Origin of the sequence: Runella sp. CRIBMP, assembly GCF_009905605.1 — a bacterium.
GTDB lineage: Bacteria > Bacteroidota > Bacteroidia > Cytophagales > Spirosomataceae > Runella.
Genome location: NZ_JAAAKZ010000018.1, coordinates 1 through 81708 on the forward strand (window position 1 = coordinate 1; position 81708 = coordinate 81708).

At 45.0% G+C, this 81708-nt stretch carries 56 protein-coding genes and 1 pseudogene; 29 read left to right on the top strand and 28 right to left on the bottom strand.

Annotated elements, in window-relative coordinates; genetic code table 11:
* Positions 1-119 precede the first annotated feature (119 nt).
* The 11 genes from GVN20_RS25535 to nirB all read right to left on the bottom strand — a co-directional run bounded on the left by GVN20_RS25535 (position 120) and on the right by nirB (position 12762).
* On the bottom strand, positions 120-1214 hold the full coding sequence (locus GVN20_RS25535; protein ID WP_166561056.1) for a hypothetical protein: 1095 nt from the start codon (positions 1212-1214) through the stop codon (positions 120-122).
* Positions 1215-1232: 18 nt separating this feature from the next.
* Positions 1233-2027: a GLPGLI family protein gene (locus tag GVN20_RS25540; RefSeq protein ID WP_166561057.1), complete on the bottom strand. Its 795-nt coding sequence runs from the start codon at positions 2025-2027 to the stop codon at positions 1233-1235.
* A gap of 24 nt (positions 2028-2051) precedes the next feature.
* Positions 2052-4916: a TonB-dependent receptor domain-containing protein gene (locus GVN20_RS25545; RefSeq protein WP_166561058.1), complete on the bottom strand. Its 2865-nt coding sequence runs from the start codon at positions 4914-4916 to the stop codon at positions 2052-2054.
* 259 nt (positions 4917-5175) lie between these two features.
* On the bottom strand, positions 5176-5643 hold the full coding sequence (gene rpsG, locus GVN20_RS25550; protein WP_114068789.1) for a 30S ribosomal protein S7: 468 nt from the start codon (positions 5641-5643) through the stop codon (positions 5176-5178).
* Positions 5644-5773: 130 nt separating this feature from the next.
* Entirely contained in the window at positions 5774-6196 is a 423-nt protein-coding gene (gene rpsL / locus GVN20_RS25555) for a 30S ribosomal protein S12 (protein ID WP_114068790.1), read from the bottom strand.
* Positions 6197-6472: 276 nt separating this feature from the next.
* Entirely contained in the window at positions 6473-6850 is a 378-nt protein-coding gene (locus GVN20_RS25560; RefSeq protein WP_166561059.1) for a rhodanese-like domain-containing protein, read from the bottom strand.
* 34 nt (positions 6851-6884) lie between these two features.
* Positions 6885-7691, bottom strand: coding sequence for a sulfite exporter TauE/SafE family protein (locus tag GVN20_RS25565; RefSeq protein WP_166561060.1), 807 nt, complete (start codon positions 7689-7691; stop codon positions 6885-6887).
* A gap of 74 nt (positions 7692-7765) precedes the next feature.
* Positions 7766-8419, bottom strand: a complete 654-nt coding sequence (locus GVN20_RS25570; RefSeq protein ID WP_114068793.1) for a response regulator transcription factor — start codon at positions 8417-8419, stop codon at positions 7766-7768.
* Positions 8420-8429: 10 nt separating this feature from the next.
* Positions 8430-9854 (bottom strand): histidine kinase, encoded by a 1425-nt coding sequence (locus tag GVN20_RS25575; protein ID WP_166561061.1) that lies wholly within the window; start codon positions 9852-9854, stop codon positions 8430-8432.
* An 11-nt stretch (positions 9855-9865) separates the two neighbouring features.
* Positions 9866-10204 (bottom strand): nitrite reductase small subunit NirD, encoded by a 339-nt coding sequence (gene nirD, locus GVN20_RS25580; RefSeq protein ID WP_166561062.1) that lies wholly within the window; start codon positions 10202-10204, stop codon positions 9866-9868.
* A gap of 38 nt (positions 10205-10242) precedes the next feature.
* The gene (nirB, locus tag GVN20_RS25585) at positions 10243-12762 is read right to left on the bottom strand and encodes a nitrite reductase large subunit NirB (RefSeq protein ID WP_166561063.1); all 2520 of its coding nucleotides are present in this window, start codon (positions 12760-12762) and stop codon (positions 10243-10245) included.
* A 392-nt stretch (positions 12763-13154) separates the two neighbouring features.
* On the opposite strand from nirB, the gene cobA reads away from it, so the two are divergent.
* Both cobA and GVN20_RS25595 read left to right on the top strand, forming a co-directional pair.
* Positions 13155-13916: a uroporphyrinogen-III C-methyltransferase gene (cobA, locus tag GVN20_RS25590; RefSeq protein WP_166561064.1), complete on the top strand. Its 762-nt coding sequence runs from the start codon at positions 13155-13157 to the stop codon at positions 13914-13916.
* 10 nt (positions 13917-13926) lie between these two features.
* Positions 13927-15081 carry a S9 family peptidase gene (locus tag GVN20_RS25595; protein ID WP_166561065.1) on the top strand — a complete coding sequence of 385 codons (1155 nt, stop codon included), beginning with the start codon at positions 13927-13929 and terminating at the stop codon, positions 15079-15081.
* Positions 15082-15161: 80 nt separating this feature from the next.
* Here GVN20_RS25595 and GVN20_RS25600 read toward each other — a convergent pair whose 3' ends face one another.
* The 3 genes from GVN20_RS25600 to GVN20_RS25610 form a co-directional block, all read right to left on the bottom strand.
* Positions 15162-16322, bottom strand: a complete 1161-nt coding sequence (locus GVN20_RS25600) for a PLP-dependent aspartate aminotransferase family protein (protein WP_166561066.1) — start codon at positions 16320-16322, stop codon at positions 15162-15164.
* Between the two features lie 125 nt (positions 16323-16447).
* Positions 16448-17851: a cell wall metabolism sensor histidine kinase WalK gene (locus GVN20_RS25605; RefSeq protein WP_166561067.1), complete on the bottom strand. Its 1404-nt coding sequence runs from the start codon at positions 17849-17851 to the stop codon at positions 16448-16450.
* A complete protein-coding gene (locus tag GVN20_RS25610; RefSeq protein WP_166561068.1) occupies positions 17851-18525 on the bottom strand; it encodes a response regulator transcription factor in 675 nt (224 codons plus the stop codon). Before GVN20_RS25610 ends, GVN20_RS25605 begins: the two co-directional genes overlap by 1 nt.
* Positions 18526-18794: 269 nt before the next feature.
* Here GVN20_RS25610 and GVN20_RS25615 point away from each other — a divergent pair, with 269 nt between their 5' ends.
* The 4 genes from GVN20_RS25615 to GVN20_RS25630 all read left to right on the top strand — a co-directional run bounded on the left by GVN20_RS25615 (position 18795) and on the right by GVN20_RS25630 (position 25022).
* Positions 18795-21677 carry a PQQ-dependent sugar dehydrogenase gene (locus tag GVN20_RS25615; RefSeq protein WP_166561069.1) on the top strand — a complete coding sequence of 961 codons (2883 nt, stop codon included), beginning with the start codon at positions 18795-18797 and terminating at the stop codon, positions 21675-21677.
* Positions 21678-21761: 84 nt separating this feature from the next.
* On the top strand, positions 21762-22715 hold the full coding sequence (locus GVN20_RS25620) for a sugar phosphate isomerase/epimerase (RefSeq protein ID WP_166561070.1): 954 nt from the start codon (positions 21762-21764) through the stop codon (positions 22713-22715).
* A gap of 97 nt (positions 22716-22812) precedes the next feature.
* Positions 22813-23925, top strand: coding sequence for a hypothetical protein (locus tag GVN20_RS25625; RefSeq protein ID WP_166561071.1), 1113 nt, complete (start codon positions 22813-22815; stop codon positions 23923-23925).
* Positions 23922-25022 carry an Ig-like domain-containing protein gene (locus GVN20_RS25630; protein WP_166561072.1) on the top strand — a complete coding sequence of 367 codons (1101 nt, stop codon included), beginning with the start codon at positions 23922-23924 and terminating at the stop codon, positions 25020-25022. The genes GVN20_RS25625 and GVN20_RS25630 overlap by 4 nt, the downstream gene beginning before the upstream one ends.
* 9 nt (positions 25023-25031) lie before the next feature.
* Here GVN20_RS25630 and GVN20_RS25635 read toward each other — a convergent pair whose 3' ends face one another.
* Entirely contained in the window at positions 25032-25763 is a 732-nt protein-coding gene (locus GVN20_RS25635) for an NrtR DNA-binding winged helix domain-containing protein (RefSeq protein WP_166561073.1), read from the bottom strand.
* 872 nt (positions 25764-26635) lie between these two features.
* Here GVN20_RS25635 and GVN20_RS25640 point away from each other — a divergent pair.
* The 3 genes from GVN20_RS25640 (at position 26636) to GVN20_RS25650 (ending at position 35336) form a co-directional block, all read left to right on the top strand.
* Positions 26636-29866, top strand: a complete 3231-nt coding sequence (locus tag GVN20_RS25640; protein ID WP_166561074.1) for a TonB-dependent receptor — start codon at positions 26636-26638, stop codon at positions 29864-29866.
* A gap of 31 nt (positions 29867-29897) precedes the next feature.
* The gene (locus GVN20_RS25645; protein WP_166561075.1) at positions 29898-31634 is read left to right on the top strand and encodes a RagB/SusD family nutrient uptake outer membrane protein; all 1737 of its coding nucleotides are present in this window, start codon (positions 29898-29900) and stop codon (positions 31632-31634) included.
* Between the two features lie 150 nt (positions 31635-31784).
* Positions 31785-35336: an FG-GAP-like repeat-containing protein gene (locus GVN20_RS25650; protein WP_166561076.1), complete on the top strand. Its 3552-nt coding sequence runs from the start codon at positions 31785-31787 to the stop codon at positions 35334-35336.
* Positions 35337-35431: 95 nt separating this feature from the next.
* Here GVN20_RS25650 and GVN20_RS25655 read toward each other — a convergent pair whose 3' ends face one another.
* Entirely contained in the window at positions 35432-37120 is a 1689-nt protein-coding gene (locus GVN20_RS25655; RefSeq protein WP_166561077.1) for a RagB/SusD family nutrient uptake outer membrane protein, read from the bottom strand.
* Positions 37121-37131: 11 nt separating this feature from the next.
* A complete protein-coding gene (locus GVN20_RS25660) occupies positions 37132-40149 on the bottom strand; it encodes a TonB-dependent receptor (protein WP_166561078.1) in 3018 nt (1005 codons plus the stop codon).
* Positions 40150-40725: 576 nt separating this feature from the next.
* Here GVN20_RS25660 and GVN20_RS25665 point away from each other — a divergent pair.
* The 3 genes from GVN20_RS25665 to GVN20_RS25675 all read left to right on the top strand — a co-directional run bounded on the left by GVN20_RS25665 (position 40726) and on the right by GVN20_RS25675 (position 46193).
* Entirely contained in the window at positions 40726-43959 is a 3234-nt protein-coding gene (locus GVN20_RS25665; protein ID WP_166561079.1) for a TonB-dependent receptor, read from the top strand.
* Between the two features lie 34 nt (positions 43960-43993).
* Positions 43994-45757: a RagB/SusD family nutrient uptake outer membrane protein gene (locus GVN20_RS25670; RefSeq protein ID WP_166561080.1), complete on the top strand. Its 1764-nt coding sequence runs from the start codon at positions 43994-43996 to the stop codon at positions 45755-45757.
* A gap of 223 nt (positions 45758-45980) precedes the next feature.
* Positions 45981-46193: a YXWGXW repeat-containing protein gene (locus GVN20_RS25675; protein WP_166561081.1), complete on the top strand. Its 213-nt coding sequence runs from the start codon at positions 45981-45983 to the stop codon at positions 46191-46193.
* Positions 46194-46252: 59 nt separating this feature from the next.
* Here the strand turns inward: GVN20_RS25675 and GVN20_RS25680 are convergent, their stop codons facing one another.
* The 6 genes from GVN20_RS25680 to GVN20_RS25705 form a co-directional block, all read right to left on the bottom strand.
* Positions 46253-47089 (bottom strand): phytoene/squalene synthase family protein, encoded by an 837-nt coding sequence (locus GVN20_RS25680; protein WP_166561107.1) that lies wholly within the window; start codon positions 47087-47089, stop codon positions 46253-46255.
* Between the two features lie 50 nt (positions 47090-47139).
* Positions 47140-48615, bottom strand: a complete 1476-nt coding sequence (locus GVN20_RS25685) for an NAD(P)/FAD-dependent oxidoreductase (RefSeq protein WP_166561082.1) — start codon at positions 48613-48615, stop codon at positions 47140-47142.
* Positions 48616-48701: 86 nt separating this feature from the next.
* Complete coding sequence (locus GVN20_RS25690; RefSeq protein ID WP_166561083.1) at positions 48702-49982, bottom strand: amidohydrolase family protein; 1281 nt, start codon at positions 49980-49982, stop codon at positions 48702-48704.
* A 186-nt stretch (positions 49983-50168) separates the two neighbouring features.
* Positions 50169-51725, bottom strand: coding sequence for a RagB/SusD family nutrient uptake outer membrane protein (locus GVN20_RS25695; protein ID WP_409033850.1), 1557 nt, complete (start codon positions 51723-51725; stop codon positions 50169-50171).
* 34 nt (positions 51726-51759) lie between these two features.
* Positions 51760-54978, bottom strand: a complete 3219-nt coding sequence (locus GVN20_RS25700; protein WP_166561084.1) for a TonB-dependent receptor — start codon at positions 54976-54978, stop codon at positions 51760-51762.
* 414 nt (positions 54979-55392) lie between these two features.
* Complete coding sequence (locus tag GVN20_RS25705) at positions 55393-56040, bottom strand: hypothetical protein (RefSeq protein ID WP_166561085.1); 648 nt, start codon at positions 56038-56040, stop codon at positions 55393-55395.
* Positions 56041-56229: 189 nt separating this feature from the next.
* Between GVN20_RS25705 and GVN20_RS25710 the strand changes: the two genes are divergently transcribed.
* The 7 genes from GVN20_RS25710 (at position 56230) to GVN20_RS25740 (ending at position 63514) form a co-directional block, all read left to right on the top strand.
* The gene (locus tag GVN20_RS25710) at positions 56230-58113 is read left to right on the top strand and encodes a CocE/NonD family hydrolase (RefSeq protein WP_166561086.1); all 1884 of its coding nucleotides are present in this window, start codon (positions 56230-56232) and stop codon (positions 58111-58113) included.
* Between the two features lie 168 nt (positions 58114-58281).
* Complete coding sequence (locus GVN20_RS25715) at positions 58282-59847, top strand: family 10 glycosylhydrolase (protein WP_166561087.1); 1566 nt, start codon at positions 58282-58284, stop codon at positions 59845-59847.
* 63 nt (positions 59848-59910) lie between these two features.
* Positions 59911-60438 (top strand): RNA polymerase sigma factor, encoded by a 528-nt coding sequence (locus GVN20_RS25720; RefSeq protein WP_166561088.1) that lies wholly within the window; start codon positions 59911-59913, stop codon positions 60436-60438.
* A gap of 33 nt (positions 60439-60471) precedes the next feature.
* A complete protein-coding gene (locus GVN20_RS25725) occupies positions 60472-61059 on the top strand; it encodes a hypothetical protein (RefSeq protein ID WP_166561089.1) in 588 nt (195 codons plus the stop codon).
* 11 nt (positions 61060-61070) lie between these two features.
* A complete protein-coding gene (locus tag GVN20_RS25730; RefSeq protein ID WP_166561090.1) occupies positions 61071-62012 on the top strand; it encodes a hypothetical protein in 942 nt (313 codons plus the stop codon).
* A 30-nt stretch (positions 62013-62042) separates the two neighbouring features.
* On the top strand, positions 62043-62795 hold the full coding sequence (locus tag GVN20_RS25735; protein ID WP_166561091.1) for a hypothetical protein: 753 nt from the start codon (positions 62043-62045) through the stop codon (positions 62793-62795).
* A complete protein-coding gene (locus tag GVN20_RS25740) occupies positions 62792-63514 on the top strand; it encodes an outer membrane beta-barrel protein (RefSeq protein ID WP_166561092.1) in 723 nt (240 codons plus the stop codon). The genes GVN20_RS25735 and GVN20_RS25740 overlap by 4 nt, the downstream gene beginning before the upstream one ends.
* A gap of 3 nt (positions 63515-63517) precedes the next feature.
* On the opposite strand, the gene GVN20_RS25745 is transcribed toward GVN20_RS25740, so the two are convergent.
* The gene (locus GVN20_RS25745; protein WP_166561093.1) at positions 63518-64408 is read right to left on the bottom strand and encodes an S-adenosyl-l-methionine hydroxide adenosyltransferase family protein; all 891 of its coding nucleotides are present in this window, start codon (positions 64406-64408) and stop codon (positions 63518-63520) included.
* A 79-nt stretch (positions 64409-64487) separates the two neighbouring features.
* Positions 64488-65708 (bottom strand): DUF1343 domain-containing protein, encoded by a 1221-nt coding sequence (locus tag GVN20_RS25750; RefSeq protein ID WP_166561094.1) that lies wholly within the window; start codon positions 65706-65708, stop codon positions 64488-64490.
* Positions 65709-65876: 168 nt separating this feature from the next.
* Here GVN20_RS25750 and GVN20_RS25755 point away from each other — a divergent pair, with 168 nt between their 5' ends.
* The gene (locus GVN20_RS25755) at positions 65877-67499 is read left to right on the top strand and encodes a SulP family inorganic anion transporter (RefSeq protein WP_166561095.1); all 1623 of its coding nucleotides are present in this window, start codon (positions 65877-65879) and stop codon (positions 67497-67499) included.
* A gap of 89 nt (positions 67500-67588) precedes the next feature.
* On the opposite strand, the gene GVN20_RS25760 is transcribed toward GVN20_RS25755, so the two are convergent.
* Positions 67589-68572: an acyl-ACP desaturase gene (locus GVN20_RS25760; protein ID WP_206023374.1), complete on the bottom strand. Its 984-nt coding sequence runs from the start codon at positions 68570-68572 to the stop codon at positions 67589-67591.
* A 135-nt stretch (positions 68573-68707) separates the two neighbouring features.
* Between GVN20_RS25760 and GVN20_RS25765 the strand changes: the two genes are divergently transcribed.
* The 6 genes from GVN20_RS25765 (at position 68708) to GVN20_RS25790 (ending at position 74772) form a co-directional block, all read left to right on the top strand.
* Positions 68708-69445: a 1-acyl-sn-glycerol-3-phosphate acyltransferase gene (locus GVN20_RS25765; RefSeq protein WP_166561096.1), complete on the top strand. Its 738-nt coding sequence runs from the start codon at positions 68708-68710 to the stop codon at positions 69443-69445.
* A gap of 278 nt (positions 69446-69723) precedes the next feature.
* Positions 69724-69930, top strand: a complete 207-nt coding sequence (locus GVN20_RS25770) for a hypothetical protein (RefSeq protein ID WP_166561097.1) — start codon at positions 69724-69726, stop codon at positions 69928-69930.
* A gap of 245 nt (positions 69931-70175) precedes the next feature.
* Positions 70176-71729, top strand: a complete 1554-nt coding sequence (locus GVN20_RS25775; protein ID WP_166561098.1) for a SulP family inorganic anion transporter — start codon at positions 70176-70178, stop codon at positions 71727-71729.
* Between the two features lie 77 nt (positions 71730-71806).
* Positions 71807-72490 (top strand): carbonic anhydrase family protein, encoded by a 684-nt coding sequence (locus GVN20_RS25780; protein WP_166561099.1) that lies wholly within the window; start codon positions 71807-71809, stop codon positions 72488-72490.
* A 61-nt stretch (positions 72491-72551) separates the two neighbouring features.
* Positions 72552-74126, top strand: a complete 1575-nt coding sequence (locus GVN20_RS25785) for a SulP family inorganic anion transporter (RefSeq protein ID WP_166561100.1) — start codon at positions 72552-72554, stop codon at positions 74124-74126.
* Positions 74092-74772, top strand: a complete 681-nt coding sequence (locus GVN20_RS25790) for a carbonic anhydrase (RefSeq protein ID WP_166561101.1) — start codon at positions 74092-74094, stop codon at positions 74770-74772. The genes GVN20_RS25785 and GVN20_RS25790 overlap by 35 nt, the downstream gene beginning before the upstream one ends.
* Before the next feature lie 42 nt (positions 74773-74814).
* Here the strand turns inward: GVN20_RS25790 and GVN20_RS25795 are convergent, their stop codons facing one another.
* Positions 74815-77085, bottom strand: a complete 2271-nt coding sequence (locus tag GVN20_RS25795) for a carbohydrate binding family 9 domain-containing protein (RefSeq protein ID WP_166561102.1) — start codon at positions 77083-77085, stop codon at positions 74815-74817.
* Positions 77086-77272: 187 nt separating this feature from the next.
* Here GVN20_RS25795 and GVN20_RS25800 point away from each other — a divergent pair, with 187 nt between their 5' ends.
* The 3 genes from GVN20_RS25800 (at position 77273) to GVN20_RS25810 (ending at position 81298) form a co-directional block, all read left to right on the top strand.
* Positions 77273-78496 (top strand): peroxiredoxin, encoded by a 1224-nt coding sequence (locus tag GVN20_RS25800; RefSeq protein ID WP_166561103.1) that lies wholly within the window; start codon positions 77273-77275, stop codon positions 78494-78496.
* A 252-nt stretch (positions 78497-78748) separates the two neighbouring features.
* Complete coding sequence (locus GVN20_RS25805) at positions 78749-80548, top strand: sensor histidine kinase (protein ID WP_166561104.1); 1800 nt, start codon at positions 78749-78751, stop codon at positions 80546-80548.
* Positions 80549-80551: 3 nt separating this feature from the next.
* Complete coding sequence (locus GVN20_RS25810; protein WP_166561105.1) at positions 80552-81298, top strand: LytTR family DNA-binding domain-containing protein; 747 nt, start codon at positions 80552-80554, stop codon at positions 81296-81298.
* 95 nt (positions 81299-81393) lie between these two features.
* Here GVN20_RS25810 and GVN20_RS25815 read toward each other — a convergent pair.
* Positions 81394-81708 (bottom strand): annotated as a pseudogene (locus GVN20_RS25815) (gfo/Idh/MocA family oxidoreductase); the annotation flags it as partial.

Consider the following 81708-nt stretch of genomic DNA (forward strand, 5'->3'; position numbering starts at 1 on the left):
GCTGCTGTTCACCCCTGTCAAACAACTACCCCAAAATTGTACTTTTTCCAACAATTTCAATGAACTTCAAAGATATGAACGGCGGACCGTGCCTGTTCGGTTTATCAATTTTTGGTTCTTTACAACCCTGTTATCTCCTTCAGTTTCTCAAAAAAGCCTCGTTTGCGTGGGGAGCTTATCTGCCAATTGACGGGCACCGATTGATAGCCTTCGTCGAAACCTTCGTCTTTCATTCGATAATCAAAAAATCCCCAAGAAGCATAGGCGCTCGTAGCGGCCACGAAGTTGTTTAGGGGCTTATCAAAGTTGAAGTGGTCATCTTCGTTGAATACAATCGGCATGGGCCGATAACCCGCCACAGCGCGCGTTTTGTTGACCATATCGACAATCTTGGCTGGGTCGCTGACACCATTGCCGTGAAGCAGTAAAAAATCCGCTTCGCGTACTACATTTTCCTTCGGAATAGCCCCGCCGCCGTAGCTCGTACTGACCAATAACCGTCGTCCTTTCACCTTTTTGCGCTTCACTCGTTGTATTAGTTCGTGTACGCGCTCAGGTTGAAGAATGGCGTGGTCGTAGCGAATATTGCACTCGTTGTTAATCTCAATCAATACATTTTGATAGCCTGCTTCCAAGAGCCAATCGGTAGCATTGTCGACTGCCCTGATTACGGCTGCTTCATCTTTCAGGCGTTCATCTTGGCCGAAGTAAAAGAAGCCTACAATGGCAATCATGCCTAGTTCATCGGCACGGTCAAGGATTTTTTTGAGTCGATTCCAATAATAGGGATTCCAACTTCCATCCTCGTTAAACGCTGAATTATGCCAAGGTTGGTCTTTGGAATATCCCTGTGGGCTGCCTCCTTGAAGGTTGAGTGTAACCGCCAACAGCCCATGTTGTTTCCAAACGGGCATGGCGGCCAAAAACTCGTCGGTATTGCGGTCGGGGTCCCACTGTTTGGTGTCAGGGTATGCCCACTGCGCGCGGGTGGTGGGATTGCGGTCGTCAAACGTGGCCTGCACCATACGTGAGTTGGGCAGCAAGCCTTCTATCTTGTAGCCATTCCAGACGCGCCCCTTAAAAGTAGGCTTTCCGTTGATATAAAACTTTTCTCCAACGATGGAGATTTTTGTGTTTCGTTTGGGAGGGTTGGCCGTAGCTGCCAGCCAACATATACTGAACAATACAATCGCAAACCGTTGGAGAAAAGCCATATTTTTGGGTATCAGATGTTAGTATCTGATTGACCAATAAGGGTTTCGTTGTGCTTTTATACTGTCAAAAATGTGTTTTTTGAGCATCTGGTCGTAGTCGTTGTTTTTGATTTTTTTACCCTTCATTTTGGGTAAAGCAAGCTCTTTATCCACGTTTTTCAATTCTACTTTTTGGGCCGCTACAATCACATCACCGTCGTTGATGTCTAGTTCTAAAATGAGTCCTGGTAAACCAAAATAGCGCTCAGGGCCTGCTGGCACGGGAATGTCTTGAGCAAACCACGCCGTAATTTTATGGTTTTTGATGGGGTCAAAGGTTTCGGCTTTCATACAAACGTAGCCAGCAACATCCTTGATTTGATTTTGGATACGCCAATTATAGGTCATCAACGAATCTTCGAGCAGGTAAGTTTTGCCCAACATTTCGTGATTTTCAATGAGTTTTTCCTGCTCAAAATTACGATGAATCAGGTAATCACTCTGTCGCCATGAATACCGCCCATCTTCGGTTTGGCCTTGGTCGCTAAAATACGTGTAAATGCTCTGTTTATCGTTGAACGTCAACTTCATTTTGGTCCCCGGGCCGTCCTCTTCGTTGCCCCACGTCAATTTCATGCGATCTTTTTCTTCTTTACTCAAAAACGTGAGGCGCGAGTTAACTTTCGTCCAATAATACTTATACTCGTACGTCACCATGCCTTCGGTTTGTTGCGCTTTGGCCGAAATGGAAAAACCTAGGCTTATGAGCGCCAGAATAGCAAATCCTGACTGGCGAAGCTGATAGCGAACAGTGGATAGTTTTATATTTTTCATTTTTTGGTTTCTTGTTTTTCGGTTTTAGAAAAATCCGCCTCTGCGTTTGATGTTGGTATTCATGCCGCGCATATTGTACGTAAAGCTCAACATTCCGTAGCGGGCCAAGGTCTGAATACGCTCCTGAGATACGTAGTTTTGGTTGGCAAACTGACTCACCCCCAAGTTGCGATTGAAGACATCATAGATAGAAAGTCTGATTTCGGCCTTCTTGGCTTTGCCCAGAATTTTATAGATAGAGGTGTTCAGAATCGGGACTTGCTGGTTAAAACCAAAACGCTCGTTTTTGTAAATTTGGTAATTGAGGTTGGAGTTAATGAAGAAATCTTTGGGCAAGCGGATGTTCATCGTACCACCGTAGCTATGGTTGACAATCTGCTGATTTTGACCAGTGTTGATAGAGTAGCGCGTATTGCTGACGCTCCAGTTGGCGTTGGCAAAAATCGTAAAATTGTCGCTGGGGGTCAAATCAAGCCGCGTTCCAAACCGATAACTATCGGTGTTGGTTTGGTTCAGTACGCCGTTGATGGGCGTGAGGTTTTTGCTGAAGCCGGGGTTGAAGTTAATGTTCATCGACGCTTTGGTTTTCTTTATCGGAAATCCAAAGCCGATATAAGAACCAATGTTTTGGCCGCCCGTGATATTTACTGGTTTGGTCACCGTAATCAAGGTTGTAGGGTCAACTTGTTGATTATAAACAACTTGGTTTACATTGTATGAATAATACATGTTAACATTGACGTTCATAAAACTGGCTGGATTGAACATGTTGTACCCAAAATTGATGTTATGGTTTACCGTCGGTAACAAATCTGGATTTCCTTGACGGATAATCAGCGGGTTGCTGTTGTCAATGACGGGTTGTAAATCACGGGTCGAAGGTTGACTCACGCTCACATCATAGCCCGACCACAAATACCGGTTATTTTTGAGGTCATAATTCAACGAAGCGTTGGGTATCCACGTCGTAAACCGCCGATTGATGTTGATAAAAGAAGCTGGGTTTTGGCCAAGTGCAAATTTGCCGTCAATTTGGAAGCTCTGTACCGCCAACCCTCCTGAAAAATTCAACCCTTTGTAGGAGTACCGCACACTGCTTCCTATCCGGGCGTAGTTGTAACTGTTTTTATAAAAACTGCTTAAACTATCAACAGGCACCCGGCGACCGCTGTCTTTGGCGAGGTCAAATACGTCGCGATCTACGTTGTCGGAACGGTAGCTCAGGTTGACAAAACTTTCCCAGAAAAAGCGCTTAGCAAATGGCTCCACAAATAGCAAACTAGATTTTATCTGGCTCACTCGACTGCCAGTGTTGTTGGTTAAATCCAACATGCGGCGCATTACATCGGTGGGATCGGTGGCGTTGTAGAATAAGTTAAGCGATTTTTGGTCGGCAATTCCGTCGTTGTTGGTAAAGTTATAGGAAGCACTTGCGGCAAAACTCCGTCCTTTATTTTTCTTAAATTTCAAGCGGTAAATCAATGTGTTGGCCGTTTCAATTTTATCCACGTTGGTGGCGTTGTTGATGGTGGTTTCGTTGGATTTGAAATTGTTGTTTCTGAAAAATTCCTGAAGGCTGTTCAGTCGGGTATCACCCACGTTATAGCGGCTGTTGTTGGTAAAAATAAAGGCATTGAGTGAGTCAACGGTTTGTTCATGGCGGAACGAGAGTCGGTGATTGCCGACGAAATTGATTTGGCTGCTTTCTTCTTCGGTCTTAAAAGAGCCGTTTTGTAGGAAGTTCTCGCGGTTGCGCACTGCATCCACTACCTGCCGGGTAGAGTTGTAATAATAACTGGCGTTGGTCTTGATTTTTTTGGTGTTGTAATTGTAGTTGATACCGCCCGCAATGTTGTTGGAGTAGCCGCGACCGTTGCCGCCGCCGACTGGAATGCTGAGCCCGCCGTCGTCGTCACCGCCAATGATGATGAATCGACCGCCGCCGCCGCCAAAACCAAAATCGCCGTTGTCGTTCCAACTGTTGAAGGAGCTACTGCCTCTAAAATCCTGATAATCATCCCATGACATTCCAGTTTGGTTGGTGTTATTGGTCAATCCTATGACCGAAAACTGGTTTTTATCGTCAAACTTATTGTAATTTCCTTTGATTTCGCCGCGTGGTCCAGCGTTGCCGTTGCCGTCGGCTCCCAATCCAGCGGTCAGTTTTCCAAAGCCTCCTTTCTTAAATCCCTCTTTGAGTTCGAGGTTGACCGTTTTTTCTTGTTTCCCATCGTCTACGCCCGTCACTTTTGATTGCTCAGTCTTGTCGTTGAAAATCTGCACTTTAGTAATGGCGTCGGCGGGAAGGTTTTGGGTGGCCATTTTAGGGTCGCTCCCGAAGAAACGTTTTCCATCTACGGTTACTTTCTGTACTTGCTGGCCTTGGGCAATAATGTTGCCGTTTTGGTCTACCTGAACGCCAGGAAGCTTGCGTAATAAATCTTCGACCGTTGAGCCAGGAGGTACTTTAAACGACGCGGCGTTGTACTCAATCGTATCTCCTTTGATACTCAGGGGCGCGCGAGCCGTCTTGACCACTACCTCAAAGAGCTCTTTGGTAATGGCTTTTAATTTGAGGGTTCCTAAGTCGACGATTTCTTTGTCGCCAAAAATAATGTCTTGTTGAAAAGGAATGTAGCCGACGTACGAGATTTTGAGCAGATAATCTCCGCGCTTTACGTTGCGCATGGCAAAGGCGCCTTTGTCGTTGGTGCGGGTAAAATTAACCAGTGAGGAATCTTTACGCTGGAGTAGCATCACCGTGGCAGAACCCAGCGGAGTAGATGAGGTGTCGGCGGTAATACCTTGAATTTGAAAGCGATTGGGCGTTTGAGCATACAATACACTCATGCATGGCCACAGTAGGGCCAAAAGGAGAAGTTTACGCATGGCTGTTTAGGTAAAGGTTTAAATTAAGGATGGATGGATGGTGTATTTTTCACGGCTACTATAAAGGTGTAAACGTACTAAAGATTTAGTTTATTGTCAAGGAAATTAAATAATTTATATTTAAGAATGTTGTATATTTTTGAATACTGTAATATAAGCATTAACGACTACTTGATTTTGAGAAAAAGGTTACAGTAAGGCCAAAAAAAAGAGCCAACTCTTGCGAGAAGGCTCTTTTTTGTATCTTCTTTCCTAATTACTAGAAACGGAAGTGCGAGAACGCCTTGTTGGCTTCAGCCATACGGTGCGTATCGTCTTTCTTCTTTACTGAAGCACCTTCACCTTTTGAAGCGGCGATGATTTCAGCGGCCAAACGATCACGCATGGTTTTTTCACCGCGTAAACGAGCGTATTTAATCATCCATTTCATTCCTAACGCAATTTTACGGTCGGGACGAACTTCGGTAGGAACCTGGAAGTTGGCACCACCTACACGGCGGCTTTTTACTTCTACAGCAGGCATTACGTTGTTCAACGCTTTGCGCCAGATTTCAAGACCGCTTTCGCTAAGACGTTTTTCGGCAATTTCCAACGCGCCGTAGAAAATATCATAGGCGGTGCTTTTTTTGCCTTGCAACATCAAGTTGTTTACAAACTTGGTTACCATTACGTCCCTGTATTTAGGGTCAGGTAATAGGTATCTTTTTTTCGGTTTTGCCTTTCTCATTGTACTGAGTTGTTAATGTAGGTTTCGTTTTTCAACTGATTCACCCCGAACCTTTGCCCGGGATTACTACCCTTTTATGCTATTGTACTGTATTACGCAAACAAAAAGGACGAGCGACTAAACGCTCAAATTACTTCTTCTTCTTAGCCGGAGCGCCTTTTCCTGCGGGTGCTACCTGACCTGGTTTCGGACGTTTTGCTCCGTAAAGTGAGCGGCTTTGCTTACGACCGTTTACACCGGCAGTATCAAGCGCACCACGCACTACGTGATAACGTACCCCTGGAAGGTCTTTTACACGACCACCACGCACCAATACGATTGAGTGCTCTTGGAGGTTGTGTCCTTCGCCTGGGATGTAAGCGTTGACTTCCTTCATGTTTGATAAACGTACACGCGCTACTTTGCGCAAAGCCGAGTTTGGCTTCTTCGGGGTCGTTGTGTATACACGCGTGCATACACCGCGACGTTGTGGGCACGAATCTAAGGCCGGAGACTTAGATTTCCACGTCATTTGTTCACGTCCTTTGCGTACTAACTGTGAAATAGTTGGCATTTTATGCTGGTTTTTTCAAAAATGGTTATACCACCCCAAAAATGGGAGTGCAAAAATAGCGGGTTTTTGCGGGAATGCAAAAATTAAGAGAGAAGTTTTTTGAAGAATCCGTAGGGGCGGGGCTCGCCTCCGCCCCTTTTAACGAAGCAAATCGCCCTTTTTTGACAGAATAAGCGGATACTGGGCAAAATAAAATCAGGCGTACAAAATATATCTCTTCGCTTTAGGCGGCAAAGCGGAGGAGAACGGTCCATCGATGTGGCCCCGCCCCTACGATTATTTGATGCCTTCTTTGGCCAAATCGGCATAGCCTGCTCCTTGGAGGTTATAAATTTCTTTAAAACCTGCTTCTTTCAGGATTTTGGAAGCTTTGGCGCTGCGGCCGCCGGCGGCGCAATACACAAATACAGGCTTGGATTTGTCCAACTTCTCGACTTGCTGTTTAAAGTCAGCGTCCATGAAATTAACGCATTTGGAGGATTCGATTTTTCCAGCGTTCCATTCGTTGGGGGTGCGTACGTCTAGTAATTGTGCCTTGGGCGTTTCCTTGAACTTTTGAACGAAGGCTTTGGTGTCAAGATTGGTTTGGGCAAAAGCGCCGTTAAGGCAACTTACGGCGACTAGCAAAATGAAAGATAAAAGAAACGATTTCATATCAGAATAAAGTTAAAATGATGGTTTTGAAATATTACCTCAAAAATAGCTCTTTAAAAATAATGAAGACCCCCATCAAGAGAATAAAATAACCAAAAATGGGTTTGAGCCTTTCGCCGCTGATTTTGTGGGCTATGGAGCTGCCCGTTAAAATTCCCGTAATGGCGATGGTTGAAAAGTAGACTAAGAAGCGCCAGTCGATGAGTTGATGCCATTGATAGTCGCGCCAAAAACCCATAAAAGAATTGGCCGTAATAATTACCAACGAAGTGCCTATGGCTTTTTTCATCGGGAGATTTGCCATCAGAACCAATGCTGGAATAATGAGAAATCCACCTCCAGCTCCTAAAAGTCCCGTTACGCATCCTGCCAGCATTCCTTTTATAGATAACGAAAACAGATTGTAGGAGATAGTTCCTACAGTGTTATCTTCTGCGGTCGTTTCTTCTTGGTCTCTAATCATGAAAAAAGAAGCAACGAGCATGAGTATTGCGAAGAGAAGCAGTAAAAATAGGGATTTGGTGAGTACGAAATCGCCCAGTTGATAAATAACGGGAGGGATAAGTGGGAGGACTAAAGACCGAGTCAGATAAACAGCGGTCAGCGAGGGAATACCAAAGACCAGCGTGGTGGGCCAGTGAATATTGCCAGCACCAGCGCGTACAGTTGCGCCGACCAAACTCGTAATGCCTACAATAAAAAGCGAGTAAGTGGTAGCAATCAGGGTATCAATATAAAATAAATAAACGAGAATGGGTACGGTGAGAATGGAGCCACCACTCCCCACAAGGCCCAGCGATAGTCCCATTAAAAATGCCCCGATGAAGCCAGCGATTTCCATTTAATAAACGTTGCCCCGAACGACGCACCACAACTTGCGTGTCTTGGGGCCGAACGTTGACTATGTTTCCAAAATTAGAGTAATTTTTCTTCCAAAGCCAGTTTGACGAGTTCGGCGGCGTTGTGTACCTGAAGTCGGCGCATCATGTTGGCGCGGTGATTGTCGACGGTACGAACGCTTAAATCCAGTTGGTCGGCAATTTGGCGACTGCTCATTCCTTCTACCAACAATCGCAATACTTCCCTTTCTTTTTTTGATAAAAGCGTTTTGCGTGACTCGGTCGCTTTTTCAACCTTCTGTACCTGAGATAAATAGCCGCTTACAATCACGCTCGCCACTGATGCGTTGAAGTATTTCTCTCCATTTTTGACGGCATGAAGGGCGGTCAGAATTTCGTCGCGGGTGGCATCTTTGAGCAAATAACCATACGCGCCTGCTTCAACCGACTTGAGGATATAGGCGTCGTCGTTGTGCATTGAGAGAATAATGGGCCGGATATTGGTCCACTGCTTCGTTACTTTTTTAATCAATTCAATGCCTGAGATACCCGGCATTGAGATGTCAACGAGGATAATTTGCGGTTTGAGAAGGGGGATTTTTTCGAGGGCTTCTTCGCCGTTGGAGGCTTCGCCGATGACCTCTACTTCGTCGGTGTTTTCTAAAATAGACCGTAGGCCATTTCGAACAATGGTGTGGTCGTCTACGAGCAGTACTTGGATTTTTTTCATCGTTTGTTGATTATAATTGGGGTATTTTTGCAATGACTTCGGTGCCGCGCCCGATGGCTGAGTTGATTTTCAATACACCATCAAGCAAATGCGCTCGTTCGTGAAGATTGCGTAGTCCATTGGTGGCAGTTGATTTTTTTCGAGCAGCATTAAAACCCTTGCCATTGTCGGTCACCCGAAGGGTTACTTTTTTGTTGCTCAGCGAAACATCCAGACTGATTTGTGTTGCTTCTGAGTGCTTTACGGCATTATTAATGGCTTCCTGCGCAATTCGGTAGAGTCCTATCTCAACATTCCTGTCCAGACGTTTTTCCTTCAAATTGGAAGTAAAAGTCAGCTGAGCGCTTGTATTTCGCGCCGTTGAATCCATCAATTGTTTCAAGGCCAAGTCGATGCCAAAATCATTGAGGACGGTCGGCATCAGGTTGTGGGAGATGGTTCTGACTTCCTGAATCGTTTGGCTGATAACGGTCCGCAAATCTTGCGCATTGCGGAGGTCTCGCGGGCTCCATTCTTTGGTTTCGCCAAAATTTTCAGCAATTAGTTTTAGGCCCGTAAGCATTTGCCCTACCCCGTCGTGCATTTCTTTTGAGAGGCGTTTGCGCTCTTCTTCCTGTCCTTGCAAAAGCGCCGAAGCCCGAATTTTATGCTCTTTGATTTCTTGCTGGTGGCGGAGTTGGGTGGCTTCCAATAGCTGCGCCTGCGTGTCGCGCAGTTGTTGATACGCGTTTTGAAGTTCCCGGTTAGCAATCATCGTGTTTTCGCGTGCATCCATCAATTGAGCGATTGTTTCGCGTAATTTCCCTACCGCTGGGCGGAAAATAAACAACCCCTCCAACAATAGTATAACCAACGTTAAAGCCATCAGCCATAGTTCAATACGACGAAGGCGAGTTACTTTTTCTTTTGCTTCTTTATCGTATTGAAATACGATTTGATTCATTTTGTGTAAAAAAATCAGTTCGTGCGCAAAAATATTACGAACTGATAAGTCAATGCTGGCCGAGTCTCCAGGCTTTTCCATCCACTTCAGTACCGAATGGGCATTTTGTTGAATGGCCCTGAAATGAGGTTCTATATCCACAAACATTGCTCTTACAGTGTCACTATTGACGTAAGTGGCCGAAATATCCCGTAGGTTGCCCGTTTGGAGTTGATCCTGGTGGTCTTCCCAATCGGCCAATACCCTTTTAAACTCTTTCAATTGAGTGCTTTGGTCGGCCAAATCGGGACGTTGAGTGAGGAGCAGGGCGGTTTTGGCAATCAGCTGACTTTGAAAGCGCTGCCGCCCTGCAAAATTGACCAACCAAGAGTCATTCAGGCCGTCTTTAAGGGTGTTTTGGACCAAGATTTGCCCCAATATCGTTAAAAAAGCAACTAACGATAAAGCCGTGATATACAATCGGGTGAACCGTTTGGGAATACGTAGGGGCATGATTCATGGTTTTAGACGCCAATAAAAACGAATCCGTCTTCTACTTTGACGGGGTATACATTGATGCAATAGTCTTCGCCTTGCAGGTTGAGGCCCGTTTCGAGCGAAAAGGTTTTTTTATGAAATGGGCACGCTACTTTAGGATGTCCCTGTTGGTCGCCGAGCATCCCTCGGCTCAAAATCATCTGGTGCTTGTGAGGACATTCGTTGTCGGTGGCATACCATTTGTCCAATTGTTTGAAATGGAACACCGCAATTTGCCGGTCATGGTATTTTACACAGGCTCCGCCATTTTCGGGAAACGCTGATATCGGGGCCGCTTTAAACCAAGTTGTATGTTGAGTTGTCATGAGAATTGTCGAATAAATGATGATTAGATACGTTGTTTTTACCAGTCTGACGGACGTTTTTGGCCTCTCATTTCTACAAATTCAAGGGTTGGGTCCGCTTCTTCCGAATTGACAAAGTGGGTAAATCGTGCCCGAATTTCGGGTGTTTCGACGGCCACTCGCCATTCGTCATGGTACGTTTCAATCAAGTATTCCATTTCTTTTTCCAGCTCCTCACAAATCCCCAGGCTGTCGTTGATAATCACGTCGCGTAGGTACTCCAGCCCGCCTTCTAGTTTGTTAAACCACGTGGCGGTGCGTTGGAGTGGCTCGGCGGTTTTGATATAAAACATCAAAAACCGGTCGATGTACTTGATGCAGGTGTCATCGTCGAGGTCGCTTGCAAAAAGCACGGCGTGTTGGGGCTTGATGCCCCCGTTGCCGCAGAGATACAGGTTCCAGCCTTTTTCGGTCGCAATAATGCCAAAGTCTTTGCTTTGTGCTTCGGCGCATTCTCGGGTACAACCCGACACCGCACTCTTAAGCTTGTGGGGAGCACGAATTCCTTTGTAACGATTCTCGATTCTGACCGCATACCCTACGGCGTCTTGCACGCCAAAACGGCACCACGTATTGCCGACGCAGCTTTTTACGGTGCGCAAAGCTTTGCCGTAGGCGTGCCCACTTTCGAACCCTACATCAATCAGTTCTTCCCAAATAAAAGGAAGTTGCTCTACGCGTGCGCCAAATAAATCAACCCGCTGACCACCAGTGATTTTGCAGTAAAGGTCGTATTTTTTAGCAACGGTTCCGAGGGCAATCAATTGGTCGGCAGTGATTTCGCCACCAGGTACGCGCGGTACGACCGAATACGTGCCGCCGCGCTGAATGTTGGCTAGGTATCGGTCATTGGTGTCTTGAATAACGGCTTGCTTGGCAATCACGTCATTGTAAATACTCGCCAGCATAGAAGCTACGGCGGGTTTACAAACTTCGCAGCCGCAGCCTTTGCCGTGTTTTTCTAGCACTTCGTCGAAGGTACGCGTGCCCGACATTTTGATGAGGTGATACATTTCCTGGCGCGAGTAGTCAAAATGTTCACACAGTACTTTTTTGACCGTTTTGCCTTGTTTTTTGAGCGTTTCGGTCAATAAATCAGACAACATCGGAACACAGCCACCGCAACCCGTACCTGCCTTGGTGCATTTTTTAATGGCCGCTACGTCACCCAGATTCTGCCCTTCAATGGCTTCGCAAATGGTGCCTTTTGTAATATTTTCGCAGGAACAAATGCTTGCGTCGTCGGGTAAGGAAGCTACACCCATGCCAGCACCAGCGCTTTCGCCTTTGCGGACTGGCATGACCAAATCTTCTGGGTTGGGCGGTAAAATCATTTGATTTTTGACCATTTGAAGCAGCATATTATAATTGTCTGCTTCGCCCACCAGAATTCCCCCTAAGAGGTGTTTTCCGTCGGTGGTTACGTTGAGGCGTTTGTAAATACCTTTGAGTTTATCTTCTACCACGATGGTGTCGTGGGGCGTATGCTCGCAAAAAGGTTCCCCGAAACTGGCTACGTCGACTCCAATCAATTTAAGTTTGGTCGACATATCAAAGGCGTGAAAGGATTTAACATCTCCTTTTTTGGCAATAGACAGCGTGAGATTATTGGCTACTACCTCAGCCATTTCGTAGCCAGGCGCAACTAGTCCGTAAATCATTCCTTTGTGCAAAGCACATTCGCCGATGGCATAAATATCGGAATCGGTGGTTTGTAGTTCGTCGTTGACCATGATTCCGCCCCGGGGGCCAACGCCCAAGCCAGCTTGTTTGGCCAGTTCGTCGCGGGGGCGAATACCCGCTGAAACCACCACCATATCTACCTCCAACGAGGTATTGTCCACAAAGGCAAGCCCTTTTACGTTGGATTCTCCCTCGAAGTGAGCTGTATTTTTATTAAGGTGAATTTGAATCCCCAAGGCTTCCATTTTACGTTTGAGCATTCCCGCCCCAGCGGCGTCCAATTGCCGGGGCATGAGGCGCGGAGCAAACTCAATAACGTGCGTTTCGAGGCCGAGGTCGAGGGTGGCTTTGGCGGCTTCTAGCCCCAAAAGTCCGCCTCCAATTACCGCCGCTCGGCTAGCTCCCTGCGCATAACTTATGATGGCGTCTAAATCTTCGATGGTGCGATAGACAAAGACCCCTTCTTTTTCTACGCCCGGTACAGGGGGGACAAACGCCGAAGAGCCCGTAGCGAGAATGAGTTTGTCGTACTCGATTTTTCGCCCGGTGTGGGTCATGACGTAATGCGCTTCGGGGTGGATGTGCAATACGCACTCGCCCGTAAGGAGTTGGATGCCGTTTTCGGCGTACCAACTTGCGGGTGCCATTGTAAGCTCGTCGACCGACGTGCCTGAGAAATAAGCGGAAAGATGAACCCGATCGTACGCTGGCCGAGGTTCTTCGCCGATTACCGTGATAGAAAACGAGCCGCCACCCGCTTTATTCAGCAACTTTTCGCAGAACTTATAGCCTACCATTCCGTTGCCTACTACCACTACCTTTTGAGGTTGTGCCATGAAAATGTTGTTTTGAGAATCCCTAAGTACTCTTTGTTATTTACTGCTTTTTATCAAAATAGTTAAATTAATACCTGTTTTACCTTAAAACTAAAAATTGTTGTTTTTGCAAAAAAGAATAATAAAAAGGATATTATTGAATGTTGTTTTTGCAAAAATAGTAGTGTTGTTTAAATTATTACTTAAAAATAATACTTAATTTCTCAAAATTCACTATTTTTGATTAAATATTTTTTAAAATAGCTACTTAGCAAAATAATATTTCAATAAAGTATTTATAAAGTACAAAAAGCGTTTGTGTAAGCATTAAAAGTAGGTCCAGAAAATACTGAGTAGATAAAGGGTGGCGGCCCTGTTTCTGGATGCATTCATTTTTAAAAACGGGATTAACGATGAAACCAAAATTAACACTCGTGGGAGCAGGTCCGGGAGACCCTGAGCTCCTCACTCTCAAAGGACTTAAAGCTATTCAGTCGGCAGATGTGGTATTGTACGATGCCCTTGTTTCTACCGAACTTCTCACGTACGCGCCAGCCCACGCCCACATCGTATTTGTTGGCAAGCGTCGCGGGCGTTGTGAATTTGTCCAGCAGGATTTGAATCAGCTCATTGTAGATTATGCCCTCAACTACGGCCACGTGGTCAGACTCAAAGGCGGCGACTCGTTTGTGTTTGGACGCGGCTATGAAGAGATTGTTTTTGCCCAAGATTTCGGTATTGAAACAACCGTTGTGCCGGGCATTTCAAGCAGTATTGCCGTCCCTGCCTTGGCGGGAATTCCGCTGACTTGCCGTGGGGTGAGCGAAAGTTTTTGGGTATTGACTGGAACCACAAAAAATCATACGCTTTCTAAAGATGTAGGCAAGGCGGCGCAAAGCTCCGCTACCTTGGTGATTTTGATGGGAATGCAGCATTTGGCGCAAATCGTGGCTGAACTTGCCGAGGCTGGCAAAGGCGATACGCCCGTAGCCATCATCCAAAACGGCAGTACTCCCGAAGAAAAGATAGGGTTGGGTACGGTTGATACCATCATTGAAGTCGTTGAAAAAGAGGCATTGGCCAATCCCGCAATTATCATTATCGGCGAAGTAGTACGACTGCACCCCTCTTATGAAAAAGGTAGAATGGAGAGGCTTTCGGCTTTGAGTTACTAAAAACCTCTGTATGAAACGCCTTTTATTATTGCTTACTACCTCCGTGGTTTGTCAGCTTTCGTATGCCCAAGCGACACCTGAACTTTGTCAAGGTGCGTATTTTACCGAGCCTCAGGGGAAAAATTTTTTGGGGCAACACGTTCCTGCGTCCAAACAAGAATGGGAAATCAGAGCGCAACAAATCAGGAATCGTATTTTGGAAGGCAGCGAATTGCAAAAAATGCCTCCGCGCCCTTCCTCAAAGCCGATTATTCACAGTAGGAGAGAAATGGATGGGTATACCATTGAAAATGTGGCATTTGAGAGCATAGATGGGTATTATGTAACGGGTAACCTCTATAAACCACTGAACCAAAAAGGCCCTTTTGCGGCGGTCTTGTGTCCGCATGGGCATACCGCTAAGCCAGATGCACGTTTTCTGGAACCGATGCAGTTTAGGTGCGCCAATTTGGCCCGCATGGGCGCGGTGGTGTTTGCTTATGATATGATTGGGTACAGCGATTCGCAGCTGAGCACGCACAAAATCCCCAAAGCCTTTAAACTTCAGACCATCAACAGCATTCGAGCATTAGATTTTTTATTGTCACAACCCAATATTGATAAGAATCGGGTAGGGGTAACTGGAGAATCGGGCGGTGGAACGCAGACTTTTATGCTCACAGCGTTGGACCCTCGTATCAAAGTTTCGGTGCCAGTGGTGATGGTATCTGCGCATTTTTTCGGCGGTTGTGTGTGTGAAAGTGGAATGCCCGTTCATAAAAAAGGGGGCTTTCAAACCAATAACGTAGAAATTGCGGCATTGGCGGCCCCGCGGCCCATGTTGTTGGTGTCGGACGGTGCCGACTGGACTAAAAATAATCCAGAAGTGGAATATCCACATTTACAAAAAATCTACGGATTATATGGCAAAGAAAATTTGGTTGAAAATGTACACCTGCCCAACGAAAAGCACGACTACGGCCCCTCAAAACGTGCGGCAGCGTACCGTTTTTTAGCCAAGCATTTAAAATTGGACATCTCGAAAGTAACCAAAGCCGACGATAGCATTGATGAAAGCCATGCCAAGCTGCTCGACCGCAAAGACCTTGAAGTGTTTAACGAAGCCCATCCGCGTCCTACCAATGCCGTGGCTAGTGAAGAGGCGGTAATGGCGCTGTTGAAATAGTATTGCATCGCGGTGTTAGACGGGCTGGGTGGGTACGCCGATGTAGCCCCTGGTTAGAATCATCTCACACCGCGATTTTTTCATAAGCTATTCAGTGCTTGTTTCAAATCTTCAATCAGATAGTCAACTTCTTCCAGACCTATATAAAGCCGTACCAGATGGTGTTCTGGATTTTGGGCATCAAATTCTTGGGGGTGCAGGCCCGCGCATTTGGGCATGATGAGTGATTCGTGGCCACCCCAACTTACTGCTAATAAGAAGTGTTTTAGGGTTTTAGCAAATTTCTCAATTTGGTCATATCGTTCTACTTTGAGCGCAATGGTTACCAAACCGCAAGCCCCGGTCATTTGTTTTTTTGCCAATTCATACTGCGGAAAATCAGGGTCTAGTGGAAAATAAACGCGCTCAACGGCGGGGTGATTTTTCAAAAAAGCGACCACTTTGTGGGTACTTTCCGAAATATGTTTCAGCCGAATTGGCAACGTTCGTAAGCCTCTTAATAGCAACCAACCGTTAAAAGGAGATATAAAAGCACCCGTATTGAGGGCTTCACGGTCAAAAATCTGCTTAATCATGGCTTTACTGCCCGTCAAAACTCCCGCCACAGTATCCGAATGCCCGCCGATGTACTTGGTGGCCGATTGCAGGGATAAATCGATGCCAAAGCGATGCGGTTTTTGGAACAATGGCGAACAGTAACTATTGTCAATGATGGTGACAATGCCCCGCGATTTTGCCAGTTGAGCCACCGCTGCCAAATCTTGCAGATCAAAAGTCAGGGTATTGGGTGATTCCAAATAAATCACTTTAGTGTTGGGTTGCAGGGCAGCTTCAAAATTTTCAATCAGCGTACCATCTACGTAAGTGGTCGAAACATTGTACCGGGGCAGAATGTTGTCAAACAATTTCCACGCCCAAGTATAGGGTTTGTGAACGCTTACAATGTGGTCGCCAGCCTGAACATTGGACATTACCGCGCAAAAAATGGCCGACGCGCCGCTGTTTAGGACCAAACAATCTTCGGCTTCGTCTAAGGCAGCTAATTTTTGGCGTAAAATATCGACGGTTGGGTTCACGCCACGAGAATACAAGTAGGCCGACATTTCATCTTCAAAAGCCGCGCGCAGAGAAGCAAAATCATTAAAAACGAAATTGCTAGTTTGTACAATCGGCGGGCTAACGGCGTTGAAGTAATGCTCGCGGTCTTCGGCAAGCTCATTGATAATGTGAGAATAGTGCATGTAAAGAGAATTTATCGCAGTAATATCCCGATGAAAATGCGAAAATAGAACACTACGCTAATTATTAGTGCTACTGCTGACAGAAATATCCAACCGTAGGAGAGCAATGGCTTTCGGGTTTGGGATTACAAGGGGAGAGATATGACAAAGCGGGTGCCTTTTCCGAGTTGAGAAAAAGCCCTGATACTGCCGTTGTGAAGTTGAATAATTCGTTGGGTAAGGGCCAGCCCGATACCGTGCCCTTTACGAGATTTACTAGAATCTCCTCGGTAAAAAGGTTCAAAAATATGAGGTAAATCTTCTTCCGAAATACCGATGCCCCGGTCGGTAAAAGAAATACGTATGGTGTCGGAATGGGCTAGTAATGACACATTAACGCGTTGGTCTTCTGAGTATTTACAGGCATTTTCCATGATGTTTTGAAAAGCCATTTGAAGCAGTGATTTATCGCCCTTGATTTTAAATTCTGTTTCTTCTTCTTGCGATTCATCAAACTCGATTTGAATGTTATAGCTAGGAAATTGGATGAGCAACGATTCGCGAACCTGCCACAACAAATCATCAATATTTAACGGACGAAAATGCAACTGAAATATGTCATTGTTGATGCGGGCAAGTTCTAGTAGTCCATTGATTAAATCACGCATTTTCTTTACTTCTTCAATGGCTTCTTTGATGGTTTGTTGGTAGTCTTCGACGGTTCTTTTCTGAAGCAAAGCTACTTCTAATTGCCCCATCATGATAGTGAGTGGGGTGCGTAATTCGTGCGAAGCGTGTGAAACAAAATTGCGTTGTGAGCTAAAAGCTTCCTCCAATCTGCTTAGCAAATCATTGAAAGTAGCCACCAATTGTCCCAATTCATCTTTATGACGTCGGGCTTTGAGGCGTTCGTGGATATTGCGGGCTGAAATGTTTTTTACCTGTTCAATAATATCCGAAACAGGCCGTAAAGCATCGCTCGCAAAAAGCCATCCTGCCAAAATAACCAGCAGCAAACTAACGGCCCAACCCGTAATAAGAATGTTACGTAACCTTTCCAATTTACTGAATCCGTACACGTCAATTGCGTACGCAACCACGACCAGCACCTGTTTTCGTTTGTCTACGTACCTGACGCCAATGATTTCTTTTTCGCCATCCCGAAGACTAAAATCAATTCCTTCTCTTGCTTGAGCCAGCAATTGAGGGGTGATGATGTAGGGCTCTTTCCTACTGTCATAAACTACTTTGTTGTTGGAATCATAGACCGTCACTTCTTCTTTGTACATCGTAGTGAGGTCGTTGCGTTCGATGTCGTGTAGAAGTTCTTCGGTAATTCCCCCCACATCTTCAAAAAGCCGAACCGTGGTCAAGGCTTTGTCGCGCAGGCGTTTGTTAAATTCTTGCTCCCGAAATTGATTGTATAAATAGTAAACTGACAACGAAAAAGCCAGCATGATGGAAGCAACCAACACCGCAAAGAGGAGCGTGAGGCGCAGCCGAATGTTCATATTCTCATTCCAATGCGGAACGTCCAGTATTCTTTTCATTATTCTTTGAGAATATATCCCATGCCAACGACGGTATGAATCAGCTTATGCGAAAACTCTTTGTCGATTTTTTTACGCAGAAAATTAACGTAAACATCGATGGTATTGGTGCCAGTGTCGAAATGTATATCCCAGACTTTTTCGGCAATATCTACCCGTGAAACCACCCTGCCACGGTTGCGCATAAAATACTCCAATAGCCCAAACTCTTTGGCTGTCAGTTCAATACGATGCCCTTCGCGCCGTGCGATTCGCTCATTCAGGTCTAATTCCAAATCGGCGATTTTTAAAATATTGGTTGTGGGTCCGCTTTCTGAATTTCGTTTCTGTAACGCCCGAAGTCGAACAATAAGCTCTTGAAATTCAAAGGGTTTAACCAAATAATCGTCGGCGCCTGATTCAAAGCCCGCCAGTTTATCATTGAGGGTTCCGAGGGCGGTCAGCATCAGAATTGGAGTACGAATGTTTTCCCTGCGCAACAGAGCGGCTAACTCAAAACCGTTCATTTTAGGAAGATTAACGTCCAAAACAATGACGTCGTAAGGATTTGAAAGGGCTAAACTACTGCCCATTTGTCCGTCAAACGCTACATCTACTTCCCATGCTTGCTCTTCAAGTCCTTTTTTTATAAACCCCGCCAGTTTTGGCTCGTCTTCAACAATTAAAACTTTCATATACAAACAATTAAGTAAATGGTGGTTCTTTATTCCGACTCCAATTTTAAAGATAAGATTTTTTCACCGAAAGCCTTACGCTTGATTTTAACCGCCTTTTAATATGAACAATATGAAATCACAAAACCCAAACGGTCGGTTAAAAACCGTTAATCATCGGCAACTTATCGTTTTTTGTCTAATGTATTGTTTTGATACAAACTATCGCCTCTATCTTTGAGTGAAATCCGTCATAATTTTACTAAGAAAACTACAAATTTCTCTCGCGTATGTATTTCTCTACCTCTCTTCGTAAGTTGGGAGCCGTTGGCCTAATCGCATTGGGCACGGCAACCGTTACTTACAGCCAATCGTCACCTCCTGAAGAAAACCGTTTTACCAAAAGCATTTTGACGGAAAAATTGGACGAACCTATGGAAATGACCTTTTTGCCCGATAAACGGGTGTTGTTCGTGGAGCGAAAAGGAAATTTAAAAGCGTATAATCCCAAAACCAAGGAAGTAAGCGTATTGGCCACGATTCCGGTCAACACAAAATATACGAATCGGCAGGGCCAAGTGCGCGAAGCAGAAGAGGGTTTGATGGGTTTGATTGCCGACCCTAATTTTGCCAAAAACAACTGGATTTATATGTACTATGCCGACCCAACGGATAAAAAGCATGTGCTGGCGCGTTGGGAATTGAAAGGCGACGCATTGGTGGAATCTTCCAAAAAAGTAATGTTGGAGGTCACGACCCAGCGCGAAGAATGCTGCCATACGGGCGGTGGAATGGTGTTTGATAAAGTCGGAAATTTGTACTTAACCACTGGAAACAATACCAGCAACAGTAACTCCGACGGCTATGCCCCCATTGATGAGCGCCCCGAGCAAAGCACATGGGACGACCAGCGAGGCGCGGCCAATACCAACGATTTGCGTGGTAAAATACTGAGAATCAAGCCGCAGCCAGATGGAACTTACACAATCCCAGACGGAAATTTATTCCCCAAAGGTACCCCCAAAACCCGCCCCGAAATTTATACTATGGGCCACCGCAACCCGTGGCGCCCAACCATCGACAGCAAGACTGGCTTTTTGTATTGGGGTGAAGTAGGTCCCGACGCCTCGCAGGATTCACCGCGCGGACCACGTGGATATGATGAATTCAACCAAGCCAAAGGTCCCGGCTTTTTTGGGTGGCCTTATTTTATTGGTGATAATAAAGTGTATGCAGACTGGGATTTTGAAACCAATAAACTCAAAGCCGACTCAAAATTTGACCCTGCCAAGCCCATCAACGATTCTCCCAACAATACTGGTTTGCGGGAATTGCCACCTGCTCAAAAAGCATTTGTATGGTATCCTTACGCCAATTCAACGGAGTTCCCGTTGGTAGGAAGTTCGGGGCGGAGCGCTACGGGTGGACCCGTTTTCAGAAAAGCTGATTTCAAAAATGCCCCCCGTCCTTTTCCAGATTATTACGAAGGCAAGTGGCTAATGGTGGAGTTTATGCGCGGCTGGATTATGGCCGTAACGATGGACGAAAACGGCGATTATAAATCTATGGAGCGGTTTATGCCCAGCGAAAATTTCAGCAGTGCTATCGATATAGATTTCAGCCCCGACGGAGATTTGTACGTGTTGGAGTATGGAAGTGCGTGGTTTAGAGGGAATGATAATGCACGCTTAGTAAAAATTGAATACAACGCAGGCAATCGTACCCCGATAGTAGAAGCAACCGCCGACAAAAAGGCGGGTTCAGTGCCTTTCAAAGTGGCGTTTTCGTCGGAAGGAACGCAGGATTTTGACCGTGATGTGTTGAAATATGAATGGAAAATTACCTCTAAAGCGGGTGTTTTTAAAACGCTTACGCAACCCAATCCGGTGGTGACATTTGATAAACCGGGTACCTACAAAGCTACTTTGACGGTGACTGACCCTAAAGGGGCCAAAAACAGCCGTACGCTAGAAATCAAGGCGGGCAACGAAGCCCCCGAAGTGGCATTGGAAGTAACCAAAGGCAATAAATCTTTCTTTTTCCCCAACGAAAGTATTGAGTATAAAGTAAAGGTAAGCGATAAAGAAGATGGTAGTTTGGAGAATGGGAAAATCATTCCCACTCAGGTAGCGGTCAATATCGACTACATGCCTGATTCTTTTGACCCCATCGAAATTGCCTCCAACTATCGCGGTACCGATGCCTCGGCGCGCTTCTCGACGGGCTACAAACTCATGAGTGCGAGCGATTGTAAGTCCTGCCATATTGTTGATAAAAAATCTGTGGGCCCCAGCTACAAAGACATTGCGCAGAAATACAAAGGTGATGCCGCCGCTCCCGAAAAATTAGCCAATAAAATCATTGCTGGCGGTGGGGGAGTATGGGGAGACCACGCCATGAGCGCCCACCCACAAATTTCTAAAAACGATGCCGCAACGATGGTTAAATACATCATGAACCTGGGAGAAAAACCATTGCAGGCCAAGTCTTTGCCAACATCGGGCGCTTATACTACCAAAGTACCTGAAGGAGAAAACGGGCGCGGAAGCTACGTGTTGCGCGCTGCTTACACCGATCGGGGAACAAAATTGTTGTCGCCGTTGATGTCGGAGAATATTTTGCACTTGCGCAATCCTTCACTCGACCCCGCCAAAGCAGAGAAGAGTAAAGGAACGCAGTTGTTGATAACCCCTTCAAAATCATTTAATTTGATTGGTAATGACTCCTACATTGGATACACCCAATTGGACTTGACAGGTATTAAACAAATCGAAGTGTTGGCCCAAGCTACCACGCGGGTGGGTGCTTCTGGTGGTGTGGTAGAAATTCGTTTAGGCTCTCCAACGGGTAAACTAATCGGAAAAACATCGCCCGTAGAAGTCAAAGACCCCTCTTTTGGGCCACCACCAGCAGCGCCTGCCGCAGGAGCGCCTGCCGCAGGAACGCCCGCCGCAGGAACGCCTGCCGCAAATGCACAACGTACGCAGGGGCAGGCGGCCACTGACCCAGCCGCAAGAGCTCGGCGCGGGGCTCAGCAGGCCGTGGCCAAAATTGAAGCCACAGAAGGCGTGCACGATGTGTATTTTGTGTTCAAAAATCCCAATGCACAGCCGAATCAAATCGTTATGTCGGTGGTTTCGATTCAGTTTCAAAATACAATTACTAACCTATAAAAGTGCCGATAGAAAGTCGTCGGGCGTACTGCCCGATGACTGACTTTCTGGTTTTTCAATTCAAGATTTTTATCTCGTATAACTATGCAAAATCGCAGAACTTTCCTTAAAAACACCAGTGCTTTGGCATTGGGTAGCTTGGCCGTACCCGCTTTGGCGAAAAATCTTTTTGCTCCAGAAGCATTGCCGCGCCCGGGTTTGCAGTTGTTTACACTGTTTAGAGCTATGTCTGACGACGCCAAAGGCTCGTTGGAGAAAGTAGCGGGTATTGGTTATAAAGAAATCGAATCTGCTTTCAGCATGAAAGATGGGTATTATGGCTATTCGCCCAAAGAATTTAAAAAGGTAGTGGAAGATTTGGGAATGACGTGGCGCGCCCACCACGTAGGAGGTGCTCCTTTTCGTCCGCGACCGGCTCAGGCGGGTGCCCCCGCAGGAGGTGGCGCGGCTGCGGCAGGTGCGCCACCGCGCCAAATGCCAGCTAATATGCCCAAACGACTGAATTTGTTGGAAAATTACCAACAATTGGTGGATGAAGCCGCCGAAGGAGGGCTGACCTATTTGGTGTGCGCGTCTACGCCTGTGGGGACGTTGGATGAAATCAAAAAATCCATTGAAGTATTCGTCAAAACGGGGGAAGCCTGCAAAAAAGCGGGTATCGGTTTTGCGTATCACAATCACGCCACCGAGTTTGACAAAGTAGAAGGTCAAACGCCCTATGATTTGATTTTGTCGCAAACCAGCCCTGACCTTGTAACGATGGAAATGGACATGGCATGGGTAGTAAAAGCGGGCCTTGATCCTGTAGAATTGTTCAAACAACAGCCGGGTCGTTTTCCACTTTGGCACATCAAAGACATTGATAAAGAACTTAAAAAGCCCGTAGAGGTTGGAACGGGGGTCGTGGACTTCAAAAAGATTTTTTCAGGAGCCCAAAAAGCAGGTCTGAAATATTACTTTGTGGAGCAAGACATGGCGGCAAGCCCCTTTGAAAGTATCGCGACGAGTTTTGCTAACTTGCAAAAATTAACTGCGTAATTGTCTCAATTTGAAACACTTTCATTGGATTTGAGTTTTATTTTTATTGAAATTGTCGTAAGTTACACAACGCGTAAACCATAAAATCAATACTGGTATGAAAAAGATGTTTTTGTCTGTTGCAGCGGCCCTATCGGTAGCAGTACTGGTTGCCTACACCAACCGCACCGCAAGTGTTATGAGTGGATTTGAGACGGGGACACCCGAGGTAAAGTCGATGAATGCGCTTGCTTTTGGACCTGAAGGGGTCTTGTTTATTGGTGATTCTAAAAGTGCTTCGGTGTTTGCGGTTGATACGAAGGATGCCGAAAACGTGGCCAATGCCAAACCCGTTGACATAAAAAACATCGACCAAAAAATTGCCGCTTTGCTGGGCACAGAAGCCAAAAATATCACCATTCAGGATTTGGCGGTCAATCCCCTTTCCAAGAAGGTATATTGCGCCGTGCAAGCTGCCAACGGAACACCCGTATTGTTTAAAATAGACGGCGAAAACATTCAGCCCGTGGGTCTTAAAGACGTCAAGTTTGCCTTGGTGCCGCTCAATAATGCACCTGCCGAAGACGCCAAAGACCAGCGTGGGCGGCCGCTGCGGGTTTGGGCTATTTCAGACCTCAATTATGCCGATGGAAAAGTGATGGTGAGCGGATTGTCAAATCAGGAGTTTGGCTCTACTTTCCGCAGTATTCCTTTTCCATTTACCAACAAACAAGAGCAATCTTCGTTGGAAATCTATCATGCTGCCCATGGGCAATACGAAACCAACTCCCCCATCAAGACCTTTACAACGGCAGAATTGAACGGCAAAAAGTTTCTGGTAGCAAGCTACACCTGTACTCCACTTGTTCTTTTTCCAATTGATGACTTAAAGCCAGGTACGCACGTAAAAGGCCGTACCGTCGGCGAATTTGGCGCGGGAAACAGCCCGTTGGACATCATCACGATGAAAAAAGGCAACGATTTGTTCCTGATTATGGCCAATTCTGACCGACCAGTGATGAAAATTAAGTACAAAGATATTGAAACTTATGAAGGCTCATTGACCGAACCCATCAAGGAAAATTACAGCACGGCTGGCGTGCCCTACGTTTCGTTTCCGATGGTGAATGTGCTCCAACTTGACAAACTGGACGATACTCAATTTGTGTTTTTGCAACGGAGAGCCAACGGAGACCTCGACATCCGAACTTCCAATAACCGATCATTATGAGAAAAAGAGTACGAATCAGTTGGCCCAGCCAACTGATTCTTTTTTCTTTGTTTCTGTTGGTTCGTTGTGCGGGAAGCCAGGATACATCACAAAAAAACATCGTAATTCGGTGGAAAAATAATCAGGCAGTGGGACTATCGATGGCGTTAAGCCAATTCAAAGCTCACTCTAAAGAAACGCTGCCAGAATTGCTAAAAGTACAATTGACCAACTCCAAAACGGCGATTTTAGGCGATTATTCGATACAGAGCGATTCAGTGATTTTTGAGCCTCTTATCCCTTTTACCCCCAGTTTGCGGTATGAAGTGTTACTGGAAAACCGTCTAGTGGGTGAAATTGATATTCCACAAGCGGTGTCTTCTACCACCCTGATTGGAATTTACCCGTCACAAGATACGCTTCCTGAAAATCTCCTTAAATTCTACTTCGTTTTTTCTCATCCCATGAGGGAAGGCCATTCTTTGGTGTATGTCTCTCTGCTTGATGCCAAAGGTGATACTTTGCCCAATACGTTTTTGAATTTACAGCCCGAATTATGGAACGCTGAAAAAACTGTTTTGACACTGTGGCTAGACCCGGGTAGAATCAAGCGCGATTTGCAACCCAATAAATCGCTAGGAGCGCCTCTCACGAAAGGGAATCATTATACGTTAGTTGTTTCAGAGCGTTGGCCAGATGAATCAGGGGCTAGGTTGACACAATCATATACCAAACGTTTTGTGGCGGCAACACGTGATATTACCTCGCCTGACGTCAAGTCTTGGACGATTAAAACTCCCTCGAAAGGCACTACCCAAGCTCTTGAAATCCATGTCAAGGAAGCACTGGATTATGTTTTATTACAAAATACGATTTGGATAATTGACGCCCAGGGCAAGACTATAAACGGAGTCATTCAGGTCAGTAACAAAGAGCACCTTGTAGACTTTATTCCAGCATCGCCTTGGTTAGCAGGTGCTTATAAAGTGCAGATGGAGTCTAGGTTGGAAGATTTGGCGGGGAATAATTTAAACCGCCTGTTTGACCGTGACATAACAGATAGGCGCACAAAACCGTCACAACAAACGGTTTTTGAACTGAATTATCGGATTGACTAAACTCCTTTTTTAGGTTGTTTTTTTGATTCGATAAACGTATGGGGGCTTGTGGGCTTTTCCCGAAAATTTCTTCTCAACCCGCTCCAATATCTCCATGCTGAGCATTTTTCGCTGAAAATTGGCCCGAAGGAGCTTTTTGTCTAAAATTGTTTCGTACAAACTTTGAAGCTCATTCATCGTGAATGTTTCTGACAACAGATTGAAACCGACCAATTTATAATCCAACATCAGACGAAGGGTGGTAAGGGCTTTCTCGACGATTCGGTTGTGGTCAAGAATCAGGGTCGGAATCTGATGAATATCGTGCCAGCCACCTATATCTGAAAAAATATCGGGTGTTGGTATTACTTTCGAGAAGTCTACCAAGGCGTAATAGCCGATGGAAATAAATCGTTGTAAGAGCCAATGGTTCGTTTCCAGTTCAAATCCGTGGGAAGACATGGTGGCTTTGTGTACATCCCAGTTGCCACGATTTTGTTCACCGAAGGTATGAAACTGTTCAAGATAAATGTCTTTTACGCCGGTTCGTTCCCACAGAATTCGGGTAGCGGCCTCGTCGGTACTTTCATCCTTAAATACAAATCCCCCTGGTAAAGCAAAGGCTTTCGTATGCTTAAATTCCAATAATAAGACTTTTAGTTGACGTTCGTGAAACCCAAAAATCACACAATCAACCGAGACACTTGGAAGGTATTCGGGGCCGGTTTCCAAAAAAGTTTTAATGTTTTGGCTTGGGGTCATAAAATAAAAATTTTGCACAAAAAAAAGAAAAAGTTTGGAATATCGTTGTTGTCCCGATAAGTTTGTATCAAAATGATGCAATCGACCATGAAAAACTTATTTATTCTTCACTTTTTTGACATATCGCTTCAGGATTCAGTAAAGAAGGAGTAGTTGAGTAGGTCGGTGTGTAGCATTTTCAAGAAGGGTTCAAGTCAATCACAAAGGACACGCTCACAGTTCGCTTATTTCAATGCTATCGTTGTTTGTTATTTCAGTTGTAAGGTGCGTGTTCATTATTAAATATAAACCTTCGCGTATATACGTTAGCTCAATTTTTGCACATGTTTTTTAGTAGTAATAAAATAAGACTTTTAAATTAAAAAATAGGCTTAATTTGTTTGAAATGAGAAATAACTATACTTTTACAAGTAAAATTGCAATTAATAATCCTTTTTAGGATTGATTGTGATTGCCCTTTTTCCTCAGCATTTTTACTGAACAATTACGAAAGCTGAGCGCGAAAAGTGCTAATATTTTAAACTGAATTCTTTGAATATTAAGGTAGTAGCGCCGGTTATATTAAGCAATACTATCCAAAATACACTGCCGATAAGTCAGTGTCTCCACACCCACCCGATAAAAAAGTGACTCGTGATACTAACCATTTAAAAGGTTATTTCACTAATGAACAAGTCTTCCTATTGGCAAAATTGTTGGCTAGGAAGCAACAAAGCGTAGATCCATTCCTCCGTTCGTTAGAGAATAATAATTGTTTTCAGTCATCTATTTAGCGTCAGCAATAGAGGGCTGTTGAGGAATTTGAAAGTGCTTTTTGGATTTGTATTTTTTTTATTTTTAATTGTTCATTTTTAACCTATCAGTTTTTATTTATGAAACCAAAGTTCTATTATCCGCTGATGTGTGCGGTGGCATGGATGTTTATTCTATTCCTTGCACCCAGTTCGGCACATGCACAAGACCGGAAAGTGACGGGCAAGGTCGTTGCCAACGATGGGCCTGTTCCCGGAGCAACCATTTTATTGAAAGGTAGCAATGTAGGTACCTCCGCTGATGCCAATGGGGCATTTACCATTAATGTGAGCGGGGCAAATCCTGTGTTGGTGATTTCGGCCATCGGTTACAAGCCACAAGAAGTAACGGTAGGCAATCAGAGCGTTGTAAATGTAAAAATTGAAGACGATGTGAATGCCTTAACGGAAGTAATCGTAACGGGTTACTCCATCGACAGCCGCCGTGAAACGACGGGGGCGGTTTCGACAGTAAAAGCAAAAGACCTTACCGTGCGCCCATCGGGTAACGTTGAGCAGCAGTTGCAGGGTCGTGTAGCTGGTTTGACGGTGATTACCAACGGACAGCCAGGGACTGCCAGCCAAGTACGCGTACGCGGGTTTGGTGCTTTTGGTGGTAACGAGCCTTTGTACGTTGTAGACGGAGTACCTGTAGGTTCAACTGACTTTTTGGCTCCAGATGACATCGAGACAACTACGGTATTGAAAGATGCTGCTGCTGCTTCTATTTACGGTGCGCGTGCTGCAAACGGTGTAATTGTTTACACCACGAAAAAAGGATCAAAAGGAGCTAAGAAATTAAACATCAGCTACGATGGTATGTACGGGGTAACCCTGAACGGCGAAGGCCAGAAGATGATGAATCCAACGGACTTTGCCACTTGGACTTGGAATGCCAAGAGAAACTCAAACGAAGCTTTTGGTCACCCACAGTTTGGCTCAGGTTCTACGCCTGTCATTCCTGATTACCTCACGGTAGGTGGTCGTTCAGGGGTTGTAGGTACTGTTGATTTGGCTGCTGAAAAAGCGAAATACAATGTGGACCCTACCGCTGGTTCGATCTATCAGGTAGTAAAAGCTAACAAAGAGGGTACTGATTGGTATAAAGCCATTACGCGTAATGCAGCCCTACAGCGTCATTCACTTGGATTCTCAGGTGGCGGTGAAAACAGCCGCTTCTACATCGGTTTCGGTGCTCAGAATCAACAGGGTATCTTAAAAGGAAACGATTTTACACGTTATACCTTCCGTGCCAATAGCGAGTTTAACGTGTTGAAAAATGTACGTATTGGTCAGAACCTTCAATTTACCTACCGTTCGATTTTAGGACAATCGGGTGGTGCTGGCGGAAACGGGGTTGCTGCTGACGAAAACGATATTTTGAGTGCTTTCCGTATGCCCTCTATCATTCCAGTTTATGACGAGTTTGGTGGTTATGCAGGTACGGCCGCAAAAGGATTTAACAACCCTCGTAACCCCGTTGCCAGCCGTGATGGATTGGCTAACAACCGTAGTTTTAACGCAAATGGTTTCGGAAATATCTATGCTGAGTGGGATCCAATTCCGGGTTTGACTTTGCGTAGCAGCCTTGGTGGACAGTACAATAACTTCTACAACTGGGGCTATAGCCGCCTGCAATACGAAAACTCTGAAAATAACTCGGCGTTCGGTTATAACGAGGGCGGTGGCTGGAGCTTTGGCTGGGTATTGACCAATACTGCCACTTATAAAAAGCAATTTGGCAAGCATAACGTAGAAGTATTGGCTGGTCAAGAAGCGTTGAATACTGGTAAAGGCCGTAACATGAGCGGTAACGGTTTGAATCCATTCTCTACTGACATCAACTACGTGAACCTATCCAACGTAAGTGCTAGCGGAAGAGTCGTAAACAGTAGTCTTTTTTCAGGCGTTAACTTCTATTCTTTATTCGGTCGTGTTAACTACATCTTCAATGATAAATATATCATAACAGGGGTAGTTCGTCGCGACGGTTCTTCACGTTTCGGAGCTAACAATCGTTTCGGTGCATTCCCTGCGTTCTCGGCGGCATGGCGTATTTCATCTGAGCCTTTCATGAAGCAATTGACATGGGTTTCAGATTTGAAAATTCGCGGTGGTTATGGTACAATGGGTAACTCAAACAACGTAGATCCTAACAACCAGTTTAGCTTATACGGTGCCAGCATCGGAAACTCTGCTTACGACATCAACGGTTCTAACTCAAGCACTGCCGAAGGTTACTATCGCACGCGTATCGGTAACCCCGATGCTAAATGGGAAACTTCAATTACTAAAAACATCGGTATCGACGGAACGTTCTTAAATGGTAAATTGGACGTAGTGATTGACTTCTGGCAAAAAGACACCAAAGACTTGTTGTACCAATTGCCAATCACGGCAACAGCTGGACCATTTGCCTCACCTCCATCGGTAAACATCGCTAAAATGGCCAACAAAGGTATTGACATCTTGGTAACCAACCGTGGTCGTATCACTAAAGACCTGTCTTATGACATAACTTTCACTGGTGGTACACTGAGCAACGAAATCGTTTCGGTTGCACCTAACGTAAATTACCTTACCAACGTAAACCCTGGTTTCCGTGGTATCAACCCTATCCGTAACCAAGTAGGGTACTCAATCTCTTCTTTCTACGGTTATAAAGTGATTGGCTTGTTCCAAAACGCCGAAGAAGTGAAAAATGCTCCTACGCAGGATGGTGCTGGCCCAGGTCGTTTCCGTTATGCTGACATAAATGGCGATGGAAGAATCAATGCCGATGACCGTACCTATTTGGGTAGCCCAGTTCCTAAATTTACCGCAGGTATGAGCCTTGGCTTCAAATACAAAGGATGGGAGTTAGAAGCGTATTTGAACGGTTTCTTTGGCAACAAAATCTTCAACGTATCTAGATGGTTTACTGATTTCTATCCTTCATTTGCAGGGGCAGCTATCAGCGAGCGCGTGAAAGAGTCTTGGACTCCAAGCAACACTGGCGCAACTATTCCAATCTTCGAAACAGCATCAAACTTCAGTACCAATACCCAGTCTAACTCGTTTTACGTAGAAAACGGTAGCTATGTACGTTTCCAAAACATCACGTTAGGATACAATCTACCTGCCAGTGCGTTGAGTAAGGCCCGTATCCAGCGCTTGCGCGTGTTTGCGTCTACCAACAACATCTTTACCCTTACTAAATACCAGGGCTTAGATCCAGGTGTAGGTGGTAATGCTGATACTAACTTCGGTATCGACGTAGGTAACTACCCACTCACAAAAGGTTGGACTGTTGGTTTGAACCTTGGATTCTAATAATGTTACAATTCTAATTAATTGATAAAAAATGAAAAATTACGCAATAAAAGGATCGATTACCGTCGTATTGCTGGTAGCTCTTTCGGTTGCTTGTAAAGATAGCTTTCTGGAAGTGGCACCAACGGGCTCAGTGGGGAAAGAACAGCTTTCTACTAAAAAAGGATTAGAAGGAGCGTTGATTTCGGTGTACAGTAACCTCAACGGTCGTGCCAACCGTATGGCTAGCGCTACCAACTGGGTATGGGGAAGTATTCGCGGTGGCGATGCCAACAAAGGAACTGACCCAGGTGACTTCAGTGATATCAACCCAATCCAACGCTTTGAAAACCTGTCCACGCAAGGAGTAATCAGAGACAAATACACTGGTACTTACGAAGGTGTGGCCCGTGCCAACGCTGTATTGCAATTGTTGACTACTGCTACTGCGGAAGTAACCGATGCCGACAAAAAACGTATTTCAGCAGAAGCACGTTTTCTACGTGCTCACTACTATTTCGAGTTGAAAAAGACGTTTGGCAATACTCCTTACGTGGATGAAACACTTGACTACGGAACAGGTATTGAGAAAGTTAAAAACGATGTAGATTTGTGGCCAAAAATTGAGGCTGACCTTAAGTACGCCTACGATAACCTACCCGAAACGCAAGCTGCTGTGGGTCGTGCCAACAAATGGGCTGCCGCATCTTACTTAGCTAAAGTGTATCTGTATCAGAAAAAATACGCCGATGCTAAAACTTTGTTTGACTTGGTGATTGCCAATGGTAGAACATCAAACGGCAAAAAATACGGCTTGGTACCTAAGTATGCTGATATTTACAGAGCTTCTAATGATAACAACGAAGAGTCTATCTTTGCGATTCAGAATGCTGCTAACACTGGTTCTGTAAACAACGCTTTCCCTGAGTTTGACTTGAACTATCCGTATAACACCGGCCCTAACGGCCCAGGTAACTGCTGCGGATTCTTCCAGCCTAGCTTTGAGTTGGGTAACTCATTCCGTACCAGCGCTGCAGGTTTGCCTTTGTTGGATGGTTCGTATAATGTAGGTGCTAATCAGGTAAAAACTGATATGGGTGTTGGCGCTAGCGAAACGTTTACGCCAGATGCAGGCAACCTTGACCCCCGTATCGACCACTCTATCGGTCGTCGTGGTATCCCTTATTTGGATTGGCAAGATCACCCAGGTGCTGCTTGGATTCGTAACCAACCTAACGGCGGTCCTTATTCTCCTAAAAAATATACTTACTACAAGTCTGACGTAGGTTCTTTGCAGGATAACAGTACTTGGACGCCTGGCTACACTGCCCTTAACTTCACCATCATTCGTTTTGCGGATGTGTTGTTGATGGCAGCTGAGTGCGAAGTAGAAGTAGGAAGCCTTGAAAAAGCGCGTGACTACGTAAACCAAGTGCGTAAACGTGCTGCCAACCCTGCTGGTTTTGTAACAAAAGCGGGAGCACCTGCCGCTAAATACGTTATCTCTACGTATGATGCTGCTTGGACCGACAAAAATGTGGCTCGCGACGCCGTACGCTTTGAGCGTAAATTGGAGCTTTCGGGCGAAGGTTTCCGTTTCTTCGACCTAGTACGTTGGGGTATTGCTGAGAAAGAAGTTAATGCCTATTTGGCATATGATAGCAAATTCCTGCCTGGTACACTGGGTGGTGCTAAATTCACGCCTAACAAGCACGAATTGTTGCCACTTCCACAAGATCAAATTGACTTGTTAGGCAAGGATGTATTGAAGCAAAATCCGGGTTACTAATTGATTAATAGTAAACGATTTTTGTAGGCAGTGCTTACTACTATTATAAAAAAACGGCAAGCCCTACGGCTTGTCGTTTTTTTATAATACCCACATCACTTGTTGTTACTATTTTTGTATTTAGTATTTCTCATACCCACCCCAATCCTTATGTTACGCTTTTTTTATTGTATTCTCTATGTCGCACTTGCAGGCCTGGGTTTAGCCTGTGGAAATGACAAAACGCTTTTTAGCAGGGTACCAGTGAGTGAGTCAGGTATTGATTTTTCCAATCGGATTCGAGAAAATGATACGCTCAATATCTTAGATTTTGAATACATCTATAACGGTGGAGGCGTAGGGATTGCCGATATGAATGGCGATAGCTTGCCCGATGTGTTGTTTTCTGGAAATCAGGCTGATAGCCGCATTTACCTCAATCGAGGTAATATGAAATTTGAAGACATCAGTAAGAAAGCGGGTATTTCCAACGTAGGACGCTGGTGTTCAGGAATAAGCTTGGTAGACATCAACGCCGACGGCCGAATGGATATTTATTTGACTTCTACCGCTAAAAAAGCAGAAACACAACGCGCCAATCTGCTCTTTGTTAACCAGGGTAACAATGCCGAAGGTATTCCGACTTTTAAAGAAATGGCCGAAGAATATGGTATTGCCGATAAAGGTTACTCCATGAATGCCGCTTTTTTTGACTACGACAACGATGGAGATTTGGATGTGTATATTTTGACCAATACCCTTGAAAGTAATCCCAATCAATACCACGAAAAACTTCGCGATGGCTCTTCGCCGACAACTGACCGACTTTATCGCTGCGAATGGAATGACAGTCTGAGCCATCCTGTTTATACCAACGTGTCCAAGGAAGCGGGTATTCAAATTGAAGGTTTTGGACTCGGGGTCAATATTTGTGATTTTAACCGTGATGGATTCAAAGATATTTATGTTACCAACGATTATTTGTCGGACGATTTGCTGTATATAAACAATGGTAATGGCACTTTTACTGACAAAGCGGCCTCGTACTTTAAGCATACCAGTACCACCGCAATGGGTAACGATATTGCCGACATCAACAACGACGGATTGATGGATGTGATAGCCGTTGATATGTTGCCGAAAGATAATACCCGTAAAAAACAATTGATGGGCCCCAACAGCTATCAGGCCTATTTGAACAATGACTTGTTCGGATTTAATCACCAATACGGACGAAATACCCTTCAACTCAACATGGGCAATAAGCCCGGAACCAACGAGCCCGCGTTTGCTGAAATCAGTCTTTTAGCCAATGTTGCCCAAACGGATTGGAGTTGGACGCCGTTGCTCGTTGATTTTGACCATGACGGATGGCGTGATTTGATTGTTACCAATGGCTTTCCACGCGACGTAACTGACCGTGATTTTGCGCAATTTCGCGCGCAAAGTAGTTCGGTTGCTTCCAAAGAATACATTCTTGGGGAAATTCCTGAGGTCAAAATACCCAACTTCGCTTTTAAAAATAAAGGAGATTTGACGTTTGAGGATGTTTCGGAAAAATGGGGCCTTAATCAGGCTTCTTTTACCAACGGAGCCGCCTATGCGGACCTTGACCTCGACGGCGACCTTGATATTGTTTCCAACAACATAAATGACTCCGCTTTTGTATACCGCAATAATTTGTCAGAATCACATCCCGAAAAAGCCAATTACCTGCGCATAGGTTTTAAAGGTTCGAGAAAAAACGTACAGGGTTTGGGAGCTAGCGTAGGGCTCTATTATGGCAAAGGGCTAGTACAGGTGTATGAACATTCGCCCTACCGGGGGTATTTATCGACGGTTGAGCCGATTGCCCACTTTGGACTTGGTGAACATACCCAAATAGACTCGGCAGTAGTGGTTTGGCCCAACGGCAAGAAACAGACGTTGAAAAACCTGAAAGCCAATCAAACAGTGTACGTTTCGGAAGTCAGTGCTACCCAAATCAATACTCCTGTGCAGTCAAACCCGCGTTATTGGTTCAATGAATTGAATGATTCTCTGAATATCAAATGGACGCACCAAGAGCCTGAATATATTGATTTTAACGGACAAAAATTATTGCCTCATAAGCTGTCGCAGTACCCGCCAGCGGTATCGGCAGGCGATATAAATGGCGACGGTTTAGATGATTTCTTTGTGGGAGGCTCACGGCAAAACAAGGGTAGATTCTTTGTGCAAAATCCCAACGGTACGTTCAATATCAGTGATTTACTGCCTGGTGTTGAAGGGCCTGATAAAACCTCAGAGGACATGGGAACGCTGCTTTTTGACGCCGATGCCGATGGAGACCTTGATCTGTACATTGCGAGTGGAGCCAACGAATTGCGAAGCAACGACGCGGGCTATCATGACCGATTATACATCAACGATGGCAACGGAAAATATCAATTGGCTGAGGGTGCTATTCCGTCGATTTTGGTCAGTAAGTCGTGCGTACGCGCAGCGGATTATGACCATGATGGTGATTTGGACTTATACGTGGCGGGGCGTGTAGAGCCTGACCACTACCCCAAACCTGTAAGTAGTTTTATTCTACGTAATGATACTTCGCCCAATCAAGCGCCCAAATTTACCAACGTTACGCCCCAAATTGCTCCCGCTTTAACTAATCTTGGGCTGGCGTGCGATGCGCTGTGGACTGATTATGACAACGATGGCTGGGTAGATTTGCTTATTGCGGGAGAATGGATGCCGCTGACACTATTGAAAAATACGAATGGCAAATTTACGGTTTTACATTCAGCGTTGGATACTCAAACAGGCTTTTGGGGGAGTTTGGCCGGAGGTGATTTTGACGGTGATGGCGATACGGACTACATTGCAGGCAATCTCGGCCTAAACGCCCTTACTAAAGCCTCAGATACCTATCCTATTAGTATCATGGCGGGCGATTTTAACCAAGACGGTATGTATGATGCCATTCCGTTTATGTATTTTCCTGACGCCGAAAACAAGCTGATTCGGGTTCCTTTTCATGGACGTGAGGATGTAATCAAACAGTTTATCCAGACGCGGGCGCGTTTTCAGACGTACAAAGATTTTGCGAAAGCAACATACGATAATCTATTGACGGAAGAGGAACGCAAAAAAGCGCTGAAACTAGATGTCAACTATTGTCCGTCAGTCTACGTTGAAAACACGGGCAATGGCACCTTTAAAACCAAGCCCCTGCCGACCCTCGCGCAGCTATCACCCATCAACGGGATGATTGTGGAAGATTTTGACAAAGATGGTCATTTGGATGTATTGCTCGTGGCCAATGATTTTGGAAATGAAACCAGTACAGGCCGCTACGATGCTTCTAATGGATTGATGCTCCAAGGAAATGGTAAAGGAGATTTTACGCCGCTTACTCAAGCCACTACGGGTTTTTATGTGCCTGGCAATGCCAAAGGATTGGCCCAAATAGCAAGCTCTGATGGTCGTAGAATGGTGATTGCTACCCAAAACCGAGGGCCTTTGAAAGTGTTTAGACAGGCAACCGCTCCCATGAAATGGCTGCCGCTGCAAGCCAATGACGCTTATGCACTCATCCAAACCAACAATGGTAAAACCCATCGCCAAGAACTATACTATGGGGCTTCTTTTCTATCGCAATCTGTTCGTAAATTACCCCTGACGGGTCGGGAGAAATCGGTAGAGATTGTTGATTTTAGAGGTAAAAAACGGAAAGCATATTAAGTGTACCTTTATCGTCCTAAAAATAACGGTCGCCCAAACATGGGCGACCGTTATTTTTATAGACTGTTGAAGTTGTTTTTAGAAATTCAACTCAATTAATACCCGGCATTCTGTTTCAAATACCCAGGAATGTTGGAGGCCCCGTCAATGGCAGTTTGCGGAATCGGGAACACCCGCTTGTTTTTGTCGGTGTTGGTTTTTTCGGTCCAAGTACCTTCGTATTTGCCAAAACGAATCATATCAGTCCGACGGAGCATTTCCCAGTAAAACTCAAATCCACGCTCACGGAATAACAGGTCGAGTGTCATGCTGGTAAGCGCGGGCGCAGGAGTGGTGGCCGTTCTGGCGGCTCTGACGAGGTTTACGTCGGAAAGGGCACTTGCGGCATCGTTGCTTTTGCGCAATTTGGCTTCGGCCCGCATCAAGTACACATCGGCCAAACGCAAGATGATGATGTCGGCTTCGCCGAAGTTACGCCCACTCACTGATTTTTTGCTGAATTCGTATTTTTCAACGCGGTAGCCCGTATTGTAGTTACTTCCAGCTACGGTAAAGTCAATCTGTTCCGTAAAATCCACTGCCAGTGTAGGTTTATTACGAGTATCATGAAAAAGTTTGCCCACCTTCATTTTACCGTCGGGACATTTCAAAAACACCCCGTTTCTTCTGATAAGGCCATATTGTTGCCCACGCAGAATTCCCCGGTTGATATTGAAGTTTTCGGCCGCTACGCAAGAGTCAGCTGGGTTTGAGTAGATGCTCAAATTTTGCTTATAAAACCTCGGGTCTGCTGCTGCAGGGTCTTTGGGTGCATTGGCCGTTACCCACGTTCTGTAGAAATCAGGGGTGATACCTGGTCCATCCGTACCGTTGGCGTTTGGATAGGCTGGAAGCGGAAACTGGTCGCCCGATAGCGAGAAATAAGCCATCCGGTTATGTCCGTTCAAATCGGCCCGCTGGTCTACCGCAAAAATCAATTCTTTGTTATTGTGATTATCATCGTTAAAAAGCGAGAAATAATCCCTTGACAACTGATACATACCTGAATTGATGATTTTATCGCTGTACTCAACGACTTTATCCATGTCTTCGGGCTTAAAGGTAAATTGAGCGGCATACGGGTCGCGGTATACGGCGGCGTTTAGATACAAACGGGCCAAAAGTCCCCAAACCACTCCTTTGGAAATGCGGCCAGGACCCACGTTCGGATCTACCAAAGGTTCGATGGCAAGAAGTTCACTTTTGATATATTCAACGGCCTCATCACCCCGGATGATTTTTGAGTTTTCGCCCAAGTCATCTTTGACGAACACCAATCCAAACATATCAAGGGTCAGCATCGAATAATAAGCGCGCATACCTCTTGCTTCGGCCAAAAAGGTTTTTGCCGAGGGGTCATTGAGGGTTGGTAACGAATTGATGGCGGTAATGGAGCGTGACATTCCCTGCAAAATCAAATTCCAAGTGTTACGGATGTTGGGGTCGGTACTTGTATGTGTGTGCTGGTGCATGGCCAGATAGATACCATTGTCACCCCAGTCGGTGCCGCCTCGGTAGGGGAGAATGGCCTCGTCGGTCGAGATTTCTTGTAGGGCAAAATAGTTGGTATGCTGAAAAATATTGGGTAACAATGCATACACGGGTGAGATGATTCCTTCGGCGGCTTGCTTGTCAGAAAGTCCTGATGCTGATGCTTCGTCCAATACAATTTCGTTGAGATTGGTACAACTGCTGAGCACCATTAGCCCAACGGTTGTCACTAATATAGATAGTTTCTTTTTCATCGTTCTTAATGTTAAAATGTAACGTTCAAACCAAAAATGAGCGATTTGGCTTTGGGATAACTCAAGTAATCAATACCGTAGGACGAAATTCCGTTGATGGTCCGGTCGGTGTTTACTTCTGGGTCATACCCATCATATTTAGTAATTACGAATAAGTTTTGGGCCGTGGCCGAAACCCGAATTCCCGCAATCCATTTGTTGATTCCCAACGCTTTGGTGTTGAGGTTATACCCCAATGAAAGGTTGTTTAATCGGAAAAATGCCCCGTCTTTCAGGTAACGTGTTGAAACAGGCGCCGCATTGTTGACCGACTCATTGGCCGCCGCAATTGCCTCCGCCGTGGTGTTGATTCCTTTCGATAATCTCAGTTTATAGAAGTTTGCGTTGGCAGTGTTGTCATAGATTTTGTTTCCCGACACACCATTAAAGTTAGCTACTAAATCAAGACCTTTGTAGGCAATGCTACCGTTGAAGTTGAATTGTTTTGTGGGTAAAGCACTGCCAGCCGTTACGCGGTCTTTATCGGTCACGATACCGTCGCCGTCGGCATCCAAATAGGTGCTGATTCCTTTGTCGTCAAAACCTGTGAATTGTTTCAGATAAAAAGTACCGATGGGCTGGTCATTGATGTAGCCGTTGATGGTGGCTGAAGTTAGCCCCGAACCAGAAGCTGAGCCAGAAGGGATAACTGAGTATGGAGAATTGGTTACGTTGTTTTTGATAAACGTTACGTTCCCCCCAATGTCAAACCGCAATCCGTTTGTCCCGATGTGGCGATAGTTTAATTCCAATTCCACCCCTTGGTTTTTGATGGTCATGTCGGCTACATTGGTCCAAAAAGTACCTGCGGGCTGAACGGGGTCAGCGGGGATTACTTCCAATAAAATATTGTTGGATAGTTTGGTGAAATAGTCGATTGTACCCGACAATGCCCCGTTGAACAACCCAAAATCAAGCCCTACGTCGGTCTGTGTTGATACTTCCCACTGAATGTTGGGATTGGCTAGTCGAGAGTAGGAAGTGCCGGGAGCGTAGGCGCCTGTGGGGTACAAAGGATAGCTGGTGGTACCTGATACCTGTGATGTAAACAAGGCTTGGGTAATTTTGGAAGGGATTTCTTGGTTACCGGTTTTTCCCCAACCCGCGCGCAGTTTCAAATCACTAAATGGCAATGATTTTAGGAACTCTTCCTCCGAAAGTCTCCAACCTAATGAGAACGAAGGGAAAATTCCGTATTTGTTATTAGAACCGAATTTAGAAGAACCGTCGGCGCGTACCGTGGCCGTCATCAAATAGCGGTCTTTGTATTGGTAGTTTACCCGCGAGAAGAATGATTGCAACTCGTTGACCACGGCATAACCGCCCGGTTTGTTGTTGGCCAATGTCAATTCTTGTCCAAGTCCTGGATTGTAAATCGGTTCGATGCCCGAAATCGGGAATTTATTGATGCTGTTGTTACGGCCCTGAACAAATATTTTCTGGTACGAATGTCCTACCAACGCCGAGAGACTATGGTCGGTTTGGTTCAACGTATATGTCAGATAGTTTTCAATCAGCTTGTTGTTGTTGTAAGTATAGATGGTTTCGAGGCGTCCATCTTGCAAAGGCACTGCGTTGGGCAAAGACTGCAAATCACGCACGGAATTGGAGTTGTCGATACCAAAGTTGAGTTTGTACACCAAGCCTTTGATGATGGTAAACGAAGGAGAGATATTACCAATCACTCGGTTGATTTTGGTAATATCTTTTTCCAATTTCAAAGTAATCAATGGATTCACTCCGCTGGCGTATCTGAAAGGCTCGCCGTTGGTATCATACGCAGGGTACGTAGGATTGGCTGAAATAGCACCACCCAACATTGCCCCAAATGGTGGGCGCTCATTTTGGGTATAACTTGCGTTCAAATTCACATCAATGCTCAGACGGTCGTTTAGTAATTTTTGGTTTACGTTAATACGGCCTGTATAGCGGTTGAGTTGGTTGTTTTTCAAGATACCTTCTTGGTTCTGTAAGCCCAACGAAGCATAGTACGTCAGTTTGTCGGCACCACCTCCAAAAGACAAGTTGTGGTTTTGTGTATAAGCCGTTCTGGTCACTTCTTTCTGCCAGTCGGTATTGGCTTTTAAATCTTCCAACACGCCGCCTACTGCTGGCACCTGCTTACGGTATTCATCAGCCGTAAACACATCCAATGCCCGAGCCATGGTGGAGATTCCGACGTTTGAGGAAAAAGTAAGGCTTGAAAAACCCGCTTTCCCTTTTTTTGTCGTAATCAACACCACGCCATTTGCGCCCCGTGAACCATAAATAGCGGTTGCTGAAGCATCTTTCAGTACGTCGATGGACTCAATATCCTGCGGGTTAAGAAAGGTCAGTGGATTGGTGGCCCCCCCAGTACTGGAGTTGTCTAATGCCATACCATCAATCACAAAAAGAGGAGTACTGCCCGTGCGTACACCGCCTGGCCCTCTGATGGTGATGGACTGCGAACCGCCGGGCTCGCCGCTGGCGGAGGTGACATTGACCCCCGCTACTTTTCCTTGCAAAAGCTGCTCGGGCGAGTTGATGATTCCTTTGTTGAAATCGGTGGTTTTGAGGGATTTTACCGAACCTGTCATGTCTTTTTTGGTGGTGCTTCCGTAGCCGATAACGACCACCTGCGCCAAATCGGAGGCGCTAGATTTGAGCGCAACGTCTACGGCATTGCGGGCACCCACGACGATTTCCATTTTTTCATAACCTATAAAACCAATGACCAATACGGCTTTATCATCGGGTACAGACAGCGTGTAGTTTCCGTTTGCGTCGGTGTTGGTTCCGCGTTGCGTGCCTTTAATCACGACGCTACAGCCCGCCAAAGGCTCATTGGTAGTGGCATCGGTGACGCGGCCCGTTACGGTTTTGTCGGTGGTTTTTACCACGGAAGGAGCGGAGGCGCTTGTTATCTGAGGAGTGGCAATCATAGCCCCCCCTACCAACAACGACCATAACAGCCACTTCGGGGACCTCAAGTTGTAGAAATTGTTCATATAATAAACAGTTATTTGTTTGTAAATAAAGCTTTGCAAAGGTCAGGCTCACCCGTTAACAAATTGTTACGTGAGCATTATCGAACCATTATGTTTAGCAATTGTAAAATTTAGATAAGCGTAAAATGAACTCCTCGAAAATTTTAAAGAAGGGATTCTATAAAAAACAGGAGAACGCCGAAGCACTGAATGAAGGAGAAGAAAAAGGTAAAAAGTTAATCATAAGGTATTGCGATTATGAATTAGATGGAGTTAGGAAGGTAATTTCGGTACAATAGTATAATTGAATTTTTTAAATAAAAAATATGATTGGCATCAATGGCTATGCAAACGTTTGAAATTGTAGAATAAACCGAATGCTCTCAACTTGATTTCAGAGTAAAGGTAGAATGAACTGATAATAATAGCTGAAAATGTTTAATGTATAGATAAATCCCTGAAAGGGCAGGACAAACAAAGACTTTTTGGTTTTTATTTTTTTGAAATAATTCAAGTAAAAATGTTGCTTATGCTTGTTTTAAAGCAAGGTTACAGTTTTACTGTGCCGTTTAGCTCACTTAATTTATCTAACAAAACATGAAAAAACATCTTTACCTAGCCACACTTTTGTGGCTTTGTGCGCTTAGTTCGTGGGCGCAAAGCCGCTTAACAGGGCGCGTTACCGACGCCGCTGAAAGTATCCCACTTCCAGGGGTAAGTGTCCTACTGAAAGGCACTAACACGGGAGTCACTACCGATGGAGAAGGTCGATTTAGCCTTCCAAATGCCGCTTCAAACAGTGTATTGGTCGTTTCTTACATTGGTTATATTTCGCAGGAAATCACCGTTGGAAATCGTACGAATATTGACGTTGCCTTGGCAGTCGATGTAAAATCACTCTCTGAAGTTGTGGTGACAGGGTATGCCAGTCAACGCAAAAAAGACATTACGGGAGCCGTAACGGTGGTCAATGCCAAAGAATTGACGGCAGTGCCAGCGGCCAGCGTCACACAGATGCTTCAAGGACGGGCATCGGGGGTAGTGGTTGGAAATGACAACTCTCCTGGAGGAGGGACCATGGTGCGTATCCGTGGGTTTGGTTCTATCAACAACAACAGCCCGCTGTATGTAATTGACGGTGTCCCTACTCAAGGAACGCTTAATCAGATCAACCCCAACGATATTGAATCGATGCAGGTGTTGAAAGATGCTTCTGCCGCTTCTATCTACGGCGCACGTGCCGCCAACGGGGTAGTTATCATTACCACTAAAAAAGGAAAAACGGGTGAGCCAAGCATTACGTTTGATTTCTACAGTGGTACACAACGCCCTGGCAAGATGCTGGACTTATTAAATACCCAGGAATTGGGGGAGTATCTTTACCAATCTGAACTCGGCGCTGGAAAAAACCCGTCGGTTACTTCACCATCGGCCCAGTATAAGTTTGGCCCTAACGGCGAGCAAACCATTGCTGATTATATCTATCCCAACGTTTACGGAGCGCTTCCTTCCAACTATACTTATACCAATGACATCGCTGATCCTAATTTGGGCAGAACGGCTTTTAACATCACCAAAGCCAACAAAGAAGGAACCAACTGGCAGGATGTTATTTTTGACCCTGCACCGATTGCTAACTTCCAAATAGGTGCAACAGGCGGTTCAAAATCAGGTAAATATGCCATTTCGGCCAATTACTTCAAGCAAGATGGTATTTTGAGATACACGAAGTATGACCGCTACTCATTGCGTGCCAATACCGAATTTACCAAAGGAAAAGTGACAATCGGTGAGAACTTCACCTTCTCATATGACGAAAGACAGGGTATCACCAACAACGATGAGTCAAACCCTATCATGTTTGCGATTCGTGTACACCCGATCATTCCGGTATTTGACATTACGGGCGGTCCAGTAGCGTTGGGCGGAACCAACACGTCACCTTACAATGGTTTTGCTGGAAGCCGGGGCAGTAACTTAGGAAATGCTCCCAACCCATTGGCAAGATTATATCGAGAAAAAGATAACATCACCAAAGGCTCACACGTATTTGGAAACGTATTTGCCGAAGCAGAAATTATCCCTGGCTTAAAGGCCAGAACTAGCTTGGGCCTTGAGTATAATCAGTACAACCGCTCCGAGTATTTTCACCGCGACATTGAGGCGGCTGAAGCAAGAAATGCCAATAGCTTAAACGTAATCAATAACTTTGACCGCTCATTGACGTGGTTCAACACATTGAATTACAACAAAACCTTTGGTGTTCATTCATTGAATGTATTGGTAGGAACCGAAGCCGTCAAAACCTATGCAGTAGGTTTTCAGGCCAGCCGAAGCAGCTTTGCTTTTGATGATTTAGACTATCGTTATTTGGATGCGGGTTCGGCCGCAGGCTTGAACAACGCTGGCGCGGGTGCAACTTTGAGCTCGCTGTTCTCTCAGTTCGGAAAAGTAAACTACTCGTACAAAGAACTTCTCTTGGCCGACTTCACCCTTCGCCGCGACGGTTCTTCACGTTTCTCGGCGGCCAACCGCTACGGGGTATTCCCCGCGTTTTCGGTGGGTTTGCGCATGACTGAACTTGCCTTCATGCGGGAAGTGAAGTTTATCAACGATTTGAAAGTACGCGTAGGTTGGGGTAAAACGGGTAACCAGTTGATTCCTAACGTGTATAACGCTTATACGTTATACGCACCTGATCCTTTAAACAACGCATATGACATCAACGGTACGGGTTCTTCAATTGTCGGTGGATTTGACTTGGTACAGTTTGGTAACACAAATGGTAAATGGGAAACAAATACATCCACTAACTTTGGTATCGACGCCGTTTTATTAAACAACAAAATGGAATTTGTATTAGACGTTTATAACCGTCTAACGACCGATATGTTGACCCAAATTGCAATTCCAAGAACGGCAGGTTCGGGTACAATTCCTTTCACCAACATCGGTGAAGTACAAAACCGTGGTTTTGACATTGGCCTTAACTTCCGGGATAAAAAAGGTGACTTCCGCTATCAGGTAGGCGTGAATTTTGGGCACTACAAAAACGAAGTGAAGAAATTGAACGATGACCCCAATGCCACGGTATTTGGTTTCACCACTCGTTTGCCAGCTATCTCGGCTACCAAAGCAGGCTTGCCCATTGCCAGTTACTATGGATACATCGTGGATGGTGTAATCAAAGATAAAGCAGAAGCCGACGCCGCCCCTAAATTTGGAACTTATACCCGTGAAGGTACTTTCAAATTCAGAGACATCAATGGTGACGGTATCATTACGGCTGCCGACCGTACCATCATGGGCAATCCTCACCCTGACTTTACGTACGGTATCAACGTAAATCTTGGCTATAAAAACTGGGATTTGACAATGTTTGGTCAAGGTGTACAAGGCAACCAAATCTTCAACTATGTGAGATATTGGACTGACTTTAACGTATTCCAAGGCAACAGATCGAAGGATATGCTTTACAATTCATGGAAAAAACCAGGTGATGATGCAAAATTGCCCCGCTTGAATTCTGGCGATGCCATCAGTCAGCAGGTTTCTTCTTATTTCCTCGAAGACGGCTCGTACTTGCGCCTGAAAAACATTCAGTTGACGTATACCCTTCCTACTTCTCTCTTGAAAAAAGCAGGATTGGCTTCGGCGCAAGTGTATGTACAAGGACAAAACATCTTGACGCTTACCAAATACAGCGGACTTGACCCTGATATCAACCTCAGAAGATCAGGTAATGACAACCAGGATATTCACATGGGTGTTGACGAAGGTGCCTATCCAGTGGCAAAGTCGTACATCGTTGGATTGCGTTTTGGTTTTTAATCTTAGTTGACAATCATTATTCTTGAATCATAAAATGAAAAAAATAATCTCATTACTAGTCTTGGTCGGTTTGAGTTTCTCATGTTCTGAGAGCTTCTTTGACCTAAAGCCTCAGGGGCGGGCTTCCTTGGAGCAGTTAAGTAATAAAAACGGGGTGAACGCCTTATTGATAGGAGCTTACTCTCTTATGGACGGTGTTGGTGCAGGAAATACAGGACGTCAATCCACGATTTCAAATTATGTGTTTGGTGGAATCAGTAGCGACGACGCCGTAAAAGGAACCGATGCCGGTGACCAGCCAGAGCAGTCGTTTATCGAACAATACAACTGGCTTTCTGACAATACCTATTTCCTCGGAAAATGGTGGCACTCTTACGACGGTGTGGCCCGTTGCAACGAAGTGATTCAAATTGTGAGTAGCGCAGCCGTAAAAGATATGACCGAGGCTGAAAAAACGCAGGTGATTGCCGAAGCACGTTTTTTGAGAGCGCACTACCACTTTGAAGCCAAAAAAATGTGGAATAAAGTGCCATTTATCGACGAGAAAGTCTACGTTGCTTCTGACCCCAATTCCACAAAAGTGCCTAACACCGAAGATATTTGGCCTAAAATTGAAGCAGATTTTGATTTTGCTGCCAAAAATCTTCCTGCTGTTCAGGCCCAGAAAGGCCGTGCTACGCAGTGGGCTGCTAAATCGTATTTGGCTAAGGCCATGATTTTTCAGAAAAAATGGGCGGCAGCAAAAACGTTGTTGGAAGATGTTTTGAAAAATTCGGGTAAAAAGCTGGTTGCTAACTACCACGACAATTACAGAACGACGGGCAACAACAATAGCGAGTCAATTTTTGAAGTTCAGTTTTCGGTCAATGACGGTACCAACGGAAACAACGGAAATGCTGGAGATAACCTAAATTGGCCGTATTCGGCAACGGCTCCAGGACGTGGGTGCTGCGGTTTTTATCAGCCTTCACACAACTTAGTAAATGCGTTCAAAACAGAAAATGGCCTTCCAATGATTGGAGCTGCGGCTGACGGTACTGCTGATACCTACAACAAAGTAGATTTACCCAATGACCAAGGAATCACTGCTTCTACGGCTTTTACCCTTGATAAATCGGTTCCTGTTGACCCACGTTTGGACTGGACGGTGGGTCGTCGTGGTGTGAATTTCCTTGATTGGGGCCCAATGCCTGGCTCAACTTGGATTCGTGACCAAGCGTATGCTGGACCGTTTACGGGTAAAAAATGGATGTATTACTTGTCGGAAGAAAACAGCACTACGCACTCAACTAGCAAGCGTAACGTAAACAATAACTACCGTTTGTTGAAGTTATCGCACGTTATTTTGTGGTTGGCAGAATGCGAAGTAGAATTGGGCAATTTGGCTGCTGCCGAAGGTTACGTAAACCAAATTCGTTTGCGTGCCAAAAATGGATCGGTTCAGGATGCTTCTGTAACATACCAGGTTGATGCCTATCCTGCGGGTACTTTTGCCGCCAAAGGCGCTGATTATGCCCGCAACGCCGTTCGGATGGAACAACGCCTGGAATTTGCGATGGAAGGCCACCGCTTCTTCGACTTGGTTCGTTGGGGCATTGCCGAAAAAGTGTTGAACAAATATGCCGCCGAAGAATCAGTGCCGGGCACTGAGCCTTCTGGACGTAAATTCAATAAGCGAGGTTATATGGCTGGAAAAGTATTTACTTCTAAAAATAATTATTTCCCGATTCCTCAGGATGAAATCCTGAACAGCCAAAAAGATGGCAAGCCTACTTTGACCCAGAATACAGGGTACTAACATATTTCTTTTTTATCACAAAAAAGGCTCCGCAGTTTGCTGTGGAGCTTTTTTTGTGATAAAAAACTCAAAATAACTTGGTTTTAGATTACTGTTTAAACCATTGAACGACTTGTTTTTCTAAGGGAAGAATAGAGAAACAAATCAGCGCATTTTGAGGCGTTTGATTATAATCAATGTGCTACCTTAAACAGTATAAAATATGAAAGCTGATACGAGACTTATGACATTATTAGCTACAGGATTGCTGATTTACATGTTTTCAGGGTGTGTAGTGAGCCCTCGTCCTGTGGTTGTTCGTCCTGCTCCGCCTGCTCCTCGTGTCGAAGTGATTCCGCGCAAGCCATCCCCTCGCCATGTATGGGTGCCTGGGGAGTATCGTTGGCGTAAAAATCACTATGTATGGGTTCCAGGTCATTACCGACGAGTCAGATAATAACAAAAAAACTCCGCTACATGGCGGAGTTTTTTGTCGAAAGCAATCGGTACAATTGGTTATATCTCAGTGAATCGAAACTGTACGTATGTTTTGGCCAGCAAGGTCATTTTTTGAAAATCAGGAACCCGAATCCGTACTTCCTGAATGCGGGTTGCGGGCGTTTCCTTGATTTTATTGAACAGGGTCAGATAATACACATACGCCAGATAAACGCCCATACGAGCACTACGGGGAAGCTGTTTGATGGCACCGTAAGCCGCATCAAAGTCTGCCTGAATATCGGTTTCGATTTGGTGTTTACTCTCTTTGGTGAATTTCGTAAAATCAACCCCTGGAAAATAAACGCGCCCCCGGTCAACATAGTCACTTTTTAGGTCGCGCAAAAAATTTACCTTCTGAAAAGCCGCCCCTAAACTACGAGCACCGTCTTTTAGTTGCTCAAACATGGCATTGTCGCCTTCACAAAATACACGCAAGCACATCAAGCCCACTACTTCTGCTGAGCCATAAATGTACTCTTCGTATTTTTCATCGGTGTATTCCTGCTTGTACAAATCCATTTCCATGCTGTGCAAAAAAGCATTGATGAGGTCATGATCGATCTTATATTTATTAACGATCAGCTGGAAAGAATGTAACACTGGGTTCAAACTAATACCCGATTCGATGGCTTCGTAGGTATCTTTGATAAATTTTTCGAGCAGGTATTTTTGATTAAATTCATAAAACGTATCGACAATTTCATCGGCATAGCGTACAAACCCATAGATAGCATAAACAGGTAAACGGAATTTTTTATCCAGCGTTTTGATTCCCAGCGTAAACGACGTACTGTACCTCTCGGTAATGAGTTTGCTGCAATCTAGCGTTGTTTGGTCAAACAATTGCTTCATATAAGCCGTGCCATGCACGCAGGTTAATGGGTTATTGGAAGATATGATTACTAATTTGGTCCAAACTCTTTGGCTATCTCATCGGCTACTACCAGCCCCGAAATCAGGGAAGGGGGTACCCCAGGGCCTGGAACAGTGAGCTGTCCTGTATAAAACAAATTATTTAGCTTTTTGTTTTTGAGCGTCGGTTTCAGAAAGGCCGTTTGCAAGAGGGTATTGGCCAGCCCATACGCATTTCCTTTGAATGCATTGTAATCTGACTGGAAATCTCGGTGCGCAAAGGTACGTTTATAGACAATATTGGGCCGAATGGCTTCCCCTACGTAGGCCTCTAACCGTTCCATCACTACGTTGAAATAACGCTCTCGGATTTCGTCAGTATCGTCAGTCAGTCCAGTGGCTACTGGAATCAGGATAAAGAGGTTTTCGGAGCCTTCTGGCGCAACCGAGGGGTCGGTTTTTGAGGGCGCCGAAACGTAGAAAAGCGGCTTGCTTGGCCATTGGGGGTCGGTATAAATTTCGTACGAGTGCTGTGAAAAATCTTCGTCAAAGAACAAATTATGATGCAGCAGTTTTGGTATTCTTTTGTTGACCCCCACATAATAAAGCAACGACGATGGGGCAAGTGTTTTTTTGTCCCAATATGCTTCGGAATAATTTCGATATTCACCCAGTAATTTTGAATCTACATGGTGATAATCAGCCCCTGCCACCACGACGTCGGCCTCAAAAATGTCGCTTTCGGTGATTATCTTCTTTGCGCTGCGATTGGTTACTTCGATTTTCTTTACATTCTGATTCAACATTATTTGTACACCTTTTTCTTCGGCCAGTGCCACCATTCCTTTCACGATTTCATACATGCCGCCCATTGGGTACCAAGTTCCCATGGTGATCTCGGCGTAGTTCATGAGGCTGTACATGGCCGGTGTATTTTCGGAGGTGGCCCCTAAAAACAAAATAGGAAACTCCATCAATTGCAACAATTTAGGGTCTGTAAAAAACTTACGAATATGCTCCGAAAATGACTGCAATACGTCCATGCGCCCCAAATCATACAAAAGTTTAAGGCTTACAAACTCCGTAATGCTGCGACTTGGCTTCCAAACAAATTTGTTCATGCCCACGTCATATTTGTACGAAGCCTGTTTCAGAAATGCGTCCAATCGTACACCGCTTCCTGGTTCTATGCTTTCAAAAAGCTGTTTGAGCGCTTCGATTCCCGCTGGAATTGCAACGGTGGTTTTTTGGTCAAATATAACCGCGTAAGAGGGGTCGAGTCGGACCAGACGATAATAATCCGATGGTTTTTTGCCAAATTTGCCGAAATAGGTTTCAAATACATCGGGCATCCAATACCAACTCGGGCCCATATCGAAGGTAAAACCCTCGGCTTCAAACACCCGAGCGCGTCCTCCAGGAACCGAATTTTTCTCTAAGATAGTAACATCAAACCCTTTGTCGGCTAGGCGGGTAGCGGCCGAAAGCCCCGCAAATCCAGCGCCGATAACAATTACTTTTTTCAAGGTATAAGACTTTTTTTATTGTAAACTTCCAAAAGGGGGTGACGGTTTGAGAACATACGTAAAAAATGACGCCGTCGTGCAAATTGCTATTGCTTATAGACTACGCCATCTTTCATCACGAACGTAACGTTTTGGAGCGTTTTGATGTTTTGAAGCGGATTTTCGTCGGTGGCAATGATGTCGGCGTATTTGCCTTTGGTGATGCTGCCCATGTTATCCTGTTCTCCTAAAATTTGGGCAGGAACCACCGTTGCCGATTTTATAGCCTCTATGGGGGGCATTCCGACTTCGGTCATGTATTCAAATTCTTTGGCATTTTTGCCGTGCGGGTACACGCCACCGTCGGTACCAAAGGCAATTTTTACGCCCGCTTTGTAGGCTTTCTCAAAAGTTTTTTGAATCAAAGGCCCAATTTCCAGCGCCTTCATGCGCACAAAAGGGTGGTAATAGCCAGGCACTTTGGCGGAGTCGGCGGCAGTACGACCAGCGATGATGGTCGGGACGTAGTAAGCCCCCATTTTCTTGAACAACTCAATGGCTTCATCGTCCATGTATGTGCCGTGCTCAATGGTAGTTACGCCTGCTCTGAGGGCACGTTTCATGCCGTCGGTTCCGTGGGCGTGTGCCGCTACGTGAAACCCATAATCTTTGGCGGTCTGCACAATGGCCGAGATTTCGTTTTCGGTAAACTGCGGTGCTTTACCGCTTTTGGCAATGCTTAATACGCCCCCAGTAGCCGTGATTTTGATACAATCTGAGCCATCTTTGTAACGTTGACGTACAGCTTTTCGGCCTTCATCGGGGCTGTCAACGATTGCATCTGTGACTTTATCTGGAACACTGTACATGTTGCTGAGTCCGTTGGTGGGGTCGCCGTGCCCGCCCGTGGTGGCGATGGTTTGGCCCGACGTAAAAATGCGTGGCCCCGTTACCAATCCTTTGTTGATGGCGTTGCGGAGTGCGATATTTACGCCCGTGCCTCCCAAATCTCGTACGGCCGTAAAACCCGCCATGAGTGTGGTAAGAGCATGTTTTTGGGCTTCAAAGGCAATGTCGGCCGAGTTGTTGCTGAGCCGTTTGAGGTATTGGTCTCGGCTGGTTTCGCTTTCGATGTGTACGTGCATATCGGTCAGGCCGGGCAAAACCGTTTTGTTTTTTAGGTCAATCAGTTTATCACCTGTTAGCGCTTTAGTATAGCCTTTTTCAACGGCCGTAATTCGATTTTTTTCGACGATAATTGTGGTCTGCTCTTGGGCGGCATCACTGACTCCGTCGATTAGTTTTCCGCAATAAATCAGCGTTCGTTGGGCTTGGGCGTAATTTGCCGCCGCAAAAAAGAGTCCCGCAAAAAGCAAACGTTTTCTCATGGATAATTTGGTCGTTAGGTTCATTGTAATGAATATTTTACCTAAATAAAGCGTTTTTTCGTCTCAAATGGAAACGGAGAAGGAAAGTAGTATACCGAAATGCCCATAAAAAAACTCCCTGGTGGTGGCAACACGACCAGGGAGTCAAATAATTGGATACTAAACCGTACAATTATTGCTGCTGAGTTATTCAGGATAGCCTGGATTCTGTGGTTTCAGATTCGGGTTGTTCAGCATTTCTTGTTTTCCAAGTGGCAATAACAAATGTTTTGATTGCAGCGGCTGGTTAGAACTCAAGTTCACGTGTCCCACAAAGTTGTCAAATCCTTTGGTTTTTTCGTTAAACACTTTGCGCAGGCGAACCATGTCAAACCAAGTGATTTGCTCATAGCACAGCTCATGCCAGCGCTCTTTCCAAACGGCTTCGCGGAAAGAATTTTGGGTATAAGTACCAAGAGCAGGCGTAGTGAGTTGCGCTCGGTCACGGATGCGCTTGAAGGCATTATAAGCTTCCTGTGTAGGTCCACCCACTTCGTTTTGGGCTTCGGCAAAGAGCAATAACACCTCTGCATACCGAATTTGGGGTACATTGAGGTTGTTTGCGCGTGAGCCTGGCACCCCCGAAGTACCGTTTGCCACTCTGTTGAAATGTTTGAAAATATAAGGAGCACCCAGTTCAAACCTTGCTCCACTACCGTTGGTAAAATAGGTAGTGTAGAAATACCCTTCTTGGTCTTTGGCACGCAAATCGCCTGGTTCGTACGACTGGTAGAAGGCAAGGGTCGGAACGGTACTTCCTGTTCCACCTGGACCGTTGAAAGTTACAGGCTTAAAGTTAGGAAACATATTACCCATCGGATTTTGCTCTACAACGGCATTGTATTGCAGCATAAAAAGGTGTTCTACACGATTTTTTAAACTCTCCCGGCGCGTGTCTTCGTAAGTCGGAAACAAGTTGATTGTTGCAGGATTGGCATTGGCATAGTCTATCACCTCTTTGGCTTTGTCGGCGGCCAACTTATAGTGTGAAGCCCCTTTGCTGAGAGGGAAACCTGCCATGGTCAAATATACGCGTGCAAGCTGCGCTTTGACAGCCGCCAAATTGACCCGTCCACTCTGATCCATCCATGGTAAACCAGCGGCTTCTGCTGCAAGTAAGTCTTCTACAATCAGTTTGTAAATATCTTCTTGTGGCGAGCGCTTAGGGAAAAAATCTTCCGAGCTAGCCGTTTGTGGATTGGTAATCAGTGGAATATCGCCCCACAAACGCACTGCTGTAAAGTAGGCATATGCACGTAGAAACCTTGCCTCTCCCAAAATTTTCTTCTTTTGTACTTCAGGCATGGGTGTAATAGGCGGCACTTTGGCAATCACCTGATTGGCTTGTGCAATGATTTTAAACAAACCATTCCAATAATTGACTACGTGTACAGTATTGCCATCGTGCACTAAGCCATACAGGTTGTTCAAGTCTGAATTTTGGGCAGTTTCGGTGGTCGAAGTCCCCGTCATGGCCTCCAGTAGCTGCCAGTTAGAAGAAAATATACCTGCTCCTCCACCCATAAAACGTAAATCGGCATACACCGAAGCGAGTGCTGCCTCGGCGTGGTCGGGAATGGTGTAAAAGCTTTCGGGTGTTAGGTTAGAAGGCGCTTGCTCCGCCAAAAAGTCGGTGCAGCCTGTGTAGCCCAGTAAGAAAGAGGCCATCAGTGCTGTTTTTCCTATATTTTTAAATAGTTGCATTTTCTAATTGATTTAGATGTAAAACAGTGATGAATTAAAGCCCCACCTGTAATCCGATCATGAAAGTAGTGGGTTTAGGATAGTTGTGCCAAATCATACCTTGCGAAAACGCACTGTTGGCATTTCCTTGATTGGTAGGGGTAACTTCTGGATCACCTACGATCTTATCTTTCACTGCGAGGAAGAAGTTTTGGGCCGAAGCATACACTCTGAGGCGACTCATTTTGAGTTTGCTGGTTACGTTGCTTGGGAAAGTATAACCCAATAAAAGGTTTCTACCCCGTAAGAAAGACCCATCCTTTATCCATTGGGTATCCACGTTGGTTACGTAGCCTGCACGGGTATCACGTATTTCGGCAATCATTGTATTTTGATTCTGAGGTGTCCACGCGTTCAATACCGACGTGTAGCTGTTGGCTAAGTTTTGACGGTCTTCGCTGGGGTGTAGGTTCATCAACATTACGTCGTTGCCATACGAAAACTGCATCTCAAAGGTCAAGTCAAAGTTGTTGTAGCGAAATGTATTGGTCATGGCTCCCCAAGCTTTTGGACTACCGTTCCCGATGATACTACGGTCGGCATCGGTGATAGCCTTGTCGCCGTTTACGTCAAGGTATTTGATGTCACCAGGAAGGATGGTCAAGCCGTTGCGGTAGCTGGTAAATTTAGCCGCTTCTTCGCGCTCTGCTTCACTCCATACTCCTAAGCGAGTTAAGCCCCAGAAAGAACCTACGGGTTCGCCAATTCGGATGATATTGGTAGGATTAGTAAAGTTAGGACCACCTACGTTGAAAATATCAGAAGGCGTAGCCAATGAAAGTACTTTGTTGCGGTTGAATGAAATATTGAAGTTGGTATTCCACTGGAAGCCACCACGGTCGATATTGATGGTATTTAATGCCAATTCCACCCCTTTGTTGTACATTGAGCCTACGTTTCTACGGATGGTAGCATAGCCACTTGTTTGCGGCACAGGTGCATCCAAAAGCATGTCAGTGGTAAGGCGATAGTAGTAGTCGGCTTCAAGTGTTATCTTACCTCCAAACAAGCCTAATTCGATACCTGCATCGGTTTGAGCTGTTTTTTCCCAACGCAAATCAGGGTTAGCCAAACGTTGCAGACCTGTACCAGCTACTCGCCCATCGTTATATACAGTGGCGTAGTTTGAACTCAACAACGAAAGCGAAGCATAAGGTGGAATTTCAGAGTTTCCAGTCAAGCCATAGCTTGTTCTGATTTTGAGGTTAGAAATAATTGAGTTGCCTTTCAGGAAGTCTTCTTCCGAAACCCGCCAAGCCAATGCACCCGATGGGAAGAAAGCGTATTTGTGGTTGTTACCAAATTTAGATGAACCATCGGCGCGGCCTGTCAGGGTTACTAAGTATTTGTTTGACAATGTATAATTAACACGTCCAAAGTAAGAGTTAAAAGCAAAACGTGAGGCTCCTGAACTAACTGAAGGATTGGTAGCACCTGCACCCAGGTTGTTAAAACCAAAGTAGTCAGTGGCAAAGTTGTTTACACTGGCGCCGATACCAAACACATTGGTTTCTTGCCACGAAAGTCCCGCTAAGGCATTGATAGAGTGCTTATCGCCGATTTGTTTGTTGTAGGTCAAGTAGTTTTCCAATGACCAGAAAGTTTCTCGGTTGTTGTTGGTAGAGGCGTTTCCATTACCACCAATATTAAGTGTTCGGGTCTGCGATTGATTTACCTCTTGGGTTTGCACATTTACACCCAATACCGTGCGCATTTCCAATCCTTTGGCGATGTTGATATTTGAATATAAACTACCCAATGTTGTTTGGTTGTTTACGATGTACTTACGACCTTCCAAACGGTGAACAGAACTGAAAGTGCCTTCGGCAAGTGGATAATCGCGATTGTTGGCATAAGTACCATCTTCGTATCTTACTGGCAAAAACGGAAAGTCTTCAACAATCTGACGTGCTACGGCATCGTTGATGTCCACGATATTTTCTGATTGGTTGTTATAAGAAAGTGTACCGCCTATTTTCAACCATTTTTTCACTTGGTCATCAATCGTAAAACGGGCAGAATACCGTTTCATGTAAGACTGTTTCAATAAGCCTTGGTCATCGCGGTAGCCCAATGAAAGATTGTATTGTGTGCGCTCATTGCCACCACTAAAACCTAATTGGTGATTCTGAGACAGTTTGTTTTGGGTAGTTTCTTTAAACCAATCGGTATCATACTTATTGCTGCCATCGGGGTTCCAGACGCGTGGATCTACCCTGCGTAACTTTGGATTGAGGTTTGCAAACCTACCAGCTGCCCAGCCAACAGGGTCGTATTTGGCCATGTTGGCCCAGGCCAATTCTTCTACGGCCATGTATTCTTTGGCATTTAATACTCGTGGTCTGTTGGGCCCGATGGTGTTTACGCTAAAATCGGCATTGTAGGTCACTGTACCTTCGCCTGCTTTTCCTTTTTTGGTGGTTACAAGGATAACCCCGTTTGCGCCTCTGGCTCCGTAAATAGCGGTAGAGGAAGCGTCTTTCAGTACTTCTACCGATACGATGTCGTTGGGGTTGATGTAATCAATGGCCGACGTAAATTGCGTTTGGGTTCCTTGTGGCATCATTACACCATCTACTACATACAACGGGTTGTTGGAGGAGTTGATAGAGCTGAAGCCGCGTACCCGAATGGTGGTTCTACCTCCAGGGCGACCTGAGTTGGTGTTTACTTGTACCCCAGCCATTCTACCAGATAGTTGTTGTGCAAGCGAGGGCGCGGGGCGTTCCATTAGTTGATCCGCTTTAACGGTACTAACAGAGCCCGTTAAATCTGATTTTCTGAGGGTACCATAACCGATAACCACAATTTCTTCCAATACTTTGCTGTCGGATTTTAGCGTAAGATTAATGGAAGATTGATTGCCAACGGCGATTTCTTGGGGCACGTAACCTACGAAGGAAAAAATAAGCGTTGCGTTGTCAGGGACTTCCAATTTGTAGAGCCCATTCCCGTCGGTTACTGTACCGCGTTGGGTACCTTTAATGACAATACTTACGCCAGGCAACCCACTATTTGTTTCGTCTACAACTTTTCCGGAGATAGTTTTATCTACCGCTTTTTCTTCTAAACGAACGTTGGTGTTTTTTTCGAGTAAGTCTCGATCAGGAGCAGCGTAGGCAAATGTGAGGCAGGAAAAAGACAGAATGAAGGGGGCGGTGGTTAGTCGCATCATCCTGCTAAACCGGCCATGCGGTTGTAAGGGTTTTTCCATAGTGATAATTCAGGCTGTCTGTACAGCGTTTAAGTTAAAAAAACAGTTTGAAAACAAAATACGATTTTAGAAGAGATATAGGCCTCGTAACTACTGCCTTTCTTGATAAAAATTATGTTAATTCTTGAGCCAATAATATAATTTATTTAATATATTAAGTATATTTTTTGAATGAAAATGACAATAAATATAACTTTGGTAAGACTTGACTGATATTATTCCAATTTATGGAATTGGCTCCGTAAGCCGGAAACACAGAATAAAAATAATAAATGAAGTATTATCAAGAAGGTGGGAGTACTTTTAGAGTAGAATGATAAGGACTTAAAAAGATATATTTTTGAGTTTGAAGCAAAATCAGGGCTCGCTGCTTTGTTTTGAAGACCAAAAACTTGACAAGCCCAAGCTTTTACCCTAATAATACCTAGAAATTCCTAAAGGGATACCAGTACTGATGGTGAAGGAGGTGAAGTCGGGGTTGAAAGGCGTAGTTACGATGTGCTCAATTTCTAATTTTATCTCACCAATCACCATTCCAATTTTGGGGGCGGCGGTAAAAAATACTTCTTTGCCATGTCGGCGTAGGGAATATACCTGTTGGGTTATCAAGTCTTTGGCCTCCAATTTTCCAAAGTAGGAAGCACCCGTACTGAGGCCGATGTAAAAACGGGTTTTGGCAGGAGCCCCCCAGCTTCGATAGGCGGGTGTTAGAAAAATATCAGTAAAGAATAGGCCGTAGGAGGTAAATTTGGGCTGAATTATACTGTTGGACTCGGCATCTTCAAACTTTGGGCGGAAGATGCCTCCCAATTTTAAGCCCATATTAATTCGCTCATTTACAATGTAATAAGGCGAAGCGAAAATTTGCCAGCCAAGTCCTGCTTTGGTCAAAAATAGGGGTTTAGTACTGTACGCACTGCCCGCTTTCAAAAGTCCAGGACCCACGCCTACCGCAAGCCACAAACGGCGCTCATCCTGCTCGGTCGAGATGAAGCGTTGGGCCCACACATTTGATCCAATAAGAACTCCTAAAAGCAGACTTTGTAAAGCAAGTTTCATCATTTTTGCTTGAGTAATCAAAATGCAATGGCAGTCATTAATAGCCTAGAATACTACTGTTTTTCTACTATCAAAAACCATGCTAATCCGTAACTGCCAACCATTTTTGCCGTAAAAATATCAATTTGGTGTCATTTTTGGCGTTTGAAGGTGAATTGGTTAGTTTTGAGGAGGTGTTAAACTAACCTTCGTATGAAAAAACTATTCTTACTGATTTTTGTTGGGCTGTGTGTGGCAACCATGACAGCCTCTGCTCAAGAAGATGTGCTAAAAAAACTACAGGCCATTGCCGTAGTTGATCAAAAAGTGATGATGCCCATGCGGGATGGTGTTCGCTTGGCAACGGATATTTTTCGGCCTAAAACAGACAAGCCTGTTCCTGTGATTTTTTCTAGAACTCCTTATAATTTTAATTCGTGGGGAAACGGCGAACCAAGAAACGGAACCTATCAGCAGGCATTAGATGCGGTTTCGCACGGGTATGCGTATGTAGTTCAGAATGAGCGCGGACGGTTTTTTTCGGAAGGGGAGTGGGATATTCTCGGAACACCCGTTACGGATGGCTACGATGCTTTTTCGTGGTTGACTAAGCAGGCTTGGTGCAACGGAAAAATCGGTACGCTGGGCTGCTCCTCTACCGCCGAATGGCAAATGGCCGTGGCTGCCCTCGACCACCCTTCTCATGCCGCAATGGTGCCGCAAGGATTTGGCGCGGGCGTTGGAAAAATAGGGGAGTTTTGGGAGCAAGGCAACTGGTACCGAGGCGGTGCGCAGCAGATGCTATTTACAGCGTGGCTCTATGGAACCCAAAACGACGCGATTCGCCCGCAGTTTCCCAAAAATGCCACGCAGGAGGAATTGGTACGCGCTTCTCGCTATTTTGATTTAGCGACCGAAATGCCTCCCGTCGATTGGTCCAAGGGATTGCGTCATCTTCCGGTGCAGGATATTATCAAAAACGTGAATGGACAAAAAGGGGTCTATGATAAAATGATTGTCCGCAAACCCAATGACCCAGATTGGTTCAAAGGAGGATTGTACCATGACAATATGCCTTTTGGCGTGCCGAGTTTTTGGTTTGTGTCTTGGTACGATGTGTCGAGCGCACCCAATCTTGCGCTGTACAATCATGTTCGTAAAAACGCCACCGACCCGCAAGTGCGTGACAATCAATATCTGGTAATTGCACCTACGCTCCACTGCGCCTACAAACGCGCTACCGAAAACACCATCGTGGGTGAGCGTAGCATGGGCGATGCCCGCCTAAACTATGACGAGCAGATTTATGGGTGGTTTGATCTTTGGCTCAAGGGAGAAGCCAACGATTTTACAAAGAAAACACCTAAGGTTCAGTATTTTACGATGGGGTCAAACAAGTGGCAGTCGTCAGATACGTGGCCGCCGGCCAACGTTGAAATGACCACTTATTATCTCATGAGCGGTGGTAAAGCCAACAGCCTCTACGGCGATGGAAAACTCACGCTTTCAGCCCCGGCCAAAGAAGCTAAGCCAGATGTTTTTGCTTATGACCCTATGTTCCCCGTTCCTTCTTACGGTGGCAATGTCTGCTGTACCGGTACGGCGGTGCAAGGAGGCTCGTTTGACCAGCATCAAATGGAAACGCGGCATGATATTTTAGTATATACAACCGACCCATTTAAAGACGGGGCGGAGTTGTCGGGACCGATTGAAACGACGTTGTACGTAGGCTCGGATGCCAAAGACACCGATTTTACGGTAAAACTCATTGATGTTTACCCTGATGGTCGGGCCTATAATCTGGATGAGACGATTTTGCGCGCTCGCTATCGTGAGGGGTTTGACAAAGAGGTATGGATGGAAAAAGGGAAAGTGTATAAACTTACGCTGAGCCCGATGGTTACGTCCAATTATTTTGCACCAGGTCACAGCCTTAGGGTAGAAATATCGAGCAGTAATTTCCCTCGGTTTGACCGAAATCTCAATACAGGAGGGAAAAATTTTGATGAAAAAACGGGTGTTGTTGCCAATAACCAAATTTTTCATTCTGCGGCGTATCCATCGGCGATTCGGGTGCCGTTGGTGAAAGGGAAATAAAAAGTGCCGGTGGTATGAAAAGATATTAACCTCTTGCCTTCCCATTTTCTAAATGTGAAGGTATCAACCAGCCTTTCGTCCAATACTTTAGAATAAAAAACGTTACTTTTAAGGCGATAATAGCGAACAAATTATTATGTCTTGCCCTAACTCAATTTCAATTGCTGCGTGAAAAAACACCTTGCCTGGCTTTGTCTGTTGCTTTTTTTAGGTTTGGAAGGCTGTAAAACTGCCCAAAAACCACGCGCCGGTTTCCGCGACTTTGGCCCCATGGGTTTACGCCGAGAAATGCGGGCCGTTTGGATCGCCACCGTCGATAATATTGACTGGCCCAGCCGCAAGAATCTTTCTCCCGAAGACCAACGCGAGGAATTTATCCGCATTTTAGACACGCACAAGCGTACGGGCATTAATGCGGTATTTGTTCAAGTACGTGCCGCCGCCGACGCGTTTTATGCCAAAAGTGAAGAGCCTTGGTCGGAATGGCTCACGGGCAAACAAGGCCGAGCACCCGAGCCATTTTATGACCCGATGGAGTTTATGATTGAGGAATGTCACCGACGGGGGATGGAGTTTCACGCTTGGCTCAATCTCAATCGGGTATCGCACCGCGTAAGCAAAAGTATTTCCAACGACAATATCGGTCGGCAGCATCCTGAGTGGGTTTTTGAGTATGATGGTTATAAACTGTTCAATTTTGGCCTGCCCGAAGTGCGGGAGTATATTACGGGTATTACCACCAATATTGTTAAAAACTACGATGTCGACGGGATTCATTTTGACGATTATTTTTATCCTTATACCGTTACGGGACAGACCCTAAAAGACGAAGAAGCCTTCCGACAATACGGTGCCCGATTTAGAAGCAAAGACGATTGGCGGCGCGATAATATCGACAAACTCATCAAACAAATCAGCGATGCCATCATTGCCGAAAAACCGTACGTAAAATTCGGTGTCAGCCCTTTTGGGGTATGGCGAAATCGGAAAGATGACCCCACAGGCTCGGCTACGGAAGGTGGCCAAACATCGTACGATAACCTGTATGCCGACACCAAAAAATGGATGAAGGCGGGATGGGTTGATTATATGGTGCCGCAAATTTATTTTTCTACAAAACACGATAAAGTCCCTTTTAAAATCCTGACTTCATGGTGGTTGAAGCATACCTACGGACGTCACCTGTACATCGGACAAGGCGCGTATAAAGTAGGGGTACAAGAGAAAGACAGGGCCTGGACCAATGCTTCTGAATTCTCCAACCAAATGCGGTTTGTCCGGCTTAATCCCGAAATTACGGGAAGTGTATTTTTTAGCTCTAAATCTTTGATTAACAATAAATTGGGGCACGCAGATTCGTTGCGTACCAACTTCTATAAAGAGCCTGCTTTTCCACCTACGATGCCGTGGAAAGACCGAGTGGCGCCGCAAACACCCAGTAACTTGCAGGTATCCGACACCCGTAACGGGGTAGAACTACGCTGGAATGCACCAGAGCCCGCCCGTGATGGCGACAAAGCTCATTATTACGCCGTTTATCGCTATTCTGACAACGAAAAACCAAGGCTATTGGCGGCCTGTTATGAAGGCCAGACCCGTGCGCTTGACCGCACTGCTCTCCGTAATCGGCGTTATACGTATGCCATAACGGCCCTCGACCGCCTGCATAATGAAAGCGAAGCCGTACTTGCCAGCATCATGGTGCGGTCGACTGTTCGCGCTTCCAAAAAATAATTTTCGGATACTTTCCAACCTTCTTCCTGTTTCGTTACCCATTGTATCGAAAACCAAACAGCCGTGCCCTTGTCAGTCGATGTAACCGAAGCGCAACTTGTTGAAAGATGTCTCTGCCGAGACCGCCAAGCCCAACGCCTGTTGTTTGAGCGGTACAAACGAGCTATGTATACCAAGGCCTTTCGGATTCTGAACGACGCTGACCACGCCCATGATGTGTTGCAGGATGCGTTTGTGGAAGTTTTTCGAGATTTGCCCCGTTTTCGATTTGAAAGCACGTTGGGTGCTTGGATTAAGACGATTGTTCTGCATCATGCACTGCGCAGGCTGAAAGCGGAACGTCGTTGGGAAACTCTCGACGAACAACGCCACGACCACCCGATTGAGCCGCCCGATCATTTTACTGCCGAAGAGTTGGAGACGGCCATCCGAAGGTTGCCCGATGGATGCCGCGCCGTATTTCTACTGGCCGAAGTGGAAGGGTACCGACACAACGAGATTGCGGAGCTGCTTGGTATCAGCGAAGGAACAGCAAAGTCGCAACTGAACTATGCAAAAAAGAAATTGAGAACTTGGCTGACAAGACATTAGAATTACTGTATAAAATTACCTGCTTTTGAAAAAATGAAAACCTGGAAAGAAGCCGTAAGTCAATTGGATGAGGTCGAGCCACGCGCAACTGCTTGGGAAGAGCTATCGGCAAGGTTGGCGTTTGAAGACCAACTTGTTGAGCAGGTAAATAGCCTTCTTGAGCTAGAACCTAACGATGATTTATGGGGTCGGATTGAACCCCAACTCGACGTTGTGAAGCCGTTATGGTATCAACGTTGGCCCTCGTGGGCGGCAGCTGCTGCTGTGATTTTTACGGTCGGTTTGGGCATTTGGTGGAATGGGCAACCGACACAAAAAGTCACCATTGCTTACAGCACTGAGTTAGTGGCTGATTGGGAATCTACCGATGTAGAAATAAACCAACCTAGAGAAGTAGAGGCGTTTATTGCAGAAAGCTGTCAACGGAAGTCCGCTATCTGTACTACGCCCGACTTTCGGGATTTAAAAGGGGAATTGCAGGAATTGAATTCGCAGAAAGCGCGTATTGAGCATGAAATTAAAATGTTTGGGGAGCAGCCTGATTTGGTAAAGGCGCAAATCAAAATTGAAAATCAACGGGCGGAGATTACCAAAGAGTTAGTGCAAAAGTTAATGATTTAACCTGAATTGTTATGAAACAGCTACGGAAATATGCCCCGCGACTAAGCATAAAATTTTACATAATTATTCCCTTGATTTCAGTTGTTTTGGGTGCGGTACATGCCCAAACTAAAATTCAGGTCGTAAGCAAAACCATTGAAAAAGAAATAGATTATCGAGAAGGTATGAGCCTGAACATCAGTGCCCAAAAAGCCGATGTGCGCGTTATGGGCTGGAACCGTCCGGTGGTAAGCTTCAAATTGCGTCTGGTTGCAAAACATCCTGAACGAAAAGTGGCCGAAAAAGAGCTCGTTTTTATGCTTTATACCATCAAAACAAACCTGCAATTTGAAGCCGAAAATCGGTTTAAGGTGCCACAGTCGTACGGTGAAGTGGAAAGCAATCTGAAGGCGTATTACGAAGTGTTTGTGCCTTTTCGGTGCCCGGTAATCATTACAAATACTTTTGGAGAAACATTTACGGCACAGTTGCAGGCTTCACTGAAAGTGTCCTCAGAATTTGGGAAAATAACGCTTGAAAATCTGGCAGGCCGGCTAGACATAGAAAGTCATTATGCAGATATAGAGGGCGATAAACTCAATGTAACGCTGAACGGACGCCTCGAAAATGCCAATGTGAATTTAATTGATTTAGGAGGAAATGGGCAGCTTCAAAGCAAATACGGCAAGCTGCGTATTGTGCCAAACAACGACCTCAATCACCTCAAAATCAATGCTGCCCGCACCGAGGTTGTGGTTGAGCCTCGCAGCATGGACGACTTTACGTTTGATGTCGAAACTGTATTTTCTAAAATCAATGTCCCCAATACTCATCAAGACCGATTGAAAAAAATACTTAACAAATATGTTTTTGATTTTCAGGCCAAAAACCGACGTGGTACGATTGTGATTCGCAACAGTTACAGCCCGATTTTGATTGAACCTACGCGCAACGCCGCCGCCAAACGTGACTGATACACCCCAAAACAGCTACTTATTTATCCCATGAAAACTACATTATTTTACTTCTTAACAGTCCTGTTTCCCCTTCTGAGTTGGGCGCAGCAAAAAGATTCGGTGCGGGTCGAGTATGCCGAAGAAAGCATTGAGCAATCCGATTTTAAGAAGAAAGAAGCTTTTCGGTATTTGACGCACGCCAACATTGAGGAAAAAACACTGATTAAAATCGGCATTTTACCAACGTTCGGTTTTTCTAAACGAATCGGTTTTACGGGCGTTGGCTACGGAGAACTAAGTATTGAACACAAGCTCAAACCACAGTGGTCGGTCATGGGTGGTATTAACCAAATTTATCGACGTAATCATCCCTATTCGTACGGCTATTATGCGGGGTTGATGCTGGGGACGAGATACTATTATTCCATCAAAAAACGAATGGCCTTGGGAAAAAGCGCTAATAATTTCTCCAATAATTACCTTCAACTTCAGGTGGAAAAACCGCTGTACGGGTATCAGCATCTTCAGGGGCTTATCACTGGCGGCGGAAATCAGGGCGAGTATGTAAAGCCTAATGGTATTCCGCAAATTACAGAAGGGATGCCTTCGTTTGTTCGTTTTCGGCTGGGCTGGGGCATTCAGCGGCGGCTCGGTAAGTGGGGATACTTTGATGCGGGTGCTGGCGTAACAACTACTCTGCCAAGCGGACATTGGCACCTCAACTGGTTTACCAAAGACCCCGAAAGTTCTTTTTCAGGCATTGCTCCTTACATCAACTTCAGAATTGGAATCGGATTATGAAAACAAAATACACCCTTAGTACTTTCAGTTTTTTGTGTTTGAGCCTGCTTATGAGCGCAAACGCGCAGGAAAAATGGAGCATAGGGCTCGAAGCCTTGGCCCGCGACGAAGGCGTTCAGGTTGAAGGTTTTCCTACGCACTCTAGTGTTACCAAAATGCCGATGGTGGGCCTGAGATTAGGTTATGAAGTGAGTCCCGGCCTGCATCTGGAAACGGGTTTCTTTTTTACACGTTCGGTTGCTGTTTTTCGGGTGTGGCCCAGCGCTTATCGGAACAGCGTATTTTCCTCCCTGCAAAATTTTGTCATTCCAGTTGGGCTACGCTACGATTTCTTCAGTCGAGGAAGGTTTACTTTTTCGGCTCGTGGTGCAATAGTGTATAGGCATTTGGAAAAGCCCGTTGTGTTTCGATTTGATAACGCCACCAATTCTATTGTTAACGGAAATCAATATTCAACGCAGGAAGGCGATTATTTCTATGAGGTGACTTTCAGACAATTACGTAAGCATCAGTTGTCGTTGCAGGGAGGATTGGATGCATCGTTCAGAGTTTCAAAGCATTTTGAGGCCGCGTTACAGGCCAATTATACACAGGGACTCGGTCGGTTTTATGAAACCAATGTGCGCTACAGAAAAGGGCAGGAGCCTTTTCAAACTACCCAAAATTACACCAATGGTAGCGGATGGAAAGCGGGCTTAAGCCTTAGGTTTCGTTTTTAAGTCTCACCTCTCGACCTTTACTTTCCATTCCGGGCCGCTTTTTACGCCGTATTTCGATGAAAAATCACCCATGTTTAGGGCAAATGAGAGGTTCATCAGGCTGTTAAGATAAGCCACTGGTTGCCCTTCGGGTACTTCGCCGAAGGTATTGGCAAAAGGCATTTCTCCATTAAAAATGAGTTTGTCATTTTGCCACACCGTTATCTTTACTTTTTGTCCTGCGGCGATATTCAGTTTTTTAAATAAATCGGCGGAAATATTGGTCCAGATATTGCCGTATTGAACGTCTAAAATTGGAATATTTCCCACAATGGTGTTGCCCTCAAGAACGGGTTTTTGAAATGGGATTTTCACCACTTCGTTGGGAAGTCGCTTCCCGACTTGCGCTAAGGTAATCACTCCCGCTGCCAACCGCGCCGCCGTGTAAGCGTAAACATCACGCCCGTGAAAGGTATAGGAAGACTGTGAGTTGCGGCGACGATTGAGGGCCTCGTCGATTTCATGAACTTCTTGAATTCCTAACGACTCGGCAATGAGCGTAAAACTGCCGTTGTCGGGCCCGACAAAGTAATGCCCGCTTTTGGTTTTAAGTACTACCGACTTGCGTTCTGTGCCCACGCCTGGGTCGACCACCGACACAAAAACGGTGCCTTTGGGCCAATAGGGTGCGGTTTGTTCGAGGCGATAGGCGGCTTCCCATATGTTGTAAGCGGGGATCTCGTGCGTCAGGTCAAACAGCCGCACATTCGGATTAACGCCCATTGCTACGCCTTTCATGGCCGATACCGCACCGTCTTTCAAGCCAAAATCTGTTTGAAAAACCACCGTTTTGGGTTGGGCCCAAAGGGTGAATGCGCATAAAAAAAGAAGGAAAGAGAGTGTGAGGTTTTTCATGAGTTTAAATAATTTATCCTGCAGACGCTTGGCCGTGCAGCGGTTTTTGAAATGACTCAGTATCTGTTTTTGGGTCCTTTCAGCTGGTGGTTGGTGGCAAAAAAGGTAGGGAAAATACCGAAAAAAGCCGTTTTTTCGTCACCTCCTCCATCAATTGAATCCATTCATTTTCTTGGTTTTTGAGATAATCAATGGTCACTTTCAGTGATTCTTTTCCGTTTACAAAATTGATTAATGTTTTATCCCCGACTAAAATTTCTAGTGCTGTTCGAGTATTTCCTTTTTCGTAGGGGCCTTCGCGCCAGAGATTAGGGACGTGGTCGTTCATGATTTGGAGTAAAACCAAACTGTTCAGCAGCGAATGATTAACAACACCCATAGCCAAATGCACCTGAAAGCCGCCACAAAGCTGATTGGCATATTTATGAAAGGTAGGGATGAATTGTAACGGCCGCAGCACGTAATTGAGCCACGGAATGGCGTCGGTTTGTAATTCAAAATCATGTTTAATGCGTTGTAACTTCTCCCAGCCTAAGAACGGCGCGCCAATAATTTCAAAGGGACGGGTCGTGCCGCGACCTTCGCTGAGGTTGGTGGCTTCAAATAGGCATTGTCCGCTGTATAGTTGGGCAGTTTGTAAAGAAGGGAAATTGGGCGAAGGAAAGATTTGAAAGAAAAAATCTTCTGACGTTGGCGATACAAGTCTTAACTCGAAAGTACCCTTATAAAATCGCGTTAACCAAATCGCTAATTCTCCCATCGACAGGCCGTGCCGATGCGCTAATCCCTGATGACCGATAAAAGAACTGAATACGGCGGGCAGCGGCGTTCCTTCCACCTGTCGCCCGGCAGGATTGGCGCGGTCAACGACCCATAGGCGGGGCGGAGAGGCTATTCCCGACAAGGTCGCGATCAGGTAGGCCAAGGAGGTAGTGTAGGTAAAATACCGACATCCGACATCCTGAATATCTACCACAATATCCGTGAGCGATGTTAATGCCTGCGCTGGTATACGAACACTCTCTTCGCTTTGGCCGTACAATGAAATGAACTCTACTTTCTCTGCCATGGCGCGGTAGGCTTCCACGGCTTCGACGGGTTCCTGATCTTGAAGCTCGGAAAAAAGACCGTGCTCGGGTACAAACACCGTTTTTAAAGCCTTTGACTCACTCAACAGTTCGAGGAGATATTTTCTTTTTTCAAATACAAAAGCGGTTTGATTACAAAATAATCCTACATGGGTGGCACCTTGCCGATGGAGAGAATCAAGAAGCATCGAAAAAGATATAGAAGGACTCATTTGTGGTTATTAACGAAAGAAAAAGGTACTATCAAAACGTTTTTTTGGATTGTTTTTGGGTGGCTAAAATAGCGATAAGTTTCTTTTAATCTCCTTTTAATCTGCCCTTAATACCCGTTTAATGCCGCAGAAGGAGCTTTGTGGAGTTAAAATCAAGCATTCTGCATCATGAAATCAAAAGAAAGCATTTTTGATAGTTTACAATCCTATTGGAGCAAAGATTTATTGTCGGGTTTTTTAGTGTCGTTGATTGCCTTACCGCTTTGTTTAGGAATTGCGGGGGCCAGTAATTTTCCGCCCATTATGGGCGTGATGACTGCCGTCATTGGGGGCATTGTTGTTGCATTCTTTGCGGGTTCCGAATTGACCATCAAAGGGCCAGCGGCTGGTTTGATTGTGATCGTGGCGGGTGCCGTAGACGAACTCGGCAAAGGCGATATGGATTTAGGCTGGAAACTGGCGTTGGGGGTGATTGTGGTGGCGGGCTTAATTCAAATTCTTTTAGGGGTGCTAAAAGTAGCCAAACTCGCCGATTTCTTTCCTCTTTCGGCCGTTCATGGTATGTTGGCGGCCATCGGGATTATCATTATGTCGAAGCAATTGCATTTAGCCGTAGGTATCCCGCCCTCAGAAATGAAAGGAAAAGAGCCGATAGAATTGCTCGAAATGGTGCCCCATAGCCTGATGCACATGGAATACCACATTGCCATTATTGGTGCCATCAGTTTAGTAATTTTGTTTGGGTGGCAATACCTAAATATCAAGGCTTTGAAGAAAGTGCCGCCAGCTCTTATAGTATTGATTGTGGGCGTGCTTTTAGGACAATATTTTCACCTGACCGAACCTACCTACAAAAATTTTAAGCCACTCGTAACTCCTGGCGACTTCTCATTCAATTTGAACGTAAACTTCGGAGCGCTTACTACTCCCGAACTGCTTCCGATTTTCTTTAAATACCTTTTGATGTTTGTGCTTATCGGAAGCCTTGAATCATTGTTGACGGGGCGGGCTATTGATTTGATTGACCCCGAAAAACGTAAGTCAGATTTAAGTAAAGACCTTACTGCGGTCGGAATTGGAAACACCATTGCGGGTTTGTTAGGAGGGTTGCCGATGATTTCAGAGGTGGCACGTAGTTCGGCAAACATAAATAACGGTGCCAAAAGCCGCTGGGCCAATTTCTTCCACGGTATTTTTCTGCTTTTGTTTGTCGTAATGATGGTGCCCCTTATCAAAATGGTTCCGGTGGCTTCGTTGGCGGCTATGCTCATTTTTGTTGGCTTTCGCTTGGCCTCCCCCAAGGAGTTTGCCCACATTTATCACATTGGTAAAGAGCAGCTTACTATATTTCTGATTACCATTATCACCACCATTGCTACCGATTTATTGATTGGTATTGCAGCGGGTATCTTGACCAAGTTTATCATCCAGATAGCATTTGGGGTAAAACTGAGCGACATTGTCAAATCACGTTTTGAGCTTCAAGAAAAAGAACTAGGCGTGTATCAATTGAATGTAAACAACGCAGCGGTGTTTGCCAATTACTTAAAATTGAAAAGTTTATTGATGAAAGTTCCTGCGGGTAGTTCGTTGGTGATTGATTTTTCAAAAGCCGCGTATGTCGACCATACCGTTGCCGATAACCTCAACAACTTCCGTCGAGATTTTGAATCAAAGGGCGGTTCGTTGACTTTGCGGGGATTAGATTTACACGAAAGTCTGTCCGAACACCCTCTGTCAGCCCGCCGTTTGCCTAAGCATTTGCGTAAAAATACGGTTGAAATCGCCTAAGTTTTCAAAAAACAAGGCGATTTACCAACAAAAAAGCAGCGACTGTGTTCGCTGCTTTTTTGTTGGTAAATATGGATTAAAGACTAAGTCTAATACGCTGATATCCAGCTAAAATTATAGTCCAGATTGGGCACTTTGGTGCGTTCTGCTACGCGTTTTAGGCGAGTAGGTAGGGCCATCAAATAGTCGCGAGCCTTTTCACCAGCTTCGTTGAGACCGCTAACTTTGTCAATCTTCCATTCTTTGAGCAACGAGTCCATGATTTCGATGTAATCGTACGTAGTGTAGACACCGATTCGTTGGGCTGCGTCGGAATAATGACTGAATGTTTCGCCTATTTTGACGCCCGTTTCACGTAAGAAGTGCGCAGGCATGACGATTTTTTTGCGCATCATGTCTTCAAACGCCAGCATCATTTCGGAAGAATCAACCTCAAAAATCCGCTCCACAAACGCCTTGTAGGCTTTGGCGTGGCGCATTTCATCGGCAGCAATGACTCCGCACATTTTTGAGAGCAACGTGTTTCCGTATTGTTTGGCCAAAGTAGCCGTGCGGCGGTGCGAGATGTTGGTGGCCAACTCCTGAAAAGAAGTATACACAAAGTTGCGGTAGGGGTCCGTGCCCGTTTCTATGTCAAATCCATCCGCAATCAAGTACTGAGTGGATACTTCCATGGCGCGCATGTTTACCCGTCCTGAAAGGTATAAATATTTGTTGAGCAAATCGCCGTGGCGATTTTCTTCGGCGGTCCAAGCGCGTATCCATTTGGTCCAGCCTTGTTGTGGGTCCTGTTGATTGACGCCTTCAACGGTCATGAGCCACGATTCGTAGGTTGGAAGGGCCTCTTCGGTGATGGTATCACCAACCAATACCGCGATGTAGTCGTAAGGCAGTTCACGGGCGGCTTCCTGAAGGAGTTTGACGTCCGACAGAAAGTTTTCGTTGGCAGAATCTGGTAAAAAATCGGAGGGCTGCCAGAGATCCTCTATGGGTTTGAGAAATTCGTAAAAGACAGAATCAATCTTCTGTCCAATGAATTTCATTACCTCTATGCGGGTGGCGGGGAGTTGCATATTATGTAAAACGTTTAACTTAACTATCACGAAATTGGGCCGAAGGTACGCATTATTTTAGGAAAATTGTTGCTGTGTGGTTTTAGGAATGTTTGATTAATTTTGCCTCTGAATAGATTTATTTCCCACAATTGCATGAAAAAAATACTAGATTACTTCCTCAGCAGTGTTTACATGATTTATTTTGGTTTGACACTGGTGATATTTCACGTCATACAAGTCATTTGTTTTCATCTTTTTGACCGCCGAACACATCAAAAATCGGTTCATTGGCTCAATGGATTTTTATTGCACGGATTGTGGATACTGGGGACCCGCCTGCACCATGAAGCAAAAACAGAGCTGCCTACTGACCGGCCCGTTATCTTTGTGGCAAATCATCAGAGTATGTTTGACATCGTGGGGATGATCTGGTACATGCGCAAAAACTACCCAATTTTTGTCTCCAAAATCGAATTGGCAAAAGGTATTCCCAGCATTTCTTATAATCTTCGGAAAAGCGGGGCTGCGCTCATTGACCGAAAAGACGGAAAGCAAGCCATCGTTGAAATAGCCCGTTTGGGTAAGTTGATTGAAGAAACGAAGTTTTCAGCGGCGATTTTTCCCGAAGGAACCCGTTCAAGAACGGGCGAGTTAAAGCAGTTTGCTGTGGGGGGGGTGGCCATACTCGTCAAAAAAGCCCCCCATGCTTTGGTAGTACCTGTAGCTATTAAAAACACGGGTAGATTGAACCCAAAAGGGATTTTTCCGCTTAACAGTCTGGAGCGGTTGTCGTGGATAAGCCTAACGCCCATAGAACCGAAAGGAAAAAGTGCCGAAGAATTGGTGGAGTTGGCGAAGTTAGCCATTAAAAAAGAGCTAGAAAGCGCTTGATTATTGATTTAAATTTGCAGAAATAATTGTAAATTTACCCAGTCTGCGTTTTTCATCAAGGTGAAATAGGTAGATTGGTCACTGAAATAATAGTTGGGAATATAAAAATATAATTTCATTTTTGCATAGAATTACAGCCGTAATTGTATCTAACACAAAGCTGGTCAATGAATTACGCAAAAGTATTCTTGTTGATTCTTTTTAGTCTTCTTATAGGACTGATGTCAGTGCTTAGGCCGACTTTGAAGGATATTAAGAAACAAGCTGCGAATGAAAAAATGGCGGACTCTTCCTGCCCTGATTCTGAGACCAATTGCCCTTTTGACGAAGAAACTGGTGAAGAAGGATGGGATGAATTTGAGTCCTTATCTTACCCCGTTTTTAACGTCTCGGCGCTGAACAAATCGCATCTTAATTTCATGTATCTAATGCCTGCTCCTGAGCATTTTACGTCGATTTGTATTCCTCCTCCCGAAAGCCTTTAGTGCTTTTTTGTTCTTAATCCACACTTTCCCACCCGTTCTGTCGCGTATTTGCTTGGTTAACAAACTTATTGCCCTATTGGGCCCAGTTTGTCAATGGATTTTGTTTTTCTGTTGCTCGACAGCCCTAAAAACAACCTGCTGCACTGTGATGTGTTGTATTTAATCGTTGGCAGTTATTGCTACGAATCATCTTCTCAATTATAATAAAAAATAATCTAAAAACAGATTCCACTTAATTTAATAAAATGAAGGACCTACTGAATGATTTAAAACAAGATTTACCCGCCGGATTAGTGGTGTTCTTAGTGGCTTTACCCCTCTGTTTAGGAATCGCTTTGGCGTCGGGGGCGCCTCTTTTTTCTGGAGTTATTGCTGGCATTATTGGCGGGATTGTGGTCGCAATAGCGAGCGGTTCGCCCGTGAGTGTGAGTGGGCCTGCGGCTGGGTTAACCGTTATCGTGTTGAACTCTATCCAACAGTTAGGCTCGTATGAGCTGTTTTTGTTGGCGGTGGTAATAGCGGGTATCATGCAGGTTGTTTTAGGATACCTCAAAGCAGGGATTATTGGTCATTATTTTCCCTCGAGCGTCATCAAAGGTATGTTGGCGGCAATTGGTTTAATTCTTGTTTTCAAACAAATTCCTCATGCTCTTGGCTACGACAAGGACAGCGAAGGTGATTTTGTGTTTGTGCAGGTAGACGGAGAAAATACATTTTCTGAAATCCTAAATGCGCTCAATTTTCTTCAGCCTGGGGCCATCATTATTGCTACTCTTTCGCTCCTCATTCTTATTGCTTGGGATAAGCCATTCTTCAAAAGATACACCTTCTTTAAGTTTGTGCCTGGCGCATTGGTCGTCGTGGCCTTGGGGGTTGGATTAAATGAGTTCTTTAAAGTTGCATTTCCCGTACTCGCTTTGGAAAATGACCACCTTGTTAAGCTCCCAGTAGCAAGCTCTGTCAATGAATTTATCGGTCAATTTACCCTGCCCGACTTTTCAGGGTTTAGCAACTACAACGTTTATATCATTGCGTTTACCATTGCCATTGTGGCAAGTTTAGAGTCGCTGCTGAGCGTAGAAGCAGCCGATAAACTTGACCCTTATAAGCGTAATACGCCTACCAACCGTGAATTAAAAGCCCAAGGATTGGGTAATATTATTTCTGGGTTGATTGGCGGTCTTCCTCTGACGGCCGTTATTGTGCGCAGTTCAGCCAACATCAATTCGGGAGCTAAAACCAAAAAATCGGCCATCATTCATGGGCTGCTTTTATTAATCAGCGTGGTTGGTTTTGCCTCCTTACTAAACAAAATACCGTTGGCCTGTTTGGCCGCCGTTTTGTTGATGGTGGGCTACAAGCTGGCCAAATTATCCCTCTTTAAGTCGATGTATGCTTTGGGTTGGGAGCAATTTGTGCCTTTTGTAGTGACCATTATTGCGATTTTGTTTTCTGATTTATTGAAAGGAATTGGCATCGGAATGGCCGTTTCGATTTTCTTTATTTTACGCAATAATTATAAAAGAGCGTACTATTTTATGAAAGAAAAACGTAGTGAGGGTGAAACGATTACGATTCAGTTGGTAGAAGACGTGACGTTTATCAACAAAGGAGTCATTACGCTTACCTTAGATAAACTGCCTTTAAATTCGAACGTCATCATTGACGGGACCAAATCCCACAACATTGATTTAGACGTTCTCGAAATCATCCATAATTTTAGGGAGACCGCCGTTTTGAGAGGAATCAAACTGGAGTTGAAGGGAATTCCGGCATTTAAGGGTGTGGCAGGGCATTAAACCATGTGTACGCAATTGCATTACTACCAATTTTAAATTAATCCTGTGGACATTGAGCCACAAAAAAAACTTAAAAAATGAAAGCACATTCAAAAGAAACACAATCCAATCTGACGCCAAGGAAGGCCTTACAAATTTTAAAGGAAGGCAACGAGAGGTTTATCCACAATTTGAAAGTTCAACGAGATTTATTAGAACAAGTAAATGATACGCGAGAAGGCCAATGGCCATTTGCCATTGTACTAAGCTGCATCGATAGCAGAACATCTGCCGAGCTTATTTTTGACCAAGGGCTAGGAGATATTTTCTCGGTAAGGATTGCGGGTAATATCGTAAATACCGATATTTTGGGTAGCATGGAATTTGCCTGTAAATTGGCAGGTTCAAAATTGATTGTTGTCTTGGGACATACTAAATGTGGTGCCGTAAAAGGGGCTTGTGACCATGTAGAAATGGGGAATTTAACGGAACTTTTGGCTAAACTTCAACCGGCTGTTTATCAGGAAAATGAAACCAAAGAAAATCGTAATTCTAACAATAAAACGTTTGTTGAAAATGTCGCTACAATAAATGTTAAGCGTAATGTAAGAAACATTATTGAACGTAGTTTTATTTTGGAACAATTGGTCGAAAATGGTCAAATTGGGGTTGTAGGTGCAATGTATAACGTAGAGACGGGTGAAGTGGAGTTTTATGACGATGTCATGTTTATTCGTGATCCTGAAAATACTGAATTTAGTGTAGAAAGTTTACGCCATTAATTTGGCAAAACGCCCCCCCCCGCATTTACAAGGGATAGCAGTCCAATAAACCCCAACTCGGATGACGTTAAAATATTTGAATAAAGACTTTTCAGCGGGGGTAGCGGTGTTTTTAGTAACGCTGCCGTTGTGCCTCGGTATCGCGCTGGCTTCGGGAGCGCCCCTTTTCTCAGGATTACTGGCTGGCATTGTGGGGGGCATTGTCGTTACTTTGTTTTCGGGGTCGGAAATCAGTGTCAGTGGGCCCGCCGCGGGGCTTACTGTCATTGTTTTTGATAGTATTCAACGACTGGGTAGCTATCCCAATTTTCTGATGGCCGTGGTGTTGGCTGGTGTAATTCAATTCTTGTTGGGATGGCTGAAAGCAGGACGATTAAGTAGTTTTGTGCCCTCTAGTGTTATTAGCGGGATGTTGGTGGCTATTGGAATTGTGATTATCCTGAAACAAATTCCTCATGCCTTAGGATGGGATGCCGACTACGAAGGCGAATTTGAATTTTCGCAAGCCGACCAGCGCAACACATTCTCAGAAATTATAGAAGCCTTGAGTCATCCCAATGCGGGAGCTATTTTGATAAGTGTGTTCTGTTTAGGGCTGATTGCTTGGTGGGATTATTCTGCAAAAAGGGGGATAAAATTCTTCAAAACAATCCCAGGGGGTGTGGTGGTGATTTTAGTCGGAGTCATCCTTAATCAGTTGCTGGCGTTATGGTTTCCAGCCATGAGTTTGAAAGAGGAAAGCCACTTGGTGCGGGTTCCGCTTATTCGTGATTGGACCGATGCAAAAGCCGCGTTCAATTTTCCAGCGTTCGAAATCTTAGCCAATCCACAAGTGTATATTTCGGCCCTTACGTTGGCGATTGTGGGAAGCATTGAGTCGCTTTTTAGTTTGGAAGCCGCCGATAAGTTGGATACAAGACGTCGTATATCATCTCCCAATCAGGAATTGAAGGCGCAGGGAATCGGCAATGTAGTTTCGGGCCTTATTGGAGGCTTGCCGCTCACGTTGGTAGCGATTCGCACTTCGGTCAATGTGTACAGTGGCGCGCAAACTCGCCTTTCGTCTTTCATTCACGGGCTTTTGATGCTGTTGGCGGTGTTTTGTATTCCGCAATTACTCAATTATATCCCGTTGGCTTGCTTAGCGGCATTGCTTATATCGGTTGGTTACAAACTAGCGAAGGTCGAGATTTTTAAAAAAATGTACCGTGAAGGCTCCGACCAATTTATTCCCTTCATTATTACGGTCCTTGCCATTGTGTTTACCGACTTATTGATTGGACTGGCCATTGGGCTGATTGTGGGCATGATATATATTGTGTATACCAACAATCTATCGGCAATAAGTGTAGGACGCGACAAAGAAACGGTACTGATTTGGTTTAAAAAGGATGTATCATTTTTAAACAAGGCCCATTTGAAAGAAGTATTGGCGGCCTTAAAACCAGGAGACTATGTGTTTGTGGATGGCCTGAGGGCACAATTTATCGACCATGATATTTTTACAACCCTAGAAGAATTTGAGGCCGATGCCCCGTTAAGAGGAATTCAAGTGGAATTTAAGGGGATTACGAGACGTAAAATCGCAAAACAAAAATCCAATGCAATCATACAAAAAACTATTATTGGCGAATAAATCATGGGCTGCTGAAAAGCTTATGCTCGACGAAAGTTATTTCGACGAATTGGCGGCCGATCAAAAGCCTGAATTCTTGTGGATTGGCTGCGCCGACAGCCGGGTGCCCGCCAATGAGGTAACGGGTACGGCTCCTGGCGAAATTTTTGTTCACCGCAACGTGGCCAACTTGGTGATTCATACCGACATAAATATGCTAAGTGTATTGCAGTACGCGGTAGAGGTGTTGGAAGTAAAGCACATTTTGGTGGTAGGACACTATGGCTGCGGGGGTGTAAAAGCCGCCATGACCAACAAGGATTTTGGTTTAATCAACAAGTGGTTGCGGAATATCAAAGATGTTTATTCAAAGCATTATGATGAGCTTGAGGCGGTACCCGAGGGGCACGAGCGTTTTGACCGTTTGGTTGAATTTAATGTCATTGAGCAGACCAAAAATCTGGCCAAAACCACGATAGTACAAAAAGCTTGGAAAAAGAGAAATTATCCGCATCTGCACGGTTGGGTATTTGATTTACATACGGGTTTGATTAATTCAATTATAGAAATCCCACCTGGCTCACCCGTTGAGTCTATTTATCGGTATGACTTTGAAGATGAGCCCCAAAAAGAGGAAGATTTATCGCATAATTATAAGCATGGATAGTACGCAGTGCCAGACTTGGAAAGTCTCTAACACTTCTCAAGTCTAAACCGTTAGCCAAAAGTTTAGTTTGAACACAATGGCTCGGTTTTTATTTCTGAATAACGGATCAGTATAGTAATTGTCTGTATAGACCAAAAAGAAGTCGGACATGGGCTTGTAGCGCCATTGCAGACGGCTGTTGACGTTAAAATTGTTACGTTGGGTGTTAAACTGCAAAAAGGTAGTCCAGAAAATATTGGTCGAAAAATTGACCTCTACTCTCGGACTTATCAGCAACAATCGATCAGTGCCGTAGGGGTTGAGAAGGTTAATATCGTTTTGTTCAAAAGCCATCGAAAAATTCCCCCACGGCTGCGCCCGATAATTCATTTCTACGCTATATTGCTGAAGTGTACCATTATAAAATCCACCCGCACGGAAGCTCGCCGTGTAATAAAATTTCTTTCGATAATCAGAACTGTAGGTCGCACTGTATTGCCCGTACTGATAATGATTGGCAGGTAATGCATACTCGCTATCGGTGAATGTGAATGGGAATAGGGCATTGACAAAATTGTAATCATACCGCACCTGAAAATTACTCGTGTTTTGAAACTGTATCGAATACTGCAGGCTCGTTGAATGCTCCCCTAAGGCTCCGTTGGGATTCCACAATAAAAACGTTTCGGCGCCAAAGGTGTGCATATTGACTTTGCCTTTTTTGGGTCGAATAGTATACTCGGTTTCGCTGTATATCTGTTGGTAGCCGAGTCGGATGGTGGTGTCTGATTGAATTTTGCCAAACTGGTCTAACCGAAACGTAGCATTTTCGATGCGGTTCAGAAAACCCATGTCTGCGTAATAATTAGTACCTATCCCAAAATAATCCGCAAAGAAACTCAAGTTACGCCCAGAGTATCCAAAGCCCAACTGCTTCACGTCGTTGTTTTTGGAGATGCCTGGTTTTTGGGAAAGGTGATACCCTGCCCACGCCGATAAATCGCCCTTGACGTTGGAATACGTGAATTCCAACCCCTGATTGCGCCCGTATTCATTCCTCGGATTGGCTTTGCGCTCCGATTCGGTCATAAACCCCTGCCGATTGAGCGCGTAGCCTTTGATGAGAGATCGCTTAAATATTTTTCTATTAAATGAAAAAGCGGTAAAATTTTGTGCTGGCGTCAGACTGTCTTTGGCGGCGGTTTGCATGGTCATCAAACCTACGCGCCAATGCTTATCCAAATTTCCACTCAGTCGCAGGCCGCCCAAAATTCGGATGGGCTGCGCATTGCGGTCCAGCCCTACCGACCGCGAGAAAAACGGTCGAAAGGGCGCCGAGCCGTAGCCGCTGAATAAGTCGTCGTTTTCCAGAAAAAAGGTTCGCCGCTCAGGGAAAAAAATGCTGAATCGGGTCAGGTTGGTCACTTGCCTGTCTACTTCAATCTGTGAGAAATCGGGGTTGACGGTCAAGTCAAGATTGAGCGACGGCGTCACGGCTATTTTGGCGTCCAGGCCCCCGTTGAGCGTGCCTTGGGTCGGTTTGTCGGCCAGGTGGTCGTGCGAGGAGCCGCCTGTAATATAAGGGATCAACGATACATTTCCTTTGACCGCTGGCGGTGCTTCTTCCCACAGCAACGAACCGGTATAGCCTAAATCGTAGCCATTGAAATTGACCGGAACAAACGTCCAAGTCGAATATTGGTTGTTTTTCAGGTCATTACGCTCAAAGTTAATCCCCCATTTGGTTTTTGAAGGGTCGTAGCGTAGGGTTTTGAAAGGAATGGCGATCTCGACGGTCCAGTACGTATCGTAAAGCTTTGTTTGCGAATACCATTTATTGTCCCAACTCCCGTTAAGGTCGTCAGAAACAAAGGTAAGCAGCCCGTCCCATTGTGCATTGGCGGCATTGACCCCGAAGAAAAAGCCGTTGGTCCGTTCATTAATGGGGTCAAGAATGAGTCCAAAAGCGTCTGAGTCCCAAAAAGAAGCGTCGCGTTTGAGGGTTTGAATCACGTACGTATTGGTGTCGCGGCAGACCACCCCTACGTACAAAAAACGATCATCGAAGGTCATACGCACTTCGGTGTCCCGTTTGAGCGGTACATTATCCTGCGGCCAATGCGGCGCAAAATTTTTGGAAACGCTCGCTTCCTGCCAGGCGGCATCTGATAGATCACCGTCAATTGCGATAGGTTTTTTGGTTTTTCGAATGCTGTGTTGGTACTTTTCTTGATAGGCGACACCACCAATTTGTTCGGGTTTCTCTTGGGCAAGCGTATTGACAGCAATGGTAAACGTACTTAATAATGTGTAAATAGAAATTCTGAAACACATAACAAATGATAGACTGTGTGGGATAATATCCGTAAAATTAGAAAATGGTAGCGATCCGAGGCGTCTCGAAATGTTAAATGGTTCTAAAATCGGGATGAACAGTACTGAAAATGGAATAAAATGCAACTAAGTCAACTTTTCTAAAAAAAAGGTTGTTCAATACAAATTACCCATCTTAACAAACTATATGAAAAAAACAGTTGCTACTTTGCTCGCATTGAGCAGTTTTTTTGTGGGATTCAGTCAAACCAACATCCCTAAGAGTACCTGGCGCGCTGCGCTACAGCGTGGAGTGCATGATTTGCCCTTCGGGCTGGAAATCAATCCGAAAGCCAATGGGAAATATGAAGTTTTTGTACTAAATGGCTCGGAGCGCTTGGCCATGGATGAAGCCTACATGGTCGGCGATTCGATTCATATTCCGATGCTGATTTTTGATTCTGATTTGGTTGCCAAAGTATCAGGCAATACAATGACGGGAGCTTGGAAGAAAAATAGAAATGGCGTTTGGGTATCGGTGCTTCCATTCAAAGCCCAAAAAGGAGAGGTGCATCTTTTTGCCAAAACCCCCGCCCAAACCACGAAAAACGTAACTGGTAAATACGCCACTTATTTTTTGCGTCCTCAAGCAAAAGATTCCACGTTTGCCGTCGGGATTTTGGAACAAAAAGGTGCAAAATTAGCAGGAACGGTACTGACTCCTACGGGAGATTATCGATATTTGGCGGGCGATGTGATTGGCGATAGTCTTTTTATGTCGTGCTACGACGGTTCTCATGCTTTTTTGTTCAGAGCTGCCATTGCTTCCAACGGTACGATTCGAGGGGGATTATGGTCAGGCATTTCTGGTTTCCAACACTTTGTAGCTTACCGCGACGAAAAAGCGGAATTGCCTCCTCCTACGGCATTGACTTATTTGAAGCCCGGTTTTGAAACGCTCGATTTTGCTTTTCCTGATACCAAAGGAAATATTGTTTCGTTGAAAGATGAACGCTACAAAGGGAAAGTTGTGGTTTTGCAGCTGTCTGGGACGTGGTGCCCAAACTGCATGGACGAAACCCGTTTTATGGTGCCTTGGTACGAAAAAAATGCCAAACGCGGGGTAGAAATCGTGGGTTTGATGTTTGAACGGTCGCCCGAAATGAAAATATCAGGGCCGAAAATTGATTTTATGGGCAAGCGTTTCGGCGTGCCATATCCGCTGCTTTTGGCAGGTACCAACGATGCTGATGCGGGCAAATCGCTCCCTGCGCTCAATAAAATAGCGGGGTATCCAACCACCATTTTTATTGACAAAAAAGGACGCGTACGCGAAATTCACACAGGCTTCTCTGGCCCGGGTACTGGCAAATACTACGATCAGTTTATTGAAGATTTCAACGCACTTATTACGAAATTACTGAGTGAGTAAGTGATTTTTTGAGGAACCATCCAAGGTATTTAAGGTTTTTATTTATGAACTTAAATACCTTGGATGGTTTAATTTTTTAGTAGGTTCTGCGGGTATCGCGCTTATCTTTCTGAATATCTTGTCGTGCTAAAATAATGACTCTATGCAGGAGCCACTGGTTAGAACTCGCACTTACAAATGGGCAATTCGTTAAAATTAAGCGTTAGAAAACTATATTTACTATGTTGCCTCCCCAGTAGCGCTAAGGCTGCCATGAAAAACTTCTTGATTCTATACTTTATTGCCTTTACTGGTTTTGCCCAAAAACCATCCCAAATAGACTCCCTGAAAAAAAAGTTAGCGACAACGTCGGACATCCAAAGAAAGACCCAAATCGTGCAGGATATTTGCGAAGCTTACAGTAGAAATCAACCAGATTCGGCCCAAAAATACCTTGAAATAGCGCAGGATTTTTCCAAAAAATCAATGGATAAAAAGCTGGAAGGCCGTTCGTATCATTTGGCGGCTAACTTTTTTCGTGCTCAAAATGAATTCGAAAAGAGCCTTCAGGCAAGTCAGAAAACCATTGATTTGTACGAGGCAATTGACTACAAAAGAGGACTTGGAAGGGTCTATAACAGCATTGGCCTGACGTATAAAAAAATGGGCGACTCCCAAAAAGTAGCCGCTTTTACGCGAAAAGCGCTCATGTTTTCTTTGAAAGCGATAGACATGGCCAAGGTGGTTGAGGATACCAACGGCTTAATTTCTGGATACAATAATGCCGGGATTGCTTACCGAGATTTGAAGGAGTTTCGCAAGGCGGAAGATGCCTATAAGATGGGATTAAAGAATGCCAAAAAATACAAAGTTGACCGGGATGCGGGCGTTTTGCACGCCAATTTGGGGCAGATTTACATTGATTTCGAAAAAGAGTACGACAAGGCAATTGTTGAATTGGAGAAAGCACTGGTAATTCACGCAAATCACAACGACCAACAGGGGATTGAACATGCTTATCGGAGTTTGGGTAAGGCGTATCAGATGAAAAAAGAATATAAAAAAGCCATTGCTTATGCCCAAAATTCGGTGGCTATTGCGCACTCCCTCAAAGACATTCATCGGCTATTTAATGCCTACGGAATACTCTATGGGATTCAGGAAGACGCGGGGTTGTACAAAGAGGCATTGGCAAGTCTGAAAATAGCCAAGCAATTGGAAGATTCTACCTTGCGGGTCGAAAAAACCAAGAACATTGCCGAGATTGAAAGTAAATACCAAACCGAGAAAAAGGAGATTGAAATAAAAAGCCTGAATGAAAAAAATGCGCTGCAACGGAATCAACTGGCATTTGCGGGTTTAGGATTGTTGGTTTTATTGGTCCTCTTGGGGACGCTGTACTTGCAATATAAAAAGATAAAAGAAAATCGGTCGCAGATTCAAAAGCAATCCGATGATTTGAAACTGATGATGAAGGAACTTCACCATCGCGTAAAAAATAACCTAGCGATTGTCAGCAGTCTGTTGAAAATACAATCGAGTAAAATGGAGGACGAAAAGGCTGTGCTGGCCGTTCGGCAAGGGCAACAACGCGTAGAAGCCATGTCGTTGATTCATCAGCGGTTGTACCAGAATGACAAAGTCTCAACTATCAATATCAAAGAATACATCAGCGATTTGGTGGATAGCCTGATGAATGCTTATGGGCATGAGGTCGATAATTTTGATGTGCAACTAAATGTTGAGCAAGAAGAAATGGACGTAGATTTGGCCATTTCTTTGGGATTGATAATCAATGAGTTATTGACCAATTCTTTTAAGTATGCTTACGCAGAAGCCGTCCATCCATCATTGAAAATTATGTTGAAAAATAAAGTGGGGCTGTCGTTGGAAATACAGGATAACGGGCCTGGATTAGACATGGAACGCTGGAGCCGGGCCAAAGACTCTTTTGGTAAAAAACTGATTGCAGGGCTCACAAAACAGATTGGAGGGGTGTTCACGATTGAAAACCAAAACGGAACCTATTGTCGATTGTATATCTCTCCTGAAAAAATGAAATTGGTGGCATAACAAATGAAAATATTAATCATTGAAGACGAATTTATTCTAGCCACTGATTTGAGAGATACCCTCGAAGCAGAAGGCTATGATGTTGCATTTGTAGCCGACAATGGCCCTGAAGCGCTTGAATTTTATCAAAAAAATGAAGTGGATTTGGTGCTGTGCGACATTCACATCAACGGTGACTGGGACGGGATAGAAACCGTAAAACGACTCATTGATTTTCGGCAATCCCCGATTATTTATTTAACCGCTTTTACCGACGCCGAAACCCTCGAACGGGCCAAAGAGACCTACCCAGCGGCGTATATTCCCAAGCCGTATCACATCGTTAACCTCAGGATGGCAATCGAAATGGCGATTAATAATTTTGCCATGCGGGTTCATCCGATGAAAATGAAAGACACAAAAACGGATATAGCCCGAAAAGAAGCCATTTTGCAGGTAAATGAATGTATTTTTATCAAACAAAACTACCAATTTGTCAAATTCAGATTAGACGATATTCTTTATCTTGAAGCCGAGAGTATGTACACCAATATCGTTACGTCTCAGAAGAAATACGTTATTCGTCAGACCGTAGGTGGAGTATTGGAACGGCTGCCAATCAAGCACTTGGTTCGTATTCATCGTTCGTACGCGGTCAATATCCATCGAATTGAATCGTTCAACGAGCATGAAGTAATCATCAATGGCCAAGCCTTTCCATTGGGGCGTTCTTTTAAGGACGAGTTTATGAGGCAGTTTATGTTTCGTTAAATTTTGACCGTTATTTTTATCAAAAAAGCCAAAACTTAGGAATAAGTTTTGGCTTTTTTGAGCGAGAACAAATAGCTACTTTCGGCTCAAATTGTTTAGGTCCAACCTTCGCGGTATTGCCGCTTTACAAATGCATTAGCAACGTCAAAATTGGTAATTTTCATGTTGACACCATCCCAAAGAAGTTTCTTACGGCCAGTGAATTTACCATTTTCGCGGTGTAGATAGCTACGAACGGCCAAGTTGCCCATCAATACGATTTCGGCCAAGGGCCCTGCCTCATCAAACGAAGAGCTAGTGTAGGTTCCGAATCCCGCTTTGCAGGCTTTTACCCATTGCTGTTGGTGGCCAGTGGTGTCTCCTTCAACCAACGGGCGGGTGGGAGCGGGGAATTTTACGTCCTGTAATTG

What these genes read in the sequence shown, in the direction of transcription:
- GVN20_RS25535 (WP_166561056.1), bottom strand. Translation starts at nt 1,214, where the DNA reads ATGGCTTTTCTCCAACGGTTTGCGATTGTATTGTTCAGTATATGTTGG.
- GVN20_RS25540 (WP_166561057.1), bottom strand. Translation starts at nt 2,027, where the DNA reads ATGAAAAATATAAAACTATCCACTGTTCGCTATCAGCTTCGCCAGTCA.
- GVN20_RS25545 (WP_166561058.1), bottom strand. Translation starts at nt 4,916, where the DNA reads ATGCGTAAACTTCTCCTTTTGGCCCTACTGTGGCCATGCATGAGTGTA.
- rpsG (WP_114068789.1), bottom strand. Translation starts at nt 5,643, where the DNA reads ATGAGAAAGGCAAAACCGAAAAAAAGATACCTATTACCTGACCCTAAA.
- rpsL (WP_114068790.1), bottom strand. Translation starts at nt 6,196, where the DNA reads ATGCCAACTATTTCACAGTTAGTACGCAAAGGACGTGAACAAATGACG.
- GVN20_RS25560 (WP_166561059.1), bottom strand. Translation starts at nt 6,850, where the DNA reads ATGAAATCGTTTCTTTTATCTTTCATTTTGCTAGTCGCCGTAAGTTGC.
- GVN20_RS25565 (WP_166561060.1), bottom strand. Translation starts at nt 7,691, where the DNA reads ATGGAAATCGCTGGCTTCATCGGGGCATTTTTAATGGGACTATCGCTG.
- GVN20_RS25570 (WP_114068793.1), bottom strand. Translation starts at nt 8,419, where the DNA reads ATGAAAAAAATCCAAGTACTGCTCGTAGACGACCACACCATTGTTCGA.
- GVN20_RS25575 (WP_166561061.1), bottom strand. Translation starts at nt 9,854, where the DNA reads ATGCCCCTACGTATTCCCAAACGGTTCACCCGATTGTATATCACGGCT.
- nirD (WP_166561062.1), bottom strand. Translation starts at nt 10,204, where the DNA reads ATGACAACTCAACATACAACTTGGTTTAAAGCGGCCCCGATATCAGCG.
- nirB (WP_166561063.1), bottom strand. Translation starts at nt 12,762, where the DNA reads ATGGCACAACCTCAAAAGGTAGTGGTAGTAGGCAACGGAATGGTAGGC.
- cobA (WP_166561064.1), top strand. Translation starts at nt 13,155, where the DNA reads ATGAAACCAAAATTAACACTCGTGGGAGCAGGTCCGGGAGACCCTGAG.
- GVN20_RS25595 (WP_166561065.1), top strand. Translation starts at nt 13,927, where the DNA reads ATGAAACGCCTTTTATTATTGCTTACTACCTCCGTGGTTTGTCAGCTT.
- GVN20_RS25600 (WP_166561066.1), bottom strand. Translation starts at nt 16,322, where the DNA reads ATGCACTATTCTCACATTATCAATGAGCTTGCCGAAGACCGCGAGCAT.
- GVN20_RS25605 (WP_166561067.1), bottom strand. Translation starts at nt 17,851, where the DNA reads ATGAAAAGAATACTGGACGTTCCGCATTGGAATGAGAATATGAACATT.
- GVN20_RS25610 (WP_166561068.1), bottom strand. Translation starts at nt 18,525, where the DNA reads ATGAAAGTTTTAATTGTTGAAGACGAGCCAAAACTGGCGGGGTTTATA.
- GVN20_RS25615 (WP_166561069.1), top strand. Translation starts at nt 18,795, where the DNA reads ATGTATTTCTCTACCTCTCTTCGTAAGTTGGGAGCCGTTGGCCTAATC.
- GVN20_RS25620 (WP_166561070.1), top strand. Translation starts at nt 21,762, where the DNA reads ATGCAAAATCGCAGAACTTTCCTTAAAAACACCAGTGCTTTGGCATTG.
- GVN20_RS25625 (WP_166561071.1), top strand. Translation starts at nt 22,813, where the DNA reads ATGAAAAAGATGTTTTTGTCTGTTGCAGCGGCCCTATCGGTAGCAGTA.
- GVN20_RS25630 (WP_166561072.1), top strand. Translation starts at nt 23,922, where the DNA reads ATGAGAAAAAGAGTACGAATCAGTTGGCCCAGCCAACTGATTCTTTTT.
- GVN20_RS25635 (WP_166561073.1), bottom strand. Translation starts at nt 25,763, where the DNA reads ATGACCCCAAGCCAAAACATTAAAACTTTTTTGGAAACCGGCCCCGAA.
- GVN20_RS25640 (WP_166561074.1), top strand. Translation starts at nt 26,636, where the DNA reads ATGAAACCAAAGTTCTATTATCCGCTGATGTGTGCGGTGGCATGGATG.
- GVN20_RS25645 (WP_166561075.1), top strand. Translation starts at nt 29,898, where the DNA reads ATGAAAAATTACGCAATAAAAGGATCGATTACCGTCGTATTGCTGGTA.
- GVN20_RS25650 (WP_166561076.1), top strand. Translation starts at nt 31,785, where the DNA reads ATGTTACGCTTTTTTTATTGTATTCTCTATGTCGCACTTGCAGGCCTG.
- GVN20_RS25655 (WP_166561077.1), bottom strand. Translation starts at nt 37,120, where the DNA reads ATGAAAAAGAAACTATCTATATTAGTGACAACCGTTGGGCTAATGGTG.
- GVN20_RS25660 (WP_166561078.1), bottom strand. Translation starts at nt 40,149, where the DNA reads ATGAACAATTTCTACAACTTGAGGTCCCCGAAGTGGCTGTTATGGTCG.
- GVN20_RS25665 (WP_166561079.1), top strand. Translation starts at nt 40,726, where the DNA reads ATGAAAAAACATCTTTACCTAGCCACACTTTTGTGGCTTTGTGCGCTT.
- GVN20_RS25670 (WP_166561080.1), top strand. Translation starts at nt 43,994, where the DNA reads ATGAAAAAAATAATCTCATTACTAGTCTTGGTCGGTTTGAGTTTCTCA.
- GVN20_RS25675 (WP_166561081.1), top strand. Translation starts at nt 45,981, where the DNA reads ATGACATTATTAGCTACAGGATTGCTGATTTACATGTTTTCAGGGTGT.
- GVN20_RS25680 (WP_166561107.1), bottom strand. Translation starts at nt 47,089, where the DNA reads ATGAAGCAATTGTTTGACCAAACAACGCTAGATTGCAGCAAACTCATT.
- GVN20_RS25690 (WP_166561083.1), bottom strand. Translation starts at nt 49,982, where the DNA reads ATGAGAAAACGTTTGCTTTTTGCGGGACTCTTTTTTGCGGCGGCAAAT.
- GVN20_RS25695 (WP_409033850.1), bottom strand. Translation starts at nt 51,725, where the DNA reads ATGCAACTATTTAAAAATATAGGAAAAACAGCACTGATGGCCTCTTTC.
- GVN20_RS25700 (WP_166561084.1), bottom strand. Translation starts at nt 54,978, where the DNA reads ATGGAAAAACCCTTACAACCGCATGGCCGGTTTAGCAGGATGATGCGA.
- GVN20_RS25705 (WP_166561085.1), bottom strand. Translation starts at nt 56,040, where the DNA reads ATGATGAAACTTGCTTTACAAAGTCTGCTTTTAGGAGTTCTTATTGGA.
- GVN20_RS25710 (WP_166561086.1), top strand. Translation starts at nt 56,230, where the DNA reads ATGAAAAAACTATTCTTACTGATTTTTGTTGGGCTGTGTGTGGCAACC.
- GVN20_RS25725 (WP_166561089.1), top strand. Translation starts at nt 60,472, where the DNA reads ATGAAAACCTGGAAAGAAGCCGTAAGTCAATTGGATGAGGTCGAGCCA.
- GVN20_RS25730 (WP_166561090.1), top strand. Translation starts at nt 61,071, where the DNA reads ATGAAACAGCTACGGAAATATGCCCCGCGACTAAGCATAAAATTTTAC.
- GVN20_RS25735 (WP_166561091.1), top strand. Translation starts at nt 62,043, where the DNA reads ATGAAAACTACATTATTTTACTTCTTAACAGTCCTGTTTCCCCTTCTG.
- GVN20_RS25740 (WP_166561092.1), top strand. Translation starts at nt 62,792, where the DNA reads ATGAAAACAAAATACACCCTTAGTACTTTCAGTTTTTTGTGTTTGAGC.
- GVN20_RS25745 (WP_166561093.1), bottom strand. Translation starts at nt 64,408, where the DNA reads ATGAAAAACCTCACACTCTCTTTCCTTCTTTTTTTATGCGCATTCACC.
- GVN20_RS25750 (WP_166561094.1), bottom strand. Translation starts at nt 65,708, where the DNA reads ATGAGTCCTTCTATATCTTTTTCGATGCTTCTTGATTCTCTCCATCGG.
- GVN20_RS25755 (WP_166561095.1), top strand. Translation starts at nt 65,877, where the DNA reads ATGAAATCAAAAGAAAGCATTTTTGATAGTTTACAATCCTATTGGAGC.
- GVN20_RS25760 (WP_206023374.1), bottom strand. Translation starts at nt 68,572, where the DNA reads ATGCAACTCCCCGCCACCCGCATAGAGGTAATGAAATTCATTGGACAG.
- GVN20_RS25765 (WP_166561096.1), top strand. Translation starts at nt 68,708, where the DNA reads ATGAAAAAAATACTAGATTACTTCCTCAGCAGTGTTTACATGATTTAT.
- GVN20_RS25770 (WP_166561097.1), top strand. Translation starts at nt 69,724, where the DNA reads ATGGCGGACTCTTCCTGCCCTGATTCTGAGACCAATTGCCCTTTTGAC.
- GVN20_RS25775 (WP_166561098.1), top strand. Translation starts at nt 70,176, where the DNA reads ATGAAGGACCTACTGAATGATTTAAAACAAGATTTACCCGCCGGATTA.
- GVN20_RS25780 (WP_166561099.1), top strand. Translation starts at nt 71,807, where the DNA reads ATGAAAGCACATTCAAAAGAAACACAATCCAATCTGACGCCAAGGAAG.
- GVN20_RS25785 (WP_166561100.1), top strand. Translation starts at nt 72,552, where the DNA reads ATGACGTTAAAATATTTGAATAAAGACTTTTCAGCGGGGGTAGCGGTG.
- GVN20_RS25790 (WP_166561101.1), top strand. Translation starts at nt 74,092, where the DNA reads ATGCAATCATACAAAAAACTATTATTGGCGAATAAATCATGGGCTGCT.
- GVN20_RS25795 (WP_166561102.1), bottom strand. Translation starts at nt 77,085, where the DNA reads ATGTGTTTCAGAATTTCTATTTACACATTATTAAGTACGTTTACCATT.
- GVN20_RS25800 (WP_166561103.1), top strand. Translation starts at nt 77,273, where the DNA reads ATGAAAAAAACAGTTGCTACTTTGCTCGCATTGAGCAGTTTTTTTGTG.
- GVN20_RS25805 (WP_166561104.1), top strand. Translation starts at nt 78,749, where the DNA reads ATGAAAAACTTCTTGATTCTATACTTTATTGCCTTTACTGGTTTTGCC.
- GVN20_RS25810 (WP_166561105.1), top strand. Translation starts at nt 80,552, where the DNA reads ATGAAAATATTAATCATTGAAGACGAATTTATTCTAGCCACTGATTTG.